This is a genomic window from Sinanaerobacter sp. ZZT-01, from assembly GCF_035621135.1.
Classification (GTDB): domain Bacteria; phylum Bacillota; class Clostridia; order Peptostreptococcales; family Anaerovoracaceae; genus IOR16.
In genome coordinates this window covers 346,029-461,371 of record NZ_CP141728.1, presented here as the reverse complement: position 1 = coordinate 461,371, position 115,343 = coordinate 346,029, and the positions used below count along the sequence as shown (strand labels likewise).

The 115,343-nt window shown below is 47.3% G+C and carries 95 protein-coding genes, 2 pseudogenes and 1 riboswitch (2 of these 98 cut by a window edge); of the genes and pseudogenes, 79 read left to right on the top strand and 18 right to left on the bottom strand.

What is annotated here, in order from left to right:
• From U5921_RS02205 to U5921_RS02185, 5 genes are all read left to right on the top strand, one after another.
• Positions 1–208 carry the 3' portion of a Hachiman antiphage defense system protein HamA gene (locus U5921_RS02205; protein ID WP_324824902.1) on the top strand. 1,286 nt of this gene lie to the left of the window's left edge, so the window shows 208 of its 1,494 coding nt (coding positions 1,287–1,494); its start codon lies beyond the left edge, outside the window; the stop codon is at positions 206–208.
• Positions 201–2,837, top strand: coding sequence for a DEAD/DEAH box helicase (locus U5921_RS02200; protein ID WP_324824901.1), 2,637 nt, complete (start codon positions 201–203; stop codon positions 2,835–2,837). The genes U5921_RS02205 and U5921_RS02200 overlap by 8 nt, the downstream gene beginning before the upstream one ends.
• Before the next feature lie 18 nt (positions 2,838–2,855).
• A complete protein-coding gene (locus U5921_RS02195) occupies positions 2,856–3,755 on the top strand; it encodes a GIY-YIG nuclease family protein (protein WP_324824900.1) in 900 nt (299 codons plus the stop codon).
• 25 nt (positions 3,756–3,780) lie between these two features.
• Positions 3,781–4,332 carry a hypothetical protein gene (locus tag U5921_RS02190; RefSeq protein ID WP_324824899.1) on the top strand — a complete coding sequence of 184 codons (552 nt, stop codon included), beginning with the start codon at positions 3,781–3,783 and terminating at the stop codon, positions 4,330–4,332.
• Positions 4,333–4,438: 106 nt separating this feature from the next.
• A complete protein-coding gene (locus U5921_RS02185; RefSeq protein ID WP_324824898.1) occupies positions 4,439–5,596 on the top strand; it encodes a hypothetical protein in 1,158 nt (385 codons plus the stop codon).
• A gap of 511 nt (positions 5,597–6,107) precedes the next feature.
• Here U5921_RS02185 and U5921_RS02180 read toward each other — a convergent pair.
• Positions 6,108–6,560, bottom strand: a complete 453-nt coding sequence (locus U5921_RS02180; protein WP_324824897.1) for a hypothetical protein — start codon at positions 6,558–6,560, stop codon at positions 6,108–6,110.
• Positions 6,561–6,778: 218 nt separating this feature from the next.
• Between U5921_RS02180 and U5921_RS02175 the strand changes: the two genes are divergently transcribed.
• From U5921_RS02175 to U5921_RS02125, 12 genes are all read left to right on the top strand, one after another.
• Positions 6,779–7,510, top strand: a complete 732-nt coding sequence (locus tag U5921_RS02175) for a recombinase family protein (protein ID WP_324826030.1) — start codon at positions 6,779–6,781, stop codon at positions 7,508–7,510.
• A 121-nt stretch (positions 7,511–7,631) separates the two neighbouring features.
• Positions 7,632–8,450, top strand: a complete 819-nt coding sequence (locus U5921_RS02170) for a ParA family protein (RefSeq protein ID WP_324824896.1) — start codon at positions 7,632–7,634, stop codon at positions 8,448–8,450.
• On the top strand, positions 8,443–9,453 hold the full coding sequence (locus U5921_RS02165; protein ID WP_324824895.1) for a ParB N-terminal domain-containing protein: 1,011 nt from the start codon (positions 8,443–8,445) through the stop codon (positions 9,451–9,453). The genes U5921_RS02170 and U5921_RS02165 overlap by 8 nt, the downstream gene beginning before the upstream one ends.
• A 762-nt stretch (positions 9,454–10,215) precedes the next feature.
• Positions 10,216–10,593 (top strand): TnpV protein, encoded by a 378-nt coding sequence (locus U5921_RS16175; protein WP_417765030.1) that lies wholly within the window; start codon positions 10,216–10,218, stop codon positions 10,591–10,593.
• Positions 10,594–10,676: 83 nt separating this feature from the next.
• A complete protein-coding gene (locus U5921_RS02160; protein WP_417765066.1) occupies positions 10,677–17,309 on the top strand; it encodes a DUF6908 domain-containing protein in 6,633 nt (2,210 codons plus the stop codon).
• Between the two features lie 11 nt (positions 17,310–17,320).
• On the top strand, positions 17,321–17,989 hold the full coding sequence (locus tag U5921_RS02155) for a hypothetical protein (protein ID WP_324824893.1): 669 nt from the start codon (positions 17,321–17,323) through the stop codon (positions 17,987–17,989).
• A 58-nt stretch (positions 17,990–18,047) separates the two neighbouring features.
• Positions 18,048–19,355 carry a hypothetical protein gene (locus U5921_RS02150; RefSeq protein ID WP_324824892.1) on the top strand — a complete coding sequence of 436 codons (1,308 nt, stop codon included), beginning with the start codon at positions 18,048–18,050 and terminating at the stop codon, positions 19,353–19,355.
• On the top strand, positions 19,345–23,172 hold the full coding sequence (locus U5921_RS02145) for an S-layer homology domain-containing protein (protein ID WP_324824891.1): 3,828 nt from the start codon (positions 19,345–19,347) through the stop codon (positions 23,170–23,172). Before U5921_RS02150 ends, U5921_RS02145 begins: the two co-directional genes overlap by 11 nt.
• Before the next feature lie 9 nt (positions 23,173–23,181).
• Entirely contained in the window at positions 23,182–23,868 is a 687-nt protein-coding gene (locus U5921_RS02140) for a DUF3846 domain-containing protein (protein ID WP_324824890.1), read from the top strand.
• 9 nt (positions 23,869–23,877) lie between these two features.
• A complete protein-coding gene (locus U5921_RS02135; RefSeq protein ID WP_324824889.1) occupies positions 23,878–24,420 on the top strand; it encodes a hypothetical protein in 543 nt (180 codons plus the stop codon).
• Between the two features lie 84 nt (positions 24,421–24,504).
• Positions 24,505–25,752: a HipA domain-containing protein gene (locus U5921_RS02130; RefSeq protein ID WP_324824888.1), complete on the top strand. Its 1,248-nt coding sequence runs from the start codon at positions 24,505–24,507 to the stop codon at positions 25,750–25,752.
• An 88-nt stretch (positions 25,753–25,840) separates the two neighbouring features.
• On the top strand, positions 25,841–26,848 hold the full coding sequence (locus tag U5921_RS02125; protein WP_324824887.1) for a DUF3991 and TOPRIM domain-containing protein: 1,008 nt from the start codon (positions 25,841–25,843) through the stop codon (positions 26,846–26,848).
• A gap of 130 nt (positions 26,849–26,978) precedes the next feature.
• Here the strand turns inward: U5921_RS02125 and U5921_RS02120 are convergent, their stop codons facing one another.
• Entirely contained in the window at positions 26,979–27,629 is a 651-nt protein-coding gene (locus U5921_RS02120; protein WP_324824886.1) for a Crp/Fnr family transcriptional regulator, read from the bottom strand.
• Between the two features lie 113 nt (positions 27,630–27,742).
• Here U5921_RS02120 and U5921_RS02115 point away from each other — a divergent pair, with 113 nt between their 5' ends.
• The 5 genes from U5921_RS02115 (at position 27,743) to hcp (ending at position 31,200) form a co-directional block, all read left to right on the top strand.
• Positions 27,743–28,225 (top strand): permease, encoded by a 483-nt coding sequence (locus U5921_RS02115; protein WP_324824885.1) that lies wholly within the window; start codon positions 27,743–27,745, stop codon positions 28,223–28,225.
• Positions 28,222–28,935: a permease gene (locus tag U5921_RS02110; protein WP_324824884.1), complete on the top strand. Its 714-nt coding sequence runs from the start codon at positions 28,222–28,224 to the stop codon at positions 28,933–28,935. The genes U5921_RS02115 and U5921_RS02110 overlap by 4 nt, the downstream gene beginning before the upstream one ends.
• 95 nt (positions 28,936–29,030) lie before the next feature.
• Positions 29,031–29,345, top strand: coding sequence for a cupin domain-containing protein (locus U5921_RS02105; protein ID WP_324824883.1), 315 nt, complete (start codon positions 29,031–29,033; stop codon positions 29,343–29,345).
• A 39-nt stretch (positions 29,346–29,384) separates the two neighbouring features.
• Positions 29,385–29,549 (top strand): rubredoxin, encoded by a 165-nt coding sequence (rd, locus tag U5921_RS02100; RefSeq protein ID WP_324824882.1) that lies wholly within the window; start codon positions 29,385–29,387, stop codon positions 29,547–29,549.
• A 19-nt stretch (positions 29,550–29,568) separates the two neighbouring features.
• On the top strand, positions 29,569–31,200 hold the full coding sequence (hcp, locus tag U5921_RS02095; RefSeq protein WP_324824881.1) for a hydroxylamine reductase: 1,632 nt from the start codon (positions 29,569–29,571) through the stop codon (positions 31,198–31,200).
• A 295-nt stretch (positions 31,201–31,495) separates the two neighbouring features.
• On the opposite strand, the gene U5921_RS02090 is transcribed toward hcp, so the two are convergent.
• From U5921_RS02090 to U5921_RS02060, 7 genes and pseudogenes are all read right to left on the bottom strand, one after another.
• Positions 31,496–32,218 carry a DUF5131 family protein gene (locus U5921_RS02090; RefSeq protein WP_324824880.1) on the bottom strand — a complete coding sequence of 241 codons (723 nt, stop codon included), beginning with the start codon at positions 32,216–32,218 and terminating at the stop codon, positions 31,496–31,498.
• 55 nt (positions 32,219–32,273) lie between these two features.
• The gene (locus tag U5921_RS02085; protein ID WP_324824879.1) at positions 32,274–32,480 is read right to left on the bottom strand and encodes a hypothetical protein; all 207 of its coding nucleotides are present in this window, start codon (positions 32,478–32,480) and stop codon (positions 32,274–32,276) included.
• 65 nt (positions 32,481–32,545) lie between these two features.
• Positions 32,546–33,016, bottom strand: coding sequence for a VOC family protein (locus U5921_RS02080; protein WP_324824878.1), 471 nt, complete (start codon positions 33,014–33,016; stop codon positions 32,546–32,548).
• 3 nt (positions 33,017–33,019) lie between these two features.
• Entirely contained in the window at positions 33,020–33,850 is an 831-nt protein-coding gene (locus tag U5921_RS02075; RefSeq protein ID WP_324824877.1) for a helix-turn-helix domain-containing protein, read from the bottom strand.
• 322 nt (positions 33,851–34,172) lie between these two features.
• Positions 34,173–35,039, bottom strand: a complete 867-nt coding sequence (locus tag U5921_RS02070) for a DMT family transporter (protein WP_324824876.1) — start codon at positions 35,037–35,039, stop codon at positions 34,173–34,175.
• Positions 35,036–35,829 (bottom strand): annotated as a pseudogene (gene proB / locus U5921_RS02065) (glutamate 5-kinase). Before proB ends, U5921_RS02070 begins: the two are co-directional and overlap by 4 nt.
• A gap of 1 nt (position 35,830) precedes the next feature.
• Positions 35,831–36,370 carry a prolyl-tRNA synthetase associated domain-containing protein gene (locus U5921_RS02060; RefSeq protein ID WP_324824875.1) on the bottom strand — a complete coding sequence of 180 codons (540 nt, stop codon included), beginning with the start codon at positions 36,368–36,370 and terminating at the stop codon, positions 35,831–35,833.
• Positions 36,371–36,488: 118 nt separating this feature from the next.
• Here U5921_RS02060 and U5921_RS02055 point away from each other — a divergent pair, with 118 nt between their 5' ends.
• From U5921_RS02055 to U5921_RS02010, 10 genes are all read left to right on the top strand, one after another.
• Complete coding sequence (locus U5921_RS02055; protein ID WP_324824874.1) at positions 36,489–37,370, top strand: LysR family transcriptional regulator; 882 nt, start codon at positions 36,489–36,491, stop codon at positions 37,368–37,370.
• Positions 37,371–37,644: 274 nt separating this feature from the next.
• Positions 37,645–38,121, top strand: a complete 477-nt coding sequence (locus tag U5921_RS02050; RefSeq protein ID WP_324824873.1) for a ribbon-helix-helix domain-containing protein — start codon at positions 37,645–37,647, stop codon at positions 38,119–38,121.
• A gap of 17 nt (positions 38,122–38,138) precedes the next feature.
• Positions 38,139–39,182 (top strand): DUF5688 family protein, encoded by a 1,044-nt coding sequence (locus tag U5921_RS02045; protein WP_324824872.1) that lies wholly within the window; start codon positions 38,139–38,141, stop codon positions 39,180–39,182.
• A gap of 34 nt (positions 39,183–39,216) precedes the next feature.
• Positions 39,217–39,339, top strand: coding sequence for a hypothetical protein (locus tag U5921_RS02040; RefSeq protein ID WP_324824871.1), 123 nt, complete (start codon positions 39,217–39,219; stop codon positions 39,337–39,339).
• Positions 39,340–39,391: 52 nt separating this feature from the next.
• Positions 39,392–39,820 carry a hypothetical protein gene (locus U5921_RS02035; RefSeq protein WP_324824870.1) on the top strand — a complete coding sequence of 143 codons (429 nt, stop codon included), beginning with the start codon at positions 39,392–39,394 and terminating at the stop codon, positions 39,818–39,820.
• Between the two features lie 4 nt (positions 39,821–39,824).
• Positions 39,825–40,319, top strand: a complete 495-nt coding sequence (locus tag U5921_RS02030; protein ID WP_324824869.1) for a hypothetical protein — start codon at positions 39,825–39,827, stop codon at positions 40,317–40,319.
• An 11-nt stretch (positions 40,320–40,330) separates the two neighbouring features.
• Positions 40,331–40,852 carry a hypothetical protein gene (locus tag U5921_RS02025; protein WP_324824868.1) on the top strand — a complete coding sequence of 174 codons (522 nt, stop codon included), beginning with the start codon at positions 40,331–40,333 and terminating at the stop codon, positions 40,850–40,852.
• A gap of 16 nt (positions 40,853–40,868) precedes the next feature.
• On the top strand, positions 40,869–42,089 hold the full coding sequence (gene mobP3, locus U5921_RS02020; RefSeq protein ID WP_324826029.1) for a MobP3 family relaxase: 1,221 nt from the start codon (positions 40,869–40,871) through the stop codon (positions 42,087–42,089).
• Between the two features lie 20 nt (positions 42,090–42,109).
• Positions 42,110–42,781: a hypothetical protein gene (locus tag U5921_RS02015; protein WP_324824867.1), complete on the top strand. Its 672-nt coding sequence runs from the start codon at positions 42,110–42,112 to the stop codon at positions 42,779–42,781.
• Positions 42,782–42,792: 11 nt separating this feature from the next.
• A complete protein-coding gene (locus tag U5921_RS02010; RefSeq protein WP_324824866.1) occupies positions 42,793–43,476 on the top strand; it encodes a hypothetical protein in 684 nt (227 codons plus the stop codon).
• A 28-nt stretch (positions 43,477–43,504) separates the two neighbouring features.
• On the opposite strand, the gene U5921_RS02005 is transcribed toward U5921_RS02010, so the two are convergent.
• Positions 43,505–43,813 carry a helix-turn-helix transcriptional regulator gene (locus tag U5921_RS02005; RefSeq protein WP_324824865.1) on the bottom strand — a complete coding sequence of 103 codons (309 nt, stop codon included), beginning with the start codon at positions 43,811–43,813 and terminating at the stop codon, positions 43,505–43,507.
• 145 nt (positions 43,814–43,958) lie between these two features.
• On the opposite strand from U5921_RS02005, the gene U5921_RS02000 reads away from it, so the two are divergent.
• From U5921_RS02000 to U5921_RS01855, 28 genes are all read left to right on the top strand, one after another.
• Positions 43,959–44,795, top strand: coding sequence for a hypothetical protein (locus U5921_RS02000; RefSeq protein ID WP_324824864.1), 837 nt, complete (start codon positions 43,959–43,961; stop codon positions 44,793–44,795).
• 92 nt (positions 44,796–44,887) lie between these two features.
• Positions 44,888–45,571, top strand: coding sequence for a hypothetical protein (locus U5921_RS01995; RefSeq protein WP_417765029.1), 684 nt, complete (start codon positions 44,888–44,890; stop codon positions 45,569–45,571).
• The gene (locus U5921_RS01990; RefSeq protein WP_324824863.1) at positions 45,568–47,856 is read left to right on the top strand and encodes a VirD4-like conjugal transfer protein, CD1115 family; all 2,289 of its coding nucleotides are present in this window, start codon (positions 45,568–45,570) and stop codon (positions 47,854–47,856) included. The genes U5921_RS01995 and U5921_RS01990 overlap by 4 nt, the downstream gene beginning before the upstream one ends.
• The gene (locus U5921_RS01985; RefSeq protein WP_417765065.1) at positions 47,849–48,190 is read left to right on the top strand and encodes an Mbov_0395 family pilin-like conjugal transfer protein; all 342 of its coding nucleotides are present in this window, start codon (positions 47,849–47,851) and stop codon (positions 48,188–48,190) included. Before U5921_RS01990 ends, U5921_RS01985 begins: the two co-directional genes overlap by 8 nt.
• Positions 48,191–48,276: 86 nt before the next feature.
• Positions 48,277–48,561, top strand: coding sequence for a DUF6133 family protein (locus tag U5921_RS01980; protein WP_324824861.1), 285 nt, complete (start codon positions 48,277–48,279; stop codon positions 48,559–48,561).
• 76 nt (positions 48,562–48,637) lie between these two features.
• Positions 48,638–48,913 (top strand): SpoVG family protein, encoded by a 276-nt coding sequence (locus U5921_RS01975; RefSeq protein ID WP_324824860.1) that lies wholly within the window; start codon positions 48,638–48,640, stop codon positions 48,911–48,913.
• 57 nt (positions 48,914–48,970) lie between these two features.
• Positions 48,971–49,813, top strand: a complete 843-nt coding sequence (locus U5921_RS01970) for a conjugal transfer protein TrbL family protein (RefSeq protein ID WP_324824859.1) — start codon at positions 48,971–48,973, stop codon at positions 49,811–49,813.
• Between the two features lie 16 nt (positions 49,814–49,829).
• Positions 49,830–50,042, top strand: coding sequence for a mercury transporter (locus tag U5921_RS01965; RefSeq protein ID WP_324824858.1), 213 nt, complete (start codon positions 49,830–49,832; stop codon positions 50,040–50,042).
• Positions 49,994–50,377, top strand: a complete 384-nt coding sequence (locus U5921_RS01960) for a hypothetical protein (protein WP_324824857.1) — start codon at positions 49,994–49,996, stop codon at positions 50,375–50,377. Before U5921_RS01965 ends, U5921_RS01960 begins: the two co-directional genes overlap by 49 nt.
• A 12-nt stretch (positions 50,378–50,389) precedes the next feature.
• The gene (gene dcm / locus U5921_RS16170; RefSeq protein ID WP_417765028.1) at positions 50,390–51,904 is read left to right on the top strand and encodes a DNA (cytosine-5-)-methyltransferase; all 1,515 of its coding nucleotides are present in this window, start codon (positions 50,390–50,392) and stop codon (positions 51,902–51,904) included.
• Positions 51,901–52,476 carry an MT-A70 family methyltransferase gene (locus U5921_RS01940; RefSeq protein ID WP_324824856.1) on the top strand — a complete coding sequence of 192 codons (576 nt, stop codon included), beginning with the start codon at positions 51,901–51,903 and terminating at the stop codon, positions 52,474–52,476. Before dcm ends, U5921_RS01940 begins: the two co-directional genes overlap by 4 nt.
• 1 nt (position 52,477) lies before the next feature.
• Positions 52,478–53,269, top strand: a complete 792-nt coding sequence (locus tag U5921_RS01935) for a hypothetical protein (protein ID WP_324824855.1) — start codon at positions 52,478–52,480, stop codon at positions 53,267–53,269.
• Positions 53,253–53,819 (top strand): A24 family peptidase, encoded by a 567-nt coding sequence (locus tag U5921_RS01930; RefSeq protein WP_324824854.1) that lies wholly within the window; start codon positions 53,253–53,255, stop codon positions 53,817–53,819. Before U5921_RS01935 ends, U5921_RS01930 begins: the two co-directional genes overlap by 17 nt.
• 22 nt (positions 53,820–53,841) lie before the next feature.
• On the top strand, positions 53,842–54,693 hold the full coding sequence (gene cpaB, locus U5921_RS01925; protein WP_324824853.1) for a Flp pilus assembly protein CpaB: 852 nt from the start codon (positions 53,842–53,844) through the stop codon (positions 54,691–54,693).
• Positions 54,694–54,711: 18 nt separating this feature from the next.
• Positions 54,712–55,563: a ParA family protein gene (locus U5921_RS01920; protein ID WP_324824852.1), complete on the top strand. Its 852-nt coding sequence runs from the start codon at positions 54,712–54,714 to the stop codon at positions 55,561–55,563.
• A complete protein-coding gene (locus U5921_RS01915; RefSeq protein ID WP_324824851.1) occupies positions 55,563–56,006 on the top strand; it encodes an XF1762 family protein in 444 nt (147 codons plus the stop codon). Before U5921_RS01920 ends, U5921_RS01915 begins: the two co-directional genes overlap by 1 nt.
• 14 nt (positions 56,007–56,020) lie before the next feature.
• On the top strand, positions 56,021–57,376 hold the full coding sequence (locus U5921_RS01910; RefSeq protein WP_324824850.1) for an ATPase, T2SS/T4P/T4SS family: 1,356 nt from the start codon (positions 56,021–56,023) through the stop codon (positions 57,374–57,376).
• 15 nt (positions 57,377–57,391) lie between these two features.
• Complete coding sequence (locus tag U5921_RS01905; RefSeq protein WP_324824849.1) at positions 57,392–58,261, top strand: hypothetical protein; 870 nt, start codon at positions 57,392–57,394, stop codon at positions 58,259–58,261.
• Between the two features lie 4 nt (positions 58,262–58,265).
• Positions 58,266–59,198, top strand: coding sequence for a hypothetical protein (locus U5921_RS01900; RefSeq protein WP_324824848.1), 933 nt, complete (start codon positions 58,266–58,268; stop codon positions 59,196–59,198).
• 14 nt (positions 59,199–59,212) lie between these two features.
• Entirely contained in the window at positions 59,213–60,088 is an 876-nt protein-coding gene (locus tag U5921_RS01895; protein WP_324824847.1) for a secretion protein F, read from the top strand.
• Positions 60,089–60,099: 11 nt separating this feature from the next.
• Positions 60,100–60,501 (top strand): DUF4320 family protein, encoded by a 402-nt coding sequence (locus U5921_RS01890; RefSeq protein ID WP_324824846.1) that lies wholly within the window; start codon positions 60,100–60,102, stop codon positions 60,499–60,501.
• A 14-nt stretch (positions 60,502–60,515) separates the two neighbouring features.
• Positions 60,516–61,052, top strand: a complete 537-nt coding sequence (locus tag U5921_RS01885) for a hypothetical protein (RefSeq protein ID WP_324824845.1) — start codon at positions 60,516–60,518, stop codon at positions 61,050–61,052.
• 131 nt (positions 61,053–61,183) lie between these two features.
• Complete coding sequence (locus tag U5921_RS01880; protein WP_324824844.1) at positions 61,184–61,720, top strand: DUF6550 family protein; 537 nt, start codon at positions 61,184–61,186, stop codon at positions 61,718–61,720.
• Positions 61,721–61,790: 70 nt separating this feature from the next.
• The gene (locus U5921_RS01875) at positions 61,791–63,467 is read left to right on the top strand and encodes a hypothetical protein (protein ID WP_324824843.1); all 1,677 of its coding nucleotides are present in this window, start codon (positions 61,791–61,793) and stop codon (positions 63,465–63,467) included.
• On the top strand, positions 63,443–64,258 hold the full coding sequence (locus U5921_RS01870; protein ID WP_324824842.1) for a hypothetical protein: 816 nt from the start codon (positions 63,443–63,445) through the stop codon (positions 64,256–64,258). The genes U5921_RS01875 and U5921_RS01870 overlap by 25 nt, the downstream gene beginning before the upstream one ends.
• Before the next feature lie 11 nt (positions 64,259–64,269).
• The gene (locus U5921_RS01865; RefSeq protein WP_324824841.1) at positions 64,270–64,914 is read left to right on the top strand and encodes a hypothetical protein; all 645 of its coding nucleotides are present in this window, start codon (positions 64,270–64,272) and stop codon (positions 64,912–64,914) included.
• A complete protein-coding gene (locus U5921_RS01860; protein WP_324824840.1) occupies positions 64,915–65,610 on the top strand; it encodes a hypothetical protein in 696 nt (231 codons plus the stop codon).
• Positions 65,603–67,441, top strand: a complete 1,839-nt coding sequence (locus U5921_RS01855; protein WP_324824839.1) for a VirB4 family type IV secretion system protein — start codon at positions 65,603–65,605, stop codon at positions 67,439–67,441. Before U5921_RS01860 ends, U5921_RS01855 begins: the two co-directional genes overlap by 8 nt.
• Before the next feature lie 23 nt (positions 67,442–67,464).
• Here U5921_RS01855 and U5921_RS01850 read toward each other — a convergent pair whose 3' ends face one another.
• Positions 67,465–68,403 (bottom strand): hypothetical protein, encoded by a 939-nt coding sequence (locus U5921_RS01850; protein ID WP_324824838.1) that lies wholly within the window; start codon positions 68,401–68,403, stop codon positions 67,465–67,467.
• Between the two features lie 93 nt (positions 68,404–68,496).
• On the opposite strand from U5921_RS01850, the gene U5921_RS01845 reads away from it, so the two are divergent.
• The 3 genes from U5921_RS01845 to U5921_RS01835 are packed head-to-tail and all read left to right on the top strand — an operon-like array spanning position 68,497 to position 70,997.
• Complete coding sequence (locus U5921_RS01845) at positions 68,497–69,321, top strand: C39 family peptidase (protein WP_324824837.1); 825 nt, start codon at positions 68,497–68,499, stop codon at positions 69,319–69,321.
• Between the two features lie 14 nt (positions 69,322–69,335).
• Positions 69,336–70,340, top strand: a complete 1,005-nt coding sequence (locus U5921_RS01840; RefSeq protein WP_324824836.1) for a hypothetical protein — start codon at positions 69,336–69,338, stop codon at positions 70,338–70,340.
• Between the two features lie 24 nt (positions 70,341–70,364).
• Positions 70,365–70,997, top strand: coding sequence for a helix-turn-helix domain-containing protein (locus U5921_RS01835; RefSeq protein WP_324824835.1), 633 nt, complete (start codon positions 70,365–70,367; stop codon positions 70,995–70,997).
• 91 nt (positions 70,998–71,088) lie between these two features.
• Here the strand turns inward: U5921_RS01835 and U5921_RS01830 are convergent, their stop codons facing one another.
• A complete protein-coding gene (locus U5921_RS01830; RefSeq protein ID WP_324824834.1) occupies positions 71,089–71,712 on the bottom strand; it encodes a TetR/AcrR family transcriptional regulator in 624 nt (207 codons plus the stop codon).
• Positions 71,713–71,936: 224 nt separating this feature from the next.
• On the opposite strand from U5921_RS01830, the gene U5921_RS01825 reads away from it, so the two are divergent.
• The gene (locus U5921_RS01825; protein WP_324824833.1) at positions 71,937–78,854 is read left to right on the top strand and encodes an S-layer homology domain-containing protein; all 6,918 of its coding nucleotides are present in this window, start codon (positions 71,937–71,939) and stop codon (positions 78,852–78,854) included.
• Positions 78,855–79,510: 656 nt separating this feature from the next.
• Here U5921_RS01825 and U5921_RS01820 read toward each other — a convergent pair.
• From U5921_RS01820 to U5921_RS01810, 3 genes are read right to left on the bottom strand one after another with little or no spacing between them, the layout of a single operon-like run.
• Positions 79,511–81,445, bottom strand: a complete 1,935-nt coding sequence (locus U5921_RS01820) for a sensor histidine kinase (protein ID WP_324824832.1) — start codon at positions 81,443–81,445, stop codon at positions 79,511–79,513.
• Positions 81,438–83,699: an LPXTG cell wall anchor domain-containing protein gene (locus tag U5921_RS01815; RefSeq protein WP_324824831.1), complete on the bottom strand. Its 2,262-nt coding sequence runs from the start codon at positions 83,697–83,699 to the stop codon at positions 81,438–81,440. The genes U5921_RS01820 and U5921_RS01815 overlap by 8 nt, the downstream gene beginning before the upstream one ends.
• Positions 83,696–84,421 carry a LytTR family DNA-binding domain-containing protein gene (locus U5921_RS01810; protein ID WP_324824830.1) on the bottom strand — a complete coding sequence of 242 codons (726 nt, stop codon included), beginning with the start codon at positions 84,419–84,421 and terminating at the stop codon, positions 83,696–83,698. The genes U5921_RS01815 and U5921_RS01810 overlap by 4 nt, the downstream gene beginning before the upstream one ends.
• A 212-nt stretch (positions 84,422–84,633) precedes the next feature.
• Here U5921_RS01810 and U5921_RS01805 point away from each other — a divergent pair, with 212 nt between their 5' ends.
• The 8 genes from U5921_RS01805 (at position 84,634) to U5921_RS01770 (ending at position 104,673) form a co-directional block, all read left to right on the top strand.
• Positions 84,634–85,005, top strand: a complete 372-nt coding sequence (locus U5921_RS01805; RefSeq protein WP_324824829.1) for a hypothetical protein — start codon at positions 84,634–84,636, stop codon at positions 85,003–85,005.
• A complete protein-coding gene (locus U5921_RS01800) occupies positions 85,002–85,361 on the top strand; it encodes a hypothetical protein (RefSeq protein WP_324824828.1) in 360 nt (119 codons plus the stop codon). The genes U5921_RS01805 and U5921_RS01800 overlap by 4 nt, the downstream gene beginning before the upstream one ends.
• Before the next feature lie 778 nt (positions 85,362–86,139).
• Positions 86,140–90,087 (top strand): S-layer homology domain-containing protein, encoded by a 3,948-nt coding sequence (locus U5921_RS01795; RefSeq protein ID WP_324824827.1) that lies wholly within the window; start codon positions 86,140–86,142, stop codon positions 90,085–90,087.
• 1,326 nt (positions 90,088–91,413) lie between these two features.
• Positions 91,414–95,841 carry a YDG domain-containing protein gene (locus U5921_RS01790; protein ID WP_324824826.1) on the top strand — a complete coding sequence of 1,476 codons (4,428 nt, stop codon included), beginning with the start codon at positions 91,414–91,416 and terminating at the stop codon, positions 95,839–95,841.
• 254 nt (positions 95,842–96,095) lie between these two features.
• Positions 96,096–96,476, top strand: a complete 381-nt coding sequence (locus tag U5921_RS01785) for a hypothetical protein (RefSeq protein ID WP_324824825.1) — start codon at positions 96,096–96,098, stop codon at positions 96,474–96,476.
• Positions 96,473–96,868, top strand: a complete 396-nt coding sequence (locus tag U5921_RS01780) for a hypothetical protein (RefSeq protein WP_324824824.1) — start codon at positions 96,473–96,475, stop codon at positions 96,866–96,868. Before U5921_RS01785 ends, U5921_RS01780 begins: the two co-directional genes overlap by 4 nt.
• 76 nt (positions 96,869–96,944) lie before the next feature.
• On the top strand, positions 96,945–103,724 hold the full coding sequence (locus U5921_RS01775) for an S-layer homology domain-containing protein (RefSeq protein ID WP_324824823.1): 6,780 nt from the start codon (positions 96,945–96,947) through the stop codon (positions 103,722–103,724).
• Positions 103,725–103,746: 22 nt separating this feature from the next.
• Positions 103,747–103,834, top strand: a riboswitch (cyclic di-GMP riboswitch).
• Positions 103,835–104,178: 344 nt separating this feature from the next.
• Positions 104,179–104,673, top strand: coding sequence for an RNA polymerase subunit sigma-24 (locus U5921_RS01770; RefSeq protein ID WP_324824822.1), 495 nt, complete (start codon positions 104,179–104,181; stop codon positions 104,671–104,673).
• 277 nt (positions 104,674–104,950) lie between these two features.
• Here the strand turns inward: U5921_RS01770 and U5921_RS01765 are convergent, their stop codons facing one another.
• The 3 genes and pseudogenes from U5921_RS01765 to U5921_RS01755 all read right to left on the bottom strand — a co-directional run.
• Complete coding sequence (locus U5921_RS01765; protein WP_324824821.1) at positions 104,951–106,222, bottom strand: sensor histidine kinase; 1,272 nt, start codon at positions 106,220–106,222, stop codon at positions 104,951–104,953.
• 24 nt (positions 106,223–106,246) lie between these two features.
• Positions 106,247–106,969 (bottom strand): LytTR family DNA-binding domain-containing protein, encoded by a 723-nt coding sequence (locus U5921_RS01760; protein WP_324824820.1) that lies wholly within the window; start codon positions 106,967–106,969, stop codon positions 106,247–106,249.
• A 110-nt stretch (positions 106,970–107,079) separates the two neighbouring features.
• Positions 107,080–107,280, bottom strand: a pseudogene (locus U5921_RS01755) (helix-turn-helix domain-containing protein); the annotation flags it as partial.
• Positions 107,281–107,577: 297 nt separating this feature from the next.
• Between U5921_RS01755 and U5921_RS01750 the strand changes: the two are divergent.
• The 7 genes from U5921_RS01750 to U5921_RS01720 form a co-directional block, all read left to right on the top strand.
• Entirely contained in the window at positions 107,578–109,578 is a 2,001-nt protein-coding gene (locus tag U5921_RS01750; RefSeq protein WP_324824818.1) for a hypothetical protein, read from the top strand.
• A 159-nt stretch (positions 109,579–109,737) separates the two neighbouring features.
• Positions 109,738–110,160: a hypothetical protein gene (locus tag U5921_RS01745; protein ID WP_324824817.1), complete on the top strand. Its 423-nt coding sequence runs from the start codon at positions 109,738–109,740 to the stop codon at positions 110,158–110,160.
• 103 nt (positions 110,161–110,263) lie between these two features.
• Positions 110,264–110,818, top strand: coding sequence for a LemA family protein (locus tag U5921_RS01740; RefSeq protein ID WP_324824816.1), 555 nt, complete (start codon positions 110,264–110,266; stop codon positions 110,816–110,818).
• Positions 110,819–110,826: 8 nt separating this feature from the next.
• Positions 110,827–112,512 (top strand): DUF2207 family protein, encoded by a 1,686-nt coding sequence (locus U5921_RS01735; RefSeq protein ID WP_324824815.1) that lies wholly within the window; start codon positions 110,827–110,829, stop codon positions 112,510–112,512.
• Positions 112,513–112,542: 30 nt separating this feature from the next.
• A complete protein-coding gene (locus U5921_RS01730; protein WP_324824814.1) occupies positions 112,543–113,451 on the top strand; it encodes a DUF4428 domain-containing protein in 909 nt (302 codons plus the stop codon).
• Positions 113,452–113,489: 38 nt separating this feature from the next.
• Complete coding sequence (locus U5921_RS01725; protein WP_324824813.1) at positions 113,490–113,669, top strand: hypothetical protein; 180 nt, start codon at positions 113,490–113,492, stop codon at positions 113,667–113,669.
• Positions 113,666–115,343 carry the beginning of an S-layer homology domain-containing protein gene (locus U5921_RS01720; protein WP_324824812.1) on the top strand. The gene runs 4,205 nt beyond the window's last position, so only the first 1,678 of its 5,883 coding nucleotides appear in the window; it begins with the start codon at positions 113,666–113,668; its stop codon lies off the right edge, out of view. Before U5921_RS01725 ends, U5921_RS01720 begins: the two co-directional genes overlap by 4 nt.

Here is a 115,343-nt window from a genome sequence, read left to right as displayed (position 1 = left end):
AACGCGTACAGCGCTGGAATACCGGGCGGCAGTCAACAAAAAAATGGAACGCGATATACAGGAATACGCGAAATACATACGGGAGAAAATTGACGAACTTGGACTCTCTCACCGCTCCTTCTATTTCTATGTGATGCCATTAACCGATGCCGAGAAGGAAAAACGTGAAATAATGCAGTCAATTATGGAGGTGTCAGACAATGGATGAGACCCCTATGGTTAATTTGAGTGATGCCATTTTTGGTGACATTGAGGACAACGAATATCTGAATGAGCTTTACAACAACATTCTGTATAACTATGCCCTGAAAACCTTGTGCCTCAACGGACGCAAGAAAATGCGTGGTGTCAATGTTACAGCGGCGTTGCGTTTCGCAGACCTTCTTTCCAAATCCACGCACCCGGAACGCCGCGATGCCCATAGGATATGGGCGCAGGAAATTATCACGCTGCTTCTTGCGCTGTACCCTGACGATGAAAAGGTGTCTTATTATGCGGGTGCGGTGCTTTCAAGCACGGGCAATTTTCTTGGACAAGACCTTATAAAATCGAGTTACACCGAGCCAACCGCATTTGAGCAGTTATTCGCCGCGTATAGCCGCAACTATCTGACAATCCCGGCTGAAAAGAACAAGCGCTTTTTCCAAGCGCAGAAATATGCGTATGACCACCTGCAGGACGACTGCTTCAGTTATTCCGCGCCCACTTCGATGGGAAAGTCCTTCATTATGCGTATGTTCATAAAGGAGGAGGTGCTCAAGGGCGTAAAGAAGAACTTCGCCCTTATCGTTCCGACAAAGGCACTTATCAACGAAGTCCGCAGCGAGGTCATCAATGACCTGAAAGGGCTGTTGGAGCAGCGTGATTACCGTGTTGTCACCGCTGCGGGAGACTTGGCGCTAGAGCAAAGCCACAGCTTTATTCTTGTTCTCACTCCTGAACGGCTCCTATACTTGATAAACAGCAAGCCGGATTTACCAATCGACTACCTCTTTATTGATGAAGCGCATAAGATGTCGGGCAAAAACAGTCGCGGTCCGTTCTACTATTCCGTGGTTGATGACCTCTCACGCAGAGAGCCGAAACCCCATTTTATTTTTGCTTCCCCGAATATACCTAACCCGGAGGTATATTTGCAGTTAATTGCAAACGGTCAGTACGACGGCGAGAATGCGATGGCATCCTCATTTTCGCCTGTTTCGCAGTTCAAGTTCCTTGTTAGCTTGGGTAGCAAGACCATCAATGTATTTAACGACCATACTAAATCCAATGAATTTGTTTGCACACTGCAGGGCGATAACCCCACGCTGGATTTAATCCTTCAGGCTTTCGATCACACTGAGGGCATGAAAGACAAGCGCACCATTGCTTATTTCAGCGGCAAAGACAAGGCTATTGAAGCAGCTCGGCTTTTTGCAGATAAACGCGAAAAGCTAAACGACCCCGAGCTGAATGAGCTGGCGAAGGATGTGCGCAATGAAGTACACGGCGAATACTATTTAGCCGAGCTGCTTGAAAAGGGCGTGGCGTATCATATCGGATACCTGCCGTCTGCAATAAGGATGCGTATTGAAAAGTTGTTCAAAAAGGAAAAAATAACCGCGATGTTCTGCACCAGTACTCTGGTAGAGGGCGTTAACCTTCCAGCGGATAACCTCTTTATTTCCAGTTATAAAAACGGACGGGCTCGTATGAACAGCATCGATTTTCGCAATTTGATAGGTCGTGTTGGGCGTATCCAGTTCAACCTTTGCGGTAATGTGTTCTTTGTCAGCGACGAAAACACTATCAAGCAAGATGATTATCTCCAGCTCCTCAAGGATGATGTTTCAGACCAGAAACTGTCGTTAACACAGGATTTAAAGCCCAAACACAAAAAAAAGATTGTGGAAACGCTCCTCTCTGGCAGTTCCGTTATCGACAAATACAGCAAAGACCAGTCCGAAGAAGAATATATCATGATGCGAAAATTCGGTCTGATTCTCCTCCGTGACATCGTAGACGGAAATGACAGCCTTGTAAAGCGAGAATTCTCCCCATACCTGACATCTGAAAAGGAAGCCCAAATCCGAGCATCCTTTGCCGAAAGCGCCGAAATGATAGACAGCGACATCAATGTCTCGCTTGACCAAACGCGGAGGCTCCGTGCGGCAATAATTGCCGACCCAGAATTCTCCTATCCAAAGCCGGATGGAAATGGCTACTTTGACCACGATGAGGTTGTTGATTTCCTGCGTCGATTGGGAGACATCTTTAACTGGAAGAAATACGAGTATTCGTCATTGGGAAAAACAAATAATGACGGTGACTATACGCGGCTCGGCTGGTATACGACCATTCTGATGCAGTGGATTGAAGGAAACGGACTCGGCAGCATTATGCGCAAAGCCATCAGCTACCGAAAAGACCACCCGGATTCATTCTGGCTGAACGCATACACTCCAAGTTATTACATGGATACGCGGGAGCACAAGAATATCGTGTTCGCTGATACGCTGGAAGTAATTGAAAATGTCATTCTGTTCAGCATTTCAAACTATTTTCTTCGCTTCTCCAATGAGTACAAGCGCGTTTATGGAGAGGTCTCGTTGAACAATAATAACTGGTACGAATATGTAGAGTACGGCACAATGAATACAATCACTATCCAACTACAGCGTCACGGCTTCTCCAGAGAGGCGGCAACATTCATCCGACAGCATCAAGGCGATTATGTCATCATGCTTCCATCTGGTGAAATACGGCTACGCACCACGCTCAAGAACTGTAGTAACGATGGTGTTGTAAGGGAGCTGCCTGACATTATTTTTAATGCTCCCGATTTGTTTGTAGATTAGTAGAGCGGAGGTGCAGATATGGCAAAACGAGGAAAGAGTATAAATCTGTTTTTAATGGATGGCGAGCCGACCGGGCGCATCAAATGTACCCTTGCCAACTGGACGGGTGTTGCATATAAAATACCGCGCACGGCTTTAGACTTGTGCAAAGAGCGTGACGACTTGAAGCAAAGCGGGATTTACTTTCTGTTTGGCACTTCCGATCAGACCGGCAATAATGTCGTATATGTCGGTCAGGCAGGTGCGAGAAAGAACGGCGAGGGGCTTCTTTATCGTTTGCAGGAACACAAACGTAATCCCGATAAGGATTATTGGACAGAAGCCGTTGTGTTCACCACGTCAAATAACTCCTTCGGACCGACGGAAATAAGCTATCTTGAGAACCGCTTCTGTGGTTTGGCGCTGTCGGCAAACCGTTATGAGGTCAAAAACGGAAACGATCCGACACACGGTAACATAACGGAGGAAAAAGAAAGTGAACTCGAAGAATTCGTCGATTACGCCCGCATTGTTATGGGGACATTGGGTCATAAAGTATTTGAGCCACTGACAGTGTCTCCGACTGCTCCTGACGAGGATGAGCCGACGTCATCACCTGACCTAATGTTGTATCTTAAGCGAAAAAGCCATAAGAGCGGAAAAACGATTGAGGCTACCTGTAAACAAACCAACGAAGGATTTGTGGTTTTAGCCGGAAGCCAGATAGAACTAATAGACTCACAGAGTATACCCATAGGAATAAAGAAAGCACGCGAGAATGCAAAAATTAGCAGTGAAGGGCTTCTGCAAGAGGATGTTCTGTTCCGCAGCCCATCATACGCTTTGGCTTTTGTCATTGGTGGCCACGCCAATGGATTGACCGAATGGAAGACTTCGAACGGTATCACGCTGAAAGATTACGAAAATTCAACTGAGTAATGATTGTAAAAGGAGGCAACAGATTATGAACACGACAAGCTCATATTATAGAAATCTGATTGAAACCGTCCTACGCTATTCTGATGCCACTGAATGGAAAGCAGCGGTTTTAGAATGGTGCATTGATGATGTCGAAGAAGATGAAACATTAAGCGAATCTTGCATCTGCGGGAAAGAAAACCTCAGATTTCTTTTTACAATCAGAAATACCGTCAATGGACAAACGCTTTATCCAATCGGCAGTTCGTGTATAACGAAATTTGAACGTTCTGATTTGGATGAGGAGGTCGCTGTAAAAGAGCAGCTTTTCAAGCTCCTCCATGCCATTGAGGATAGACAATTTCTTGTATTGTCATCCGATTTCTTTTCCAGAAAACTATTACGTTACCTCTATGACCTCGGTGCTTTTAAGCCCTCGTCGTACAATGAATATGATCCGTATAACGATTATCAGTTTATGCTGGATATGTTCAATAAAAGGAATCGTAGTGAGAGGCAGAACAAAAGAGCTACAGCAATTATTCTGAATTCAATAAAACCTTTCTTGCAAGATATGCTGAGGGATAAGATTCATTAACGGCAAAACCTGCAAGTTTGTAGCGACGATCAGAAAAATAACACATCCATTGTAGCGTTAACATTGATACTTTATGTTCAGAACAGAAACTCTGGAGGTATACTATATGGCTAGCTTTAAGGACAGCAAAGAAACTCATTTTATTATTGACGAAACACGTCGTTCTATTGTTGACGCCATACTAGCAATGGGAAGCTTGACAGGTGATAAACAGTATCATGAATTTGCAAAAGTAGTATGTCCTTCGCTTACCGAAGGCATGATATCTGAAATTGCTAGACATATGGATCGTTTTGACGATTGGCCTGAAAGCTATCTTATGGATACCATTATTGATTATTTGAATCTTTCAGATGAAGAGTTTATGTTTTTCCTAGAACAATATACAAACCCCAACATACACCACTGGCACTGGAATGCTCAAGAAGAACGACGAGAGGATGTTTGTAATTCGGGATTTGTAGATGTAATCAATCGGTATCTTGAACATGATGGTTATAAACTGGTGGTAAAAGATACCATAGGAGATAAGCAATTTTATCAATGCGTGTCAACAAAAGCAGGTGTCCAAGGCTCTGTGAAAAACATTATTTTTGCAGCAAAATACAAGCCAGAAATCGTATTCGATGATGCTTTAAACAATGATATAAGAATTACCAAGAATGCTAATCAATGTTTAATATATGACAGACCAATTCCACAGAATGGGCTAATGTGGAATGAGTTGGTAGAATGGTATGCAGAGGAAAACGTAATAGAAGACAATCAAGAAAATATGTTTATCCGAAGGCTGTGCGATTGTTTAGATACAAGTTTTAAAGCCAGCGGCGAAAAGTCGGGTCCCGAAACGTGGATGCTACAGGCTTATTATGAATTAAAAAAAGAATTGGGTGTTGATGTACCAGCTTTAATACCACAGGTTTATCTATACTATGATCCCCAAACGCAAAAAGAGCGTGGTTATAAATTGTTTGAACATCAAAAAATGGATTTTCTTATGATTTTTTCACATCGTGATCGAGTGGTTATAGAAATCGATGGAAAACAGCATTATGCTGATGGCGATAGGGCATCGCCCAAACTTTATAGTGAAATGGTTAAGGCACATCGTGAGATGAGTCTATTTGGATATGATGTCTACCGGTTTGGAGGATATGAGTTTCTGGGGGCAAATGATAGTGGCGAACTCAAGCAAAAAGTACTTAATGATTTAAAACGATTTTTTGTAAATTTATTTCGGAAATATGGTGTTGTCACAGTATGATAGGTTTCAATTGAAGAGTAAATGTGCCATCTACGACTTTATCTACACCGTTAAATGAAACGTCAGGGTATACCTACCATTGATTTGTTCCCGCGAACGGATAACGTCATAAAATATATTGGAGATATTCCCGTGAACGGAAAACGCCGTAAAAAGTATGCTCGACTTATTCCCTTGCACTGGAAAAACACCAAGCACAGCCCCGACATCAAACTGATGCTATCGTTCCATGTGGAGACGGTGGTAAAAATACAACGCCAGAACCCTTGATTTTGCTGGAGTTTAAGCACTTTTATGAGTTCTTCAGTTTCAGTAAAAACAGCGATAATTACCACCAAAAAGACCTGAAAAGCAGTATCAAAATTAAAGTCGTTATATGACATGGTACGTGGGAACACGTCTACCAGTAGTCAGTTTTAAGGATCAAAATTTAAAATAGGTAGCAAGAAATCCTGAATTCGTGAAAATGAAATCAGGATTTTTTATTGCCAGTTTTAAGCGACTTACATATTTAACTCTCTAATTTTTCTAAATAGGCTTTTGCTAATTCTTCAATGTTATCAAATCTTTTAGGTTCTTCAATTTGAATAGACTTTAGTATTTGCTTTCTATATGACTTTATAAACTCTATTTCAAATGAGGGATCGAGTGCCTCTATTTGAAATTTAAAATGAAAATCAGCATACTTTATTTTAAAGTCACGTGAAACGAATTTGATATTTGGATAAATATCATCGATTTCTTTACATCCTAGATATATTTCCTTAACTTGAGTTGCTTCAGAGAGACTTTCAAATAAATTTGAATTTGAAACAATAGGAGTATTAATGTCTATTGGAACATCATAACCAATATACTGGTGCGAAGTGATTAGTCCGTTCAACTCTTTTAAGTCAAAATTGAACTTATAGGGCACTTTTAAATTATTCCAGCTATGTTTTATTGCCTTTAGCTGTTTTGGCATCTTATCTAGAGCAATTTTCAACTCCGAATCTAAAGCTTTTGTCTTACTATAAGATATTGGGTAATAAAAATGTTTCAGCTCAATGTATAATGCATAACCACAAGGATCAACTATAAGAATATCACATTCTCTCTTTTGCTTTTTGGTGTTCGGAACTAGTGCATTGAAGTTAGATATGACAACTGAATCTGGGAATTTATGCTTAACAAAGGGTCGATATAATCCCCGCCAATATTCTTTTAACCAAACCCAACGCCAGAAAGAGAAAGCTCCGTGTAGCGGCCTACTGCCGGGTCAGCACCGAACAGGAAGAACAGCAGTCCAGCTACGCTGCACAGATTGCTTATTACACGGAGAAAATCAACAAAAACAAAGATTGGGAGCTTACCGGTATTTTTGCCGATGAGGGCATCACTGGAACCAGCGCCAAAAAGCGTACCGAGTTTCTCAAGCTCATGGCACTGTGCGAAAAGGGCAAAATAGACATGGTGCTGACCAAATCCGTTTCCCGGTTTTCCAGAAATACACTGGATGCCATCGGATATACCCGGAAGCTCAAAGCAAAGGGAATTCCCATCATCTTTGAAAAAGAGGGCATCAACACGATGGAGATGGCCAGCGAAATGGTGCTGTGCTTCCTCAGCGGGTTTGCACAGGCTGAGAGTGAGTCCATCAGCCGCAACGTCACATGGGGCAAGCGCCAGAGCTTCAAAAGCGGAAAGGTACCTTTTCAATATTCCCGCATTTTAGGTTACGAAAAAGGTGAGGACGGTCAGCCTAAGATTGTGCCGGAGGAAGCGGAAATCGTCAAGCGGATTTTCAGGAGCTATTATTCCGGTGCCAGCGTCCAAAAAATAAAGGAATCACTAGAGGCAGACAAAATTTTTTCGCCCACCGGCAAGCAGGAATGGTCAATCGGCGCACTGCAATATATGCTCCGGAAAGCCTGAGTTATAATAGACAGTAATCAGAGAAACCCAGTAAACAAGCGGGTTTTCACCGATTACGTCTATTTTTTATTACCCTTTTTACCCTACCCAAATTAATTTTACTCAAGAAAGGAGTTTGCCGATGGCAAAAGTAATTGCAATCATGAACGAGAAGGGCGGCGTGGGAAAAACGGCCACGGCCACCACGCTTGCCTATCTCTTGTCCCAGAGGGGGCATAAAACCGCCCTTATCGACTTTGACGGTCAGGGGCATTCAAGTATCATCTTTGGTGTGATGAACACCAACAAACTGGAGGTAACTATTAACACCATCATTCGTAAGCTGATTGAGGACGAGCCTTTGCCTGATCCCGATGGTTATATTCTTAAAACCAACTGCGGTGTAGATGTTATCCCCTCCAATTCCCAGCTCTTTACGCTGGAGCGCAATCTGTGCAACGTGGATTTCCGAGAACGTGTGCTGTCGCAGTATGTAGATACCATCAAGGACAGATACGAGTACATCATCATCGACTGTATGCCCCAAATGGGTACACCGATGATTAACGTGATGATGTGTGCCGACAGCATCATCGTACCAACACAGGCAGAGCTTTTATCTACGCAAGGACTGGCAGAGTTGTTGAAACATTATCATGTTATCAGCAAAAACAGCAACCATCGTCTGCGAATTGATGGCATTCTTATCACCATGGATTCTCCGAATACTATTTTATCCGCACAGGTCAATCAAATGATTCAGCAGGGCTTTGCAGGGAAAGTGCCGATTTTCGAGACTCGTATTCCTCGTTCTATCAAGGTTGCAGAAGCAGTGTTATATCATCAAACAATCTGCGAGTTTTTGCCGGAAAATCCAGCAGCGATTGCTTACAGTCAGTTTGTAGAGGAACTTCTATCTTGTGAAGAAGCAGATGGAAAGGAGCTGATTGGAGTTGGCTAAGCCTAAAGTTATTATTGAAGATTTTGCAGATATGCTCAATTTCGAGCCGGAACAGGATACTGCCCTTGCTCCTGTGCAGGGCGGTATCACGCAAATGGATTTCTCTTTGATGGAGCCATTTCCGAACCACAGGTTCAAGCTATATGAGGGACAGCAGCTTGCGGACATGGTGGATAGTGTTCGCCAGTTTGGTATCCTGCTTCCCATTATCCTCTGGCATACGGAGGATGGACGGCATCTGATACTTAGCGGTCATAACCGCCAAAATGCCGGTCAGCTTGCGGGTCTTACCAAAGGCCCTGTTATAATCAAAGAAAATCTGACCCATGATGAAGCCGTGCTGATTGTAACGGAAACCAATTTGCGCCAGCGTTCCTTCTCGGATATGAGCCATTCGGAACGAGCTTACTGCCTTTCCCAACATTATGAAGCACTGAAATCACAGGGCAAGCGAAATGACCTTTTAGAGGAGATAGAAAGGCTCTTGAACCCGCATGATTCCGATGGAAATTCAACTTCTGTTCAACTTGAACAGAAGTTAGAAAGCAGAGAAAAAGTCGGACAGGAATATGGTCTTTCTGCATCAAAAGTCGGGCGTTATATCAAGATTTCTACGCTGATTGAACCGCTTATTGCAAAGGTTGATACCGGCGAAATTGCTTTCCTAGCTGCGTATGACCTCTCTTTCGTAGAGAGCAGCAATCAGCAACAGCAAATTTCCGACCTCATGGAGTCCGACAGCTACAAGGTAGATATGAAAAAAGCGGAATTGCTCCGCAGTTACTATGAAACCGGAAAGCTGACTGATACCACCATGGTACAAATCCTTTCCGGTGAGAAAACCCGCAAACCAAAGAGCAACAAACCCCAGCCTTTTAAGGTCAAGCCTATGGTGATTTCCAAGTATTTCACCAACGAGCAGAGTTCAAAAGAGATTGAGGATACCATTGATAAAGCACTTGCTATGTACTTTGAAAATCTGAATACGGAGGTGGTAGATTGAGCAAAGCAACCCTACTTGCCGGCCTTTATAAGCAGTCGGTACAGGAGTATACAAAAACTCCTGCTGAGTGGATGGGGCTGTTATCCTGTGTTGCACGGTTCTACAAGCGTTCCTTTGACAATTCCGTGCTGATTTATGCACAGCGCCCCGATGCCACACAGCTTGCTACTTTTGATGAATGGCATGATAAACGGATTAACCGCAGTATCAATAAAGGTGCAAAAGGGATTGCCGTAATTGATATGGCAAATCCCAATGCCAGTATCAAGTATCTGTTTGATTTCATGGACACCAATGGCACACCGCAGAGCTTTCGCACTGTCATGAGCTTTTTGTGGGAGCTGGAGGAACAGTATCAGCCAAGCCTTTTGCTAAACCTTCATGAGAAAAACAATACTCCTACTTCCAGTATCGAACAGTGTCTGTATAAATTAGCACAGCGTATGGTGCGAGAGCATCTGCCGAAGTATTTGGAGAATTTTAAGATTCGTGATGAAAGCAGTATGCTCTACGGTATGCCTATCGAAGCGGTCAAGGCGGAGCTTACCGAGCTTGTAACAGACAGCGTAGCCTATACCGTGTTTAGAAAATGCGGAATGGATACTGCCCCTATTGAGGATGGCACCTTTGAAAATATCAATCATTTTAACAGCTTAGAACTATTTATGATCATTGGTAATTGCACCGTTTCACTGGCACGGCCTATTCTCAGGGAAATCAATCAGCAAATCAAAGCAATCAAAATCGAAAGGAGCCAAATTTATGAGAACAGAGCCATTGATGAATCTCAGCTATCGTCAGGCCGAGGACGGGATGATGTATCCCGAAATTCAGATTTCGCAGGAAGTGCAGACCGACAAAACGCCGGTGGGCAAATTCGGCAGAGCGTGGAAAGCCTATATGATGGAACAGCATCCCCACCGTCTGTCGGAGCTGATAGCGCAGGGCGAAATCAACAAAATGATTCTCCAAGTGGACGAGGAAGCGGAAAACCGCAAGGAAGCACTGATACAGGAGCTTCTCTTGGCACAGCCGATGCCGGAAACCGAAGACACACTGGAGAGAGCCGGTCACATGAACATGATTACCCTCACAGCGGAGGAAATCATACAGAGCGAAGTGGTACTCAAAGTCAGATAACAGAACAGCAGTCACATACTGAACCGCCCGTAGATGGTAACAAGCCGTCTGCGGGCGGTTTTTTCGTTGTCCCGCCAAGACAAATGCAGGAAACAGCTGTTGAAGATGTTACGGAAACTTCAATAGAAATGCCCGTTGCCGAACCGGTCTATCTGCTGGACGAGGAAGAAATATCTGACCTCGTAGATGTGGTACTGTGTGCTGATGATATTACTCCGGACACACGGGAATGGCAGTCGGAACTATATCGCTTTTGGGGCGGTGGTCATAAACAAAGCACAAAAACCAATGCCCTAAAAGCCTTTTACGGCAAGCTGGATACCGATTACACCACTAAGACCGGCGAATATCTAAACATTTTGTCCAGCGCGGATGGCATTACCTTTGAAACAGAGGGACAGCAGTTTACCTTTACCTACCGGGAGCTGGCAGAAAAAATTGACCAGCTTATTTTAATGGGAGTCTATCCCTTTAGCTCTGCGGATTCTATGTTGGACGATTACTCCATTCCTGATGAAGCAGAAGAAATGAAAGGCGCTAAGGATGAAGATAGTTATGAGCCAGATGAAGAACCGATCATTTCCAAAGATGACATCATTAATCAAATTCTATCCAGTCACATTTCTTTTCAAGGCGGTAAGCAAAGAATTTATAACGCAATGCTCACGCTGTCTGCCAGAAAAGACCGCATTGCCGTACTGAAAAAAGAGTATGGGATTGGCGGGGTCAGTGGTAGCTTAAAAAATGGTGGTCACAGAAGAATCAATTATAACGGTAGCGGATTTGATATTGAGTACAAAAGCGATGGCATTGACTTCCACGAGCATCTAACGTGGGAAAAGGTTGAAGCACGAATTATCCAGCTCATTCAGCAAGATAGCTACCTGACTGCCAAAGAAAAAGCGGCACTGGAAGCTGTGGGTAAACTGATTTCCCTAGATGCGCCGTCTGTTCTCACGGAGCCGTCCTCCCAGCTTAATCTATTTGAAGTGTTTTCACAGCCGCAGGATACCTATGAAGCTACTGGCGGTGAGGAGAACGACGCCCTGTTAAATGAGAGCAGTACAGAGCCGGAACCGCTTCCTTTTCAGGAAGGTGACCGTATTTACTATCATGACAAGGTGTTTGAAATCCTTAAGTTCATGCACGATGGGCGCACGGTGGAAATCGGGGATATTTTGCAGCTTCAGAACCTCACCAAATTTGCAATTAGGGAAAGAGTACCTATTTCTGAAATTGCAGACTGCAAGTTGCTAAAAGACCATTACACCGATGGAGAGATTGTTTCGATGGTGGTGAATGCCGTACAAAGCGGTGATAACAGAGAGGAAACAAAGGAAGAGATAAATGCTACAACCCTTCTCAATCAAGCCAATGAAGATTGTAATCGAGCTGTCATGGAGGATTTTCATAAACGCACCATGGATGGTTTTCATTATCGCTATTCCCCTGATCATCATCTGTACGAGGGCGGGCAGAAAACCAAATGCCGTAATAATATTGAAGCCATTCGTCTGTTAAAGGATTTACAGTTGCAGGGACGCATGGCCACTGCCGAAGAACAGATAACCCTTGCCAGATTTGTTGGCTGGGGCGGTCTTGCAAATGCCCTGACATCGGGAAAATCCGGCTGGGAGACGGAATACGAGGAAATAAAGGGATTGCTCACCGAGGAAGAATTTGAATCTGCACAGCAAAGCACGCTGACCTCCTACTATACAGAGCAGAGTGTGATTCGGAACATCTACAATGCACTGGACCGTTTCGGCTTTCATGGCGGCAACATCTTAGACCCCGCCATTGGAACGGGCAACTTTTACTCCGTACTGCCGGAAAGCATGAGTGGTTCTAAACTGTACGGCGCAGAAATTGATACCATTCCCGGAAACATTGCCAAGCATCTATATCCCTATGCGGATATTCAGGTCATGGGCTTTGAAAAAACGAAGTTCCCTGACCATTTCTTTGATGTGGTAGTTGGCAATGTACCATTTAACTCTATTCGAGTGGACGACCCACGCTACAACAGGCATAACTTCCGTATTCATGATTACTTTCTGGCAAAGTCTTTAGACCAGGTCCGCCCCGGTGGAATCGTGGCGGTGATTACTTCAAAATATACGCTCGATAAATCCAATCCCACTATCCGCAAATACCTTGCACAGAGGGCGGAACTTTTAGGAGCAATCCGTCTGCCCAACAATGCGTTCAAACAGGTGGCAGGAACCGAAGCTACCACAGATATTTTATTCTTACAAAAACGAGAGCGGGAAATTGTACCGGATGAAGAAAACAGTCCATGGATTTCTGTGGAAGAAAATGCGGACGGCATTCCCCTCAGCAGCTATTTTATAGATCACCCTGAAATGATACTGGGTGAGATGGTGTTCGATGAGTCCATGTTCGGCAACGAAAAGACGACTGCCTGCCACCCAATCCTCGGCGATGATCTGGATGAGCGATTGGAACGGGCTGTGTCCTATCTGGAAGGTACTTATACGGAGGCTATATCGGAATATGCCGAGGAAAAAACTGTTTTAAGGGATTCCCTGCCTGCTGACCCTGCGGTCCGCAATTTTAGCTATACCGTAGTAGAAGATGCGTTATATTATCAGGAAAATTCCCGTATGTACCGGCAGGACATCACGGGTAAAAAGGCAGAGCGTATTCGTGGCATGATTGCCATTACCGCCGCTGTCCGTAGTCTGATTGATTTTCAAAACGGTGCCTTTACAGACAGCAATGAGCTACCTACTGCGGAGCATGAGAAGCAGCTGCAGGAGCATATCGGGTATCTGAACAGGGTATACGATGGATTTGTGAAGCAAAATGGTTCTCTTAATTCCTATGGGAATGTCATCGCATTTTCAAGGGATAGCAACGCACCCCTGCTTCGCTCTCTTGAGCAGGAAAGTAAAACAGAAAAAGGCGTATATGAAAAAACGCCCATGTTCTACAAGGCAACCATCAAGCCCAAGGTTATGCCTAGCGTAGTGTTTTCCGCAGAGGAAGCCCTAAAGGTATCTCTTAATGTTAAAGGCAGGGTTGACCTTTCCTATATGTCGTGGCTGTATCAGTTGCCAGAACACCGCAAGGCAACACCGGATGAAATCATTGCGGAGCTGGGTGATCGTATTTATCAAGACCCTGCACAGTACACGGGCAATCCCCACACCAGCTGGCAGACCGCAGAGGAATATTTGAGTGGCTATGTTAAAGACAAGCTGACCGAAGCTATTTTAAAGGCGGGAGAAGAACCGGAGCGGTTTGCCCGAAATGTGGAAGCACTAAAAGCCGTGCAGCCCACGCCACTGACACCGCAGGAAATCAGCTTTACTCTCGGTTCAACATGGATACCCGCTGATGTGTATCAACAGTTTATGTATGATACCTTCAAGACGATGGCATATAACCAGACCGGGCGGTATGCCATCGGCGTGGAATTTTCCAATTACAGCGGTGCCTATTTTATCGCCAATAAAAGTGCCGAAAAGACCTCCATTGCCGTCAATCAAACCTATGGTACCGACCGCATGAATGCCTACGAGATATTGGAAAGCACCCTGAATCTGCGTTCTGTGGAGGTAAAAGACCGTGTGGACTATGTTGACCCGGATACCGGTGAGGATAAGGTTAAATACGTTCTGAATAAGCGTGATACCATTCTCGCCCGTGAGAAGCAGGCCCAAATTAAGTTGGCTTTTGAAAGCTGGCTGTTTGCAGACCCGGAGCGTGGTGCAAGGCTGACCAAGCTCTACAATGAGAAATTCAATAACGTCCGTCCTCGTAAATATGATGGATCGGACTTGGCTTTGCCGGGAATGGCAGATGATATTACCCTCAGACAGCACCAGCTTGATGTAATTGCACATGGTTTGTACGGTGACGGAAATCTGCTCATTGCTCACGAGGTAGGGGCTGGGAAAACATTCAGCTCTATTGCCCTGGCCTATGAGCTGAAACGGCTGGGCAAAATCCATAAACCGCTCATTGCAGTTCCCAACCATCTGGTTGGACAGTGGGCAAACGAGTATATGCGTCTATATCCCAATGCAAATATTTTAGTGGCGGAGAAAAAGGACTTTGAGCGAAAGAACCGCCGCCACTTTGTCAGCCGTATTGCCACCGGAGATTATGATGCCGTGATAATGGCACATTCCAGCTTTGAACTAATTGGTTTATCCAGAGAGCGGCAGCTTGCAGCTATGCAGGCAGAGCTTGATTCAATCTCTACAGCCATTGAGGAGCAAAAGCTCCGTGATGGCAAGGACTGGTCTTTAAAGCAGATGCAAATTTTCCGCTCCAACCTCCAGTTTCGTTATGACAGATTGTTTAAGGCGGAGAAAAAAGATGATGTTATCTATTTTGAGGAGCTTGGCGTAGATGTCTTGGTGGTAGACGAAGCGCACGCATACAAAAACAACTTTTCCTATACCAAAATGCGCAATGTTGCCGGTGTCAGTGGAGCCAGTAGCCAACGAGCCATGGATATGCACATGAAGTGTCAGTATATCAATGAAATCGGAAACGGAAAGGGCGTTATTTATCTCACCGGCACCCCTGTATCCAATTCCATGGCAGAGCTGTATGTTATTCAAAAGACCTTGCAGCCCAAAGAACTGGAACGTCGTGGACTGCTGATGTTCGACAGTTGGGCAAGCACCTTTGGCAAAGTAGAATCATCTTTAGAAATTAAGCCGGAGGGCAACGGATACCAGATGAAGAAGCGTTTTGCACGGTTTCACAATCTGCCGGAGCTGATGAGTATGTTCCAGATGATTGCGGACATCAAAACTGCAGATATGCTGGACTTGCCGGTGCCGGAATTGAAAACTGGTGCGGTGCAGGTCATTAAAACTGCCATTACTCCAGAACAAAAGCGGATTGTCATGGAGCTGGGCGAACGTGCGGAGCTGATCCGTAACGGTGAGGTGGACAGCACCGAGGATAATTTTCTCAAACTGACCCATGAAGCAAGGCTGCTGTCGGTAGACCCAAGAGCCGTTGACCCGTCAATCCCTGATGATCCAAACACTAAGCTCAATATTTGTGCTGGAAAAGTGGCTGAGATTTACCATGAAACTGCTGGTGAAAAGCTGGCACAGCTTATTTTCTGTGACCAGGGTACACCGAAGTATGACGGCAGCTTCAATTTCTATGAAGCTACCAAAACAGTCCTGATTGTACGGGGGGTAAAACCAGAGGAAATCGCTTTTATACACGACGCAAAAACCGACGTGCAGCGAGAACAGCTCTTTGACAAGGTGCGCAGCGGTGAAATCCGTGTTCTGATGGGCAGTACCGAAAAAATGGGCACAGGCATGAATGTGCAGCAAAAGTTAGTAGCTCTCCATCATTTGGATGTGCCTTGGCGCCCATCAGACCTAACCCAGCGCAATGGTAGAATCCTTCGTCAAGGCAACGAAAACAAGGAAATTTCTATCTTCAACTACATCACCGAAAACACCTTTGACAGCTATTTGTGGCAGATTTTAGAGCAGAAGCAACGCTATATCAGCCAGATTATGACTGGTCGCTCTGCACTTAGAAGCTGTGAGGACATTGACGATACTGTTTTGCAGTATGCAGAGTTTAAAGCACTTGCCACCTCTGACCCAAGAATCAAGCAGAAGATGGAAACCGATAACGAAATCAGCCGCCTTACGGTGCTGAAATCCTCATGGCAGAGCCAAAGGAACGAAATGCAGTACCGTATCAGCCAGTATTATCCCAAAGAGATTGCCACAGCTACCAGAAAAATCGAGGGTATGACCGCTGATATTGTCGCCTATGCCAAACATGCACCAGCTGACTTTCAGATGGTGATTGACGGCAGGCTCCATGAGGAACGTACCAAAGCAGCGGAGCATTTCATGGTTTTTGCCCGTAAGCTGGGGCGTGACACCGGTGCAACCCTTGAGTTGGGAACCTACGCAGGCTTTCCTATCCGCTTGGTTCGTCAATGGGGCGATGGTGTTTCCATCCAGCTATGCGGCAAATGCACCTATTCCACTGACATGGGTGAGGCTGCGTTAGGTAACATCACTCGTTTGGAACATTTGGCAGAACGCATGGAAAAGGCGAAAACAGAGGAGGAAAATAACCTGCTCAGCCTGAACCAGCAGCTTACAGACGCAAAGGAGGAAATGGAAAAGCCGTTCCCTGACGAAGAGCGGTTGCTGGAGCTGCAAAAGAAAAAGGTGGAGCTTGACCTTGCACTGGAATTTAAGGACGATGGCGAGGATATGATGACGGCAGACGAGGAAGAAAGCGCTTCTGACCGCCCGTCTGTAAGCACAACTATGACCTTAGAACAAGGGCTTTATCAAAAGCTGATGCTGTTTGCAGCTCCGGTTCTAAGCGGCGAAGCCTATTATATGAAGCTGCAATCGGAAGGGTTTGAGGATTTGGCGATAGAAGCCATCGACGGAGGTGAGTACAGTATCGCTCATTATTATGGCTGCAACGGAGACGCCATGCGTGACCCGGAAATCACTTTTACCGTGGACAAGGATAACAGGTCTATTGACCCCACATCGTACCTACAAGACGATATGGGGATTTTTTATGCAACAGATACCGCATCCCCTGCCAAGGTAAAGGATTTGAAGCAGTTTATGTCACAGTGGTTTACCAACATCAAAAATCAGGGTTTTGAGCCGGTGAAGGTCAAAAGCTATGAGCCGGAAGATGATTCCGAAGAAATAGAACGATAGGAGGTACGAGCGTGAAACATAAAGTAACACCTGAATTTTTATCCGCTTTTACAAGGCGGATTTCTGGGCTGGGATTTACAACAAAACAGGAAGCCGGTGAGAATACGTTGCTATCTGTTTTCAAAGATGGGCAGGAGGTCTGCAAAATTGACCATGACGGCAATATGCGTTTTCTTCCGGAGACCTCGCCGGAGCAAGAGAGAAATAAGATATACCGTACCCTTACTGCCATGAAGCAGGCCCATGACCTGTATACAGATGCACCTCAATTACAGGCAGATGGGGTCAGCGATTTTCGACTGATTTCCAACTTTGGAGATTACATTCTGGCGGCGAAGATGACAAAAGACAATGAAGTGCGTTTTACCACATGGCAGTATGATTACGACCGCACAGGCGTGATGTGGGGACATTATTTTGAAACCAACTATGAAGGAGCAAAACAGGATTTTGCGGTACGGTCAGGATTGATTGAGGAGCAGAAGCTCTTTTCCGAGGAGGAGCTGGTGGTGCTGCATGACACCTGCGTATTCCGTGGCCGTAACGATGACAGCATCAGCTATGAGGATGAAAAAATGTTGCATTCGGTAATGGAAAAGGTGGAGAGCAATATTCCCAATCTTATTTTTGAGTATGAGCAAGTGCCAATGCCGGAACATGAGGATGAATATGGAATATAGCCAAATCAACGCCGTTACCAAGTTTGGCTCTGATGATTACTCTCTATGGACACTGACCATGCCCCGAGACAAAATCCATGAGATCAGGCAGCAACCGACAGTGGTTGACGGCGATATGGGCAGTGTGTTCGGAGAAATTCCAACCGCCCATGATGACCAGTCAGAATCACTGATAAACTTTGTTTTACCACATAGTGCCGGTCTGAAGCTCCATACCGTGGATATGGGCGGGGACTTTGTGAACAGGAACCGCCATAACGGCTCCTCTGTCCGTGGCTCCAAAGCGGAAATCATGGCAGAGCTGCGGGAAGCAGTAAAGGCGCAGGGGTATTCTTTGCATAACAACGCTTCTTTTTTAGAAGTGGATGTACTTGCCACGTTGAAAAAAATCATGGAGCATAACACCGATTTTTACCAAACGGATTTTCAGTACGATGTAAAGCAGATCAGAAAGGCTGCCGAGGATCGGGGCGGTTACCGAAACTTTTTCTGGCTGAGCAGAAAAAACGGAACATGGTGCTTCCCAGAACGTGATGTCTATCTCCGAAATATCAATGCCCACAACACATGGGAGTATTACGGAGCCAGCAAAAGTGAAAATGTCAAAACTTTTTGGGTTGAGATATTACGTATGAACGAGGACAAAACCATCATTGGCAATGTGCTGGAGATGGATTATCAAAAGCATTTGGATTATCTTTGTACCCATGCCCTTGATCCCGTAGCAGTGGAGGTAGTGTTCAAAAATCCTAACGATGTACGCACCGTTTCCTATCAGGAATATAACCAGAACTGGCAGTCCATCGCACAGCATTACGGCACAGTGGAACGCCATAAATTTTTGCCGGAGGATCAGCATGAACTTGCCCGAATTGCAATTTCGGCACGGGGACAGTTTTGGGAAGCCACAGAGCCGATGAAGGTTGCGGATTTTGTGCAGCGTTTAGACCATGACCGATTACACGATTATGGCTACACAGCAGATGACTTACTGCTGACCGGTCCCATGGATGCAGAAAAAGCCGTTCAAAATCATTTGTGCTGCTACGCTTTGCAAAAAGACGGAACAAAAGAACTGATTGCCGACAGAGATGCCTATCAGAAGCATCTTTTCAGCGGTGGACTGTATGGCATGACAGCGGCGGAAAAACAGCTTTTGCAATATTTTAAACAGGACGTTGTTCCGCTGTTTTCCAGTGAGGAAATGCAAGTGCTGTGCGCATTGGCAGTGCAGGAAGGAATGAATAATGACCCTGCCAAGGTGAAACTTTTAGACAGTATCATTCACAAGCTGGAGTGTGCCATACCGCAGTCGGCACAAGCCGAAGCCCAAGAACAGGAGGACGAATATAGCCGTGAAGAATAATGATTTTTTCAAACTTAACATGAATAAAGAGACCAAACGGGCGGTGATGGTGCTTTCTATCATCGCCCTGCTTATTTTAATCATAGGATTGGTGAGCTGTTCCATGCAGCTTAGCCAGAAAGATAATCCCTCTCAAATTGTGGTAGAAACGGACGATGTTACACCAATTCCTTCAGACAATCCCATTGTGACGGAAATTGAGCATGAGGATACGGACGTCGGGGACGATACCGATAATGCGACGGCTGATAAGGACAGTGACCATTCAAATGGTGGTTTTTCTAAGGATACGCAGGATAAAAAACCTACCAAACCAACGGAAAAACTGACTAAGAATCCAACATCTACACCAATGCCTACAGCAACCCCAAGTCCAACACCAACGCCAAAACCGACAGACCCTCCGATAAATCCCACAGAACCGGTTAAACCCACTGACCCGACAACACCGCCAATTAAGCCGGAACAACCCGATAAACCCGACAAGCCAAGTGGTGGTGGCTCCAGTGGAAGTGGCGGCAGCGTGAGCTATCCCGCCGCAGTGGTAGAAATCGTTGCGCCTGAATTCAGTCATACCGATACAGAATTTGAAGTAAAAACGGTGCTTCGCTCCGTAAAATCACTGGAATGGAGCGTTACCGAGGACGGCAAGAACATACCACAAAGCGAACTTCTAATAGGTACATTGGATAAGGATGGTGGCAAAATTACCATTACCCAGCCGGGCAACTATCTTCTTACCGCTACGGCTCAAAATTACGGCAATCACACCTATATCTTTTCCAAAAAGATTATCATCCACCCCACCTTTAAAATCAGTGTAGAAGCGGATAAAACTGTTCACACAGATAAAACCTTTACTGTCAAAACCACGCTTTCCGATAACGTCACACAGCAGCTTAACTGGCATATTTTTAAAGACGGCAAGGAGATAAAGTGGCAGGACACGGTAACCGGTACGCTCACGAATGCAGGCGGTTCCATTCAAATAAAGGAAAAGGGCAGCTACACCATCAAAGCAACTGCTTTTGATGAAACCAGCCGTGAGTTTTCTGGCAAAGCAGATATTACGGTATATCCTGTCATTGAGATCGAGGTACAGGCTCCTAACACCGCTCATACCGATACGCCAATTACCGTGGCGGTGAATACCAAGGAGTTAGGCGACTTATCACTCGATTGGACAGCTACCAAGGAAGGCAAAGAGATCCCGCTTTCTGATTGTTTTGTTGGAACGCTTACCGATGCAGGCGGCTCTGTCCGTTTCTTAGAAAAAGGCAGCTACAAACTGACTGCCACAGCCATCGATAAGGCAGGCAGATTCTTTACCGCAAAAGCAGAAATTACGGTCTATCCGGTTGCTGCCTTCGATTTTACTCTGCCAGCAACCACACATACCGATAAAACGATTGATATTCTGGTAAAGTCCTCTGATTTGCAGGATATGATTGCCGAATGGACGGTCATCAAGGACGGCAAAATCGTGAAGGCTACCGCAGTGATAGAGGGAACGCTGAATAACGATGGTGGTTCCATTCGCTTTACGCAGAAAGGTACTTATACCCTCAAAGCAGCGCTTACTGATGCAACAGGCAGAATGTATAGCCATGAAGCAACCACGGTGGTGTATCCTGTAGCAGAAGCGGGTTTTTATCTGCCGACTATGACTCACACCGATACCACAGTAGAGGTCAAAACCTCGTTTAAGGAAACGCAGGACTTACACGCAGTATGGAGCTTGACCAAGGACGGCAAGGCAATTTCGCTGGCAGATGGTTTTGAGGGAATACTCACCGATGACGGCGGTAATATACAGTTTCGTACCGTTGGCAGCTACGAGCTAAAAGCTACAGTTACCGATAATACAGGACGAAGCTTTACCTATACCGCATCAACTAAGGTTTATCCGGTGATTACGGTTTCGTTGGAGCTACCAAAGCAAACACATACGGATCGACCTGTAACAGCAGAATCCAAGCTGACCAATGCAGGGGCGTTGCCGGTTGTGTGGAGCATGACAAAAAATGATGTGATTGTCGCTCCCGAAAATGATTTGACGAATGTCGGTGGTCTAATCAGTTTCACTGAAAAGGGTGATTATACCGTAACAGCCGCTGTTACCGATGAAGCAGGCAGAACCTTCTCCGTAAGCAAATCCATCAAGGTTTACCCAATTCCCAACATTGCTTTTTCTGTCCCAAGTGCTGTTCATACCGATGACCAAGTGTCGATAAATACGACTCTCACCGATATGGAACAACTGACAGCAGTATGGTATGTAGATAACACCTACGGTTTTCAAGATTGGGATACCTACATTGATGGTAAGCTGACTAATAACGGCGGTTCTATCCGCTTTACCCGTGCAGGAGTCTATGATTTGCAAGCAAGAGTTACCGATGCCACAGGAAGGTTATTTCGCTTTAATAGTGGAAAAATTGAGGTCTTGCCAGTGCTTCAACTTTCCTTTGTATTGCCAGAAACAGGATATACTGACACGCAGATTGATGTGAGAACAAGGGGCAATATCGGTGTTCTTCCTATTGAATGGACGCTGATGAAAAACGGCACAGCCATTCCTTTGGAGCAGGCTGTCAGCGGTACGCTCAATGCACAGGGCGGCAAAATCCGTTTTACCGAAAGTGGCGAATATCGCTTGACTGCCACCATGTTTGATGCCCTTGGAAGAGTATTCACCCACACAGAAAAAATCAGCATTTATCCGCTGTATAACTGCAACTTCACCATGCCGCAGGTGGCTCGCACCGGACAGAACTTTGTTGTGAATATGAGCAGTACAGTCAATCTAAACGATAACAACGTCGTATGGACGGCTATCAAAGATGGTCAGAATATTGCCGTTTCTGAGTATTTTAAGGGAACACTTGGTAACAGTGGCGGTACGGTTCATGTGGATGTATCCGGCAATTATACGCTGACCGCTACCATTACTGATAAGCTGGGCAGAGTATTTACCGCAACGCAGAGCATTTCAGTAGTAAATACCGCACCTACAAAGCCTACTATTACAGCGAATGTAACAAGGACAGCGAAAGATGGTAGGTTCCTTGTCAACTTTACCGTAAACAGCATCGACCCCGATGGCGATGTGATTACCTACGAGTATGAGGGCAAGATAAGTGATAATTACTATGCCGTAGGCACTCATATAGTCAAAGTAAGAGCGAAGGACAATTACGGCGGTATCTCCGACTGGTCACAGGTGACTTTCACAGTGGCAAATTCCGCACCCACAAGACCCGTTATTACAAGAACGCCGAATGGTAACAGCGTTGCACCGGGTACGCCTGTTACCATCACCGCAAGCAGTACCGACCCAGACGGTGATGCCGTTACCTATGTTTGGGAGGGACGCCCCACTGAAACAGCCGTTTACGCTTTGGGCAAGCATACGGTACGAGTAAAGGCGGTAGACAGCACCGGGGCAGAATCTCCATGGGCAGCGATTGTATTTTTTGTTATGGATTCCAACGGCTCCGGCGGCATGATGCTGACCGGTCCTGATTCTACTATTATGGAAAACGGTATTGATGGTGCAACCATTACCCAGTATACCTTTACCGTACCGCCCGTTTCCGGTCACAGTGGGCAGGATTATGGCAGAGTGCGTGGCTACAATATCAAAACAGGTGCATGGGATCAGCTGGACTACGGAACCACAAGCAATGGTATTTCCTTTACCAGAACACTGACCGCAGGCACTTATTCCAAGCTGGAAATGTATTATTATACCAACCATTCATGCATGTACAACAAATCAAACATCACCTACACGGTGGAATATTATTTTGAGTAAGGAGGCATTATGGAAGGATTTTTAAAACCATATCAGGTAGAACAGATTAAGAAAAAGTATACTGTCGGTACTAAAATTCAACTTGACCATATGGACGGTGAGAGAGATATGCCGGACGGCCTGTCGGGCGAAATAAAATTCGTGGACGATCAGGGGCAGCTCCATATGAAATGGCAGAATGGAAGAACTTTGGCGCTTGTACCCAATGTGGACAGTTTTCATATTCTGAGGGAAGCCGAGAATGAAAATGACAAATGCCCAGATGGCTGCATTCAGGTGCTTGTGGTGGAGCCGCATAAGAATCCTTATGTTTCCACAGTCAGAAATGATTACAGGGCAATGCAGGAGCTGGTAGGCGGCTGCATAGAGTTTGTACCGTTGTCAGAGCTTAACTGCCACCTCTACTGCAATGACGAAGGCAAACTGAATGGACTAACCGGAAACCGAAGAATGGATAATGGTGACATTATCTGCGGCACATTTTTCATCTGCACTGACGATGGAGAGGGTAACGATACTTCCCTTTCCAATGAGCAGATTACTTATTTCAGCAACCACTTTCATGAGCCGGAGTTTTATTCTAATACAGAAGCCCACAGCTTTGCCATGGAAGTTGGATATGCAGATAGTAAAGAAGAATTTCTGCGAATGCTGGGGATTGTGCCGGAAGCTGACGAAAATGATTTTGAACGATAAGGAGCAAGTATGGAACACGATAAAACCAGTATTTATGTGGAACACTTAAATCAAAAGGTGCTTCCCACCATTGACTATGACCGTTTGCAGGCATCCTATGGCACACAGGACAAAGACTATGCCAAAGCAGTATTGCATCTGCTATATAAGGCAATGATACAGTGCTATGGCACGGACTGCTTGACGGAGGGCTTAACCGATTATGTTATGGTCCCCGGCGTGGTGCAGTCAAAAGAAAAAGAAAATCTTTGCATTGTCCTTTTGGAGCTTGACCTGACTTCCTCCGGGGAACATTATGAAACCAATTTCCTGACAGGGTATGGCATCCTATCCCAACGTGATCCTGAATTGCCGGATCATATTCGTGCCTATATTCAGGATACCTTCATTCCCTATGATTACGGCTATACAGCAGCTATTCCCTGCGATATTCATGTGGAGAAAAGCAGTCTGCCAGAAGCTGTCAGGGAGATGCTTTCCACCTTTCAGATGCATACAGCTACATTGGAAAGTATGTCGGAAATGTCGGAAGCGGAAGAATTAGAGCGATAATCGTCCTGCAAAGTTCATAATTACTACGTTGAAAAGAACGACTTTATTTGGTATAATTTTAAGTTAAGAACAGGAGATGATGAAATGGCAGATGGCATGAAACGATATATACTGATGCACAAAAATATTTCGGTAGCCGATATAGAGCTGGATGAAGCGTCCAGCGCGATTTCTGCTATCGGCCATATCTATGAAGCACCCCATGTGCCGCTGGGTATTCCGGTGAAAAAAGGTGTGATAGACCGCAGCGCACTTAATGAATGGTGGCGTGGACGAGCAATCCCTGCAAGCCGTGCCGGAATCAAAAATGCACTGACAGAACTGAATCTGTCTACAACACAAAAATTGTTGGAAAAATGCCTTGGTTTGAGTCTTTCCGATCAGTATTGGATCTGTCCGGCTGATTCTGGCATTCAGTGGTCACAGGTCAACTTCTTTGATAATCCTTTTTCGGAGGATGTGGGAAATATCCTGTTTGGACAGGGTTCCTCTAATGACCATATGAGCCTGATGTCCCCGGATAATACTTCGGACGGCTGGCTCAAGAAAAAGTGGAAGATTATAGATGGGAAACGCTGCCTGATTAAGGGCGGAAGCGGTGCGACTCAGCAGGAGCCATATAACGAGGTGATGGCTGGAAAAATTATGGAACGGCTTGGAATTCCCCATGTTCCATATACCCTGCTTACAGAGGATGAGTATCCTTACAGTGTATGCGAGGACTTCATTACACCGCAGACAGAACTAATCTCGGCATGGTATGTGATGCAGACGGAGAAAAAGCCGAACCATGTGTCGATTTATCAGCATTACCTTGATTGCTGCGAAAAGCTTGGTATCCTTGGTATGAAGGAAGCCCTCGACCAGATGATGGTGCTGGATTACCTGATTGCTAATGAAGACCGGCATCAGAATAACTTCGGTGTGGTGAGAAATGCGGAAACCCTTGAATATCTTGGAACGGCTCCCATATTTGACAGCGGAACTTCTCTTTGGTTTGATAAGCCCATTTCTATGATTGGCTCGAAAGCTAAGCTGTCCTGCAAGCCTTTTAAGAACAACCATGAGGAGCAGATCAAGCTGGTAAGCTCTTTTGAGTGGCTGAACCTGAACACACTTTATGATATTGACGAGGAGCTACGGGAGCTGATGCGCGGGTCCGTGTTTATAGATACTGCCCGTTGCGATGCGTTGTGCTTTGCCCTTCGGGAGAGAGTGGAACTGCTTTCGGAAGTGGTAAATACCCGCAGAACATGGATTCCGGTAGACGACCACCGCAGCGATGTGACGGAGGATACTGCCTATAGCGGTAAAGATGATTTAGAACGATAACAAAATACCAGATAACAAAAGTGCCCCCTGAAAGCGGATTGAAACTGCTTTCAGGGGGCACTTTTGCGTGGAATGGAGGTGACAACCCATGCGTACATCGTCAAAGCCTATGCCCTTTACGGAAGAGCAGATGAAGCAGGTCTTTGACACCAATATCATTGACTTCGCCGTGGAAAATGGTTTTCAGATTGAAAAAGGCGATAACTACACCGTTCATGTGAAGAACAGCGGCGGACTGTATCTGTTTAACCATGGGCGCGGCTACTACTGTTTTTCTACACAGACCAAGGGTAATATCGTGGATTTTGCAAAGGAATATTTGGGTGCATCGGATTTCAAAAGTGCGGCAGAACTGATTTTGGGCTGCCGTGCCTATGAGGGAACGACTTCCTTGGTGCCACCTATTGAAAAAGGTCCCAAGGGCGAACTGGTACTGCCGCCCAAGGACAAGAGTTTTGACCGTACTATCGCCTACTTGACCCATACTCGTGGCATTGATAAGGAAATTGTCTACGCTATGATTGAGGCTGGGAAAGTGTATGGAGCAAGGACTGAGAAAAACGGTTATACATTCCATAACTGTGCCTTTGTAGGTTATGACGAAACAGCTAAGCCCCGGTACTGTGCACTCAGAGCGCCAAGCTCAGACAGTAAGTTTCGTCAGGATGTAGAAAACTCTGATAAGACATATGGTTTCTGCATGGAGGGGCGTTCCAACCGTGTATATGAATTTGAAGCCCCCATTGATGCTATGAGCCACGCCAGTCTCTGCAAGCTCCACGGCATTGATTGGCGGGAGGATCATCGGGTTGCCGAGGGATGTCTGTCAGATAAGGCTCTTTACCGCTATTTGCAGCACCACCCAGAAATTGTCGAGATTGTGTTTTGCTATGATAACGATGTGGACGGCAAAGATGCCAAGGGTCAGCCCCATAACCACGGACAGATTCAGGCGGGAATCTCCGCTGAAACCTTTGCGGATTTGGGGTACAAGACCTTTATACAGACCCCGCAGACAAAGGATTTTAATCAGGATTTGTTGGCTTTTCGTGGGATACAGGAGCAAAATCTAAAAGAGCAGGATATGGAGAGGTAGCATCATCGATTATACTTGAACTATATTGTGTTTATAAGAAAATGAAGCAGAGTAACAGTAAGTTTAGTTTGCCGTTGCTCTGCTTTAAGATTAAATTTGACTTTTATATTTTACAACATCCTTTAAATATTTAGTATTTATATTTTTTTATTGCGATTGTACGGTTATTAATTTCAATAATACCTTCCTCTTTTAATTTTTTCATTTCTCTGAACAAAGAAGGTCTTTGTACACCAAAATAATCTGCCAGTTGTCTTTTACTCATTGGAAGCAGAATTACCGAAGATTTCTGTATGATAGTTTGCTGTTTAAAATAATTCATAATATTTTCACGAAGTGTTCTTTGTGTAAACATTGCTATCTTCTGATTTATTCCTTGTGAATTTTGTGAGATTGACTTTATATAATGCAATGTAAAATTGTAATCATGCAAAAACTCCAAAACAGCATTTATGTCAATATGGATAATTTGACAATCTATAAGACAATAGATAGTAAGAGGATAACTGTGGTTGTCACCAAATAATAAATTTGCTCCTATCACACTTCCCTGACTAAATTCAAACATCGTAGTTGCTGAACCGTTCGTTGATAAAGAATACGCAACCAAACTTCCTGACAATACAATATCTAATGTACGGCAAGTTTCATTTGCATTATGAACGGTTGCACCTTTCATATAGTGTTTTTGATAAATATGATTACCTGCTATTAGTTTTTCTAAATTAGATTCCTTTACAGCTGAAAATAATGAAATGTTTCGTAAAATGTCAATATTCATATGAATTTACTCCTCCATTTAAAAACATTATATCAAAAAGAAACATCGGTGTCTATTTGCGAATGATAAACTACTTTATAATTGTGTTATCACAAAAAGAATGGAGGATTTGTATGGATATTTTTACAGTAGCAATGTGGATAGGAACGATTATATTCCTTTTGATTTCCTTAAAAAAGGATAAATCGAAGACATTGAAAGCACTTAAAATGGCATTTGGTATGGGCAAGGGGATGCTGGGAAGCATATTATCAATTATTTTTTTAATCGGTTTAATTCTGACAATATTACCGCCAGAGTATATTGCCGAATTTGTAGGAAATCAATCCTTAGTCATAGCAACGGTGGGTTCGGCGGCATTTGGAACAATTACACTGATCCCTGCCTTTATTGCTTTTCCGCTTGTCGGTACGCTGGTTGACGCTGGGGTTAGTGTTGTTCCTTCCGTAGCATTTCTAACTACACTTACAATGGTAGGGGTCGTAACATTTCCACTTGAAAAGCGTGAATTTGGGCTTAAATTTACTGCTACTAGAAACGGATTAAGCTTTTTATTTGCCATAATTATCGCTATGGTAATGGGGGTGATTGTATGAAAATCTTAAAAAAAGCAAAAGATAATACTTTCTTGATAGTGGTTGTAGCTGCCTATATCCTGATGTTTATACTTAAACCAGATATGGGTGTTACATCAATTAAAAACAGTGCCTATTACATTAAAGAAATGCTTATGATAATGCCGGTGATATTTGTTCTTACCGCGCTTTTGGATACATGGATTGCAAAGGAAAAAATCACAAAATACTTAGGAAAAGAATCCAAAGTTAAAGGTATTATATTGTCGTTCGTTTTAGGTAGCATATCTGCGGGACCGATATATGCAGCATTTCCTATGTGTGTAATGCTCCACAAAAAGGGAGCTTCTGTACGAAATTTGGTTATAATTTTAAGCTCGTGGGCAGTAATAAAGGTTCCAATGCTGCTAAATGAAGCAAAATTTTTGGGAATAAAGTTTATGGCAATTCGCTGGGTATTAACTGTAATTGCAATAGTAGTATTTTCGTGGATTACTTCAAAAATCGTTAAAGACGAAGATATAGTACAGAAAGAAGAAAAAGCAAGTGGTCTTACATTAAACAGAGAATCTTGTATGGGCTGCACATTGTGTACTAAAAATTATCCTGAGATTTTTGGTATGCAAGGTAAAAAAGCATATATTAAATCTTTTGACTCTGAAATAGACAAAGAAAGGCTTAACCAAACAATATTGGCTTGTCCTGTTAGCGCCATTCGTTACAATGAATAAGTAGAAAATGTTGTAAAAACAACATACATTTCTTCGCATGTGTTGTATAATTTAACCACATAATTTAAAACTATAACAAAAAGGAGGTATACAAAATGATTGAGCAAGTCTATGAAATGTCCACTGGAGATGAAAAAGCGGTTGAAAGAGTAATTCAGGATGAAAATATTCATTATATTCATATGATCTTTAATAAGGATGAAGGCCTCCCAGAACATTTTTCCAACTCTAACGTTTATATGACAGTGGTAAGGGGGACTTTATCTATAGGGCTAAATGATCAAGAAGTGCACCAATATAATAAGGGAACTCTTTTGAAAATTCCTGTGAATACAAAGATGAATGTTAAGAATGTATTGGAAAATGTGCTTGAGCTAATTGTCGTAAAAGCCCCGGCACCTTTAAAATAGTGAAACAAAATTTATAATCATTGAAAGGAGAAACAAATAATGATAAAATATGTATGTATCCCATGTGGATATATCTATGACCCAGAAATAGGTGATCCGGATAGTGGAATAGACCCAGGAACTGCGTTTGAAGATATCCCTGATGATTGGGTTTGCCCAATTTGCTTTGTGGGTAAAGATGAGTTTGAACCAGTAAAGGAATAATACGAAGGAGGGAACGATTATGAGTATGTTTTGTTACCAATGCCAAGAAACCGCAAAAGGTACCGGTTGTGAGGTAAGAGGTGTGTGTGGCAAAAATGAGGAAGTTGCAAAATTGCAAGACTTGCTGATTTATGTTACAAAAGGGATTTCTGAAATCGTGGTAAAAGGAAAAGTGGATGTTAAATCCATAAGTGAAGTAAACCATGAAGTGTTAAAAAGCCTTTTTATCACTATTACAAACGCTAATTTTGATGATGGCGCAATCGAAAATCAAATCCATAAAATGATTGAATTTAGAAACGGGCTAAAAAAACAGCTTTCTGGTGTTAACCTTGGTGATGCGGCGGAGTTTGAAGTAATCGATAGAGCGTCTATGTTAGACAAAGCATCTAAAGTAGGTGTACTTTCAACGGAAAATGAAGATGTTCGTTCTCTTAGAGAAATGATTATCTATGGTTTGAAAGGTATGGCAGCGTATACACATCACGCCCTTAATATCGGAAAAGAAGATCTTGCTATCAATGCATTTATTTATGAAGCACTTGCTTCAACCCTTGACGATTCTTTGTCTGCAGATGATCTTGTGGCATTAACATTAAAGACAGGCGAGTTTGGCGTGAAAGCGATGGCGCTGCTAGACGAAGCCAATACCTCCAAATATGGAAATCCTGAAATTACCAGCGTTAATATTGGTGTAAGAAACAATCCTGGAATACTGATTTCAGGCCATGATCTCACTGATTTAGAGCAACTACTGGAACAAACCAAGGGTACTGGTATCGATGTTTATACACATAGTGAAATGCTTCCTGCACATTACTATCCTTTCTTTAAAAAGTATGATAATTTTGCGGGAAATTACGGCGGTTCATGGTGGCAGCAAGTGACCGAATTTGAAACCTTTAATGGCCCCATTTTATTTACTACAAACTGTATTGTACCTCCAAGAAGTGAGGAAATCAGACAAAGAATCTTTACTTCCGGTGCATCAGGCTATCCCGGATGCCCTCACATCACAGCTGATGAAAATGGCAAAAAAGATTTTTCTGAAATTATTGCGATGGCAAAGCAGTGTAAGCCTCCTGTAGAAATTGAATCAGGCAATATTGTTGGCGGTTTTGCTCACAACCAAGTTTTTGCCCTTGCAGACAAAGTAGTTGATGCAGTAAAATCAGGTGCAATTAAAAAGTTCTTCGTTATGGCAGGCTGTGATGGCAGAATGAAATCTCGTGGATATTACACTGAGTTTGCAGAAAAACTACCGAAGGATACGGTTATTCTTACTGCAGGATGTGCAAAGTACCGCTACAATAAACTTGAGTTAGGAGATATTGGTGGTATTCCAAGAGTTCTTGATGCTGGCCAATGTAATGATTCCTACTCTCTTGCAGTAATCGCATTGAAGCTGAAAGAGATATTTGAACTTGAGGACGTTAACGATCTGCCGATTGCATTTAACATCGCATGGTATGAGCAAAAAGCGGTAATTGTCTTACTTGCATTACTTTATTTAGGGGTTAAGAATATTCACCTTGGTCCTACCTTACCGGGATTTTTATCACCTAATGTTGCAAAAGTCCTTGTTGAAAAGTTTGGTATTGCAGGTATCGGACAAGTTGAAGATGATATCAAGTTATTCATGGGCGAATAATTCGTACTGATGTTTTAAATAAAAGGCAAAGATTCTGATTAACATTGGAATCTTTGCCTTTTGTGTTTGAAAGCAAACCTATAACCGTCCTTATGCACAGGATACTCTGGACGATTTTGGGCATATAACGAACAAGGAGCCGTTGCATCAAGAGGTGCAACGGCTCAATTTCATAATTAGTGAGTTTTTCTCTGGTGGACGAATTAAATCAGTTTCGGAGGGTATCCTCGTTTGGATCGTTCAGAACATTCATTAAACAAAACAGGCAATAATGTTTTATGCTATTCTGTTCCTGTCAAAACAACCTTTTTCCATCTGAAATATTGATAACAAGCTCTTTTGCTATACTGGTTTGCTTAAATGGATTTATTTTTTCCACTACACCGTCACGTTTAAAAAGTGAGCCTGTGTTTTTGAACCAAAATGTTACATTTGCTTTTACGCATTGTTCACGGATATTAAGTACCCAATCATAATCACATTCACGAGCTTCTCGACCCGTTTCACCGCCAACTGTCACATGGTCTACTCCACGAAGATACGGTGTCAAATCTATCTTTTCTAAGAGTGGGGCACAAGCGATGAACCGCCGCTTTATCGGATAAGATAAAAAGAGTGGCAGTCTGTAATCAGCTAATGCTTGATTTTCGACAGTACAACCAATATTCACATTGTCATAGCCTGCACCCCAATCGGGTGGAAGTGATACGAGAAAACGATCAATTCGCTTTGTTAAAATCAAGAAATCAATATCAGTTCTTTCCTTGATGATAGCCCAAATGTCTTTACGCCACTCGTCTGCTTCTGGCAGGAAAAAGTCAGTCGCAAAACAGGTTGGAAGAATTTTGTTGCCTTTGATATTGTATTCGCCCTTTGCATTTTTCCTTGCGGGCCAATCAAATTTATCTGTTTTTTGTATTGTGCTTTGACCATAGCGTTTTGCATACGGACCATAAAAATAGCAATTTGTACAGCCATCACTTATTTTGTAACAGCCTGTCCATGGCTCCCAGTTCATAGTGTTCCTCCTCTTGGATGGGTGAAGCCGATGATAGCAGAAACGCAGCCGCTTGTCAAACGCAGCGTTTGAACGTCACCGTCTGTGCCTTCATGGAGATCTTACCAACCTCGTAGCCGTAGGCGGGCAGCTCCTTCTTGAAGGTTAAAAAGGCGTGGTCGATGGGAAAGCCCAGAATCTGTTCAATCTCGGCATAGGTCAGCGCAAAGCTGTTCTCCGCGCGTTGACCTATCGCCTTCCAAAGTGGCTCATATTTACTCATTGTCCGTCTCCTCCGATCTTGTTTGGAATAAAATAGCGGCTTTGATTTACCAAAGCCGCCGTGTATCACATACCGAAGCCTAACGCATACTGTTTTACAACCTCAAAAGGGAACATTGTGCGTGTAGCAACTTCTTCTGCCGACATGCCTTGATTAAAAAAGCGTTTGATAACCGTGGTCATATCCTCTGCAATTTCTACAATGTGCTTGTCGGGGTCATATACCCGAATATCACGCTGCCCCCACGGGTATTCTTTGATTTCATGTACCCATTGCAAACTGGATATCTTTCTCAATTCGGCATACACTTCATCTAAATTATCCACTTCAAAATAGACTTGAAAGTTATGTGACTGCTCTTTCACGCTATTGACTGCCACACCAACGAGTTCGGCATATCCTTGTTGCAGAGAAAAACCCTCAAAAGTCACATGTACGCCAATATCCATGACTGCATTTTGATGAAGCACCTTTTCATAAAAGTGTTTCGATGCGGCTATATCCTTAACCGCTAAAAGACAACCTTGATATTTCATTTTTCAATCCTCCTTTGAGGATAGTGTATCGTATATCTCTGTGCCGTCATAGTAAAAATCCGACATTGTTTTCAAGTAATTTTGGGGTGACACACCACTGATAGCCTTGAAATCTTTATCAAAATGGGCTTGGTCGAAATAGCCAGCTTGTTGTGACAATGCCGCAAAAAAGCAAGGTGATTTTTGAATGTGCCTTAATACATAATTAAAGCGGGTTAAACGTGCAAAGTCCTTAACATTCATTCCAATTTGTGTGCGGAACAAGCGGTTTAGCTGCCGTTCACTATAACAAGATAGTCTGGCAATCTCTTTCACTTGTAGCTGTCCATGATTATCAGAAATCGCTTTGGTTGCCAATAGCAAAGCATTTGAAACAACATGATTTTCCATACGTTTGTATAAAATTTCCTCGCAAGCGTTCGCTAAGTCGGTTACAGTTTTTGATATTGCAAAAGCATGATGCAATAAACGGAACAACTCGTTGTCGATGTCCACAAGCGAAAGGCGTTTGTCTGCAAACTCCGCTTGGCTTTGACGTGTGATTTGATACAACCCGTAAGGCGAAAGCTGAATAAGCAGTAGGACATGATAACTATTTGCTTCCATTCCTAACAAAACAGGGGTTAAAGATGCTCCCCACAATTCAGCAATGACTGCGTTTCCGTCAAAAGCAAGCGACAATGTTCCGCAAGCGTTAGGCATAAGCGTATATTGTGCTGTAAATGTATCATTCGATGGAAATACGATGTTGTAATATTGAATATATTTTCTCAGCCCCACATGTGAGGGAAACATATTGAATTGCTTGTTATCTTTTATAATCAAATTGTTCACCCTTGTTTTTCAAAGAAAGATTCGCATTATGCGTATCCGCCTAATGCGAATTAATCAAATACGAATTCGTTCCCAGAGCAGAGAATTAAATTCCCCATTACCGCTTCAAAAAAGTTATCCTTGGTAAATATATAAAAAAGTTTACCATAGTAAAGTCGAAGTTTCAATTAATAAATATAAACAATTAGGAAAGAGTCCAGTATTATGAAAACTTAAAATTATTCACAGTCTTTATGCAAGTATTGACTGGACTATATTGGGGATATAAAAGAAACAAGCTGAGCATTGATATAAAAAAATGCTCAACTCAACCAAAGGAGTGTTATTTAGATACTTTTTTCCATGAGGTCATTTCTCCGAAAACTGAACCGCCGATAATCATTGTGGCGCCAAACAACTGCGTCACTGTCATGGATTCTTGCAAAAGCACTGCTGCTAAAGCAACTGCGGATAGCGGTTCCAGATAGCCGCAGATTGCTACAGTCTGCACTGGTAGACGTCCGATGGAGGAAAAATACAAATAGCAACTTATCCCGGTGTTTAGCAGACCAATCCACAAAATTGGTAACCAATCCTCAGTAGCAATTTCTATATAGAAACATTGCTTGAATCCTATAAAAATTGATACTGTCACAAAAGCGAAAAATAATTGAAGGGTAGAGTTTTCCATCCCTGTGACTTGCTTTGACTTCTTGTTGAAAATCACCATGGCAGCGTAAGAGACTGCTGACAGGCCTGCACAGAGAAGTCCCCAGAAGTTGGCCCCTTCCGTTGCCGCCTGCCCACTGATAAGAAAGACGCCTATAAGGGCTGTAATCAGAGAGGTCAATTTTTGTGGGCTTATTCGTTCCTTAAACAGAAATGGAGAAAGCGCCACTACAATAACAGGGCCACAGTAATTGATCAGCATTCCCAAACTAACACCGATTTGAGCAAAGGCCTCGAAAAGAAGTAGCCAGTCAGCACCCATTGCGATACCAGATAGTGCAATATAACAGAAATCTTTTTTATGCTGTAGTACAGTCAGTTTGTGTCCTGTGAAAAAGAAAACCACGATCAGTAGAATACTGCCCAACAGAGAGCGCAGAAGGACAATTTCATAGCTGGTTAACCCGATATAGCTTGCAACAACTCCGTTGGAACCGAAAAGTAGAAGCGCAAGGATGTACTTGAAATATGCCTGCTTCATAGTCTGCACCTTCCAACAAACACTGTTCCGGCGCTCCCACCCCCGACAATATCATATAAGGAGTGAGGGTTCTTGCCGTTAGTAATAATGGTGTCAATTCCTTGTGCAGTAGCAAGAGATGCCGCCTGTAGCTTTGTCCGCATTCCACCTGTACCGCGCCTTGATCCGGCTCCACCAGCCAGAGCATAAATGCTGTCATCTATGTGTTCGATATACTCAATCCTTTTCGCACATGGATGTAAGCGTGGATCGCTGTCATACAGACCATCAATGTCTGAAAAGATGACGAGCCTCTTTGCCCTGCAAAGAACGGCTACTACAGCGGAGAGCATATCGTTATCTCCAAACAGTCGCTCCTCCGATTCAATTTCCGTATAACTGACAGAGTCGTTTTCGTTTACGACGGGAATAACACCTATTTCCAGAATGTATTTATCAGATTTTGTTTCTTTTCCTCCTGCTCGATGTCCTCAGCGTTCAGCAATATCTGGGCAATGGTCTTATCATAGTCACCGAAAAATTTGTCATAGAGGAACATGATGTTGCATTGTCCTACTGCAGCGGCAGCCTGTTTGAGACGCATACTGGTGGGACGTGCCTTCATTTGTAGCTTATTAATTCCCACTGCAATCGCTCCGGAGGATACCAGAATAACTTCATATCCCATGTTCTGTATATCTGATAAAACGCAGGCCAGTCGGTCAAAAGAACGCAAATCGCTCATTCCCATTTCGTTGGTCAGTGTGGAAGTACCTACTTTTACAACAATTCGATTCTGATACAATCCCATATCACACCTCCACGATAGATGGCGTATGCTTGGCATAGGAAAGGAAATCTTGGAAGATTTGTTCTGTACGAATCTTCATGTACCCAGTAGTAGTTCCATCGCTGCAACCGTACCATTCCTCAGACAAAATATCCTTGTCAAAAACGACTTGTACCGCATGATCTGCATCCAGCAACGCACTGAAAACAGTGGCAGCTCCAATCTTCGTTCCCAGCATAGTATCAATCTTATCTGAGGGTGCAAAGGAAACACGAGCAATGTCCAGAGATTTGCTAAATTCCTTGGAGCGAAAAGGCTTATCTCCACAGGTGATAAAGAGATAAAAGGCTGTTTGCTGTCGGTTGCACAAGAACAAAGTCTTCACCATCTTCATTTCTAGCTTTGTATTGATCTGAATGCAATCCTCCATTGTGATGGCTTCGTCGGTATCAACCCGTTCAAAGGAAATATCCAATTTCTCCAAAGTTTCATAAACTATTTCCTGCAACGGCGTCTTGGATTTAGCAGGTGCCGTTGTTTGAATTTCACTCACATAAAACATATTCATCCCTCTTTTACTTGTAATTTTCACGGTTTTATTGTAGCATTAAATTTATGATTTGAAAAACGAATAATAATCATTTGTAAAATCACAAAACCGTATGAAAGAGGACGAAAAAATGGATATGAATATTCTAAAATATATGGCGTTCATCAAAACAGTTGAGTACGGAAGCTTCACCAAAGCCGCGGAAATTCTGAACTATTCTCAATCAGGAATTAGCCGTATGATTAATGATCTTGAAAAGGAGTGGAATGTGATTCTACTGGAACGTAGTCGTGCCGGTGTGCGTCTGACCTCAGACGGCACGAAGTTACTCCCATATGCTAAGGGGGTCTGTGAAGAATATCAAAAACTACAAATGCAGGTGAATGAGCTCAACGGACTACAATCAGGACTAATCCGTATCGGAACCTTTTCCAGCGTGGCGACGCACTGGCTGCCGAGTATCATCAAGGAATTTCAAAAGGATTATCCGAACATCGATTATGAGCTTCTCCTGGGTGACTATACAGAAATTGAAACGTGGATTTTGGAGGGGCGAGTGGACTGCGGCTTTCTGCGCCTACCGACGCATACAGAACTGGAGACAATTTTTTTAGAGCAAGATAAGCTTCTAGCAATTCTGCCAGAAGGACACCCGCTCACGGAATATGACAAAGTGCCAGTAGCTACACTCTGCGAATACCCATTCATGTTGCTGGAAAAGGGTGCAAAAGCGGAAATCTCAGAAATATTTGACCGATGCGGCTTGTCTCCAAAAACACACTTCACCACATGGGACGATTATGCCGTGATGTCTATGGTGGAAAGCGGCCTTGGCATCAGTATACTGCCAGAGCTGATTCTGAAGCGAGTTCCATACCGAATCGTTGTAAAAGAACTGGATGTACCGGCCTATCGGAAAATCGGACTTGCTTTGCGAAGCAAAAAAACGGTATCATTGGCCGTTGCAAAATTTTTAGACTATTTAACTTATCGTGAAAAATTTGCCCGTTAAAGAGAGTAGATGTGTAACATGGTTATCATGTTCCTGAATTATTGTTAATATCACGGATCATACTTTTGTTTTCGCTCTTTTGGGAGCGAAGCGACCCACGCCCCTGCCGTTTTTGCGGCAGGGGCTACTTAATGCCAAAATCTCAGATTTTGGAGTTAAGGCAGGAATAGGGTTGTTAAACAACCCGCAAAAACACCGTACAGGCAAAGCCTGTACCCTTGTTAAAGAGTAACTGACGTTGTTAAGTTTTGACTAATGTCGAAGGGAGGATATCATGGCGAAAAAAAGCGACCGAATTATTACGTCGGTCTATCTTACCAAAGAAATGTGCGGTGAAATTGATAAGCTGGCAGCCCGTGAGAATGTGTCCAGAAATGAGCAGATCCGTCGCTTTATCGAAAAGGGACTGGACATTGAGGGCTACACCCAAAATGTAGATTTTATTTCCAGTATTATCAGACAGGAATTTACTGCGGTCTATCACATCGAGGACATCAAAGCGGTTGCAGAGCAACAGACCAATCGTCTTGCCAAAATGCTGATGAAGTCAGGCAAGATAGACGCCGCAGGGTTCTTTTTACTGATTAAGGTTTTGATGAACCTTGCCCACGATGGAACAGAGGATCAGTTTGACCAAATGTTAAATGAAGCGGTCACGCTGGGGGTGGACTATATGCAGAAAAAAGATTTTCAAATCAACAGCTTTTTGCAGGACACTGACAATCTGCGTGGTCTTGCAGATAAGCTGTGATGGAAAGGAGCATTTTTATGAATTTAATGGATTATCAGCAATTTTTAGACGCAGTGTGTAACCAAGCGAAGGACTATTTCCCAAAGGAGTACCAAGATGCCAAGGTAGAACTAAATCACATGGTGAAAACCAATGATCAAGAGATGGATGGGATTACCATACGTCGGGAGCAGGACTCCTTAGTACCACAAATTTACCTCAACGGGTATTTTGAACTTTATGAAAATGGTGTCAGCTTGAATGAAATTCTGACGGACATCGCTGCCCAATATTTTCATAGGGCAGTCCGGTCCTTTGAAAATCTGCCGGAGGATTTGTCTGACTACGAGCAGATAAAAGACCGGATTGTGGTTCAGATAATCAATCGTGATATGAACCAGATGTTGTTAAAGGAAGCGTTCAGCAAATCCATTGATCACACGGATTTAGCGGCTGTTCTCAAAATCCCTGTTCACGAGGATGACCACAGCTCCGCCACCATTCGGGTTACAAAGGAACTGATGGAACGATGGAAGCTGGATTCTGAGGTGGTGTATCAGGATGCGCTAAAGAATACCGTCAAAGCCTATCCGGCACAGATAACAACACTACAATCCGTTATTGGTGAAATGATGTTCCCGCCTTCTATGTTTTCCAATGAGGTGAATTGGGAGATGCCGGAGGTATGTGAGATGAAGTCTTATGAGCCGTATGTCCTTACCACTCCCTCAAAACAGTATGGTGCGGCTACTCTGTTATACCCAGAGGTATTACAGCAGATTTCTGATAATGCGCAGTCAAATCTTTTCATTCTGCCCAGCAGTGTCCATGAACTGCTTTTGATGCGGGACACAGGAGAGGTAAACGCCGCAGAACTTCAGGCCATGGTGATGGGGGTAAATCAAGAAGCTGTGCCGCCGGAAGAACAGCTTTCCGATGAGGTTTATTACTATGATGGAAAAGAACATACTCTTTCCATGGCTACTGTGAAAGAGGAAACGGCTGAACTGAAACAGAGATTTCAGCAGAACTCTGATTATGCTGCTTTCAATCAGGAAACGGGTATGGAGCAGGAGCTTTAAGGCACATTTCAAAATCTTTGATGGGAGGAATCCAATGGCATCCAATATTTACATCTTATCAGCCTGCGACGCATGGGCAGGCAAAGACAGTATGCGTATATTAGGCGTTACTACTGACGAAACCATGGCTTTGTTTTCAAGAGGACTTCAAAAATGAGGAAGTCAGCTTTGATAAGCTGCAATACGGCTTTGTGCAGACCTACGATGATATGCAGATAACAGAGCCAATTTCCCTTGTACAGTTCCCCGAAGCAGCGGTCGCCTATGAGGAAATTACCGAGATACAGTCCAAGGTTGAAATCGAAAAGCTGGAGCTTGACCGTAGAAGCCTGATTTATACCGAAGTGGCGCTTCAGACGGATTTCGGTTATACCAGCTTTTTAGTGTCGGGATTTTGCGACCGTGACGATTTGGAAGCCAGTGACGGCTTTCAAAACTTTATGGAGGGAACCACCGATGCGCAAGTCAATGCCGGTGTGTATTCTTACTCAGTGGGAAATGGAGAAAGCGAATATCCCACTGAGGACGAACTGGTTATCATCAAGCGATATGCTGATGAGCTGCACAAGGAATATAGCGTTGACTCCGTACTAAGCGATTTTATCAGCTTCTATTATGAAGCGGAACAGGAGTATTGAGCCTATGACACAGGCAAACCGATACAAAGAACTTGCCGCACTGACAAAGCGGGCGGATGACCTCGACCCTGCTTATCATGCGGCTTTTTATCTGCTGTCCTATGACCCGGAGCTGTACGAAACCGCCCGCAGATATGTGAACGTGGACGGCATCGGCTTCACCGGCATAAAACGTGCAACCCGTGATTTTGACGAGCGTACACGCTTTGTCGTTGACATTGCCCACAACCTGTTTTCCTATAACAGCGCTTGCAAAGCCACTCCCTTTGAGATTTCACGGCTGGGTTATCCCTACTTGGAAATGGTGTGCAATTCTTTCTATATTGCCACCGGAGAGGTTCAGGTTGTTTTGGAGCCGGGGCAGGATGGACAGCTTGAAATGAAGCTGGATGCCAGCCGTTATCAGCAAAACAAGCGTATCCAGCAACGATTTGAGCAACTTCAAAAATCCATGTTTGCAGACATGGTGCAGGACGAGGCCGCAGAGCCGGAAAGGTAAGGTGAATTATTTTGATTACAGGAGTTATCTGTTATCAGGGCGGTACGCTGGTGGTAGAGCTGCCCTGCGGAGCTTATGAGCTGGCAGAGCATTTGGGCAGTATAGGCATCCGTTCCCCGGCTTCGGAGATTTTGGCACATGGAACGGAACAGGTTGAAGTAAAGCTGGCAGCCGGTGAACGGATGGGGGCGTTCATTCTTGCCAACCTTCAGGACAGAGACACGCTCTCCGGCGTGAACCTTGCCTGTCAGGAAGTAAACCGTGTCTGCCCCTTTGGGTATGATGAATTTCTGGATATGCTCGATCCCGAACCGCAAGCCGGTTTTAACCGCTATGCGTTTTACAAGCCCTATGAAACTCTGCCGCCCAGCACCGCAGGGGGCATGAAATTCATTTTGGAGGAAAGCAGGCGCTATCACTCCACAATGGAGAATTACCGCACTGTATGCGAAGCGGAGGCTGCGGAGGACGACCGCAACATCAGGGAGGTAAATCGTATGCTGGAGTCCGGCGAGGATGAATGGGAACGCTGACGGGAGGTGATGGGCAATCTCCCTTTTAGTCTATAAGCAGAGATTCAAAAATCCCAATTATAAAAGCACCGCAGGCAAGAATTATGCCCATGTGCGCTATATCGCCACCCGTCCGAGGGTTGCCAAAAATGAGGGCATGAACCATGGACTGTTCGGAAAGCTCTCCCCTGGTCCCATAACCGAGTTTGAGGACTGGCGGGATGTGGCAAGGCTGGTCTATGCCAATTCCAAAAAGCATATCACCAAGTACCGCAGCGTGATTTCTTTTGACGAGGAAACGGCTGCCGAACTGAACTTGACCGACCAAAAGGCATGGCAGAGGTATATTGAAAACCACATTATGACCATTGCCGAAAAAAACAATATCCGGCGTGAAAACTTGCAATGGGCGTGTGCGCTCCATAAGGAAAAGCGCCACCCCCATATCCATGTGGTGTTTTGGGATACCTCGTCACGGGTCAAAAATCCCTTTACCCCGCCTGCCGTTCCCAATGCCATCAGAAAGCAGCTCATTAAAGAAACCTTTGCGGAGCGCATCCGTGCCTATGGGGAGCAGAAAAACAAGGCCACCGCCGAACTGCGCAGTATCAGCAATGAACTGGTAGACGAGTTTGAACAGCATCTGCGGCGGCTGGGCAAGGATCAGTATAAGCGGCTCCGGGATGACTATGACGAGGAAAATGAGCTATCCGGCAGCTTTGATTTTGATGATGCGGTACTGAATGAAACCGCCGACCGTGTATTCCGTCTTAAATCCGCACTCCAGCCCACCGGCCGCATTGCCTATCAGCTTCTGACGCCGGAACTCAAGGCTGAGGTTGATAAGCTGGTGGCGTATCTTCTGGAGAATGTCCCTGCACTCAGGGAGCAGAAAGAACGCTACATAGACAGCAAAATGAAAATGGCCCAGCTATACGGCGGCAGTGATGAATACCTCGGCAGCCTGCAAAAGCGATTTTCCGGGGAAGCGGATAAAATCATTGCAAACCGTGTGCTGGGCATGGTAAAGACCTTGAACCGGCTGGATTATGAAATGAAATCCGAGGAATACAAAAGCGCCCGTCGTTCTTATTTTGCCGAGCAGATGCTGATGGAGGCGCTGGATATGCTCTCCGGTCTGACCCACGACAATGACAGCCGTTTCAGCGATTGGGAGAAAGCCAACGGCCGGGAGCTGTCAAAGGACGCCAAAAAGGAGCTGTTTTTGAAATTGCAGGATAAGGGCTATGAACATTAACCGTTAAGGAGGAATGAGGATTGAAAACCAAAAAAGAGTTTTTTGATGACTTTTATACACGGCTGACCCAAAGGGGCTTCCGTGTGGAAAGTGTTATGGAAAGCGATATAGCCGCCGAGGTTTACAACGAAAACTCCCTGTTCTGTATGGTTACACAGGATGGGGAGCTTGTTTTTGAAACCTACGGCGGCGAAAAGGTCCGGGCTTTGGAGCAGGCGGCCGAAGAAACCCGTACAGGTCTTTCCTGCTGTATGCAGCCGCCGTTTGCGGATATGGATCGGACAGAAACGATTCTGCTTACAGGCGGTTCCTACATCAAGGTGTTTGAGAGCGCTGGGGTGGTGCTGCTCTGCCGCCGTACTGCTTTATTCGGCTATGAGTTTGTCACCTGTCAAAAGGCCATGCCAAAGCACAATACCAAACGCTTTTACAGGGAACGTTTCTTTTATGACCCCGTGCTGGCACAGGACGACTTTTTGGAGCGCAGCGGGCTTAAAATCCCGGCGCCGCTTTCTCTTTCCCACGATGAACTTCGGGTACTGGTGTCCTGCTGTGCAAGGTGCGTTATGCTGGACAATGAAATGGACAGCGGGCAGGAGAACCGTATCCGTGAACTGATGGCAAGGATTGAGGAAAGCCTGCCGGGGCAGCCTGACCTTTCCCCCCGCCACTATTTTCAGAATGAAATGTAAGGAGAGTGCCTATGAAAACCAAAACCGAGTTTTACCAAAGCTATTTTGAAACCCTGCAAAAGAAAGGATTTACCGTACAGCCCTCCACTTCACCGGACTATGTGGCGGACATTTACCACAGGGATAAGCTGATTGCTTTTTTCACCAAGAATGACACGGTAATGAAAAATCCCTTTGTGGAAGTGCAGAATAAGCTCATGGACAGAATACAGACCCTTGCCAAGTCTACAGCGGTGGCTTGCGGGATCTGTTCGGATAAGCCTTTTGATGAGGAAACCGCCGCGAAATTGCCCAACAACTTGTATAAAATTAATGAACATAACGGCGTGGTGCTGGCCTGCAAGCATCACCCCCTGTTTGAGTATGTGCTTTCCACCTACCGCTGCGATGAAAAGAAAAACCCCATCCAGCGCCAGTATTTCTACAACAAAGAGGACGCCTTTGAGAGTTTCGCCACCAGAAGCGGCTTGATTGATGAAAAACGGCTGTTCTCCGAAACGGATTTGAAAGTCATCTATGCGGGGCTGGTTAAAATGCGCACCGTTGACAACGACATGACACAGGACGATCTCAACTCTGTGGAACGGCTGGTAGATAAAATTGAGGACATTATGCCGGAGCTGCAAAAAAGAGAAAAGGTGCTGGACTTCTCATGGCTCTTTGGCAGCATGGAGCGCGGCATTGAACGGGAATAAATAGCGGCTGCCTTGTTAGGGCAGCCGGTTACTTTGCCATCAGCTTTGCGATATGGAGAACCGCATCAGCCTTTTCTTGATTCAGCACACGAACACTTTCTACAAGTTCCCGTTCATATGCAGTGGGATACAGCACATCGCTGCTTTCGTTATAAAACTCCGAAATCGTTGTGCCTAGGCGGGCAAGCAATTTTTCCAGCACAAGCACAGATGGCTGGCTTTCGCCTTTTTCAATTTTGCGGATATAATTTTCCGATATGTCAGTTTCTTTGGACAGCTTATATACGCTGATACCCCTTTGCGTTCGGAGCAGTTTGAATTTTTGTGGTAAGTCCATCTTTATCCTCCTTTAATCTATCCTACTTTTATTATGTGTCATAACACAACAAAATATAAGATAACAATAGTGGTTGATTATACGGATATATAGTTGTATTATGTAAGTGTAACTGCGTAACCCATTCAGATAGGAGAGTGATATTATGAATCATCCAAGCGGAGAGTCGATTTGGGGCAATATTAATACTGCCCTTGAAATCGCACTGAATATTTATGTTATTGTAGCAAAAGATGAAAACGGCATTGAGCGTGAGGGCATTATGATCCCGAAGGATAAGGCTAAGGAGGTATTGTCGGACAAAGCCATTTCCATGGCAGAGCAGGACGGGGACTGGCTTTGCTACGGCGAGGACATCAAGGATGTTCCCATGTATGAAATGCTTCAGCGGCGTGTGGCTGCCTGCAAGCGCATGGAAGCCAAGGCAGTGGAGATGATGGAGGAAATCAGGCGTGACGGCAAACTGCGTCTGACCGATTACTTTGGCGAGTGCCCCCCGCCTGCCCAGCAGGGCAAAGACAGCCCCCCGCCCGTTCCGGTGAGAAACGGTATCTATTTCGTGCAGTCAGGCGGACAGGATTTCTTTGCTGTCCATGAGGCGGTAGCCGATAATTTCATGTCTGATATGGCTGTAGCCTTTGGAAACCGTCAGGGCGAATATCTGCTTTACGATTTGACCACCGCCGCTGTCCCTCTTTTTGAACTGCGCCAGCTTTATGAGGAAGTGGCTGACCTGATTGTTTCCGAGGACAGCCTGCTGTCTACGCTGAACACAAACTTCAAAACCTACGTCTTGTATTATAACGAGCTGATTCAGGAGGAGGCGAAAATCCCGCCTGTGAACGCTCCTGCCAGCCTGTTCCTGCAAAAGCAGCTTGACCGGTCGGCCAATGAGCCGGAACACAGTGACTTCAAGGAAGATACTGCGCAGGAACCTTATAATCCGGGTGAGGAAGCCGAGGACTTTGGCTATGAGCCTTAATCGTTGAAAACTTAATAGAACAGCAACCGGCCCCCCTGCACCGCATTGATGGTGCAGGGGGGCACTTTTTTGTTTTTTAGGAGGTGAACAACTTGAAAATGGTGTATATCGCAAGTCCTCTGCGTGGGGACTATAACACCAACATAAAAAATGCCGTGGAATATTGCCGCATTGCCGGAGAGCAGGGGGTATTACCGCTTGCTCCCCATATCATCTTCAGTCAATGGTGCAATGACACCATTCCCGAACAGCGGGAACAGGGGTTGCAGCTTGGCCTTGCCCTGTTGGAAAAATCCGATGAGCTGTGGGTTATGGGAACCACTTTCAGCCAAGGGATGCAGGGAGAAGTTGCATTTGCTATGGAGCATAAAATCCCGATATTTTTCGTGAGCCATCCCCATGATCCAGCCTATTATCCGGTCAGCACCGATGAAAACAGAATTTTGACTTCGATTGACTGTTTCCCCGAAAGCAGGCGGGAAAATTATGAGGGGCAATTTGTGATACTTCGGCATGAGCATCTAAAGCAGGAGTATCGGACACCCCGTAATCAGATATGGGCAGTCACCCATGGCCCCGGCTGCCGCCCGGATTATGTCCGCAGAGATACCATTCACTTAACGCATCCTGTGGACGGGGATCGCATGGCGGTTGGGCGTGGTGAGGTTTGGGGCATTCCTACACCTGAAACGATGGACAGGATTAGGCAGGCTTATCCAGAGTTTGATGCTGCCCTCCAGCCAGCCGCAGAGCCGGAGGGAGAACTTTGCCGATGAAGAAAAAGGAAAAGCTCATTTTAGGTTCCATCATCATCGGCCTTGGCACAATTTTCAATCTGTTCTTTACTGCGGCTTTGCATGGGCTGCTGTCGCACCGGGTCCGTACCCTGACTTTACTCCCGTTATGGGACTGTATCGCAGGGCTGTTCACCCAGCGCCAGCAGCTTATGTTGTTCTTGTCCTTTGAGGGTTTCCTTTGTCTGTGCTGTGTGCTGTTTTGGGTACAGAACAACCGCCCCTATCAAAGCGAGCTTGTTCAAGTGGCAGAGGACATCTATACGCCTGCCCCGGTGGGACAGTATCAGCATGGCTCGGCACGGTGGCTGCAAGATAAAGAAAAGTGCAGGGTCTTTGGAACACAGCTTATCAATCCGGCGAACCCTCTTATTCGTAGGCTGTTAGATACCGGCTTTGAGGATTTGCCGTTTATGGAGGAAAACAAAAATAAGAATATACCCTTAGAGCAAGTGGAAACCGGGCAGGGTGCGGCGGTACAGGACGAACCCAACCCACCGCCCGTTCCTATAAAATCAAGGGAAGAAAAGGAGGAATTGATACAGGATGCGGACTTTGAATCCGTGGATTATGACCTTGCGGCTGCTCATTTAACAGAGGCACCACAGCCACAGGATACCCCGCCCGTACCGCAAAATAAGCCGGAGAAAGAAAAAGCCGATCCCTATAAGCTGTTTGATGAGGGCGGCATCGTGGTGGGTGCAGAGAAAATCAGAGCAGGAGAGCTTGGGGAGCCGTCTGAACGGCTCTACTACATTCCTGACGATACCCATACTTTGACTATCGGCGCAACTCGTTCAGGGAAAACACGCTGCCTTGTCATCCAGTCCATCTGTATGCTGGGGCTTGCCGGGGAAAGTCTGGTCATCAGCGATCCCAAAGCCGAACTGTTCCACTATACAGCGGTATTTCTTAAAAAGCTGGGCTATGAGGTGATCTGTCTGGATTTCAAGAACCCGGAAAAAAGCACTCGTTACAATCTCCTTCAACCAGTCATTGACGCGGTAAATAAGGGAGATATGGAACGTGCGGAAATGTATGCGTGGGACATTACCAACATCCTTGTGGGCGATGATGTTTCCAATGAAAAGATATGGGAAAACGGCGAGAAGTCCACCATAGCGGCAGCGATTCTTTGCGTGGTGGTGGACAACAAAAAGCGGCCGGAGTATCAGAACCTCACCAATGTGTACTGGTTTATCGCGGAAATGAGCAAGTCTGTGGGCGGCAAGACGCCTATGAGCGAGTACATGAAAAAACTGCCCAGCACCCACCCGGCAAGGGCGCTCATGTCCATTGCCGAGGTCGCCCCAAGCCGTACCAAGGGCAGCTTTGATACCTCGGCGCTGACTACCCTGCGCCTGTTTACCAGCCGTTCCGTCTATTCCGTTACCCATAAGAGCGATTACAACATCTCGGAAATCGGACAGAAAAAGCAGGCGCTCTATATGATTTTGCCCGATGAAAAGACGACTTACTACCCTATCGCCAGCCTGATGGTATCCCAGCTCTATGAACTTCTGGTCCGTCAATCCGACCAGCGTGGCGGCAGACTGGAACGCCGTGTCAACTTTGTGCTTGATGAGTTCGGAAATTTTACAAAACTGAATGATTTCCCCAATAAGCTGACCGTAGCAGGCGGGCGCGGGTGTCGGTTCAATTTGTTCCTGCAAAGTTTTGAACAGCTTTCCCTAAAATACGACAAAGAAACGGAGGCTATCGTCAAATCCAACTGTCAGACATGGATTTATCTGCAAGCGGATGATAAGGAAACCTTGCAGGAGGTTTGTGACAAGCTGGGCAAGTACACCACTAGCGCCTATCAGCTTTCCAGCCAGCATGGGCGGTATGTCAACCCCTCCAGCTCCCACAGCATCAGCCTTGTGGCAAGGGAGCTATTGACAACGGATGAAATCCGCAGAATCCAGCGACCCTCACAAATCGTCATCAGCCGTTCCCATCCGGCGCTGATGAACGCCCCCGATCTGTCGCAGTGGTATTTTAATCAGATGTGCGGATTGGGCGGCAAGGAGCATAACCGCATGGTGCGGGAAACGAGAGAAGCAGCCCGTCTGGTACTGTCCAATATGACCAGCGATATTCCTCTTTGGAACATTTGGGTTTACTACGCCAAGGATTTGCAGATGAAGGAAGCCCAGCAGAAGTCACAGGCTTTTGCTTCTCAGATGGGCGCAATTTTTTCAGAAAAAGGATTCAGGAAAGGAGGTTCCAGACACAGTGAAAGTGAAGATGGAACAGATGATTAAAAAAATCAGAGCAAAAGGCAAGTTGGTGAGTGCGGGAGCGCTTACCGCCTATCTTTTGTTCCAAAACAGTACGGTGGCCTATGCTGCCGGGATTGGTGACAGCCAAATAGCCAAGGGTACGGAAAAGCTCATTCAGGACGCCACCACATGGCTGATGATTCTGGCTCCCGTGGTGGCCGGCCTGCTTATTATCTATTTCTGTATCCGAAGAAGTGCGGCGGACGAGATGGATCAGAAAAAATGGAACAACCGCATTGTAGTGGCGATTGTGTCCTGCATCGGTGCGGTGCTGGGCAGCGCCACCCTCAATATTATCATCGGCTACTACCAGTAAGCCGGTGGACTTTTCGGAATAAGGCAGGGGACTACCCCGGCTTTATCATAACTCAAAATCTATCAATGAAAAGGAGAACAAACACAATGAAAAACTTTATGAACAAGGTTATTTCCAAGGTAAACGATGTGAAAGAAAAGGGAAAGGCTGCCGCCATTGCAGGGGCTTTGAAATTCCAGCAGCTCAGAACAAAATCCGGTACGGTTCTTGCCCAGCAGTCCGGCGAGGGGTTTGTGGACACGGCGCTGAAGATTTTGATTTCTGTGGTAATCGGCGCCCTTTTGCTGGCAGGGCTTTATATGCTGTTCAACGACACGGTACTGCCTACGCTGGTTGATCGTGTCAAGGAGCTGTTCAATTACAGAGGGTAAGACCCGCACAATGCCCCATGCTGCCGTTATGATATGGCAGCATGGGGTTTTTATAAAAGAATAGGAGGAATTACCGATGAAAGTAACCGCTAAAATTGTCGCCCGTTTGAGCAACGAAGGCAGGCTCAAGGCCATTGCCACAGTCTGCTTGAATAATGAGTTTCTGATTACCGGGGTGCGCATCGTTGAGTGCGAAAAAGGCACCTGCGTGTTCATGCCCAGCAGGAAAACCAATGCCGGGGAATACAAGGATATTTGTTTTCCCATCACACCGGAGCTGCACAGTCAAATCAAAGACACCGTGCTGGAGGTTTATCAGAGCCAGACGGAAGAAACGGTTCCTGCTGAGTGAGCCATAAGGAATTTATGCCCTGCGGGATTTCCAGCAGGGCAAGGAGGTGATTTTTGATTGGAAATAATTCTTGTACTGCTGATTGTTGCCATTCTAAATGGAGCCGTAGCATTTATTGATGAAATGCTCTCCGGTCTTGTCCCCATGACATTAAACGCCGATCAGTATATGACTGCGGCAGGCGGCGGCAGTATGGTAAGTGTGCTGTTTGATATTCTGCTGGGATTTGGCGTGTCCTTGATTATCCTCAAGTTTTTGAAAAAAGGGTTTGAGTGCTATGTCATGTGGACAGACGGCGACCCGGACGCAGAACCGGCCTATCTGGTCATTCGCTTTATTCAGGCCATAGCCGTGGCGGTCTGCTTTCCGGTCATGTATGGCTGGCTTGCCGAGATCACCCAAAGCCTGACCGATGAACTAATGGCAGCTATCAGTGCAAACACAAGCTATGACTGGAATGCTTGGGTCAACGGGATCAGCTCCCTTGGACTGGTGACAGCCATTTTCGGGTTGGTTTTCGTGATATGCTACTTTGTGCTGTATTTCCAATTCTTGATGAGGGGGCTGGAAATTATGATTCTGCGCATTGGCCTGCCCCTTGCCTGTGTCGGTCTGCTGGACAGCGATAAGGGTGTTTTCAAGACCTATATCAACAAATTCTTTCAGACCACCTTTGCGGTGGTGGTGCAGATATGCCTTTGCAAGCTGGGTGTCGCCATGATGATGAATGTAAGCATAATGAATATCTTTTGGGGCATTGCCTGCATCGTGCTTGCCATCAAGACCCCCCGTTTCCTCAGTGAGTTTATGGTTCCCACAGGTGGGGGCGGTGCCGGTGTCATCAACAATATGTACCATTCCGTCCGGCTGGTAGGCATGGCAAAGGGAATGGTCAAATAAAGGCGGTGATGATGAAATGATAACCCTCGACGATATTTCCATAGCAGTCATTTCCCTCATCCGCTTGGGTGCAGTGTTCCGCTTTATTTACTGCATGATCCGGCTGCAATCGGCAGAGGAAGAACAGGCACGGTATAAAAAGCGGGCGAAAAACACTGTTGTTTTCTATGTGATTGCCGAGTGTATCTGGCAAATCAAGGAGATTGTATTTTACTACTATGGAGGGTAAGGAGGAATGGAGTGAACAATGAAATTAACCTTTACATCCCCACCGGAGTAAAGGCAGAAAACGAGCTGTTCAACGGCTTTGGCAGGCGGGAGCTTATGCAAAGCGTTGTCGGCTCCCTGTTCGGCGGTGCAGTTGCAGCGCTCCTTTGGCTGATTGCAGGAAATGTGGCGCTGACCGTAGTGGCAGTCCTGTCCGGCATTTTCGGTTCGGTGATGATGTGTACCAAAGACCAAAATAACCAAAGTGTGGTTGACCAAATCGGGGATATGCTCCGGTTTCGGCGCAGCCAGCAGATTTACCCCTACCGTATGCAGGATGAATGGGGTATGAGATAAGGAGGTAGACTTTTGGCGTTTCTTGACCTTTTTGCAGGAATCGGCGGATTCCGTAGAGGTCTCGAAAGAAGCGGACATACCTGTGTCGGTCATGTCGAAATTGATAAATACGCAAACAAAAGCTATATGGCAATGTATGAGCTTGCACCCTGCCCTTACCGGGAGGATGCAGGCTCTAATTTTACTATGATGTGTAAACCGGAGGTGAGAAAAAACTGTGATGGGAAAAACTGCAAAGGCGAATGGTATGCCAAGGACATTAAACAGATCCGAGCAAGAGAGATTCCAAAAGCTGAAATCTGGACTTTTGGATTTCCTTGCACTGACCTTTCCATCGCAGGACGCATGGAAGGTCTTAGAGGAAGCCGAAGCGGACTGTTTTTTACAGTCGTTGGCCTGCTCAAAAGCACGAATCCCGAAAATCGACCCCAGCAGCTTATCGTTGAGAATGTTAAGCATCTGCTGTCAAGCGAGAATGGCGGGGCATTTACCACCGTTCTCGCTGAATTATGGGAAGCTGGGTATGACTGCGAATGGCAAGCCGTCAATTCAAAGCATTTCGGCGTTCCCCAGCACCGGGAGCGAGTGTACCTTATTGGACATTTTGGAGGAATCCGTGGACGAAAGGTATTTCCTATCGGCGGAGCAAACACAGCGCCTGTTAAGCAGCTTATCGGAGGAAGCCAAGGAAAGCGAGTATACGACATAAGCGGTGTTTCTGTTACCCTGACAGCGGAGGGCGGCGGCTTTGCAGGACGAACGGGGCTTTATGCTGTATCGGTCAACCGCAAGGAGGGTATTACTGGGGCTATCAATCAGGCCCATACCTTGAACGCCAGCGATACCCGTGGCCTAAACCGCAATCAGGATCAGAATGCCGTGCTGTCAGAAATTGCGCCCTGTGCTGCGTTCATTGATTTAAGCGCAGAGCCGAAAATCACGGAAACCGCCCGGTGTATTCGGGCAAGGCAGCATTCAGGCATCGGCAATCACCGGGGGGAAACCTCCGGTGTCTTTTTGTGCCATGGACACCCGGACTGCGTGATGGCGGTCATTACCCCCGACCGCATGGAAAAGAGGCAGAACGGCAGGCGGTTCAAAGAGCCGGGAGAACCCAGCTTTACCTTGACAACGCAGGATCAGCACGGCATTCTGCTGTGCTGCTGCGAGGGCTGGAAAGGTGGTCTGCCTATCAGAGAGGACAAAAAAGACGGCTGCACGATGGCGTATCCCGGCGATGGCATCAATCTGTCCTATCCCAACAGCCACCGGAGCAGGGGGCGTGTCGGTCGCCAGTGTTCCCAAACCCTGATGACGGGTGGGAGCATGGGCGTTCTCCTATGCTGTCGTATCCGCAGGCTGACGCCGAGAGAGTGCTGGAGGTTACAAGCCTTTGAGGACTACCTGTTTGAACGTGCAAAAGCGGCAGGCATCAGCGACGCCCAGCTTTACCGGCAGGCCGGAAACGCCGTTACCGTCAACATTGTCTATGAGATTGGGGTCCGGCTGCCGGGTGGCTGTCTATGAGGTTTTCCGTTCTGTATGTAGACCCACCGTGGTCTTACAAGGTTTATTCCAAAAAGGGACAGGGTCGCAGCGCCGAAAACCACTACCATACCATGAGTGCCGAGGATATTTTCAACCTTGATGTGGCAGGAATTGCAGATAAGGACTGTGTGCTGTTTCTGTGGGTGACATTCCCATGCCTGCTGGCGGGGCTGGAAGCCATTGAGCGTTGGGGATTTACTTATAAGACCCTCGGCTTTTGCTGGGTAAAGCGGTGTAAAAAGCAGCAGGAAAAATGGTTTTGGGGACTGGGCTTCTGGACAAGAGCCAATCCCGAACTGTGTCTGATTGCATCAAGGGGCAAGCCGAAACGCCTATCCAAAGCGGTCCACTGCATTGTAGATACTCCGGTGGAGTATCACAGCAAAAAGCCGGACGAAGTGCGGCGCCGCATTGAGCAGCTCATGGGGGATGTTCCCCGTGCGGAACTGTTTGCAAGGCAGCGGTATGACGGCTGGGTGTGTCTTGGCGATGAAATCAACGGCCTTGATATACGGGAGGCTATTCAGAAAGTCAAAGAAATGGAGGGATGATATGGCATTTGAAGAACGGCTGTCGCTGCTTCTTTCTAAAGCCCATGAAGATTACAATGAAATGGTGCGAACTGCCAATTTTATGGACGGCGATGTAGAGGAATTGTCGGAAAGGATTACGATTGCAAAGAAACTTCTTGAACACATGGAATCCTCACTTTCGGGCTGTTATTCCGATGTAGAGGCTCTTTTGTTTTATGACAGGCCCTTGACGGCAGCCTGTGAGCAGATTAAGGAGAACGGCGCTTCTCTGTGGGACGGACTGATAGAATATTTTGACCGTTTTGTGCTGGATACCAAGCAGCATATAGGGGAAGTTTTGGCACAATGGGATGCGCTGCCCATAAACGAAATGACGCGGGCGGAAGATTACCGTGCCATGGTACAGCAGATTACCAGCTATCAGCAGGAAGAAGAACAGAGGCTTATTCAAAGAGAACACTGGCAAAATGAGTATGATGACAAGCTGGCAAAGGACTATACAGATTGTCAGGAGTACCTGAAACGCTATGAGGAAATCCGGGGTGAGCCGAACACCGAGTTTGAACATCTGATTACCGTCCTGCATCAGCACATGAAAGAGTTTAACAGCTTTACGGATACACAATTACAGGCTATGAGCAGATTAGATGATCCGCTCACTTCTACCTACCACTGTTTGGTCTGCTTTGGGGATAAAGCAACCGATAAGGAAACTCTCGACCGAGTAGTTTTAGGAATGGCCAATGCACGCATGGAGTTCTTAAAACATGAGCAAGAAATGCAGGAGCAGGCCGATGAGCTGGAACGCTGATGGCTGGAGTGCCTTTTTTGCCTGTTTGCTCCTTGCTCTGTTTGTGGGCAGTCTGTGCGATATGGCTATCAGCAGAATATTAAAACCTTCTACACCCAACACCGCCGTTCTCAGCATGACTGTGACGGCGGTGTTTCTCTGTGTATATGGATTTACCCCAACGGCGCTGCGCTGTATCCTGCTATGCCAGGTCCTCATGGTGGCGGGGGTGTTTGACCTAATGACCTATGAAATCCCCGATTGTCTACATTTACTGATTGCAATGGCAGGGCTGATTCACTTTCAGCCCTTGCCTGCCCTTTTGGGGTTTCTGCTTGTTCCCCTGCCGTTTCTGATTGCCGCATTGAAAACGGAAAAGATTGGCGGCGGTGATGTAAAGCTCATGGCGGCCAGCGGCTTTGCCCTCGGTGTAACAGGCGGCATCTGGATGATGATATGGGGGCTTTTCTTTGCCCTGCTTTGGAACCGTGCATTTTGCAGGGAACAAAAAAGTCTGCCCCTTGCGCCGTTTTTAGCTTTCGGGGCATTTTTGACCCTTTTCCCAACTTAATAACGATATGGAGGATAACACAATGAAAGATTTACTCAAAAACAGAATTGTGGTGGGGCTGCTGTGTATTATCACAGCCCTCATCATTTGCTTTGGCCTGACGCCCATGTTTAATAATGCACTCCAGTCTAAAGTGGAGTTGGTGCGTGTCACCACTGAAATCAAAAAGGGCGATGAGATTACGGCCGGTATGATTACCGCTGTGGAAACGGGCGGCTACAATCTTCCCTCTGATGTGGTTTACAAGAAAGAGGATGTCATCGGCAAGTATGCCAATGCCGACCTTTACAAAGGCGACTACATTCTGAAAAGCAAGCTCTCCGATACGCCCCAACTAAAAAATGAATATCTCAGCGGGCTGGACGGCACGAATAGAGCTATTTCCGTCACCATCAAGAGCTTTGCGGCCGGTTTGTCCGGCAAGCTGGAGCGTGGGGATATTGTTTCCCTGATTGCCAGTGATGTGGGAGAGGCCCGAAAAACCTTGATCCCTGATGAACTGCAATATGTTGAGATTATCGCCACCACTGACAGCAGCGGCAACGACCGCAATATTCAGGAGCAGCCCAAGGGCAATGAGGATACCGAGCTTGCCAGCACCATTACCGTCCTTGTCACGCCGCAGCAGGCAAGGCTTCTTGCGGAGCTTGAGCAGACGGGGAAACTTCATGCCGCCCTGGTCTACCGTGGCGGTGCAGAGAACGCACAGAAGTTTTTAGACGAGCAAGCCAAGCTGTTGGAGGCTTTGTATCCCACGAAAAGCGAGGGCTTAACCTATGAAACCGAAAATAATGACGGCACACCGGCACCGGCTCCCGACAGTGCGGCCGGGGGTGTGCCTGCAAACGGCGATATTTCTGACACGGAAGACTGAGAAAGGGAGGCCAAAACCATGGAAGAAAGCAAAGTAATTGCCGTCATGGGCAGTCAGGGCAGCGGGAAAACCACCGCTGCCCTAAAACTTGCCCTTACACTTTCGGCGGCGAAGAAAAATGTCATCGTGGTATTTTGCGACCCCTTTACACCGGTGATTCCGGCTGTACTGCCCGCCCATATGACCCATGACACCTCGCTGGGAAGTCTTTTAACGGCTCCTGCGCTTGCACAGACCACTATCCTGAACGCCTGTGTGCCTACGGAGAAAAACGATTATATCAGCCTGCTGGGGTATTGCGCAGGAGAAAGCCTGATGCACTACCCACAAATCACAAGAGAAAAAGCAGTGGAATTTTTTGTCCTGCTCCGCTATCTGGCGGATTACATCATCATTGACTGCACCTCTACCTTTGAGGCAGACCCGGCATCCATTGTCGCCATTGAACTGGCGGACAGGGTGCTAAAGCTGGGAACCGCCAATCTGAAAGGCGTTTCTTATTACCTGACCCACAATCCCATGCTGGCAGACAGCCGGTTCCGCAAGGATACCCACAGCACCGTCATTGGAAATCTCAAAACAGGACAGGATTGGGAGGCTGCGGCCCAGCAGCTCGGCGGCGCTGATTTTGTTCTGCCCTATGCACCTGAACTGGAACAGCAGTTTGACGAACTTGCCCTGCTGGTTCCGCTGACACAGCCGGAGAGTGCCGGGTACACGGTGGCAATCCAACGGATTTTAGGGATACAGCCGGAGAAACCCAAGGCCAAGGCTGCACCAGAAGCTGCCCCTGTACCGGAAACGTCGAAGAAAGCAAAGAGCAAGTTAGCGTTTCGACTTCCCTTTTCCAAAAGTCGAGGGGAGTTTTGATGCTATCCACCAGACACATCGAACTAAAGGCTGCCAATGACTATATAACGGAACATCATCGACATCATATGGCCGTAAGAGGACACCGCTTTTCCCTTGCCTGTTATGAAAATGGCAGGCTCTGTGGTGTTGCCATTGTTGGCAGACCTCGATCACGCCGCATTGACCAGCACATGACAGTGGAGGTTCTGCGGCTTTGCACGGACGGAACCCGCAATGCCTGTTCCAAGTTGTACGGAGCCTGCCGCCGTGCGGGGAGGGCATTGGGTTATGACAAGCTCATTACCTATATTTTGGAGGCCGAAAACGGAAAAAGCCTTTTGGCAAGCGGCTTTTCCTATTGCTACAAAAGCAAAGGCGGGAGCTGGAACCAACCGGGCAGACCGAGAACCGATAAGGCTCCGGTCTGCCCGAAACATTTATATGAAATCATCCTGAATTGAAGGGAGGACGTAAATTGCAAAATGTCTTAAATATTCATAACAATGTGGGATTGATGGGCGGGGAAACCCGCCTGCGCCCCTTTGCCGAGGTCTTGAAGGATGTGCAGGAGTACATCACCAAGAACTATGCCGACCAGCTAAAAGATGACCCGGAGCATAGCCGGACGCTGATCGGCAGCTATATCCGCAAATATCTTGAAGAAAAGCAGCTCGGCGTGGACTGCATGGAACCGGATGAGCTTGCCGAACTCCTGTATGGAGAAATGACCGGCTTTTCCTTTCTCTCCAAGTACCTCTATCGTGATGATGTAGAGGAAGTCAACATCAACCAGTGGGACGATGTGAAGGTCATCTATGCAAGCGGCGAGGTACTCCCCACCAAGGAAGCCTTTACCTCACCCCAGCACGCCCTTGATGTCATCAAGCGTATGCTGCATAAGTCCGGCATGATACTGGACAATGCCAAGCCCTATGTGATCGGCCATCTTTCCAACAAAATCCGTATTACCGCCACATCTCCCGGCATTGTGGACGAGGACAAGGGGCTGTCCGTGTCCATTCGTATTGTCAACCCCCGCAAGCTCAAAAAAGAGGAATTTGTCAGCTATGGGACTGCCACCGCCGAAATGCTGGATATGCTTTCGGTGTTTTTTAATTATGGCGTTTCCATGTGCATGACCGGGGCGACTTCCTCCGGCAAAACGACGCTGATGAGCTGGATACTCGATCAGATATCCAATGACAAGCGGCTGATCACCATTGAAAAGGGCTGCCGTGAGTTTGACAGCGTGAAGCGTGATGAATTGGGCAGGGTTCTGAACAATGTTATTCACTTCATTACAAAGGAGTCCGACGATCCCAAACAGGTGGTGTCCATGGTAAAGCTCTTGGAGCTTGCCCTTACCATGCACCCGGATTTCCTTGTGGTGGCGGAAATGAAAAGTGAGGAAAGCCTGCAAGCCATCAAAGCGGCTAATACTGGTCATACTTCTCTGACTACCATTCACGCCAACGGCTGCGAGGACACCTATTATCGCATGGCGGCACTGTGCAAGGAAAGCAGCTCTATGGACGATGCCACCCTGATGGGGCTTGCCACAAGGGGCTTTCCTGTGGTGGCCTTTGCCAAGAAGCTGGAGGACAACAGCCGCCGTCTGATGGAGATTGCCGAGTGTGTGGGCGTAAAAGCGGGGGCGCCTGTCATGCGTACCCTGTACCGTTTTAATATTACCGACACCCTCACGGAAAATGGAAAGCCCAAGATCATCGGTCACTATGAAAAGGTTCACGAACCGTCTGAGAGCCTGTGCAAGCGGCTCCGGGAGAACGGTATGCCGCTGAAATTACAGCAGCGGCTTTTAAGTGCGTAAGGGAGGTGCATTTTAATGAGCATGGTAGCCTATAAAGCGCCCTATCTTCTGCAAATTATGATGGATTATGAACCGCTGAACCCCCGCACCGACTACGACAATTTCGGGCATATGATTTGCTGGCACAGCCGGTATAACCTTGGGGATCAGCATAATTTCGAGAACACCAATGATTTTCTCAAGGAGCTGGTGCGTGACAGTGTTTCGCCCGACACCCTCATTGCCTATGTGAAATCCGGCAAGACAGACAAGGTGAAGCTGGAATATGACCGTTCGGCGGCAAGCTGGGAAATCAGCAGCTATGATACCTATTTTAAGAAATGGTATCACGAGGCTTCTATTGAGGGCAGGCTGGAAGTAAATCGGCAGGAGATTTTTGAAAGCCTTGTGGACGCCCTGCCAAACGCTGACCTCTATACGCTGGCTGCGGAGAGAAACATCATTCTACCCTTGAACCTGTACGACCACTCCATGCTCAGTATGTCGGTCAGCTCTTTTATCGGAAGGGCGCAGCACGCCGAATGGGATTCCGGTCAGGTAGGCTGGATTTACGCCACACCGGAGGACATTGAAAAGGAATACGGCAGCCTGACGCCGGAGAGCTACGAGAAAGCCAACGCGCTTTTGAAATCCGAGGTGGAATGTTATGACTACTATCTCTCCGGTCAGTGCTACGGCTTCCGCCTTTATGAAAATGGTGAGGAAACCGATAGCTGCTGGGGCTTCTTGGGCAGCTTTTCGGATATGGCAAAGGAGATTGCGTCCCAAAGCCTGCCTGAAACCCATCAGGATATGGTGGATGATTTGCAGGAAGTGTCCGATACCGTGACGAGGTATAAAGGCTATGAGGACTTGATGGAAGATTTAGAGGAAATGGAGGTTTAGCACAGTGACAATACTCATAACGATTGCGTTTTTACTGGCGGTAACGGGCAGCTTTATCCTGCTTTCGTTATCGCCCTTTTCTTTTTTGGAGGGGCTTGCGGAATATGTGAGGCCCCGAAACACCACACTCAAAAGCAGGATTGCCAAAAGCCGAAAGAATAAGCAGCCCAAAGGACTGAAGCTGCTTTTCCTTGAAACCAAGGAGATTTTACGCATCACCGGCAAAAGTGGACAATTTACGGTACTCTGTATTCTGTCTATGTTTCTGTTTGTGGTGGGGGCTATGATTGCCCTCACTATGAAAAACAGCTTTCTTGTGCCGGTGCTGGCGGTGGGGTTTGCGCTTTTGCCGTTCTACTTTGTGAAGTTGACCGCAGGCAGGCATAAGAAGCAGATCAACACCGAACTGGAAACGGCGCTGTCCATCATCACCACCAGCTATCTTCGGGGGAAAAACACGATTATCCGTGCCATTGAGGAAAACCAGCCGTACCTAAATCCCCCGGTGGCAGAGGTGTTCCGGGGCTTCTTGTTACAGGCAAAGCTCATCAACTCCAACACCAAGGAAGCCTTGGAGGGCTTGAAAGCCGGAATTGACAACAGCGTTTTCCATGAATGGGTGGATGCGGTGATAGCGTGTCAGGATGATTATAACTTGAAAAACATTCTGCCGCCCATTGTCGCCAAATTGTCGGATATGCGTGTGGTATCGGCTGAATTGGACTTGCTTTTGTTTGAACCGGTCAAGGAGTATATCACGATGGTGGTACTCCTTTTAGGCAGCATTCCGCTGATGTATTTTCTCAATCAGGAATGGTATCACACCTTGATGTTTACGGACCTTGGGAAGATACTGCTGGCAATCTGCGCCGGAATGATTTTTGTATCGGTGGCGGCCGTTGCGAAACACACACGCCCCATTGAATACAAGCGATAAGGAGGCGCTGTACAATGCACAGTATGATTTTAATTTTCTTCGCCCTGTTTCTGACAGCAGGGCTTTATCTTATTATGGCGGAGCTTCTCAGCGTACCGACCTATAAGGCGACCAAGGCGATTCTCGGCATGGGCAAAAAGACAAAAAAACAGGCACGGGATTCCGACGCCTTTATTATGGAACTGGCGGTAAAACTGTCAAAAGTCCTGCTTATGGACGAACATAAAAAACGCAAGCTGACTGCCATTCTCAAATCCGCTGAGATCCCTATGACTGCCGAGGCATATGCGGCACAGGCAATCGTAAAGGCAGGACTGATTTTTTTAGGTGTTGTTCCATGTCTGCTGTTTCTGCCAATCCTATCGCCAGTGTTCGTGATTATTGGGATTGCCGTGTACTTTACGGAAAGCACCAAGGCGGAAAAGCTCATTACCGCAAGGCGGCAGGACATTGAATACGAGTTGCCCCGCTTTGTGTCTACGCTGGTGCAGGAGCTGAAAGCAAGCCGTGATGTGCTTTCCATTTTGGAGCATTATCAGAAGAACGCAGGAAAAGCCATGAAAAACGAACTTGCCATCACCACCTCGGATATGCGTACCGGCAATTATGAGGGAGCATTGACCCGGTTTGAGGCCAGAGTGTCCAGTGCCATGCTGTCGGACATTGTGCGGGGACTGATTGGCGTTCTCCGTGGTGATGACGGTGTGGTATTCTTTCAAATGCTCTCCCATGATCTCAAGCAACTGGAATTGCAGAGGCTGAAACGGCTGGCTATGGAACGCCCGCCCAAAATCCGAAAGTTTTCTTTCCTGCTCCTTGGCTGTATGCTGCTCCTATATATGGGGGTCATGGGGTATCAAATCCTCGGCGCCATGTCGGGAATGTTTTAGGGGGTGCGGCTATGCTTAGAAAAGTATTGAAATCAAACCGAGGTGAGGGATATCTGGATGTGGCTGTCGGCATTCTCTGCCTGCTACTGGTGGTGTCCTTTGCCGTTTCCCTGTTCCCGGTCTTTACCACAAAGCAGCAGCTTGATATTTTCGCCACGGAGATTGTGCGTGAAGCGGAAATCAAGGGAAACACCAGCGTGGAATCCCGTATTTCCGATATGCGGGATCAGACCGGCCTTGACCCGAACATCCGATGGGATTGTGACTATTACAGCGGACGAAAGGTACAGCTTAACGGAGATATTGAGGTGGTTCTGACCGATACGGTGGACATTAGCTTTTTCATATTTGGTCCGTTCCCCATTGAGCTTCAGGCCAAGGCAACCGGAAAATCCGAAGTCTATTACAAGTAAAGGGGGCGGAGTTTATGCGACTAAAAAAAATCATAAAAGATAAAAAGGGCGGTTCAACGCCCCTGACGGTTGCCTTAATTTTAGGGCTGCTGCTTCTGATCTGTGCCATCTCGGAGTTTTTCAGGCTGGGGATCATCGTGCAGGGTGTCCGTGACGGACTCCAGCAGGCGGTTATCACCGTAGTCACCACCAATTATGACGAAGCCTACAACGGACTGCGTGAGGGGTATTCCGGCGGTTATATCCTGTCCGGCGATAGCTGGCAGGAGAACCTTGACTACGATGATGTATATTACCGCCTTAACAATCTGCTTGGCACGGATGAGCAGGACGGCTACCACATCAAGCGGCAGGCCGAAGGCTACGAATACCGCCTGTCAGGGCTTTCCGTGGAATTGTCCAACGCACCCCTGACGCCGGGGAACGCCGACAACAATCTGGAAGCGGACGCCCGCATTACCATCGAAATTCCTCTGTCCTTTGGCTGGGAGAAGCTCCCGCCGCTACAGATGGAATTGCGTACACGGTCAGCCTATATGCCCAAATTCTAAAATGACGGTTTCTGCCCCCTGAAATGTCTGGACGCGCAGGAAGATTCAGGATATAATGAAGTTGGGTAAAAACAGCGATATGGGTAAATAGGGCTGAAACATTCATAACAGTATGAAAGTGAGGCCATCATATGAAAAAGAGTTATACAGCGAAGAAAAAAGCGGTTATTACCGCGTTGTCCCTTGTGGCAATCTGCCTTGCAGGAGGACTTTTCTATTATACCAACAATATGGGCGGTCAACCGCCGGAAACCCCTGCGGAAAGTACGCCCCCTGCCGAGGTTGAGGTTTTTGTGCCGGAAATTAAGCCGGAAACAACGCCAGAGGTCAAACAGGATGGTAACACATCTGAGGTCACGCCGTCAGAAACACCGGAACAGCCTGCGCCGCCTGCCAGCAATGAACCGCAGGGACAGGTAAGCAAGCCGTCTGATGGAAAACTGAAGTCGCCGTCAGAGGCCGTTCCTCCTTCCAGTCCCCCTCCGGCCGAGTCGGGCAACGGTTCTTCTCCCAAGGCTGAACCGAAACAGGAGCAGCCGCAGGGCGGAGAAAAGCGTTCGGATGGTGCAGTTTATGTGCCAGGGTTTGGCTGGGTTGAATACGAGGGTGAAAATTCTCAAGGGACAGCCCCTAATGCCGGAACCGGTGAACCGGTTGGCGATATGTAAAACAGAATAACCTATCCAAAGGGATACAGCGATTGACGGCTGTATCCCTTTTTACTTTGGAGGTGCAAACTTGAAACGATTGATTTGTGCATTGCTTTTAGTGGCAATGCTTTTTTCTTTGTCCGTTCCCGCTTTTGCAGCTGATCCCAACATTGACGGCGGCGGTGGCGGCATGGGACAGGGAACCGGGCAAAACTCATGGACGCCGGGGCGTGACGGTGTACGCATCACGATTATTCGTGACAGCGACAACACACCAGTATCTACACCGATAGACTTTGCTAATGGGGCAAATGGCGATATTGTTATCCATTTTGGCAGCGTAAATAAAATCGCATATCGTAGCAGCGGACTTACTCCGCACAACGGGAATTACTATTCGATAAAGCCCACAAACGATATGCCCCGCATTGTCAGCTCAAACGGCTCCAGCAACATTACAGCCATCCGAAACTATTTTTGTCGTGAAGGAACTATTCGGGACATAGCGAATGCCGCAGGCTTTGACTATGACACCCTGATCGGTGGGGAGTACAAAATTCTTTTGGAGCCGATAGGGTATTTTAAGTACAACAGCGTTATGTTTGCCATGACTGCTACCGAAGCCGCTCTTTACAACAAACAGGTGGGAAACGGTCTGCGGAGCAAGATGGTATCCCTATCTCACAAAAATCTGCCGCTGTCCATGTTCCTTGAAACCCCGGATTTGGGCTTCCCTGCATGGGGTGGGTCTACCACACAGGCGCAGAATGATGAAACCATTATTGCAAACTTGGGGCTGGGGATTATCCGCTTTTCCGAGCCTGACCCTGAGCCACCAAGGGAAAGCAATGTGATTTACCGCTGTGATACCGAGGTGGTCACGGCTGTTACGCTTTCGACCGGTTCACAAAAAACGCCGGATAATCCCGCATACGCACGGTTTTCCATCAACGGAAGCACCTATTCCCATAACAGTATCTATATCCCTGACGGCGGTTCACAGCTTGCGTGGGTAAAATGGCGTACCCCAAAGGAGCCGGGATATGTTACGATTACCGTTTCCAGCAACTGCTCTGTGAGCAGCAGCGAGATTGTGGCACAGATTGTAGACCTCGATAAGAACCCTCCGCCCGATCCGCAGGCCAATGACCGCAATGATGGATTTTCTATCCCATCCAAGCCCAGCAAGCCGAATGTGACCTCTCTCACATGGGGAGAGTGGGACTGCTGGTGGCATGAATATTGGGTTTGGCACAGCGGCAGCGAGGATGAGGATGGTTGGTGGGAAGATGAGGGGTGGTGGGCATACGCCTGGCTCTCTTATTCGGCCAACCTGACCGCAGAGATGCAGACCAAGCCGGATGCAAAATCGCCTACGGCTTCCGGCAAGACAATGAAAAGCGGATATGGACTAAATGCCAACGTGTCGGCACAGGTCCGTTCCTCCGCACCCAGCAGCCACATCACCGGTGCGCAGACCGTGGTGGCATATTTCCCTGAGTTTAACTACACGACTTACTGGAGGTTGCTAAAACGGCTGAATACCGGGTATTACATCACCTTTGAATTTCAGAAAAACAAGTACAGCACCTATGGCCGCCCCTGCCACTTTTCTCCGGTTTGGTTCCCTGATGGGCGATATACGACCTATGCGGAGTGTATCGACGCATGGACGCCAGCCGGAATGTTGCAAATCAACCTGACGGATAATCTGACTATTCGGGATTCCTTATTTTCCGATTGGCATATTCGTCCGATAAAGTGAGGTGTATGATAATGAACATAGATAAAATACTGACCATATTGCAGAAAACCAACGATGGCGATAATCTTTCTCCCGAACATCTGAAGTTGGTGGAGCTGGGCGCCAATGGCTACCTGAATCAAGCTGGACTGGCGGCTCTTGACCGCCTATACGAAAGCGTAGAGGCCGGAACCTATACAAAGCCCTACCATCTTGGTGTGGAGTTTATGACCCGTGACCATGGGGGCTTCGTCTATTTCAAGGATAAAGAGGTGGAGCATTATTCTTCATCGTGGGCGTACTCCTTGGAGGCAAAGGCTTGTCTGACAAAGTTGCAGCACCAATGCCTGTATCTTGAAAGCGTGAATGACCTGACCGGTCCTCCATATATGCTTTGCAACTACGAAATGAAGGGCAGGCACGGAGAGCAGTTTTGTGAGCATGAAAAGCAAATGCTTGACCGGCTCTGCGGAAAGAGCGAGATTGTCTTTTCGCAAGTCCATATGCCTCATAATAGCGTAATGGATGGATTTCTGATGCCGGGAAGTATCGACCAAGAGGATGTAAAAAACGCACCTCAGTATAGGGAAATGCTGATGACCGGAGATCTCCAGCCGTTATGTACGGCTACGGTAACGGTATTCTCCTATGGCGTCGGTCCGCTAAGAAATGCCACAGAGCAGGAACTGGACACCTTGAACTGTTGTCTGGACTACATGGTGGATCATGCGTTGCTGAAAGAACATTCAAAATCGGAGTATACTATGCTGGCTGAAAATACGCTGGATGCCGCCGAAGAATATGAGCGTTAGGAGGGCAGCCGATGGGAAACCGAGCAATTTACAACATCATTGAGCATGGGGAAACCCATGCTTTTTTGGCGGATTGGGGAGCAAACGCCCTGTCACCGCTTTTTCGCCTTTCGCAAGCCAAAGCAATCCAGCAACGGCAAGAAAACTTTCCGAGTACAATTTCACACATTTTTGCTCACTTGGATTATGAGGGGGAATACCGCCTTTTCCGTCTGCGTGATGTGGATATGTTTTGCAGGCCCCTTACCGGTGAAGAAGCCACAGGCTGCGAACAGGCATTTTCACAGAAAAGTGGATTTGAAATGCGGATTACCCTCGATCTTGACCATGATAGCTGCCTGCTGGAGTATAACCGTAATTGTCCGTGGTATCAATCCATGGATAACCTGTCTATTCCCATTTCAACGGGGATTGAGAATGTTGAAAAGCTCATGGTCTATGCTGATAAAAAGGAAATCTACGATTTTAACCGTCTTATCGCAATCTATCAGCAAGGAACCGGCATCGAAGCCCTGTTGGAAAAATCTCGTGGGGATATGCGGCTGATGGAATACTTAAACTCACCGCAGGCGCAGGAGGACAGAGAACGCTACCGGCGATTGCTCGATCAGGAGGACTTTGACGAGAAAGCCGCCGAGGAAATGGAGGAACGATAAATGGAGGGACTTTTATTCCCGATTATTATGCTGACCGTCACCCTTGTGGGTGGCGGTCTTTTGCTTTTGTTCCTGAAAACGGCGAAGAAACGGCCGGTGTCGGACGAAACAGCAATCGCCATTCAGACCGCACAACAGTTTATCAACGTGCGGGATGTAAAGGACAAATACCTATATACCAAGGACGGCTTAGTGTTGATATATCTGCGTGTCCATGCAATCAGCATTGATTTATATAGCAAAGCCGAAAAAAACAATCTAATCAAGCAGATCACCGCCGAGCTATCGGATATTCAGTACCCGTTCAAGTTTATGGCGGTGAGCCGCCCTGTGGATATTTCCCCCTTGATTTCCGATATGCAGGGGATGTTAAAGACCGCCGATGATAAGCGAAAAGAGCTTTTGCGGCAGGAGATTTTGCAGATGAGCAGCTTTGCCCTGTCCGGCGAAATCGTAGAGCGCCAGTTTTATATTTCCCTTTGGGATCGCTATGAGGATGGCGTGGAAAAGGATTTACTCAAACGTGCCTCCTTGCTGGCGGAGAAGTTTACCACCAACGGAATCGGCTGCGACATACTGACGGAAAAGGAAATTGTGCGCCTTTTGAACCTTGTCAACAACCCCTCCTATACCCATTTAGAGGATACAGACTTTGAGGCCGGTATGCCCTTGTTAAAGGAGGACATTTATGCCTAAAAAACAAATAGTACAAGAAAGAGATATTACAAATGCCGCCCTGCTCAATGTGATTACCCCTGTGGGGCTGGAGTTTACTAAGAACAGCCTTTCCGTAGGGGAAAATCTCGGTAAGATTTACGGCCTGATCCGTTATCCGCAAAAGGTAGAAACGGAGTGGCTTTCTAAAATAACCAATATCCCATCAACCATTGTATCCATCGGCTTTAAGCCAGTGGACAATGCCACCCTTATCAATGCCATTTCCCGAAGCGTGGTGCAACAGCGAGGACTTGCTGAAGGTGCCAAAGACCCTCTATCTCGTCAGCGTGCGGAAAAAGCCGCCGAGGACGGCGAAAAAATCATCATGCAGATTGACCGTGAAGGGGAAACCGTGGGTCTGATGAGTGTGTCCGTCATGCCCATTTCAAAGGATGAACGCACCTTCAAAAAGGTATGCCGCCGTGCGGAGAGTATCATCAGCGTTCTCAAATGCAAAATGCGGGTCATCCCCAATCTGCAAAAGGAGTGCTTTCAGCACCTTTCCCCGTCTTTTCCCACCAATGGGAAGATTGAAAGCATCCTGCAAAAAATTGTGCCGCTGTCCACCTTTGTGGGCGGCTTTCCTTTTGCCAGCTCCGGTTTTAATGATGGAGAGGGTTACTACCTTGCACTGGACTCCAGCGGCAGCCTTGTTATCGTGGACATCTGGCGGCGCGGCAGCGATAGGACAAACAGCAACTTTGTCATTATGGGTAATTCCGGAGTAGGAAAAAGCACCGCTATCAAGCATATTATCATGTCCGAATACATGAAAGGCACTAAAATCATTGTAATCGACCCGGAAAGTGAATACAAAGACCTCTGCTATAATCTTGGCTGCGGCGGTGATTGGGTCAATGCTGTGGGCGGCGCCGGTGGCCGTTTCAATCCCCTTCAGGTCCGTCCGTCCCCCCGTGATGATGAACAGGAAAATGAGGCCGACCGACTGTATCGTGATGAAGGTTATGGTATGAATGACCTGGCTCTCCACATGAAGAACCTTGAAATTTTCTTCAGCCTTTATATTCCGTCACTGACCGATATGCAAAAGGCGGTTCTCAAAAAGAGCCTTGTAGAGTTGTATCGCAATTTCAATATCACATGGGACACCGATGTGGCGGCACTTTCGCCAGAGGACTTTCCTATCTTTTTCGATCTGTATAAACTGGTAAAAGAAAAAGCGGATACCGAACAGGACAGGCAGGCTTATGCTGACCTTTCCTTGCTGCTTTATGATATTGCGGAAGGCTCCGACAGCTTTATTTGGAACGGTCACACTACCATAAAAAGTGAAAGCCGGTTCGTTTGTCTGGACACCAATGCCCTCCAAGGAACCAGCGATAACATCAAGCGAACACAATATTTCAATCTTTTGACCTACTGTTGGGAGCAAATGAGCCGCAACCGTGATGAACGGGTGCTTTTAATTTGCGACGAGGCTTATTTGATGATCGACCAAAAAGTACCGCAATCCCTCGTTTATCTAAGAAATGCCATGAAACGGGCAAGAAAATACGAGTCAGCCTTGGCTATTATCTCTCACAGTGTCATTGATTTTCTTTCTGAGAGCATCAAGCAATATGGGCAGGCACTTCTTGACATTCCATGCTACAAACTCCTGATGGGAACAGACGGTCCCAACCTAAAGGAAACAGCCAGGCTCTACGACCTTACCGAAGCCGAACAGGAACTTTTGCTGGCTCGGAAGCGAGGACACGCACTCTTTATGGTGGGTGCAAAGCGCCTGCACATTAACTTTGAGATTCCTGACTACAAGATGATGTATATGGGAAAGGCAGGGGGAAGATAAGTAGAGGGGAATTCCCCCTCTACTTATTCAATAAAGAAGTCATAATCCCCTAAAATATTAATTGACGTAGGAGACAAGCCAGTAACATCCCCAATTATACAGTTTTCGTTTTCATATTTTAGAATCAAATTCTCACCAATTTTATATGCGATAAATTGCAAACCCTTATTGTAAAGGCCATCTTGGGATTTAGGGTAGTGCTTAAATTTAGTCTTATTGTACTTAGGAGACATGGCTTTTATCAATGCTTTTTCACAATCCAAGGCAATATTCTTACAGTTAAATGCAAAATTTCCAGAGAAGGCTTCTATAAATTGCTGTTCAGAAGTATCTCCATTGATAACAGATATTACATCACTTTGAATGCAAAAAGGAAGGATAAGCAAGTCATTTACTTTATCATAACCACTTGGAACAATCTTTTCATTAATGAGGATGTCAAGTAGTGCGTGATGTGTTTTGAAACGATCGAAGATATGCTCGTCCGTACATTTACCAACATACAAGACCTCATATGATAGAAGTTGTGTGAAATCGCCCTTTGTTTTTATTCCAATGGCACCGTTGCTGGCTAAGTGAATTAATCGATCAAAATTAGCGTGCATAATAAAGCGATTGTTTTCGCCTATAAGTGTTAATGCATGAAAATATTCATCGCTGGTATTACTTAGGTTCGAGTGTCTTTTGATTCCGGATAATCCTGTACCAAATAGATTAGGATTATCTTTTTGGGTCATTATTATTTCAACTTGTGAGTCGCAATTTTCCATGCTAATTTCAAGATGAAATCCGTTTGAAGCCCCATCTCTGAGTTTCATTATTGGTAAAGTCCTTTTAGCAATTACATACAAACTGGTTAAAGTCAAGCAATCGTAAATATAGGAATCATTTCGTGAATTATCAAACTCAAATATCGTTAAGGGGGCATATGTCAACTCCAAAATGTTTTCTAAATTATGCATGATTTTTAGTCACCTACCTTTTATATTATTTTAGCAGACGAAGTAAAGTACTTCACTAAGAAGATTAAAAGCAGGGAAAGAAAGGATTATTTTATGGCAGTAGACCCTTTAACCGCCAAGATTTTGGCACAGATAGCGGTACAAGCCGCAACTGATGAGCAGGCGCGAAAGCGTCTGCTCATCATCATTTTAGGCCCAGCAATTGCATTGCTATTGCTGATTGCCTTAATTCTATATATCTTCACCAGTCCTTTATCCATTTTTGCAGAATGGGCAATGGGAGATGAACTGGCCGCCATTGAGGATTTGCAAATCAATTATGGCTATAACCAAATGCTCGGTATTTATGAGCAGGACTATATCGAAGGTAGCGGTCAGAACTACGAAGGTGTGGTGTTCACAGATGGTGGCATGGAGGTGGTTTATTACAACCAACTCGATGAACGCTGGGCGAATGTTATGTACGGTCAATCCAGTACCATTGGCGAGGCTGGGTGCGGCCCCACCTCCATGTCTATTGTGATTTCCACATTGACCGGAGAAGCTCACGATCCGATTGAGCTATCAAGATGGTCTGTGGCGAACGGACACCGCTGCGAGGGCAACGGGTCCTATCACAGCCTGATACCGGGTGCGGCCGAGGGCTATGGACTATCCTGTGAGGGGAATTTGACAGCACAGGATATTGTGGACGCACTTTCCGGCGGCAAGCTGGTGGTCGCCATTATGAGCAAGGGGCATTTTACCACGGGGGGACATTTTATCGTTTTAAGGGGAGTGACCGCCGAAGGGAAAATCCTTGTGGCAGACCCCGCCAGTCATCGGCGCAGCAATCAGGAGTGGGATTTGTCGCTGATAATAAATGAGGCTCGGAAAGGCGCAGCAGCAGGCGGTCCATTTTGGGCGATTTCTAACTGACAAGGAGGCTAAACATGATTTTATACCTTTCATCTACACAGCATACCAATCTGCTGGACTTTACAGGCTGGTACAATGCTGACAGCGAAATGCCTATCAAGAAAATGGTGGGCAATTTTGTTCTGAAGCAATTTATTGTCTATGATATGCGAAACTTTTCTCATGTAACAGAAGTTGTTCTGGATCGCATTGCCTTTGGAGATGGTGAAGAAGAATTTGCAGGGGCTATTGAAGAATTTCTGACTATGTATAACCCCCGCATTACTGTAATCTGTGAGGGACTTTCGAGGGACAGTCCTCTGTTCCATTCCCTGTTGGATAGCGGCGTGGGCAATATTGTCTGCTCCACCGATATTGCGGAAATCCAGCGTGAGATTTTGGAGTGCCTGAGTGAACAGGGCATGGTGCGTTATGCTGCCAAGGAACGCACGGTAAAAACAGGCGGCAGGAAAACCTATCGTTTTGACTGCGAGAATATCCATGTCACCGTGATTTCTTCACAGCCGAGAATGGGAGCAACTACAACAGCACTCGGCCTTTGCGCATGGCTGGCGGCTGTGGGGGCTTCTGTCTGCTATGTGGAGGAAAATGAAAGCAATATCTTAACCACCATGGCGGCCGCCTACGAAATGGAACCGATGGGAGAGGGCTGGCGAATGGATGGAGTCCAATACGGAACAAAGCCACCGGCAGAACCGGTGAATTTTATTATCCATGATTTGGGCTGTCAGCTAGGTCTAAATGAAAAGGTGTATGATGTGGGTCTGCTGGTTATCGTGTGCGGCACAAAGACCTATGAGCTGCCCAACTCTGTGCGGCTGTTGAAACGATTGAATACCGTAGATGCCTATATACTCTGCCCATTTACCCATGAGGCGGTCAGAAGTGACTATGCGGCAATTCTGCAAAGCAATTTTCATAAGGTGCTGTTTTTGGACTACCAGCCTGAACCTACGGACGACATGAGCAATTCCAAGCAGTACAAAACGATGATGACAAAATATATCGCCGGGGCATAACACCCCGGCGTAAGGAGGATTTTGATGATGACCAAGCAAGCGGAGCTGAAACAACAAGCGTATGCCAGCGATTTGAAAAGCCGTGCGCTTTCTGTATTGATTTACCTGATTGACCGATCAAATAAAGACCTGACCTGTTTTCCGGCTATTCCGACAATGGCCGAGCAGCTTCATATATCTGTATCTACGGTAAAGCGTGCCCTAAAGGAGCTGGCTGACGCAGGCTACATTCAAAGGGAAGCACGTTTCCGTGAAAGAAACCGTGGGCAAAGCTCTAACCTGTATATCCTGCTTTTTGTAGAGCAGATGCCCACGCCCGACAATGACAATACCCTCGCATATGAGGATTACATAGCGCCTGTAACTCCAGAATCAGGGATAGGCGATAATAAGACCGTAGCAGTTCACATTACCTTTGATACCTTGAAAGGTGAAAAACAGGAGAAGCAAACAGCGGAAGCGGCAAGAAACGAGTTTGCCTCAGCCGCACGCTCGACAACGAAAAAGACCTCCATCCCCATTCATCTTGATACATTCGGAACGCTGCCTCTCCGTTATTTATCGGAAAGAATGAGAGAAATAGCAGGGAAATCTCGACCCTGCTTTTCATCTGATTTTCCGTGGACGGGGGCGGGGGTCATTTTGCAGCCCCCTTGAACTACTCAAGTGAACTGGTATAAATAGCGGAAAATAAGTTTTATCTTTTTCGTTTGATGATGTCCATGCAATTTATCCTCCTTTTGAATAGTTAATGGGGTTGGATTCCTTCTATCAGTAGCCGAATATGCTCCATCGCCTGCTCTCTCAAATCAAAGTCGGGATAGCGAACACACCATTCATAGCTAACACCCCGTATCGCCATTACAAAATGCCGGGAGAGCGTTTCCGGCGGCAAGGACGATGTAAATTCCCCGCTGCGAAGGCCTTTTTCTAAAATGCTGTAAACCAATGCATAAAGCTCCCGTCCGTACCCCTTGACTGCTTCCGTACCTGCCGTTCCAGAGAGTAGCATCTGATAAATCTTTGTCATATTTTTGCAGCCGAACGTATTGGCAAGCGTATCTGCAATTCTTTCTGCTAAAGCAAGCAGCACCAATGAAGAAGGCATATCATCGGGTAGCGATTCCAAAAAGGTTTTGTAATGAACATCTGCCCTCGCGGCATGATCTGCAATTAAAATAGCAATCAGCGCATCCTTGGATTCGAAGTGTACATAAAAAGCGCCTTTTGTGATACCGGCCTCGTCGGTTATGTCCTCTACGTTAACATCGGAAAAATTGCTCTCTGTAAATAACCTTTCTGCAATCTCATATAGCTTCTTTTTCGTTTCCGCCCCCTGCGCCTTCCGCTTGTCGAGCTTTTTCTCTCTCATATTTTCTGCTCCTCTATTGATTTTTTCAAAAAAATTAAGTATAATAAATATAAATTACTAAATGAGTTTAGTGAACATGGTTTTTATATGTAGTATATCATCTGTCAATCTCAAATTCAAGTATTTGAGCGAAATCGTTGTCTTTCTTAGAATTCTGCCTGACAAAGTATGCGGTTAATTGAACATTACGATGAGTTTTCAAAATATGAAGTGGAGGAAATGGTATGAGCAGACACAAAACAAAGCAAAGAATTATGGCCATGATGCTGTCCGCCATCATGGTTGTGGGTATGATGCCTGTCTCGGCGTTCGCTGAAACAAGTACATTCCCCATTGGCACAAGCGGCGAGATTATTGCTTTTGAGGTGCTGAGAGCAGACAGCTCAATGCGGAGCGTGTCGCTTGCTACAAACGAATCAGATTTGAAATTGCCAAAAATCCTAACGGCGACTATCCGGCTTGCAGTTTTAGACGAAGAAACGGTGTTGGACTCCGGAGAAACTGATGCGAAGTTGGATAGCGTTGATACGGTAAGCGGATCAGCAATTGGCATGGATAAAAAAGGTGATACCGAAGCTGGAGCAGAGGCCCAAATCGCCTCCCCCTCCGATGCACAAGAAGATGGGGATTACTTTGAAGCTGAACCAATGGAGAAAACCGTGGCCAGCGTGGATGAAATTACCGTTCCCCTGCCTGTAACATGGGTTTCCTTTCCGGCATACGACGGCGAAACAGCGGGCGAATACATATTTATGCCTGAACTGCCGGAGGGGATTAGCATAGCCAGCGGCGTGGAAAAACCGACAATCACTGTAACGGTAGGCGCAGCGGTTATTACCGGCACGGTGACGGCCTTTGACGATTTGACGGATGAAATCCGTTGGCAGAATACCACCGAACCGGAATTCCCGGAAGCGGTGGGCGGCACGGTTGGTAGCGAAGCGGCTCAAATCCCGGTGACTTGGGAGGCCGACCACGACTATGACGAGCAATATCCCCAGCGGGGGCTCTATGTGTTCACCGCTGTTTTGGGTGAGGGTTACGTCCTTGCAGACGGCGTGGAACTGCCCCGCATAACAGTGTTTATCCCCGTCAGCGCGGGGCGTATGGTGGCGCGCATGGCAGGCGGAGGTACAACGGACAGCCCGCTTGAAATCACCACGGCTGCGCAGCTTGCCGAAATCGCCACGCTGGTGAATGCGCGGGAGAACGGCTTGGAGCTGTTTTTGTTCAACAACGCAGGCGCAAAGGTTAGCCTTAAAATGACGAACGACATCGACCTCTCGGCTTACACAAAAGGCGAGGGCTGGGAGCCTATCGGCAACAAGGACAATAAATTTAGAAGCGCCTTTGACGGCGGCGGGCACAAGATCAGCAATCTGACCATCAACCGCGCCGACGGCGAGTATCAAGGCCTGTTTGGGTCTATGGGCGTTGGAGCCTTGGTGGAAAATCTCGGCATTGAAAATACCGAGATTAGGGCCAAGGGCTATGCCGGCGGTGTGGCGGGAGAGGTTCGCGGCGGCACGGTGCAAAACTGCTATACGACAGGCAGTGTTGGCGGCAACATTTATGTCGGCGGCGTGCTGGGTGTTGTTTTTGAAAACAGTACGGTGCAAAACTGCTACTCCACTGTCAGCATCGACGGCGCCTCCGGCACCTTCTCCTTTATGATCGGCGGCTTGACAGGGGGCGTTTACGACAGCACGGTGATAAACTGCTATGCCACCGGCAACGTCAGCGGCAGCTCCAGCGCATCTTCAACCTATACGGGCGGCTTAACAGGGTATCTTGTTGGGGAAAGCAGAATGCAAAACTGCGCGGCACTCAACCCCGCTGTCAGTGGCAGAGACCGTGTCGGGCGTGTGGTTGGGAGCTGGCCTGCGGAGTTCCCCGTGGGCAACAGCCAGCTTTCGGGCAATATCGCCTTTGGCGGCATGACGGTAACAAAGTATGGCTACATCATCCCTCCTGCCGAGGGTGCGGATCAGATGGACGGCGAACCCAAAACCGCCGCCGACATCAGTGCCGCAGGCTTCTTTGAAGAGTTGTTCGGCAATGATACGGCATGGACATACGAAACTGGCAAGCTGCCCGGCTTCGGCGCGGCGGTGGAGATGCCAGAGTATCTAGTGAATGGCAGCGACCCGAATTTCTTCGGCGCCGGCACCAGCGAAAACCCATATCAAATCAACACCCCCGCCCAGCTCGCTAAGCTGGCGGAGCTTGTAAACGAGGGGAACGCGAGCTATAACGCTGCACACTATAAGCTGATGAACAACCTCGATCTTTCTGCCTATGGTAAAGATTATGACGACGGCAAGGGTTGGACGCCCATTGGCAACACGTATGAACAACCATTCAAGGGTATTTTTGATGGTAACGGTAAAACCATTACAGAGCTGTATATCAACCAAAGCGGGCAATCTCATGTTGGATTGTTTGGAAGCATTAGCCGAGGCACGGCAAATAATTTAGCACTGCAAAATGTAAGCATCAAAGGCGGTCAAAGCGTCGGGGGCGTGACAGGATCTGTGTATGAGGGGGGCATGGTGCAAGGTTGTTTCGTAAGCGGCATTATGAGCGGTGCAGACTACATCGGTGGCGTGGTGGGGCATGTTCACGCTTCCACCGTGCAAAACTGCTACAGTGCGGTAAGCCTGACAAGCACGAGCACCAATGGGAGCGGCGGTGTAATCGGGAGAATTAACTTTGGCACGGTAAAGAACTGTTACAGCATCGGCAGTGTCGCTGGCATCGCCGGTAATGGTGGTATTGGTGGTGTGGTGGGAGTTGTTTACGCTTCCACCGTGCAAAACTGCGCTGCGCTTAATCCATCAGTTTCCGGAGCCTCCACCGGTGTGCGTCGCGTGGCAGGAATTTTTGACAGCAATACTCTTTCGGGCAATATCGCCTTTGGCGGTATGACGGTCAATGGTGCTACGGTGTCCGGAGGCACGCTGACAGATCATAACGGCGCACCCAAAACCGCCGCCGAAATCGCGGCGGCAGGCTTCTGGACGACAGCTTCCGGCTTCACGGCGGATTGGGACACCACCATCTGGGACATCGAACCCGGCAAGCTGCCCATACTCAAGGGCATTGCGGGGCAGGACGCTTCCATGCCCGCTCATCTGCGCCCGGCGGGCGCAAGCCCCTTTGAGGGCGCGGGCACCAGCGAGGGCGATCCCTACCTCATCAAAACCGCCGCGGACCTTGCCAAGCTGGCAGAGCTTGTGAATGCGGGAATCTCGCCTTATGCGGATGCAGGAAGGTATTATAAGCTTGTGAATAACCTTGACCTTTCCGACTATGGCGCAGGCTACGATGGCGGCAAGGGGTGGATTCCCATCGGTACAGATGAACACAAGCCGTTTAATGGAATTTTTAACGGCGGAGACTACCAAATCACAGGGCTTTACATTACCCGCAGCGCCCATTATCAGGGTCTGTTCGGCTATATCGGTGTTGGCAGTGTGAAAAACCTCGGCGTGGCAAACGTAAATATCTCCGGTATCTTCAGCGGCGGCGGTTTGGCGGGGCGGATTTACGGCACGGTGGAAAACTGCTATGTCAGCGGCAGTGTCAGCGGCATAGGCAACACCGGCGGCATGGCGGGATGGGTTTTTGGCACGATGCAAAGCTGCTATGTCAGCGGCAATATTTCCGCAACTAATCCGGCCGCCGCCGTCGGCGGCGTGGCGAGCGTTGTTGGAGAGGGCGGCACAATGCAAAACTGCTACAGCACCGGCAGCGTCAGCGTCAGCTCTGTGGAATTTTACAACTATATTGGCGGTGTGGTGGGAATTGTTTCTGGCACGGTGCAAAACTGCTACAGCACCAGCAGCGTCAGCTCTACAAAAAATGCTGACTCTATTGGCGGCGTGATGGGAACTCTTCTCAAAGGCACGGTGCAAAACTGCGCCGCGCTGAACCCCTCGGTCAGTAGTTCAAGTTATAGCGGGCGCGTGGTGGGAAATTGCTTCGCCCCCTATTTCTTATATAACAACTACGCCTTCAGCCGCATACCCGGCACATGGGCAAATGAGGGTCTAAATGCAAAAGACGGCGAGGACGTAACCTCAGAGACACTATTTAGCGGCAGCTTTTGGACGACTGCGGGCAATTGGAATACTGCCGCGTGGGACAGCAACGTTTGGACATTCGAAGACGGCAAGCTGCCCACGCTAAAAGGGCTTGCGGGGCAAAACGGCGACGGCGGGCTGTACATGAGCGCGCGGGACATTCAGTACGCCACGGTGGGCACGAGCGCCCCCCTCACCTATAACGGCAGTGAGCAAATCCCAACCCTGACCGTCACCTTTGACGGCGAAACGCTGACGAAGAACACGGATTATACCGTTTCAATCACCAGCACGGACGGCGCCAGCGCCAGCGCAGGGATAAACGCCGGAGAGGTGACGCTGACCCTGACCGGCATTGGCAGCTTCAAAGGTATAAAAACGGCGACTTATACCATCGGCAAGGCGCCGCTCACGATTTCGAGTGCCGTGATCAATCCTAAATTCTACGACAGTACCATCACCGCAGAGGTTGCCAACGTTAGCTTTGACGGTTTACAGCCCACCGAAACGCTGGCGATCAGCGTGGATTACACCGTCACGGGCGCGCGGTATAACAGCGCCGACGCGGGCGACAACAAGACTGTAACCGCTACAGTTACGCTTGCAAACAGCGCCACAGCGAAGAACTACTCCCTGTTGAGTGATGTGCTGTCCATTTCAGGCATGACCATCGGAAAAGCTGACTTTTCATCGGTGGACCCTGTCAACAAGAGCCTGCTTTACAGCGCGGCGCACACCAATGTGACCGTAAACATCACCGGTTTACCCGACGACCGTGGAACAACGACCTTTACCGCCGGGACGGTGGCAGGTGACACCGCCATCGTCAGCGGCACGGTGCAGGGTACTGCCACTGGCATCAAGTTCTCCACGAATGCCGGTGACATAGGGCAAACCGCCATCATTCCGGTGACTGCCACCATGCAGAACTACAAAGATGTCGTTGTTGACGTGGTGGTGACACTGGTTAATAAAACGCCCGTGACCATCACCGGCGTGACGGTGGCGAATAAGGTCTATGACGGCACAGCAATCGCCTATACCGGTACACCCGCCAATGCGCAGGGGTACATTGGCACCTATCAATATGTTTGGTCGAGCGGTTCTGCACCCAAAGATGCTGGGAACTATACTCTGACCGTTAAAATTCCAGACAGCAATGCGGATTTTATGGGCGAGATTGAAATTCCATTCATCATCAGTCCTGCAACAGTTACCATAACTGCAAAAGACAAGATCGCCTATGTGGGTGGTACAGCCCCTACATTTGGCGAATCGGATTACACCGTGACCGGGCTTGCAAGTGGTGAAACACTAAATACTACGCCGACGCTTGCCTATACCACAACTCCGGATATGAGCAAGACCGGAACTTACACGATAATCGCCACCGATGCGGTTGCGCCCGATAGTAGTAACTACAATAGCACCATCACTTATATCACAGGGACATTGACAATTAGAAATAGGCCATCTGGTGGTGGGAACTCCTCAGATAGCAGCTCCGTCATCGTCACCCCGCCCGCAGCCGACAAGCCGAATTCCCCCACACAGGGAGAAATCAAGGTTTCTGGTACGGTGGACGGCAATGGCAATGTCACAGTGAACATCACTGCTAAAGCTGTAACCGACGCTTTCGAGAACGCTATGGCGGAAGCGAGGAAAAACGGCACTGAGCAAAACGGCATCACGGTGGTGCTTCGAGTGAACACCGGCAACAGGGCCGCATCCAGTGTTACCGTCAACCTGCCAAAGTCCGTACAGGACACCATCATCGGTAACAATATCGTTAGTGTCATTGTGGTGGTGGATAACCCCGACATCCGAATCGGCATGGATTTGGCGACCATACAGGAAATCAACAAACAGGCAAAATCCGATGTCAACATCACAGCCACCCGCATGGGCAGCGGTAAGCTGACCGGGGATGCGAAAAAAGCCATCGGCAGCCGCCCGGTATTCGAGCTTAGAGTCAACTACGGTAGTGGTAAACAGATCCAGAGCTTTGGTGCAGGCAGCGTATCGGTCAGTATCCCTTATATCCTGGGCGTAAATGAAAAAGCAGGTAATGTGCAGGCGGTCTATGTGGATGCCAAGGGCAAGGTACACTGGCTGATAAACTCAGTATATGACCATGTGGAAAAGGTACTGCGTTTTTCTACCTCCCATTTTTCCACCTACGGCGTCGGCTATAAACAGACCAACACCGCATTTACGGACATTGCAGGCCACTGGGCAAAGGAAGATATTGAGTTTGTGGTAAGCCGCGGATTGTTCAGCGGCACTTCCACCACCACCTTCAGTCCAAACACCGCCATGACAAGAGGAATGTTCGTCACCGCCCTCGGACGGCTGGCAAACGCCGATGTGAGCGGCTACACAAAAAGCAGCTTCACCGATGTGAAAGGTGACGCCTACTATATGGGCTACATTGAGTGGGCAAGCAAAAACAACATTGTAAACGGGGTTGGCAATGGAAGGTTTGCCCCGGACCAGTCCATCACCCGTGAGCAGATGGCGGTCATTATGCAGAACTATGCAAAGATCATCGGATTTACATTACCGAAGGTTCATGTGGAAAATACCTTTGCCGACAGCATCAAAATCAATGCCTACGCCAAGGAGGCAGTAAAGCAGATGCAGATGGCAGGTGTGATCAGCGGCAAGAATAGCAATTTGTTCGACCCGCAGGGTACAGCTACCCGCGCCGAGGTTTCGGCAGTGCTGCGCCGCTTCGTGGAGCTGGCGATTTCCAGCGATACCATGCAGGGCTGGGCGGAGAACGATTCCGGTAAATGGATGTACTACGAAAACGGCAAGGCCGTCACCGGGAAAAAGGAGATTGATGGCTCGACCTATACCTTTGACCAGTATGGTGTGACATCGGATGTACCCAAGAACCTCCGATATACCGCCTACACCATACAAAAGGGCGACAGTTTCTGGAGCATCGCCCGCAAGCTAAACTGCACTATGGATGAACTAGAGAGGCTGAACAATAAAAGCCAGTTCTCTATCATTCACCCCGGTGATGTACTGCGGGTGCCGGAGAAGTAAAGAGCAAGAAACCAAAAGGAATAAGCGAGGTGCATCGGCACTTCGCTTATTCCTTTTTCCGTTGTAGCTTTAGCAGCGGTTCTAACTGAACAAAGTGAAGGCAGAACAATAAACTACCGGCTATGCCGGTAAGCTTAAAGAGCTTTAGCTTCAAGTAAAAAAACCTCCTATGGTAATGCCCCGGCGTAAGGAGTATTTTGACGATAACCAAGCACGCTGAACTAAAAAAACAGGCATATGCCAGCAGTCTGAAAAGCCGCGCGCTTTCCGTTTTGATTTATCTGATCGACCGATCCAATAAAGACCTCAGTCATGAACCTGCGTAACAGAGTACACCAAAAGGCGAATACAAGGCAGAGTGTATTACATTTGTAACGATAGCTTCTAAGCAGAACCAGTGTAATCATCAGCCAGAGGAAATAGCTGGCGACCAACTAGCTGATGTATTTACCATATTCCTTCCCCCGTTCACCCTGTATTTATCTATGGGCTGAAACTTCCCCAATTTTTCTCTACGGGCAAAGAAAACGCAGAGCAATTTCTGCCCTGCGTTGCTGATTTTTTTATATGGTCGGGGGTGGGGGTCAATTTGCAGCCCCCTTGAACTACCCAATCTAACTGGTTATAAAAGTGAAAAAGTAAGTAATAGACTTCGGTTATACCGGTGAAGGTATTCTTTTTTCTACCCCTGTCGACAGGGATAACTCTGCATGAAAGCCTTTTTCATCGGCGTACAGATTGATTACACCGTTATACCGCTCCACGGTTTCCAAGACGGAGGAAACGCCAAGGCCAAAGCCGCTTCGCTTAGAGGATAGATATTTCCCCCCTCTGGTTTTGAGTTCTCCGGCAAAGCTGTTGTCCACAACAAATTCAAGCTGGCCGTCCTGTACCCGTCCGGCGATAAAAATGGTCTTATCCCCGGTTTGCTGGCGCTGGCAGGCTTCCACCGCATTTTCCATAAGGTTTCCAAGAAGACCGCACAGATCCACAATCGGAAAATTCAGCACTGCGGGAAGCGAGAGCCTTGCGCGGAACTGGATACCGGCAGACTGTGCAAGATTGCTGTAATACTGCACCAGTGCGTCCAGTTCGATGTTGTCAGTGATGCGGCCAAGTCTGGTCCCCTCGTTGATTTCTGTGATACCACGGATGTAGTTTTCCAATTCCTCACAGTGTCCTTCTCCGGCCAGTGTCATCAGGGTGCGTAAGTGATGGCGGAAGTCATGGCGTAGCTTTGCACTTTCCTCCACCTTCTGATTCATCTGCCGCAGATGTTCCACCTGCATGGTAAGCTGTCGTTTCATCTGCCGCTGTTCCTCGGCGTATACAAGGCTGTGGCGGTAACCCATGGTAATATCATACCCCAGCACCACGCCGGTTGCGATGACAAGGCTTAAGCTGCCCCATTCCTGAAACCAGCCGCTAAGGATTGGCTCGTAGTTTGGAAGGAGGCGATCCCAGACAAAGGCGCAGGCATATATAATATCCGCATAGAGCAGTATGGTCGCTTTTTCTATCGTTCGGCGTACCGCCATAGCGGCGGTAAACAGAAGATAAACAGCGGTAAGCAGCTTGAAACCGAAAACCAGATTGGAAAAGGCAAGCATCACCGGCAGTGTAAGCTGTGAGGCAAATACCCCGTAAAGAAGCACCAACACACAGACAACTCCGGAGGTGGCACGGCTGATTACCTGCATAGTTCTTTTTGTGTCGCAGATGCGATTGTGGAGAATGATCACAAGCAGCGTTACCAGATATCCGCTGACCAGTTCTACCGTGTACCATGGCTGGATTGGAAGCGGCAGGATACCATGCACCACGCAGTAGGAAGTAAACACTGCGGTCGAAAGACACAAAAGGAAAAAGAGCCAGATATTGTTCCCCCGGCGGGTACGGATGGCAAGATAAAAGCTAAAAATGGCAAGCATCAGTGTTACCGTGACCAAAATAAGGCAAATCCCAAACCGCAGTCCTCTAATTGTGTAAGTATTCAGAGGTTCGCCAAAGGAAGGCGGATAAACAAGGCCGCTGTATAAAAAGGAGTGGTCACTGACCGCAAGCAGAAGTGTCACCTTGCCGGAGGCTTCAAAGGTAATGACACGGCATTGGGTCTGGTCCTGATAATCATCCGGGTCTGGTTCGCCCATTTGCAGCTTCAGTTTATCATCAAGGTAAAACCGGTAAGCGGAATAGATTTCAGGCAGTTCAATGGCATAGGTATGTTCCTCCTCCGGCAGGTACAGTGTTAAAACGTAGCTGGCACTTCCATGAGGAGAGCGGCGGGAGTCGACCATGGCAAAATTAGACTGTTCTCCAATGGACAGATACTGATAATTGTCACCCTGCTGTTTTAAGGTTTCCGGTGTCAGCAGGCGGTCTGCATAGAAACGCCAGCCGTCCCGCAGATAGCGGATGGGTGTGTCCGTCCAGTCCGCTTCTGAAACATACAGCGCGCCGTTAATGGCTTGGGGTGCAGCTTTTGTGTACTTGTTGTCAAAATGGTATAGGGCGAGAAAGAGAGCGGAGGAAAGGGCAACCATCAGAAGCAGCGCCAAAGACCGCCGTAATACAAAAGGTTTTTTATCCATGGCGTTTCCTCCTGAAAAGTGTAATTCCTCCCGCAGCTAAAAGCAAGCCGCCGGATACAGGAAGCAGAGGCGATGTACTTTTCCCAGTCTCCTGTGTATTTGATAGCTCTGTAATGGTATAAGTTCCTGCCGTATCCGCTGCAAAGCGCAGAAGCTCCCCGTCGTAGGAAACATCTGTAATTTGTTCGCCAGCGTCGTTTTGGATGGTGATCTCAGTATGTTTAGACTGTGGCATATATCGAAGCCGAAATACTGTTCCCGAGAGCTGCGTAACCGGTTTGCCTGAAACCTCCACTGCAAGCACAATCTGATTGCTTTCCGGCTGGGTCAACATAACAGTCAGAGTATCCGTATCCGACAGGTTCAGTGCTAAAAGCAGTTTGCTTGGAATACTGACGGTTACATCGCCGGAACCAAATACGACGCTTTCTTCCTCTTTACAGAGATCCTTTAGACGCAGACCGGAAATGACCGTTTGGGTAGGAGAATAGGATTCTGTAACAGTGTAAGATACCTGAGATTCTAAGCTTTTCTCCGACTGTGTAGTGTTATCGTCCGGTACTGGGTTGCCTACTGTTTGGGTACTGTCCTTCGGTTTGGGTACTGTATCGTTTTTTTGCTCAGCAGAAGTACTCTCTGTTTCCCGTGTAAAGAAAGCATCGGAAAACACTGGTACCGCTGATTCAGTCGGAGTGGCAGGAGTTACGGCTGTCGGTTTCTCTGTTACAGGAACCTGAGCCTGTGAATTGCCATCGCTGTTATGACTGTCGTTACTTTGAGAGTCACTGGGTGATTGAGTCACTGCTGAAGCTGGCTCATCTTCACCTGTTGAGGAATCCGGTTCTCCCTGCGGTTCCTGTTGTTCTCCTGATGAGGAGCCTGAATCCTGTGGTGTGTCATCTGCATCTGAGGAGGAATCGCTCGTATCAGGCGAATCATTAACATCACCTGAATTGTTATCCTCATTGGAATTATCTGGTGGCTGAGTTGGGATTGGAGCTGGTTGCGTGCCGGTTCCCGAACCTCCGCCGTTTACATCGCCGCCATCCCGATCGCCGCCGGAATAATCAAGTATACTAAGCTCTCCGTCATATTGAAAGGTCAGAACACCGGTCTGACCGCCGGGATAGGTCACTTTAAGTTCATAAGTGCTTCCATAGGTAAGCACTCGCTGGGAAAGCTGGAGACCATCGGAGACAGACAGGAAGCCATCATTTAAGCTTGTCCATTCTCCGTCATCTAGCCGTAGCCATACAGCAAACTCCTCCAGCTGTTCCTCCTGTACGGCAGAAAGCACCCACGGAAAGTGCAGGAAGCCGCGTCCCGCTACACAGCAGTTAATATCCGGTTCACCGGGAACCTGAATGGAAACCGCGCAAAGCTGCCGGGGCAGAGAAACACCATCTGCAAGAGTATATTCTATTCCAAGGTCAGGTGATGTAAAAGCATAGTACACGCCAGCTGTGACAGTGTCTACGGCATCCAAAGACCATGAACCTGAGTTTAAGTCATAGGGATTGCCCTCTGCGTCATAGCCGATGAAGCCTGCGATGGAATCGGCAAACCAATTGGAAAGCTCCTCCTGCGTGGTTCCTATGGGGAATGCCACGGCATCTGTCCGATCTGGTTCATCAAAGCTGGTCAGAGTGATTGCAGCAGGCGTTACGGTAAGTAGCGGAGCAGTTACCTGTACGGAAATGGAGACCGTATTTTCTAGTCCTTCCAAAAGCGTTGCTCCGGCTGGAACAGAAATGTTTCCGATCACAGTGTAAGTACCGGGTGTCTCTGTATCCACTGTGCTGAAATCCCATGTAACAGACAATGTAAGCGGATAGGAAGAACCATCCTTTTCCGCTGTGGCAGAAATGCTGAAAGAATCCAGTTCATTCTGTAACTGCGTAAAGTCGGTATCGCCGCAATCCGTATTGAACGTACCTGTGAAAGCATCTGGGGTAGTATAGGAAATGATGCTGCCGGCATAGTCAAAGCTGTCAGGAACGGCGCTGTCTTCAGTTCCGTCCGCTCCGACAGTACTGTCGTCTGTACCGCTAGTTTCATCACCATCCGTTACCATATCTGCATCGGAAGGAGTCGCGGTGTCTATACTGTCATCCGAAACAGAAGCGCTGTCGGAATCGGTAACAGTATCCGTGGTTTCGGCAGGTACAATCAGTTCCTCTGCCGCCAGTACAGGCGGTGCAAGTGCTGTACAAAACAGCAGAGCGGTTAAAATCAGTGCAAGTATCTGCTTCATATTCCATCCCCCCGCAGCGAACCGGCGGAGAGACTCAGCCGCTTCTGCTGAACCTGTTTTTGCAGGCGGCGGCTGACCGGCAGCTGCTCCCCATTTTTCAAGATGAGATAATCAGCTTCTAGCTCCCGCACTTCCTTTAGGTTAATAACAATGCCCTTAAAGCAGGACATAAACTGCGGATAGGAGCAAAATTTATCGGTAAGCTCCGAGAAGCTGCCGGATACCGGAACGAGACAGTCCTTTAAATGGATACAAGCACAGCGGTTCTGATAATCGGCATAGAGAATCCTGTCCAGCGTGATTTCCAGCAGCTGATTCCTTGTAGTAACCGTGATGGAGGGAACGCTCTGCGGCTCTGCAATCTTGCAGTAGTGAAGTGCTCTTGTTAGCTTTTCCAGCGTAGCGGGCTTTACGATGTAATCCGCCGCACGGACATCATAGCTTTTTACACCAAATTCTGAGCTGGTGGTAAGAAAAATAAGATTAAGATTCTCGTCCAGCTGCCGCAGTTTTAAGGCGCAGTCCACACCGTTTTCGTTGTTCAGATAAATATCCATAAAGACAACGTCATAGCTGCCCGGTATGTAATCGGCAAGCAATTCCCTGCCACTATGAAATTCTGTAATTTGCATTGGTTGATGCTGATTGGTTTCATATTGCTTCAAAAGGCTGCGGAGTATTTCACACTCAGTAGCCATATCATCTACGATTGCCGCATTCATTTGAAATCCCTCCTTCTGTACATAATTATCCAGTTAACATTATACCATATATTTCAGGGAAAAAATAACCGCTTGTGCAGATTTTCGACCGCTTGATCATAACCTGTTGAAAAACACTTGACAAAATGATACCCTAATAAAAACTATCATACTTCTTCGGTGGAAGAGGTGTGGTAGTTTTTTATTTGCATTTTAAGGAAGGAGGAGGTCGCGTGAATGTCGCATTGTGCGCGGCGTTCTTGGAAGAGGACGTCTGGGAAAACCGTCTGGTAACGGCGGCTCTCCCACAAAGGATTGAAATTACGGAGTGTAATAGCGCAGGGGCACTTCTAAAGATACTGGAATTAAAGCCGTTTTCGCTGCTCATTGTCGTGTTAAACGGCGTGGCAGGGCTGGAAGCGGTACGTCGTCTCAGAGAAAAAGCACCGGACGTTCCTCTTCTGTGGATTTCCGATGAGGATTACAGCCTGTTCGGCTATCAGTACCGTGTGACCTGTTTTTTGCAAAGACCAATCTCCGATTTGGAGCTTTGGGAAGCCATTGCAGGCTGTTTACAGCAGGGAAAGGAGGAAACGGAACCATGAAAAAAATGATTGCGTTGTGCGGTGTTGATGAAAAAATATACCACATACTGGAGCAATATGGCGGTTTTCAAATTCTACGTTTTTTTGATGAGCGAGAACGGCGGGGAGATGTTAAGCTGGCGTATTTTTTACAGAACGACCCATCAGTGGAGCTTGCCATTGTGGGTTATTCTGGGGCACGGGGGCTTGCCGCCTGTGATTATCTGCGAACGCAAAAAAGCACACTACCCATTTTATGGCTGTGCGACCGCGGGGAATTTGAGCCCGAAGCAAGGCGTCTTGGTGTAAATTTTTTTGGCACAGGCCCACCAGATTTGGAGCCAACGATACCCCTTATTTTAAAACAATGTATATAAGAGAATTTGAAGGAGGAACAACATGAAAAAACGATTTTTTAGCATTCTGCTATGCTTTTGCATGGTGCTGGGGCTGCTGCCTGCAACGGCATTGGCAACGGATTATCCAGACGGCTGGCCCAGTGATCCATCTTCGCTGGTTGCCGACACAGACACCGTTACCATTGACGGCATCACCTACACCTATAAGGGCGAAGCCGATACCAGCGGCATTCAAATGTACAGTGGAGATGGAATGAGTTATGACGCTTTGACGGAGGCCTATTGCTGGAAGGCGGGGAGTGGCTATGTGCTGTATAACCCTACGGTAGAAAGCGGTAAAACGACCTCCGCCGAGGTGACACTGCACAACGCAACCATCAGCACGGAGAGCTCTACGGCGCTAGATCTGCCGATTAGTGGGAACATGGATGACGGATCATTTCCTGTTCCCGTCACCGTTTATGTGGAGGATGAAAATAGTCTGGCTACAAGCGATGCAGCCAAGTGCGCCCTGGATAACGATGGAGGCAGTGACACCCTTATTACGGGCGACGGCACGCTGTCGCTGACCAACAGCGCTTCGAGTGGATTCTATTCCAGCATTGGCGGCACGGTGGTTACCATAGATTCAGGTACGCAGGTCACAGTGAGCGGCGGCTCGGAGAACACGATTCAAAAGCTCGCTGTAACTGGCAGTGATTCCAAGCTGACCATTGTCAGCGGTACCGTGCTTAATGTCACCACAACATGTACTGTGGCTGATGGCGCCAAACTGGAGAATAATGGTACCCTGAAAATGATGTACAGAACCAAGGATGATCCCGGTATCACTGGCGAGATTTCTGGGAGCGGCGGAATTGTGCTCACAGGTGAATCGGAGACCGTATATTGCCTTGTGGATGGTGAATTCATCCCTTACGGCGGCGATATTAGCGAAAGTGGGATGAATATTTCGGGAAAAGACAGCAGTGGCAATGAAGACTCGACCTATAATGCGCCTACAGTAGTGACACGCTATAAGGCAGGAGATGGTTATGCACTGTTCACCCCAGCAGAGGGTGAAACAAAGGCAAAGCTGGAGTTCCACGATGCAACCATTGCTACGACGGATGCTACCGCTTTAACGTTACCGTCCACAGAACTGGTTGACATTACTGTAACAGGAACCAATTCCTTGACGGCAGGGGGCAGTGGAAATGTTATCACTACCAATGGGCAGGCGTTGTCCGTCACAGGCGGCGGCAATTTGTCCCTTGAAGCACCATTTTATGGCGTTAATGTCAACGGGATGGGTGCGATTAGCATAAGCATTGATGGCGACCTGACCTTTGATACCGTATATCAACCGATTTCCACTATCGGTGACATCACTGTTTCGGCAAAGAGTATTACATCGAAGTCAGGCTATTATTTCAATTCTGGCAATGGCGTAGTGTCCCTCACAGCCACGGACGGAGATATTATCATTGATGATACAGAAAAGACAAACAAACAAGAAAAAATTAAGGGGACAAATGGCATTACGCTAAATGCACCAAGGGGCAAAATTGACATTACCCATGGTGGCAGTGGCTGCTGTGCTCTAAGAAGCGAATTGGGTACCATCACTATATCAGCACTGGATGATGTAATTATTAACGCAAGCAGTGGCAGCGATATCTACAGTGGTAAGAGTGATACTTCCGACGTTGTAACAGTTAATTCAACAAATGGAAGTATCCAAATGAGCTGTGGTGATTATTATGAATGTGTTGAGGCCTCTGGCGGGGTAGCATTGGCAGCAGCCAAGGATATTACACTCAACGGCACTGAAAATGGTAGTGCCGCAATTCAGGCAACTGGCCAAACCATCAGCATCACCGCTGGCGGGAAGCTATCCTCAACCACTGCATGGGGGTTTCAGGTGGGCACACTGACCATTCAGGCAGATGAGGTATCGATTGCAGGCACTAGCCAAGATGGCGTTGGGGCAAGCAGTGTGAGCATTACGAAGGATGGCACGCATAACTGCAAGAGTGTTTCCATTACCGCTACTGCTACCAGCAACAGCTGGGCGGCAATCAATTCCTCGAATGTGACCATCAAGGCGGATGATGTGCTGATTTGCGGAAATAACAGCGCGAAGGCAATTAACGCTGCAAACATCAATGGTACGGTTACCATTGGGGATGCAGGCATGATAATCGGCGCAGTTTCCATTAGTGGTACAAAAGCAATCAATTCAAATATTTTGATGATAGAAAGCACTGGTGCTGATGCTTCTGCTGGGCTGGATTTATCCACGCCTCCTGATGTAATCACCTATTATAAGGCAGGGAACGGCTATGCACTATTCACCCCTGCAAACGGTGAAACAAAGGAAACGCTAACCTTGCATAATGCCAACATTACTTCGGCTAGTGCAACACCTCTTGTATTGAGTGCAGAAACTATTATCAAGTTGGAGGGCGAGAACAGCCTTACAAACAGCAAAAGCGATGGCGGCGTAGGTATCTATGCGAATGGAGGCAGTGGTGAACCTCAGCCCATCACCATTCAAGGCGGCAGCGGCGATTCACTTACCGTTTCTGCTTGGCAGTGCACCAATATAGGCGCGCTGACCATAGACGGTTGCAGCGTTACCATGGATGGCTTGGTTTACGGCATGTTAACGGAGGGAGATGTGGTTCTCAAAAACGGTGCCAAGGTGTCCGCTAGTGGTGGAGATTCTGGAGGTGCGGTTCAAATTGATACATATGTGCCTTGTAGCCTTACCGTCAGCGATGGCAGCACTCTAACAGTCAATGAGGGGGATGCCTACATTACGGGCGACCTTACCATCAGCGGCAGTGGCTCAAGGGTGACGATAAACAGTGGTGTTGAGGCAATGGTTTTAGGCACCATTAAGGCAGAAAACAGCGGTGTGTTGGAGAATAACGGTACATTGCAAATGAAGTTTGGCACAACGGTCGATGAGATTAAGGCGCTGAAGCTGGCAGGCAGTGGCTTAGTACTGGTAAGGACAAATGAAGATGGTCCTCCTATATGGGATACCTACACCAACGAAGGTGTTCCGGTGAAAGAAATTAGTGGCGACCTTGACCTGACCACTGGCGGTGACAGCGGCGACCTGACGGCTGACGGCTATCATTGGGACGATACAAACAATACGCTGACACTTGGTGACGTCTTTGTGAGTGGTAGTTTAACCTTGCCAGATGACACAATTATCAATACATCTTCTGGCAGTACCATCAGCGGAGGCATCAATGGTGCTGGCGGCACTGCTATGCACCTAACCTTTGAAGGCACGGCGCCCCTTAACATTAACGGCATCATCAGCTTGGGTTCCAATCGTGATACGGTTACCGTGCAGGAAGGGGCACACGTAACGGTAAACGGAAGCTTGTCACTGGGTGTTTACGATGGTACGTTGAACGTCATCGGCTCTGGTACAACGCTGAGCATTTCTTCTGACAATAGCTATGCGGCTTTATGCGGCGAAGTAAATGTTGAGAGCGGCGCATCCTTGACTGCGAAGGCCGCTGGTTCTGGCTCTGTTGGTTTAAAGGTAGAAAAAATCAACGATGCAAGCGGCAATGTGAGTGTTAGCGGCGGTTCGACGCTGATAGTCGGCTGCGATTACGGTGTGTATGTGAAAGACGGAAGCTTTACCATAGATGAAAGCAGCACCTTTACCGCAACTGCCGACGTTGCCGCCGTTTGCGTGGTGGATACCACCAAAATGAAAACACAAAGCCAGACGCTGAATGTTCCATCATCGATGCTTCCGAGCGGAACTAAGATAACCGATGCGGTCGGAAACACCGTTGGAGGCGGATATCACTACTTTAGCATAGCAAACAATGCAAGCACTCTTGCGGCAACAAATGAATCCAGCAATCCGGCAACGCTTACCGGTGCGCTTGGTGCAATAACGCTCAAAAAAGCAAGTTCTGGTGGGAACAACAATAATAACGGCGGTGGTTCGGGCGGCGGTGTTTCCGTCAGCAGCTATACGTTAACCTTTGAAACAAACGGCGGCACGGCAATTTCCAGCGTATCCAAGACTTCCGGTACGGTCGTTGACCTGAGCGGCTATAAGGCAACCAGGGATGGTTATGATTTTGCAGGCTGGTATTCCGACACGGCACTGACCACCAAGGTCACTAGCGTGACCCTGACCAAAAGCGCCACAGTTTACGCCAAGTGGACGGAAAAAACGGTGCAGAGCGCAAGCCCCTTTGTCGATGTAGCGGACAGCGCATATTATCATGACGCAGTGCTGTGGGCAACAGAAAAAGGCATTACAAGTGGCACAACAGGCACCACGTTCAGCCCAGATAAAATTTGCACCCGTGCGCAGGCGGTCACCTTCCTGTGGCGCGCCGAGGGATCACCGGAGCCGGCCTCCGCAAATTGTCCGTTTACCGATGTTTCCGCAAAGGACTACTATTACAAGGCAGTCCTCTGGGCGGTGGAAAAAGGCATCGTGAAGGGTACTTCTCCAACAACCTTCAGCCCAAGCGCTACCGTGACCCGCAGCCAGAGCATGACCTTCCTGTGGCGTGCGGCGGGAGAAACCACGTCCATATCCGCAAATCCGTTTGCAGATGTGTCTAAGGATGCCTATTACTACAATGCAGTCCTATGGGCAGTGGAAAAGGATATCACAAAGGGTACGTCTGATACGGCGTTCAGCCCCGATGGCGGCTGCACTCGTGCGCAGATCGTAACCTTCCTGTATCGGTATATGGGGAAATAAAAATATGCTCTTTCGGAATCTTAAGTGATTATTACAAAAGTCAAAATAACGTGCTTTGAAAAATAATTATTATTCAAAACCCAAAAAAGGTGGGAAATTTTAATAAAACAGAATCTCCAAAGCCTTACAAATCAAGGGCGAAGATTCCGAGAGAATAGAAAACCATAGGAGGAATTTTTTATGAAAAAACGGCTATTAAGCTGGTTATTAACATTAACCCTGGTGCTAAGCCTAGTGCCAGGAATGACCATAACAGCATTGGCGTGGGGTAATACATCTTATGATGATCTACTTAACGCTATCAGCAATCAGACATTGCTGGATAACCGCGATGGCGGTTCCATATATGATGATGACAGTGGATATTTTGCCATTGATGGCAATAAGATTACTAATTCAGATTCAAGGCATGCACAAATTGCTTCTGGTAATTCAACAAAGGACTTCACTTTTAACAATCCACCCCAAAGTGATTCGTCCTGTGCGACCTTCTTTCGTATCGTTCTTAAACCAAGTGAAATTAGCCGAATGCTAACTTTCAAGGTCAACCTGCCTGATAATAATGGTACGTACTACCACGACGGCGTTTTCAGACTGTTTGTCTTTAATTCTGAGGTCCCTTATGTGGACAACAGTCCTGTACATTCTTACGATCCACAGTTGTCTCGCGAGGAATATGCTGTTGGTGGAAGTAAGCAACCTGAAATCGTCGGAGATAGCAGCCTTCTCCCAAATAGCGAAGCTTATGTGCAGGAAAAAACAGGTGGGGGCGAAGCTACCTTCGGGGCTGTAATCAAGCCCTCCCCTGAAAAAAAGGTATACGTTTATCTAGTCTATGACCCTGCCCACAATAACTGGGGCGGAGGTGATTATTCTGCTGCATCACTCTTTGAATTAAGTGACTACAATGCACAATTTTCAATAAGCGACCTTAATCTTTACGAGGAAGTTCCAGATACCTTAGAGGTTACACCCAATAATAATTATTTAGTGCGAGAAACCATCAATGATACTAGCACTATTACCGCAAGCTATAATAAGAAGATATATTACCATGATGAGAACCACCCAACTCTAGAGCTTTTAACTCTTGCCGGTGAATCTCCTTATCTGTTCGCTAACGATTCCAACAGCTACACTGCAACGAAAACCACTCTAAATTACCAAGGCAGTGGAGCAAATTTACAAAGCGTCAGTCAATCGGGTAGTACCGCTGGTATCTCTTCTGCCTTAGCGGGTCTAGCTGGTCAGGGCTTATACTTAGGTAATGCTACGAATGATGGTACTTGGAATACTTCAGAAAGTGCTCTGACAGTAAATGGCGAAATGTCAGTACCTCTATATTCCGCAACGAAAGACATTTTCCTTACTATCAATGGTGAGAACATCTCTTCTGTAACATTTAATGGCATTACAGCTGCAAAAAAAGATAACTCCTATACACTTAGGATACCGAAAGAGACATATGGAGAGACACACATTAACACCAGTGCCTCGTCATCACTAAAATTTAATACAGATACAACAGAAAAACAATCTGTAGCGCTAACTTTTAATAACGACAGCAACACCCTTGGCAATTCTCAGAAATTAACCTATGGAGACAACCTTTGCGAATTGCTTAAAGTAACATATGACGGTCAGCCCGTAAATGAGGAAGGTGTTTTCTCATGGAATTTATTGCAGGGTAGTGCGCAGCATATTGATGCCTCTGGCATGGCTTTCGCTGGAAATAATGTGAAAGAACGCTATAAGGTGACTTTCAGTAGCTCATCCTACTATGGAGAAGCGGAGCTATCTCTAGATAATTGCAATATTGATAAGCGAGCCCTCACAATGACACTTGGAGGCGAATTGGTAAAGCAATATGACGGAGCAAACGATCTGGTCATCCATGATCCATCGAATGTTACGTGTGCATTCGATGGGTATTTAAGTAAAGATGCTGACATCTTTGAAAATATAAAAACATTAAATCAAGTCAGACTACCGAATGATAATATGCTCGGCACCTTTTCTAGCCCTGATGCTGGGACAGGAATTAATGTAGTCATTAATAACTATGGATTTTATGTATTGGAACGTGATGTATACCCCGTCCTTAAAAATTATTATATTCAGGATGGATCATCTGGAAATATAGGTACTATTAGGCCTAAAAAATTAACACAAGTTAATGGACTCAGTATTCTTCCTAGAGCATACGAGGCGGGTAATACAAAGGTTCAGTTAATTGCAGAAAATCTCACTTTATCAGAATCAGAGATTCTGGAACGAGACAAAGGTAAAGTAGGTGTTGCTTTAAAATCTAGTATAAATCCAAAGGAATTTGAACGGGGAGAGGACAATGTTGGAACTGCTAGTGTACCAATTTACTTCCAGGCCAACCTTGAATTAACTGGAGAAAATTCGAAAAATTATATTTTTACAGAAACATTTAACTATGCTTTGGTGAAAAGCTTGGTCTACACTGAGACATACAGTCCTAAACTTCTGTTTTATCTACCAGATGATTCTTCGAATCAATTCGAAAACTATACTGCCACCTACACAGGAGAGGCCATTGAGCCTTACATTGTAACTGCCGATAATCGTTACTATATGCCTCGTATCAGGGAATTCTGCGATATAGAATACAGTAACAATATTGAGCCAGGCACTGCCACCGTAACCATACGTAACAAAGACCAGAGATACCCCGAGAACGGTAATCTTGTATTCTTTACTACGACCTCCGTCAGCTTCACAATTCAACAATTGGAAACAACGGAAGCAGCTGTTTTGGCAGACACCAATAAAGGCAATGATAACTGGTACATCGGCGACGTAACTGTCAATGCCCCAAATGGGTTTCAGATTTCAAAAGAAATAGGGCAAAATGCAAATTGGCAAAACTTCCTAGTTGTCACTGCGGATATGAATGGCAGCTACACCTATTATCTTAAAAAGACTGCGGACGGCAGTGTCACCGCATCTAAGACTATTGAGATTAAGAGAGATTCAACGGCACCTACAATATCAGCAATCAACAATTCAAATATAACTGACAATGCAGCAATCGTTACCGTAAATGCCAATGACGACGGTTCTGACATAGCCAGCTATGAACTGTCTAAAACCAGCGGCGGCAGTGAACCTACAATCACCGGTGGTGACAACGGTGTATTTAGCATTTCAAATCTGTTTCCTAATACACAATACGACTTTACCGCAACGGTCAAGGATAAGGCAGGCAATGTGACTACACAGGCTTTAAGCTTTACCACTGAAAAAACACTGCCTACTGCTGGCGAGCCAAGTTTTAACAGTGCAGTTTATGGAACTCCCTTAAGCAACCTTACTATTGATTCTGGGACATCTGGCATAGCGGGAAGCTGGGTATTGGATGACAAAATCAACAATCCAGACGCTATTTATCCAACTGTAAATGATACAACAGAATACACTGTCGTGTTTATACCTTCTGAAAATCCTGACAGCTACGGTCAATTAACGCGCAAGCTGAAACCGACTATCCTACCGAAAGAACTAACTCTCTCCGAGGTCACCGGTTCGAATAAAAAGTATGATGGCGAAAATACAGTGGCTATCACAAATGCCAAACTAAATGGCATTATAAATTCTGATGAGGTCTATGTAGACACCAATGGATTGACAGGAACCCTTAATGGCTCTGACGCAGGGACTTACAATGCAATTAACATTGGCAACATGACACTGGCAGGTGTCATGGCAGGCAACTATACTCTAAATCAGCCGGTTGAAGAAATCTCCACAACAGTAGAAATCTTGAAAGCTGACGCATTTACCTTGAACAGCCCTGCAACAATGGTAAAGAATCAAGATAACTACACCCTACGTCTTGACTTGACTCAAACCAGTGGTTATCCGCTGACTCCTGGCGGTACGCCTGTATTTACGGTTACCAGTAACAGCTATAACTCCCTAAGCAGTGCAACTATGGAGGGAAATACGCTCGTTCTTGTAGTAAATAAAATGCAGGACTATACCTCTGATGCCGTAACCATCGATGTTACGGGTATGGATAACTATGAGAACAGTACTATCACTGTGAATGTAGATTATACTGACAAAGTCCCTGTAACTATTTCAGGTGTAACTGTAACAGATAAATCTTATGACGGTAATGAAATCAGTTATTCTGGTACACCTGTTTCCACCTCAGGTAATATGGTAACAACTCCTTCTGCCTATACTTGTACTTGGCAAACAGCCAGTGGACAAACTTTATCTGCGGCTCCTAAGAATGCAGGTAACTATAGGTTGATTATTTCGGTGGACGACAACGACCCAGCTTACATGGGTATTGGAGTAGTGAACTTTACCATCAGTAAGGCTACCATCAACATCACTGCTGATAACAAAACTGCATATATAAACGATACAAAACCAACTTTAACTTATACCGTGTCTGGTCTTGCACCAAACGAAGAATTAAAAAAGCTCCCAAACCTTACCTGTGATTCAGATATGGGGAAAAGTAATACTTACACAATAGCTGTCAGCGACGCAGCTGTACCGGAAGGTGACAACTACAATGAAAAAATTATATATCATAACGGAGTGTTGACTGTAAGCAAATCGTCTTCCGGCGGTTCGTCGGGCGGATCTTCTGCCAGTGCTTCCACTGCTCTGGTTTCAAGTGATTTCGGAACGGTTAGTGTGTCTGCCACTGTCTCTAACAGCACGGCAACAATTTCTGTCACGGACACGCAGCTTTCAATGATTGCTTCCGCAGCTAAGAACACCGGCACAATGAAAATCAATGTATCCGCTCTCGATGTTAATGCCATAGTTATCCCATCTAAGCTTGTTTCGGCAGTGGATAACGCATCTACCTCCGCAAGTCTTGAAGTTGTGCTTTCAAACGGTACTGTGACCCTTGATAAAACTGCGCTTAATGCCATCAAAGACAAGGGTGACGTAAAGATTTCCGTTGAGGCTGTGGATCATACAAAGCTCAGCGATACGCAGAAAGAGGCACTTGGCAAGCAGACAAATACGGCGGTTGTCGTTGACGTAAACATCTATGTGAATGGCACCAAGACCAGCACGTTTCATAATGGCAAGATTCATGTTTCTGTACCGTACATGCTGAAATCCGGCGAAAACGCAGACAGCATCACAGTCTGGTTCATCAATGACGATGGCACAATTGAGCCGAAGAGTGGTACGTACAACGATGGAACGGTAGAATTTACAACTGACCACTTGTCTCAGTATCTGATTGTAAGCTTCCCGTTTGCGGACGTAGACCAAAATACATGGAGCTATGGAAGCGTGGCTTACGCCTACGACAACGGCCTATTCTCAGGTACTTCTGCTACCACGTTCAGTCCCAACACGGCTATGACTCGCCAGATGATTTGGATGGTGCTTGCACGAATGGATGGCAGGATGCCAACCGATATGGACGATGCTCGTCATTGGGCAATGGAAAATGGTATTTCTGACGGGTCTAGCCCTACAAACTCCATCAGCCGCGAACAGCTGGCGGCGATACTCTATCGCTATGCTGCTTATAAAAAGTATGACACCACACAGGGCGGCATGGCTATTCGGGAATTCGCAGACTATGACGGTGTTTCTGTCTATGCGCAGACCTCGCTCAGCTGGGCAGTTAATGTCGGGCTAATAAAGGGTAGCAACAATAAACTGATGCCTCACGGCGATGCTACCCGTGCGCAAGTTGCGGCAATCCTCATGCGCCTTATTCAAAACACCAAGGAGTAAACAAAAAGGGGCTTAACTGTTATCAAGCCCTTGGGTCTGACGGCTCCTCATGGCCAGATAGGGCAGGCGCCTGTAGCTGCTTAGTGAGCTGAAAACAAGTGGACTTATAACCGCTTGTGCAGATTTTCGACCGCTTGATCATAACCCATTGAAAAACACTTGACAAAATGATACCCTAATAAAAACTATCATACTTCTTCGGTGGAAGAGGTGCGGTAGTTTTTTATTTGCATTTTAAGGAAGGAGGAGGTCGCGTGAATGTCGCATTGTGCGCGGCGTTCTTGGAAGAGGACGTCTGGGAAAACCGTCTGGTAACGGCAGCTCTCCCACAAAGGATTGAAATTACGGAGTGTAATAGCGCAGGGGCACTTCTAAAGATACTGGAATTAAAGCCGTTTTCGCTGCTCATTGTCGTGTTAAACGGTGTGGCGGGACTGGAAGCGGTACGTCGTCTCAGAGAAAAAGCACCGGACGTTCCCCTTCTGTGGATTTCCGATGAGGATTACAACCTGTTCGGCTATCAGTACCGTGTAACCTGTTTTCTGCGCCGGACGGTATCCGATGTTCAGTTTCGGGAAGCAGTGGCAGGATGTTTGAAGATTTCGGGAAAAGGAGAGGAGGAAACCGCAAAATGACAAAAAACATTGCGCTGTGCGGGATAGAGGAAGAACTTATCCGTACACTGGAACACTGCGGCGAATACCGTCTCTTACGCTTTTTTGATGAACCGGAGCGACGCGGTGATGTAAAGCTGGCATATTTTCTGCGGGACGGTCCACCTGTAGCGCTTACCATCGTGGGATATCCCGGAGCAAAGGGACTTGCCGCCTGCGATTATCTGCGGACGCAGAACCGCGCGTTACCCATCCTTTGGCTGTGCAGCCGCAGGGAATTTGAGCCGGAAGCGAAACGGATTGGTGTAACCTTTTACAGCACCGGTCCACCTGGCACAAAGCTACTTGCCACGAGGTTGCTCAGTGCCATTTCCAAGGTGGATGCAGGAACAGTTGCTTGTCGTAGTGGATAAGTGAAAGGATATCAGTAAGACAAATAATAAGGCAATGCCGCTTTAAAAAGAAGGGCATTGAGCAATGGAGGGCATTATGAAAATAAAACAAATGGCAGAGCGTCTAAACAGCGTTCCTGTCAGAAAAAAAGCAAAGAGGTTATTGGCACTGACGATGGCTGTGCTGATGGTGAACCCGGTCACAGGCTATGGCGTTTCTGCCCATGCACAGGAAGCGGAAACCATTACCGCTTTCGCAAAGTTGTCCAGTGAGATTGCCACTCAGCAGCTTGCAGTGGGTGCCGAGGAATCGGACATTAACCTGCCGGAAACACTTAGCGTAACACTCAGTGTTTATGGGGTGGACACAGCAGAAAACATTGTGGAAGATTCGCAGCCAGAGAAAATCCCTGCCGAAGAAGCAAAACCTGATGAGAGCACCCCAGAAGAGCCAGTGGTTGACGAATCTCCTGCTGATGATTCTACTGTTTCGGATAACGACGCGGAAGAACCAAAGGAGGATACAAATGCAGCAGAAGATAACACCGCTACGGACAGCGAAGCTACCGTGGTATTAGACAGCGGAGAGGTGCCTTTAGCCGCAAGCACCACCGGCTCTGCCATTAGCGCAGATTTAGACGATGCAGATACCGAGCAGACAGAGACAGAAACAATCACCACCCAAGAGCGGACGCTGACGGGCATCACATGGGAAATCAACGCGGAACGCAGTGGTTCGGATACCTTTGATTCCGCTAATGCTGGTGCGGTATTTTTCTATGAGCCGGTTCTGCCGCAGGGCTATACCCTTGCCGACGGCGTGAATCTGCCGCAGATTCAGGTGCAGATTGAGGAAAACGTCCAGTGGGTGTTCAGCCAAAGCCAGACCATAGACGGCATCGAAATCACTGTTAAGGCGGAAAAGGACGTGTTCCCGGAGGGGGCTGCCCTTCATGCTGAGAAAGTAACCAGTGCAGAAGACAAAGAGAAAATCCAAAGTGCTGTCAGCGAAGAAGTCCAAGCGGAGGATGCCGCTAAAACCGTCGCGGAGCTGGTTTCTTTTGACATTACCATCACCGATGCGGATGGCAATGAGCTTCAGCCCGATACCAGCAAGGGTGAGGTCAGAGTTTCCTTTGCGCAGCTGCCTATGGTGACGGAGGATACCGCACCCACGCAGGAACTGAAAGTCTTTCACATGGATGATTCTTTAAGTGAAGCAAAGGGCTTGGACACCACCGTGGACGAGGCGGCCGGGACACTGGAAGTGCCTGCAGAGCATTTTTCGGTGTTTTCGGCGATGCTTCTGACAACAACTGAGGTAACTAAGCTTGAGGGCGAGGGTACTGTAGATAGTCCCTATCAAATTACAAACGCCAATGATTTGGTGTTTATGGCAAGCAAAGTTAACGCAAACGCATATGGCAGCACCGTTTATTTTTGCTTAGAAACGGATATCGATCTTTCCGGAATTTCCGATTGGACGCCTATTGGGAATTCCAATGACACTCCGTTTAAGTCAAAGTTCGACGGCAATGGTAAAACCATCAGCAATTTAAAGGTTACAAATACGGATATTAGCGATGTGGGGCTGTTTGGCGTTATTGATCAATGGGGCGATGTAAAAAAACTCGGTCTTAGAGATGTCCAGATTAACGCCGGATTTTCCAAAAATAACATAGGCGGCATTGCGGGACTGGTTAAAGGTACAATATCTGAATGCTACGTTACGGGCAGTATTAATGCGAATTTTACCACCAATGTAGGCGGCGTGGCAGGCGGTGTGGAAATGGGGACTCTAAGTAATTGTTACGCCGCTGTGGACCTTCAAGGGGGTTTCATATCTCAAGGAGGCGTGGTGGGCAATGTCTCCCGAGGCAGTGTGAAAAATTGTTATTCTACCGGCTCGGTTCAAGGGTATCAACAGATCGGCGGGGTGGTGGGCACAATTTCCATGTATTCTTCTTCAACTGTAACGAATTGTTTTGCGACTGGAGCGATTAATGCAACTAGTAAAGCGGGAGGTGCCGCAGGCAGCATTACCGATACCTATGCTGTTAAAGACCTTGCAGCGCTGAATATTAGTGTAAGTGGTTCAGAAAACATCGGGCGTGTGGCAGGATTTATTTCTCAAGGGAATGTTCAGGGTGAGGTTGCCTTTGAAGGTATGTTGATAACTCCACAGGGCAGTAGTAGAAAAGATGGAGCCGCAATAAGCACATCAGCTATCCAAGCTGATAATTACTTCAGTACTTTGTTTTCAAATGATTCTGCATGGGTTTTTGAGACCAAAAAGCTGCCTGTTCTTAAAAATGTGGGTGGGGAACAGAGTAGCACGCTTCCTGCGCATTTGATTAGTTTAGCGCCATCAGCGCCGCAAAGCCTTAAAACAACTGTGGGCAATCAGGAAATTACATTACAATGGTCGATTCCTACTAGCAATGCCGATGGAATCACTGGATATGAAGTTTCCGACGACAACGGCGGTTCCTGGATAAGTGCCGGCAGCAATTTGACATACACGTTCACAGGGATGGAGAACGGTCATAGCTATGCACTAGCAGTACGGGCAGTTACGGGGGATGAAAAAGGCGCTAAAGCAACGATAGAGGCCATCCCCGGCCACAAGCCCGGTGGGCCGAAAACCCTTGCTATCACCACCTTCAGAGATGATGACGATAAGAAGCGTATCACTTTGACCTGGGCGGCGCCTGATTTTCCGGGAGACAGCACAATTACAGAATACATGGTATGTATAGGCTCGATGGGGGTGTTTGTATCTGCCGGAAACAATAACAGCTATACCTTTACAGAAAAGGACCCCAATTTTCATGTGATAAGCTGGGGTCAACAGCAAGCGTTTCAGGTATATGCACGCAATCTTTCCGGCGATGGTGAAGCTGTTTCAGGGTATTTTGATATAGCTGCCGTTCCCGAAAAACCTCAAAGCTTTACCGCCATACCGGATGAGGATGGAAATGTTCTCCTGAACTGGACAGCACCCTTGGATACGGGGGGAGTAGGTATTACAGGATATCGGGTGTCAAAAGACGGTGGTAGTAGTTGGACTGCGGTAAGCAACGGACTCACCCACACCTTTAGTGACCTTGCAAACGGAACTTCATACGATTTTGCGGTGCAGGCGTACAATAGCAAGGGCTGGAGCAACTCAGCTGCAAAAGCGGCAACGACCGTCCGAACCGTTAGATTTACGGATTCCAATACCAGCTTGATTGTCGTGAAAAAATCTAACGAAACATGTACCTTCACCGCCAGCGGTTCCGGAGCGATTACTTATAGCTTAGAGGGAACCATTCCGGCAGGTGTGGCTATAAATGCCGCTACAGGGGAACTGACCATTGATGGTAGCATTGCGCCAGCCGGAACGTATTCCTTTTCCATAAAGGCTACAGATAACGTGGGTATTTCCGCCACCAAAAATTTTAATCTGACCGTCAAAAAAATTACCGCTAGCAATAGCGATGTTGTTTGGCCTTCTGCTGCGGGCATTACCTACGGGCAGCCTCTCAGCGACTCCAAACTGACCGGTGGCTCCGAAACGGGCACATGGGCATGGAAGAACGGAAACATCGTTCCCACCGTAGCCAACAACGGTTATGATGTGGTATTTACACCGCATGATACGGATAGCTATGACTGGTCAGGTGTGGACTTAACACAGAAGGTAAACCTTGCAGTCAATCGGGCAACGCCGGAAGCGTTCATATTGCCTACGGCAGCAAGCATTACCTACGGGCAGCTCCTTAGCGACTCTGGGTTGACCGGTGGCTCTAAAACCGGCACATGGGCATGGAAGGATGGCAGCATCGTTCCTACTGTTGCCAACAGCGGCTATGATGTGGTGTTTACGCCAAATGACATTGATAACTACGACTGGTCAGGTGTGGACTTAACACAGAAGGTTAACCTTGCAGTCAATCGGGCAACGCCAGAAGCGCTTACATGGCCTACGGCAGCAATTATTACTTACGGACAAAAGCTGTCTGCAAGTGCCTTAAGCGGTGGCAGCAATCAGTATGGAACCTTTGCATGGACAAACGGCAATGCGGTTCCGACTGTTTCAAACAGCGGCTATGAGGTTACCTTTACGCCGAACGCCAATACAACTGCAAACTATGAAGCTATTACGGGTACCACTCATACGGTTGCCATTACCGTCAGCAAGGCAACTCCTGCTGTGACAGTAAATGCAGTTGTTTCCGATGATGCGGGAAGTCGTAAAGCAACACTGACCGCAACCGTGACTGGTGCAGGCGATGGCGAAAACCCTACTGGTGCTGTGAAATTTGTGAACAGTACAAGCGGTAGTGATGAAGATATTGTAGGCGCGACCGCTGTCACAATCACAGGCGGCAAGGCAACTTACACATGGACTGGGCTTGCCAGTCAGATCTACAAGGTCAAGGCTGTTTACAACGGTAGCGGAAACTATAACACTGCTACCAGTACAGAGCTTAGCTTTGACACCAATAAACAGAATCAAGCGGCACTTAATATAGGAAGTATTGGTACAAAGACCTATGGCGATGGAACATTTACCCTTTCTGCAACAGGCGGAAACGGTGGCGGAGCTGTGACCTTTGAAAGCTCTGACCCGACTATCGTCAGCATTGCCGGTACCACAGCAACGATTCACAAGGCTGGTACCGTGACCATCACCGCTACCAAGGCGGCAGACAGTACCTACAATGAAGCAACCGCATCGGTATCTCTGACTGTTGGCAAGAAAACTCTGACCGTCAAGGCGGACGACAAGCTGAACGTAGTGAAGGGTGCTGCAATACCAGAGCTTACCTATACCGTAACTGGTCTAGTGGACAGTGACACCTTTACCAGTCCGACCATATCCACCACAGCGACGGATACCAATACGGTGGGCGAATATGACATCACAATCAGCGGCGGAACCCTTGCCAATGCCAATAGCTATGCAGTCACCTATACAAATGCTAAGCTGACCGTAGTCAATGCGACCTATACCGTGACTGTGACAAACGGAACCGGCAGCGGCAGCTACAGCGAGGGTCAGACCGTAACCATTACGGCGGACAGCCGAGGTGGCTATACTTTCACCGGCTGGAGCAGCAGCGATGGCGTAACCTTTGCAAACAGCACAGCAAGTACAACAACCTTCACCATGCCGGATAAGGCAGTTACCGTTACGGCAAATTATAGCAAAAACAGCAGCGGAGACGGCGGCAGTTCCTCCGGTGGTGGTTCTTCTTCCGGCGGAAGCGGAGCACCGACTACAACAACACCGGAAAAGATGCCAAATCAGCCGGTAACAGCAACGGCTCCTGTCGCGGCAACAGCAGGAACGAACGGTGTGGCAAGTGCATCTATCCCGGATAAAGCGATAACCGATGCCATTGCCAAGGCACAGTCCGATGCAACTAGCCAAGGCAAAACTGCAAATGGAATTTCTGTTGAGTTGAACGTAACCATGCCAAAGGGCACAGCTTCCTTGACAGCAACCCTTACCCGCAGCTCTTTGGATAGCCTTGTAAGAGCCGGAGTCAGCAGTCTTGAAATCAACGGCTCCCTTGTACAGGTTAGCTTTGATAAAAAGGCGCTGGCTGAAATCCAGAAGCAGAGCAGTGGTAATATCAGTATTGCCATTGCACCAAAGACAAACCTTTCTGATGCGGCCAAAAAGATGATCGGCACAAGACCGGTCTATGACATTACGGTAGGCTATGGAAGCGGAAAAACAGTATCCAGCTTTGGCGGTGGAATTGCAACAGTATCTATTCCATATACGCTGGGCAAGAATGAAGCAGTCGGTGGTCTGTATGCGGTCTATGTAGACGCAAAGGGTAATGCAACCCGCATTGCAGGCTCTGCCTATGATGTAAACAGCGGCTGTGTTATTTTCACAACTACCCACTTCTCGCAGTATGGTATCGGCTACACTGCACCGACAGCAAAATTTACAGATACCAGTACCCATTGGGCAAAGGAATCCATTGACTATGTGGTGGGCAGAGGGCTGATGTCCGGAAATTCGGAAACAACATTTTCACCAAATTCCGCTATGGCGCGGGGAATGTTGGTAACAGCCCTTGGCAGACTAGCAGGAGTGGATACAAAAGCCTATACAAAGAACAGCTTCACAGATGTAAAAGCAGACAGCGCCTATCGTCCGTATATTGAGTGGGCGTACAGCAAGGGCATCATTCAGGGCATCGGAAACAGCCAGTTTGCTCCAGACAGGGCGATTACCCGTGAGGAAATTGCGGTAATCTTTGCAAACTATGCAAAGGCAACCGGCTATACGCTGCCAATCACCCGTGAAGCAAGCAACTACGCTGATGCTTCCGGTATTGGAAGTGCTTACAGAGACGCTGTAAAAGCCATGCAGCAGGCAGGAATTATGATGGGCGGCAGTGACAATAAGTTTAATCCAAAGGGAAATGCCACCCGCGCCGAGGTTTCCTCCATGTTAGGTCGTTATATCAAGCTGACCATCAACCCTGCCACAGCGCAGGGCTGGGCGCAAAACGATGCCGGACAGTACCTGTACTACAAGGATGGCAAAGCTCTAACCGGCACACAGACCATCGACGGTGTGAAGTATTTTTTCAACACCGATGGTACGCTGAAAACCGGCTGGGTCAAGGATGGCGATAACTGGCGTTTTTATTCCGGTAAGACAATGTTAGTCGGCTTTTGGGATCTTGGTGCAAACGGAAACAATAAGACCTATTACTTTACTAAGGACGGTCTGATGATATCCGGTAAGTGGCTTGAGATTGACGGCAAATGGTACTATTTCTATACCGACGGCTCCCTTGCCAGAAGCACCAAAATCGACGGCTATGAGATTGATAAAAACGGAGTGAGAAAAACAAAGTAACCGACATTTCTAAGAAACAGAATTGAATTAAGGGCAAACCCATCAAAAGATGGGGACGCAAAGCCGAGGGTCTAAGGCGCACATTGTGCTATGATAGTCTGGCTGCAAAAAACTGCAAAGAGCCTGCTCTCTATTCTAAGGGCAGGCTCTTGTCATAAGCAGTTTTAGCTGAATTATTTGAAGTACAATCCCTTTTCGCTATGCGCCATAGCGAAAGGGGTAACCACATGAGCATTCCAAACTTCCATCCTTTTCGGGGTTGGAAATAAAGACGGCGCACGACAAATTCATATAGGCAAATACAAAAAGACAGCATTTTGCTTTTACAGGCAGAGTGCTGTCTTTTTGTATTTGACAAAGTTCCTGCGGATACGACATTTTTCAGCTTTTCACTGCCGTGGTCCTCCCTCCGATTTGTTTCGCATTTTAGCAAAACAGATCGGAGGAAAGGAATATGAAGAATTATAAAGATAGTGATTATGCACTGAATAAGTTCAGTGAGGGAATTGTGTACCGCTTTGCCGACCGTATCGTGGAAATTACATTGGAGGACTACCTTTCGGAGAATCCCGGCAAAACCGCAGAGGACTTTCTGGAACTGAAAGCCCTGTCAGATGAAATCTATCATCAGCAGGTGATAGATGAGAATCGGACAAGCCGTTTGAATGTCAGTATCAATGGCTTAGAGGATACGGAGGCGCTTGCTACGGCTTCTCTTGATGTAGAGCTGATACATAAAAAAGATACTGAAAAGGCCATAGAATCCGCCAGACAACTTCTTGACAGCGGTGGATTAACAGAAGTTCAGCGGCGGCGGTTCCTGTTGCATTTCTTTCAAGGGCTATCCTATCGGCAAATTGCAAGCTGCGAAGGAGTGCATTTTACTTCTGTACATGAAAGTATAAAAGCAGCTACGGCAAAGTTGCAAAGTTTTTTTGACATTGGGTAACCTAAACGGTAAACAGCGAATAATTGTTGTCTGTTGATACATGTTGCCCACTTCACCACGGTTTAAAAATGTCCTTATGATACCGTGGAGAAAGTCGAGGGGTTAAGGTCATTAGGAGGCTATGGTAGTCTAACTACAAAAATCACAAGAGCCTGATCTCAAAATAGAGAGCAGGTTCTTGCTGCATTTTACAAATATCTTTGATATCAGGCAGAGCTTTTGCTATGAACGATGGCCAAAAAGCACAGTGTGAGGACTTAATAGATAAAACAATCTCCTATGCAGTAGCCTGAAAAATAAACCACCCATCCTTAACCGAAAACTGAAATACGCCGCCATGCTTTTCCACGATATGAGCTATACTTTTTGTGCCAAAGCCATGCCCCTGCTCTTGTGATATTGGAAGCCCTTGTTGAAATATCGGCTCTACGTGATAGCTGTTGTGCAGATCAATGCACAGCTTATTATTTTTGGAATACATACGCAGCCGGATGATGCGTTTGTTGCTGTCAGGTATCTGTTCACAGGCATGGATAGCATTTTCCAAAGCGTTTGACAAGAGCGAGCAAAGCTCAGTATCGCTAAAGGGAAGCAAATCAGGCAGTTTTGCATCCACCGTCAGCATGATTTCCGCTTGTTTCGCTTTCGCGGCGAAAGCGGACAAAATCAGGTTGACGGTTTCGTTTTCACAAAAGCGTGTGGGCGTGATGGCATCCATGTCGGACTGGGCAGTTCGTAGGTACTCTTTAATCCCCTCGATGTGTTCCTTGGAGGCCAACCCCTGTAAAAGCGCAAAATGATGGCGCATATCATGCCGATAGGATGCGGCGTTCTGCTGTAACTGCCGCAGAGAAGCAAATTCTGTCTGCGCCAATCTAAACTGCGCATCCAACATATCCTTTTCTCTTTGAAGGCTTGCCTGTTTTTGTGTCTCAGCGTAGTAAAGGATCACAAACACAAAATAGAAAACAGAGATTGTTGAGGGCATGAACTGTACCGCCCACTCGGTGCCGCTGTAAAGCACATCGGTGTAGATGGCGGTCACATAGTCAAACAGATAGTAGAAAAGTGGGACTCCGCCTAAAAATAAGCAAGATTTAGTGGACTTCTCCATCAACTGCCGAACAGATCCGGCCACATATCTTTTCAAGAAATAATAGGCCAAAAACACGAATGCTATGTAAAAAATATGGTCTGCAAGTCTGCTGTCCAAAGCGGCTCCTGCAAGGAAACCAAACCAGCGTGGTGCTTGACAGCAAAGATAACCGGAAAGCACGCTGACAACGGAGATGAGCCACGGACGTTTATAGTATAAAGAGAATATCACAATCAGCGGCAGATGGATAATCAGCGGATACAGCTTTGATGTCAAATCTAAGCCCAAAAGCCACCAACTGGCGGTTTGAACGAAAAGGAAAATGACACAGAGCAAACCGATAGTGAACCTGTTTTTCTTTGTGGGTTCTATTCCCGCAAAGAGAACAGTCACCATGATGCCAAAGACCAGAGAAACCCCAAATCGTAAGAGTCCGATCACTGTTACTGCCATTGAAAAATACCTCCCTCCATTTTCTTATTCCCCTTCCATTTGATAATTCAGATATTGCTGCTTAATCTCCTTTGCCTTGCCCTGTGCGACAGGAACAGCGGAAAGGGTCTGTAAGGTGATCTGATGGTTTTCGATGGTATCCACATACTGCATATTCACAAGAAAAGAGCGGTGAGGTTTGATAAAACACCCATATTTCAGCAGGCTATCGCAGACAGAGGAAAAAGGCTCCGTACATTCGACCACCTTGCCGGAGCGCAGATGATAGAGGACGTTTCTGCCGATGACCTCGGCAAAAGCCAAATTGGAGATCAGTATTTTTTGAATCCCCTCGTTGCTCTTTACGATGACCGCATCCTCTTCTTTCGCTTTGATTTGTTCCAGCAGCTCATCAAAGGTGAAGAATAGCTTCTCCTTTGAAATTGGCTTGAGTACATAGTTGATGGCTTTCACCGAATAGCTTTCCAACGCAAACTCAGGTGATGAGGTAAAGAATAAAATCGGTGCGGTTTTGTCAAAGGTGCGAATTTCCTTTGCCGCATCAATGCCGGTAAAGCCCGGCATCATAATATCCAGACAGTATATATCAAACCGCTTTCCTTTTTCCAAGGCCGAAATCAATTCAAATCCGTTTGGAAATACGGCGTGTTCACAGTTTAGATGTCTTGATGTTCGGTACAGGTCTATAAGCTGTACCATATTGGATAGCTCGTCAATATTGTCGTCGCAGACCGCAATTTGCAGCATAAGCACCCCTCCATGTTCTATTAGACTTCTTCGGAAACTCTCGCAGGCTCTCCCTCCTGCAAATCGGGTCGCTGCCGATTACCGGGTTCAGATTTTATAACGGAATTTTCATCAGGAACATACTCCATGATGTCGCCGAAATCGCAGTCCAAAACACCGCAAATCCGAACCAAAATATCCACGTATATGTTTTCATCCTTCGATATTTTCAGCAGCGAACCGCTGCTAATACCCGCCGCCCTGCACAGTTCGCCTTTTCTTATTTTTTTGTCGATCATCAGTTTGAATAATTTGTTATAACTGACACCCATAACACGCCTCACGTCCCTCTAAAAGTCGAAAATCATTTATACAAATAATGGATTACAGTATATCATCAAATTATGACAAATACAAGATAAAATTCGTGTGAACTCGTCGATTTTTGTGTGATGTTGTGTTGCTCCACATCTAAAAGTAAAAAAGACAGGAGCGTGATTTCCTCCAAAATCATGTTTCATGTCGAAAAAATCATGTTTCATGCAGCGGACAGTTTTGCAAAGAGATTTCTGATAGATTGAACGTGGAGAAATAAATGTTATTTCGTTCAATCAAAAAGGAGGAAAACTATGAAAAAGCAATTTATGGGCATACTGCTCACTCTGTGTATGGTGCTTACCCTACTGCCGACAACGGCGTTTGCGGCGGAAGCTGTGACCATACTGTCTTACCCCGCAAAGACCGAATATACGGTTGGCGAGGGATTTGACCGAACCGGGATTAAAGCGGAGGTTACAATAGGCGGCGGGAAAAAGGACATCTCAAGCGAAATCAGTTTCAGAAATTCCGGAAACGCGACGTTAGAACAAGGTACGGTATTCGCATACACTGCGGGAAAGCAGGAGATTACCCTGCGGTGGACGGCTCCGGGCGAAAAAACGAGCCAAATCGTGGGGAAATATACAGTTACATCAACCGGCACATATGTTCCTCCCACGCAGGCTGCACCTATGCCAAATGATACTACTTATAAACTGTATGATGCGATGGACAACGGTTGGTACAGCATCCGTCTGGGCCCCATTGGCGGTGGCGGTGGCGGTCTGATGTACGCCGGTGGGAACGACACTTTTATCAATATCGACTCCGCAGGCAAGGCATTCTTACGCACAGGGGGAAGGGCCACGAAATTTTATGTTGAGAAAAAGCGCGTTGTAGACCGTGACTGGACTGAGATAACCATAAAAATGGCGGATGGGCGATATTTGGGAATTGCGGGCGAAACAGATAACAGAGCGATGTATAAAGTCGGGACGAACCCGGTCTACCGTGCAAAGCCGGATGGCGACATTGTCGGGGAGTTTCCATCAGGCACCATTCTTGAAGTTACCGAGATCAAGGGCGACTGGGCGAAGGTGAAGCATGAAGGCCGAGAGTATTATATGTGGGCTGCTAGACTGACAAAAGTGAATGCGGGCGGCACGCGGGTAGCGGCTGTAGGTAACCCTTATCTATGGCAGATATCCTTCGGCAACAATGTTGCTATGCGTCCCTCCGAGAATCCTAAAATGATGGTCCGTCCTGCGGAAAAAGGATATCCAGACGGAGCGGGGGTTGTCCTGTCCGAATACATCGCCAACTATACCGATATAACTTTTGAGGACTGGAGCATACCCATCAGCAATGCTGAAATGGCGGGGTTCTTCTGGGATGCGTTCAGTATTTTAGGATACCATTACCCTGCAGAAGGTCCGAAAGATTTGCATGAGAGTTTGCGCAAAGAAGGGGGGCAAGCTGAGGAATTCAGGGGCAGTATTGTGCTTTGTTACGCTTGGGGTGTCTTTACTGATAAAAATATGAATTGGAGTGCGAATCCCACCTACGGGGAGTTTACCTCTTACTTAATTAAGCTCATGGACTATAACAAAAGCAGGAACAGTCCTAAATTTTCCGCTTTCACCAAGGACACCATCAAGAGCTTTGCCATCAGCGGCGACACAAGTGCAAACGCCAAAATAACATGGGAGCAGGCAGCGGCTCTCCAATACAAAACCATCCATTGGGCGGCAGCAGAACATTTGAGGTTAGGTGAATGGAGTGGCCTTTTAGATAGGGTGGAATCGCTCATTTCGGCCGTGCCGAGGAACCTAACGTCCTCTGGGAGAGCATCCGGACAGACCCCCGCTCCGGCGCCGACACCCACCAACACCGTTACGGCAACACCCACCAACACCAAGTTTATGTTAAACGGTGCGGAAGTCGCGCTGCCCGCTTACAGCATCGGCGGCAACAACTACGTCAAGCTGCGGGATGTGGGCGCGCTCCTGAAAACACGCTTTGATGTGCGTTTTGAGGATGGCAAGGCAAAGCTGTATAACCATGCGGCATACACCAAGACGAGCGGCGAGCTTGCCGCAATCGGCAAAGACAGTAAAAATGCTACACTGAGTACCACAGCCTTTGTATGGGGTGACACCGGTGCGGCGGTGACGGGGCTGACCGCCTACACCATCGGCGGCAACAACTATATCAAGCTGCGGGACATCGCAAAGCTGTTTGACTTCGATGTGGACTGGCGCGACGGCAAAGCGTGGATTGAGCCTGACGTGTCGCCCTACACCGAGGACTAATTGCACCGCCTACACTTTACAAACCAACCCCCAAAATCATGTTTCATGTCGAAAAAATCATGTTTCATGCAGCAGACGGTTTTCTGTGGCAGGGTTTTGATAGAGTGAACGCATGGGACTTTGCCCTATACAACCCAACAGAAAACGGAGGATTTAGAAATGAAAAAGTTACTGGTACTTATCATGGCACTTGCAATGGCGCTGAGCCTTGCAGCCTGCGGCGGCAATGCCGAGTCCCCTACATCCACGCCTGCATCCACCCCCGCCGCTGCGGAACGGAAAGACAACGTAACCCCCGAGCAGGCAGCGGCAATTGTAGACATTATGGCGAAGATGGGCCCATTGTACGAAGAGGCGGCGGCAGCGGTCACGGCAAACGGCTGGGATCAGGACGAGCTGGCGGTGCAGGAGCTGAACGCTGTATATGCCATTATGGACTCTGCAAGGGTTGGACTTGGAGAGCTTGACGGATACGGAGACACCAGCACAGAGGATATTGACGCCGTTATAGAACAGTATCAGACTATGCTGGACGAAATGCCCAACTTAGTCGCCAAGTACAGCGAGCCCTACAGCAACTAATCACTGCGTTTTATCAAATTGCTAAAACATAAAAAAATAATCTCATGACAAAAGCGGATGCGGAACACCCGCATCCGCTTTTGCAAAAAAGGAGGAAATGACTATGCTGCCAACTTTCATCACAATCGCCGTAATTGCTGCGGTCATTGTTCTATGGATCATATCCACCCAGCGCAGACTGGTGGTGCTGGATGAGAATATCAGCAATGCCATGAGCCAAATCGGGGTGCAGCTTTCCAGTCGTTTTGATGCGCTGACGGCCCTTTTGGATTTGACAAAGGGCTACGCCAAGCACGAAAGCGAAACGTTGATTGAGACAATCAAATCCAGAAGAAGCGTCATCACGGCAAAATCCACGCCGGATGATGTGATGCGTCAGGAAGGGGTTATTTCTGAAGCCCTTGGCAGGATTGCCATGGTAACGGAGCAGTATCCCGACCTGAAAGCCAATCAAAATTACATCAAAACCATGGACGCGGTGCAGACCTTTGAAAATATGGTGCGCACCAGCCGTCTGATCTACAACGACAGTGTAACAAAGCTGAACCGTGAAATCCGAATGTTCCCGGTCTCTGCCATTGCCGGGATGCTGGGTTTCGGGCAAAGAGAATATCTTGTGGAGCAGGCTGATAAGGCGGATATGCCCAGCATGAAATGAGGTGCCCGATGCGCAAAAAAGTAAGCGGACTGATTCTATGCTTTGCCTTATTATTTGCCCTCCCTCTCCCGGCTTTTGCAGCAAATCAGGTCAATACCATGGATATTCAGGTGGTCATTTACGAGGACGGCTCCATGTATGTGACACAGGTGTGGGAGGGAGATTTTAACGAGGGAACCGAAAGCTACATTCCCATGAACGCACCCGACTATCTGACCGCCAGCCAGCTTACAGTCTCCGACCAAAACGGGAGTTATGAGACGGTTTCGGATTGGAATATTGACTGGAGCTTTGAAGAAAAGGCGAGAAAATGCGGCATCCATGATACGGACAGCGGGTATGAAATCTGCTTTGGCATCAGCCGATATGGACAAAACCGCTATGTGATTGAATATAAGCTGGACAATGCGGTGGGCGGTTACAGCGACAGGGACGGCGTAAACTTCCGATTTGTAAACGATGGGATGAACACCACTCCCACCGATGTGAAGGTTGAAATCCGGCTGGCGGACGGCACACCCATCACCGATGAAACCGCCGACATATGGGGGTTTGGCTATGACGGACAGGTGGAATTTTTAGACGGCGCTATTCTGGCCTACACGGAAAGCCCTATTGCTCCCGAAAACCATGTGACGGTACTGTTTTCTCTGGAGAAAGGAATCCTGTCCCCCTCACGGCAAGAGCAGGGCAGCTTTGAGGAAGTAAAAGAAACTGCCTTTTCAGGCAGCGATTACGATGATACCGGCGAAGAAGTATCCACATTTGAAGCGATTGTCACGATGCTTTTATCCGTCGGACTTCCCATCGGCCTGATGATTTGGTTTTTCAGGATGAAAAAGAAACGTGCAGAGAAAAAACGGAAACAGTTTACAGAACGGTTCGGGTATTTCAGGGATATTCCCAACGGCGGCAATCTGAGCGCCACCTATGCGCTGGGACGGCTGTTTGATGTGTGTGAGGATGGTGCCATTCTCTCCACAGGGATGCTGCGGCTGATAGAGCTTGGCTGCCTGTCCCCGGTGGAAACACAGGAAATCGGATTTATGGGACAAACCCGCGAAACAGTGAGCCTGCGGCTGGTGGGCAGCAATCATAGCAGTATGAACGAATATGACGAGTACCTTTATACGGTGTTGGAGGGCGCGGCCGGTTTGGACTCCATTTTGCAGCCAAGGGAGCTGGAACGCCTTGCAAGTCAAAACGACAAGCTACTGCGTACCTACATACAGAAATGCGACAGCGCGGGCAGAACCTATTTGAACCAAAAGCACTGCCTGAAACGGTGGGATATGCCTGCCAAGCTCACCGACCTGACCCCTGCCGGGGAGCAGGAGCTGGGCGAGCTGATGGGGCTGAAACGGTATTTGACGGATTTTTCATTGATTGCCGAAAGAGGTGTCAAGGAAATGCCGATTTGGCGGGAACTGCTGACCTATGCCATGCTGTTTGGCATCGCCGATCAGGTGGCGGAGCAGATGAAAGCACTATACCCGCAAATTTCTGCCGAGCTGACCGATTACAGTGGGAGCATGGCAACCGCCTATTCCTACCACTACCTACTTTACACCAATATGAAGAAAGCCGAGGAACGGCGCATACAGGAAAAGCGAAGCGGCGGAGGCGGTGGATTTGCTTCCCTTGGAGGGGGCGGCGGCTCCATCGGCGGCGGTTCGGGCGGCGGAACGAGATAATCACTTACTACATATACGGAGGAAATACATATGGGCTTATTTTCTAAAAAACCCCCTTGCCCCATCTGCGGCGGCAAGATTTCATGGTTTCTGCCAACGAAAATCGAGGGTGAATATATTTGTGATACCTGTCACGGCAAACTTGATATACAGACCGAGAAAGAACTGAATTTGACCATGCAGGACTTCAAGGAATATTTGATGTTTTACGACCAAAACAAGCTGCTAAAAGATCAGTTTGTGATTTCGGAACAGATAGACTTTGGCCTTTGGGATACCAAAATCATCTTTGATTACCAGAACAAGTGGTTTTGCATGAGCAAACAGCCGGACAAGACCGTGTTTGAAGGCAAACAGCTAAAATCCTTTACCATCAAAGAGGACAACACCCCTCTGTTTGAGGGATCGGCAGCGGGTATCCGCCGCTACGCCAGCACCGTAACCGAGCGGGCTATGTCGATGGCACCGCAAATCGCACAGTTTGCGGCGAGCAAGCGGATGGCACGAACCCTTGACCGGTTGGACGACGGCAAGGTAAACAACTCCGCTTCGGTACCGTATTTTGATATTCCCGAACCCTTTCAGGCGTTTCACATGGAGCTGCATTTTGACCACCCCTACTGGACGGTGCTCAAATGTGATATGGACGGCCCTCGGTTTAACAACACCCTCCCGGATGTGAACAACTACCTCCGCTCCTATCAGCAAAGCATAGAAGAAATTGAAAAGTTGGCGGCGGCACTTAGGACGGTGGCCTTCCCCGGCGCAGCCGAGCAGTCTATTGGCCCCGGTATGATGGGAATGGGGGCGTTACATACCAACATTGCCCCGCCTGCCGATGCCATCGAAGAAATCAAAAAATACAAGGTGCTCATGGAGGACGGCGTGATTTCCCAGCAGGAGTTTGAGGCAAAGAAAAAGCATCTCCTTGGGATTTGAAGAAAATCGCTGTGTCTATGCGGAAAGGGGGGCATGACATGACTTACGCCTGCGAGGACTGCGGCTTTTTATTCTGTCGGGCAGGAGCGGTAGCGGAATGCCCCTCCTGCGAGAAGCCCCATATTCGCCCCGCCACTGAGGAAGAAATCGGGATGCTGGAAAAACTTTTGGAACAAGGAAAAACAAGTTTAGAGATCAAGGAGGGACAGACCTTATGAACAAACGACTATTAAGTATGTTTCTTGCGCTGTGCATGATTGTGACCATGCTGCCGGTATCGGCAATGGCGGAAGAAATACATACGACCATTGGCGGGAGCGGAGAAATTATCAGCTTTGCACCGCTTTCAGAAACAGAAAAAACAGTATCACTGGGCACATCCAGCGAGAATTTGGAATTGCCCGAAACGCTGGCCGCCACAGTGCGGACAGCTGTGCCTGCCGCTGAAAATCCCACACAGGATTCCGGCAGCCCGGAAACGGCAACTCCTACAACGGCTGCTGAGCCTGAATGGGAAGAAACCACTGTGAATATTCCGGTGACATGGGATTCGCCTTTTTACGACCCAAACACCGAGGGTGTTTATGTCTTTACGCCGGTGATAGAGGGTTACACGGTCTCTGCCCCGCTACCGGAGCTTACCGTGACGGTGGACGAAACGCTGCCAATTGCGGCGGCGCGGGGGATGGCAAGCCCCCTGTCTGCCACAACCTACAATATATGGGTGGGCGGCGTGCAGGTGACCGACACCAACAAGGACGATGTGCTAGACGCAGCGAATTATGAGGGCGCAACCATCACCTATGACCCTGACACAAGCACACTTACTCTTGACAATGCGACCATCAACGCAGCGCATAATGAGACATGGATTGACGGTAGTACTACCGCCTATTACGGCATTTACGCCGATACTGCTCTGAAGATTGAGATGGTGGGAAGCAACACCGTCCTGGGACAAAACCAGACCGGTAGCGCCAGCATCGGTATCTATACCGGTGGCACGCTGAACCTTTCCGGCAGCGGCAGTCTGTATGTCAGCGGCGGCACAGGAAAGTTTAGCGCCGGCATATACAGTGCAGGAAGTATCACAATTGAAGGCGGAAGGGTTACGGCTGCCAGCGCAGTAGCAACCCAGACCTCCATCGCCATAGCCTCCAATGGCGATATAACGATTTCCAATGAAGGAGTAGAAGCGTCAGCGAGCACCGATGCACCTATTTCTTATGGAATGATAGCAACCAACGGTTTCACGATTAACGATGGCGAGGTAACTGCAGTCGGAAAAACAGGATTGCACACAAACGCAGCAGAAGGCCCCGTCACAGTCTCCGAGGGCGTGGTTAATGCTGTCGGAACTCAGGTAGGCATATCCGGCGCGGTAGCCGTCACGAGCGGCACGGTGACAGTCAAAAGTGATGCAAAGGCACTGGATGGAACCTTGACGACTTCGGACTATGCGAACTGCACGGTTACTGCAAGCACCAATAAGAACGGAGGCAGTGCGGTTGCGTATAATGCGGCGAATCTCGCAACCTACAAATATATCAAGGTGGAGTCTGCCTCCACACCGCCTGTGCTTACGGAAGTTGCCGACCGCACAGCTCTCCAGTCTGCCATAACCGGTGCGATAGGCGATTTGGATTTGAAACTTTCCGACAGTTACATCGATACGGCTGGAAAACTCACTATTCCCGGCACTTGTAACTATAACATCACCATTGACCTAAACGGCAGAACGCTTGCCGGCGGTTCTGTTTCTGCCATTGAATATTTGGGCAGCGGTACGCTGACCATTACCGACAGCCAAAGCGGCGGAATGGTGACCAGCAACGCAATGGGGACGATTTATGCCAAAGGTACCGGCACCGTGAACCTTTCCGGCGGCACGG

What these genes read in the sequence shown, in the direction of transcription:
- U5921_RS02200 (WP_324824901.1), top strand. Translation starts at nt 201, where the DNA reads ATGGATGAGACCCCTATGGTTAATTTGAGTGATGCCATTTTTGGTGAC.
- U5921_RS02195 (WP_324824900.1), top strand. Translation starts at nt 2,856, where the DNA reads ATGGCAAAACGAGGAAAGAGTATAAATCTGTTTTTAATGGATGGCGAG.
- U5921_RS02190 (WP_324824899.1), top strand. Translation starts at nt 3,781, where the DNA reads ATGAACACGACAAGCTCATATTATAGAAATCTGATTGAAACCGTCCTA.
- U5921_RS02185 (WP_324824898.1), top strand. Translation starts at nt 4,439, where the DNA reads ATGGCTAGCTTTAAGGACAGCAAAGAAACTCATTTTATTATTGACGAA.
- U5921_RS02180 (WP_324824897.1), bottom strand. Translation starts at nt 6,560, where the DNA reads ATGCCAAAACAGCTAAAGGCAATAAAACATAGCTGGAATAATTTAAAA.
- U5921_RS02170 (WP_324824896.1), top strand. Translation starts at nt 7,632, where the DNA reads ATGGCAAAAGTAATTGCAATCATGAACGAGAAGGGCGGCGTGGGAAAA.
- U5921_RS16175 (WP_417765030.1), top strand. Translation starts at nt 10,216, where the DNA reads ATGAGAACAGAGCCATTGATGAATCTCAGCTATCGTCAGGCCGAGGAC.
- U5921_RS02160 (WP_417765066.1), top strand. Translation starts at nt 10,677, where the DNA reads ATGCAGGAAACAGCTGTTGAAGATGTTACGGAAACTTCAATAGAAATG.
- U5921_RS02150 (WP_324824892.1), top strand. Translation starts at nt 18,048, where the DNA reads ATGCCCCGAGACAAAATCCATGAGATCAGGCAGCAACCGACAGTGGTT.
- U5921_RS02140 (WP_324824890.1), top strand. Translation starts at nt 23,182, where the DNA reads ATGGAAGGATTTTTAAAACCATATCAGGTAGAACAGATTAAGAAAAAG.
- U5921_RS02135 (WP_324824889.1), top strand. Translation starts at nt 23,878, where the DNA reads ATGGAACACGATAAAACCAGTATTTATGTGGAACACTTAAATCAAAAG.
- U5921_RS02130 (WP_324824888.1), top strand. Translation starts at nt 24,505, where the DNA reads ATGGCAGATGGCATGAAACGATATATACTGATGCACAAAAATATTTCG.
- U5921_RS02125 (WP_324824887.1), top strand. Translation starts at nt 25,841, where the DNA reads ATGCGTACATCGTCAAAGCCTATGCCCTTTACGGAAGAGCAGATGAAG.
- U5921_RS02120 (WP_324824886.1), bottom strand. Translation starts at nt 27,629, where the DNA reads ATGAATATTGACATTTTACGAAACATTTCATTATTTTCAGCTGTAAAG.
- U5921_RS02115 (WP_324824885.1), top strand. Translation starts at nt 27,743, where the DNA reads ATGGATATTTTTACAGTAGCAATGTGGATAGGAACGATTATATTCCTT.
- U5921_RS02110 (WP_324824884.1), top strand. Translation starts at nt 28,222, where the DNA reads ATGAAAATCTTAAAAAAAGCAAAAGATAATACTTTCTTGATAGTGGTT.
- U5921_RS02105 (WP_324824883.1), top strand. Translation starts at nt 29,031, where the DNA reads ATGATTGAGCAAGTCTATGAAATGTCCACTGGAGATGAAAAAGCGGTT.
- rd (WP_324824882.1), top strand. Translation starts at nt 29,385, where the DNA reads ATGATAAAATATGTATGTATCCCATGTGGATATATCTATGACCCAGAA.
- hcp (WP_324824881.1), top strand. Translation starts at nt 29,569, where the DNA reads ATGAGTATGTTTTGTTACCAATGCCAAGAAACCGCAAAAGGTACCGGT.
- U5921_RS02090 (WP_324824880.1), bottom strand. Translation starts at nt 32,218, where the DNA reads ATGAACTGGGAGCCATGGACAGGCTGTTACAAAATAAGTGATGGCTGT.
- U5921_RS02085 (WP_324824879.1), bottom strand. Translation starts at nt 32,480, where the DNA reads ATGAGTAAATATGAGCCACTTTGGAAGGCGATAGGTCAACGCGCGGAG.
- U5921_RS02080 (WP_324824878.1), bottom strand. Translation starts at nt 33,016, where the DNA reads ATGAAATATCAAGGTTGTCTTTTAGCGGTTAAGGATATAGCCGCATCG.
- U5921_RS02070 (WP_324824876.1), bottom strand. Translation starts at nt 35,039, where the DNA reads ATGAAGCAGGCATATTTCAAGTACATCCTTGCGCTTCTACTTTTCGGT.
- U5921_RS02060 (WP_324824875.1), bottom strand. Translation starts at nt 36,370, where the DNA reads ATGTTTTATGTGAGTGAAATTCAAACAACGGCACCTGCTAAATCCAAG.
- U5921_RS02055 (WP_324824874.1), top strand. Translation starts at nt 36,489, where the DNA reads ATGGATATGAATATTCTAAAATATATGGCGTTCATCAAAACAGTTGAG.
- U5921_RS02050 (WP_324824873.1), top strand. Translation starts at nt 37,645, where the DNA reads ATGGCGAAAAAAAGCGACCGAATTATTACGTCGGTCTATCTTACCAAA.
- U5921_RS02045 (WP_324824872.1), top strand. Translation starts at nt 38,139, where the DNA reads ATGAATTTAATGGATTATCAGCAATTTTTAGACGCAGTGTGTAACCAA.
- U5921_RS02040 (WP_324824871.1), top strand. Translation starts at nt 39,217, where the DNA reads ATGGCATCCAATATTTACATCTTATCAGCCTGCGACGCATGGGCAGGC.
- U5921_RS02035 (WP_324824870.1), top strand. Translation starts at nt 39,392, where the DNA reads ATGCAGATAACAGAGCCAATTTCCCTTGTACAGTTCCCCGAAGCAGCG.
- U5921_RS02030 (WP_324824869.1), top strand. Translation starts at nt 39,825, where the DNA reads ATGACACAGGCAAACCGATACAAAGAACTTGCCGCACTGACAAAGCGG.
- U5921_RS02010 (WP_324824866.1), top strand. Translation starts at nt 42,793, where the DNA reads ATGAAAACCAAAACCGAGTTTTACCAAAGCTATTTTGAAACCCTGCAA.
- U5921_RS02005 (WP_324824865.1), bottom strand. Translation starts at nt 43,813, where the DNA reads ATGGACTTACCACAAAAATTCAAACTGCTCCGAACGCAAAGGGGTATC.
- U5921_RS02000 (WP_324824864.1), top strand. Translation starts at nt 43,959, where the DNA reads ATGAATCATCCAAGCGGAGAGTCGATTTGGGGCAATATTAATACTGCC.
- U5921_RS01990 (WP_324824863.1), top strand. Translation starts at nt 45,568, where the DNA reads ATGAAGAAAAAGGAAAAGCTCATTTTAGGTTCCATCATCATCGGCCTT.
- U5921_RS01985 (WP_417765065.1), top strand. Translation starts at nt 47,849, where the DNA reads ATGATTAAAAAAATCAGAGCAAAAGGCAAGTTGGTGAGTGCGGGAGCG.
- U5921_RS01980 (WP_324824861.1), top strand. Translation starts at nt 48,277, where the DNA reads ATGAAAAACTTTATGAACAAGGTTATTTCCAAGGTAAACGATGTGAAA.
- U5921_RS01975 (WP_324824860.1), top strand. Translation starts at nt 48,638, where the DNA reads ATGAAAGTAACCGCTAAAATTGTCGCCCGTTTGAGCAACGAAGGCAGG.
- U5921_RS01965 (WP_324824858.1), top strand. Translation starts at nt 49,830, where the DNA reads ATGATAACCCTCGACGATATTTCCATAGCAGTCATTTCCCTCATCCGC.
- U5921_RS01940 (WP_324824856.1), top strand. Translation starts at nt 51,901, where the DNA reads ATGAGGTTTTCCGTTCTGTATGTAGACCCACCGTGGTCTTACAAGGTT.
- U5921_RS01935 (WP_324824855.1), top strand. Translation starts at nt 52,478, where the DNA reads ATGGCATTTGAAGAACGGCTGTCGCTGCTTCTTTCTAAAGCCCATGAA.
- U5921_RS01930 (WP_324824854.1), top strand. Translation starts at nt 53,253, where the DNA reads ATGAGCTGGAACGCTGATGGCTGGAGTGCCTTTTTTGCCTGTTTGCTC.
- cpaB (WP_324824853.1), top strand. Translation starts at nt 53,842, where the DNA reads ATGAAAGATTTACTCAAAAACAGAATTGTGGTGGGGCTGCTGTGTATT.
- U5921_RS01920 (WP_324824852.1), top strand. Translation starts at nt 54,712, where the DNA reads ATGGAAGAAAGCAAAGTAATTGCCGTCATGGGCAGTCAGGGCAGCGGG.
- U5921_RS01915 (WP_324824851.1), top strand. Translation starts at nt 55,563, where the DNA reads ATGCTATCCACCAGACACATCGAACTAAAGGCTGCCAATGACTATATA.
- U5921_RS01905 (WP_324824849.1), top strand. Translation starts at nt 57,392, where the DNA reads ATGAGCATGGTAGCCTATAAAGCGCCCTATCTTCTGCAAATTATGATG.
- U5921_RS01895 (WP_324824847.1), top strand. Translation starts at nt 59,213, where the DNA reads ATGCACAGTATGATTTTAATTTTCTTCGCCCTGTTTCTGACAGCAGGG.
- U5921_RS01890 (WP_324824846.1), top strand. Translation starts at nt 60,100, where the DNA reads ATGCTTAGAAAAGTATTGAAATCAAACCGAGGTGAGGGATATCTGGAT.
- U5921_RS01885 (WP_324824845.1), top strand. Translation starts at nt 60,516, where the DNA reads ATGCGACTAAAAAAAATCATAAAAGATAAAAAGGGCGGTTCAACGCCC.
- U5921_RS01880 (WP_324824844.1), top strand. Translation starts at nt 61,184, where the DNA reads ATGAAAAAGAGTTATACAGCGAAGAAAAAAGCGGTTATTACCGCGTTG.
- U5921_RS01865 (WP_324824841.1), top strand. Translation starts at nt 64,270, where the DNA reads ATGGGAAACCGAGCAATTTACAACATCATTGAGCATGGGGAAACCCAT.
- U5921_RS01860 (WP_324824840.1), top strand. Translation starts at nt 64,915, where the DNA reads ATGGAGGGACTTTTATTCCCGATTATTATGCTGACCGTCACCCTTGTG.
- U5921_RS01855 (WP_324824839.1), top strand. Translation starts at nt 65,603, where the DNA reads ATGCCTAAAAAACAAATAGTACAAGAAAGAGATATTACAAATGCCGCC.
- U5921_RS01850 (WP_324824838.1), bottom strand. Translation starts at nt 68,403, where the DNA reads ATGCATAATTTAGAAAACATTTTGGAGTTGACATATGCCCCCTTAACG.
- U5921_RS01845 (WP_324824837.1), top strand. Translation starts at nt 68,497, where the DNA reads ATGGCAGTAGACCCTTTAACCGCCAAGATTTTGGCACAGATAGCGGTA.
- U5921_RS01840 (WP_324824836.1), top strand. Translation starts at nt 69,336, where the DNA reads ATGATTTTATACCTTTCATCTACACAGCATACCAATCTGCTGGACTTT.
- U5921_RS01835 (WP_324824835.1), top strand. Translation starts at nt 70,365, where the DNA reads ATGATGACCAAGCAAGCGGAGCTGAAACAACAAGCGTATGCCAGCGAT.
- U5921_RS01830 (WP_324824834.1), bottom strand. Translation starts at nt 71,712, where the DNA reads ATGAGAGAGAAAAAGCTCGACAAGCGGAAGGCGCAGGGGGCGGAAACG.
- U5921_RS01825 (WP_324824833.1), top strand. Translation starts at nt 71,937, where the DNA reads ATGAGCAGACACAAAACAAAGCAAAGAATTATGGCCATGATGCTGTCC.
- U5921_RS01820 (WP_324824832.1), bottom strand. Translation starts at nt 81,445, where the DNA reads ATGGATAAAAAACCTTTTGTATTACGGCGGTCTTTGGCGCTGCTTCTG.
- U5921_RS01815 (WP_324824831.1), bottom strand. Translation starts at nt 83,699, where the DNA reads ATGAAGCAGATACTTGCACTGATTTTAACCGCTCTGCTGTTTTGTACA.
- U5921_RS01810 (WP_324824830.1), bottom strand. Translation starts at nt 84,421, where the DNA reads ATGAATGCGGCAATCGTAGATGATATGGCTACTGAGTGTGAAATACTC.
- U5921_RS01800 (WP_324824828.1), top strand. Translation starts at nt 85,002, where the DNA reads ATGAAAAAAATGATTGCGTTGTGCGGTGTTGATGAAAAAATATACCAC.
- U5921_RS01795 (WP_324824827.1), top strand. Translation starts at nt 86,140, where the DNA reads ATGATGTACAGAACCAAGGATGATCCCGGTATCACTGGCGAGATTTCT.
- U5921_RS01790 (WP_324824826.1), top strand. Translation starts at nt 91,414, where the DNA reads ATGTCAGTACCTCTATATTCCGCAACGAAAGACATTTTCCTTACTATC.
- U5921_RS01780 (WP_324824824.1), top strand. Translation starts at nt 96,473, where the DNA reads ATGACAAAAAACATTGCGCTGTGCGGGATAGAGGAAGAACTTATCCGT.
- U5921_RS01775 (WP_324824823.1), top strand. Translation starts at nt 96,945, where the DNA reads ATGAAAATAAAACAAATGGCAGAGCGTCTAAACAGCGTTCCTGTCAGA.
- U5921_RS01770 (WP_324824822.1), top strand. Translation starts at nt 104,179, where the DNA reads ATGAAGAATTATAAAGATAGTGATTATGCACTGAATAAGTTCAGTGAG.
- U5921_RS01765 (WP_324824821.1), bottom strand. Translation starts at nt 106,222, where the DNA reads ATGGCAGTAACAGTGATCGGACTCTTACGATTTGGGGTTTCTCTGGTC.
- U5921_RS01760 (WP_324824820.1), bottom strand. Translation starts at nt 106,969, where the DNA reads ATGCTGCAAATTGCGGTCTGCGACGACAATATTGACGAGCTATCCAAT.
- U5921_RS01750 (WP_324824818.1), top strand. Translation starts at nt 107,578, where the DNA reads ATGAAAAAGCAATTTATGGGCATACTGCTCACTCTGTGTATGGTGCTT.
- U5921_RS01745 (WP_324824817.1), top strand. Translation starts at nt 109,738, where the DNA reads ATGAAAAAGTTACTGGTACTTATCATGGCACTTGCAATGGCGCTGAGC.
- U5921_RS01740 (WP_324824816.1), top strand. Translation starts at nt 110,264, where the DNA reads ATGCTGCCAACTTTCATCACAATCGCCGTAATTGCTGCGGTCATTGTT.
- U5921_RS01735 (WP_324824815.1), top strand. Translation starts at nt 110,827, where the DNA reads ATGCGCAAAAAAGTAAGCGGACTGATTCTATGCTTTGCCTTATTATTT.
- U5921_RS01730 (WP_324824814.1), top strand. Translation starts at nt 112,543, where the DNA reads ATGGGCTTATTTTCTAAAAAACCCCCTTGCCCCATCTGCGGCGGCAAG.
- U5921_RS01725 (WP_324824813.1), top strand. Translation starts at nt 113,490, where the DNA reads ATGACTTACGCCTGCGAGGACTGCGGCTTTTTATTCTGTCGGGCAGGA.